The sequence below is a fragment of the Sphingomonas mollis genome, assembly GCF_016427505.1.
GTDB lineage: Bacteria > Pseudomonadota > Alphaproteobacteria > Sphingomonadales > Sphingomonadaceae > Sphingomonas > Sphingomonas mollis.
In genome coordinates, this window is sequence record NZ_JAELXS010000006.1 from 54,308 (window position 1) to 168,315 (window position 114,008).

108 protein-coding genes, 2 tRNA genes and 2 pseudogenes (2 of these 112 running past the window's edge) are annotated in these 114,008 nt (G+C 66.6%); 45 read left to right on the forward strand and 67 right to left on the reverse strand.

Going from position 1 to position 114,008, the window contains the following annotated elements; genetic code table 11:
* Positions 1-264, forward strand: partial view of a hypothetical protein gene (locus JAO74_RS11610; protein WP_199038091.1) — the 3' end only. 438 nt of this gene lie to the left of the window's left edge; only the last 264 of its 702 coding nucleotides appear in the window; its start codon lies beyond the left edge, outside the window; the stop codon is at positions 262-264.
* Here the strand turns inward: JAO74_RS11610 and JAO74_RS11615 are convergent.
* Positions 237-794 carry a thiamine phosphate synthase gene (locus tag JAO74_RS11615; protein WP_332908795.1) on the reverse strand — a complete coding sequence of 186 codons (558 nt, stop codon included), beginning with the start codon at positions 792-794 and terminating at the stop codon, positions 237-239. The genes JAO74_RS11610 and JAO74_RS11615 overlap by 28 nt on opposite strands.
* 21 nt (positions 795-815) lie before the next feature.
* Here JAO74_RS11615 and JAO74_RS11620 point away from each other — a divergent pair, with 21 nt between their 5' ends.
* The 6 genes from JAO74_RS11620 to JAO74_RS11645 are packed head-to-tail and all read left to right on the forward strand — an operon-like array spanning position 816 to position 8,304.
* The gene (locus JAO74_RS11620) at positions 816-1,493 is read left to right on the forward strand and encodes a YggS family pyridoxal phosphate-dependent enzyme (protein WP_199038093.1); all 678 of its coding nucleotides are present in this window, start codon (positions 816-818) and stop codon (positions 1,491-1,493) included.
* Entirely contained in the window at positions 1,490-2,179 is a 690-nt protein-coding gene (locus JAO74_RS11625; protein ID WP_199038095.1) for an HAD family hydrolase, read from the forward strand. The genes JAO74_RS11620 and JAO74_RS11625 overlap by 4 nt, the downstream gene beginning before the upstream one ends.
* On the forward strand, positions 2,176-5,757 hold the full coding sequence (locus JAO74_RS11630; protein WP_199038097.1) for a hydantoinase B/oxoprolinase family protein: 3,582 nt from the start codon (positions 2,176-2,178) through the stop codon (positions 5,755-5,757). Before JAO74_RS11625 ends, JAO74_RS11630 begins: the two co-directional genes overlap by 4 nt.
* A complete protein-coding gene (locus JAO74_RS11635; protein ID WP_199038099.1) occupies positions 5,757-6,407 on the forward strand; it encodes a DUF969 domain-containing protein in 651 nt (216 codons plus the stop codon). The genes JAO74_RS11630 and JAO74_RS11635 overlap by 1 nt, the downstream gene beginning before the upstream one ends.
* Entirely contained in the window at positions 6,404-7,306 is a 903-nt protein-coding gene (locus JAO74_RS11640) for a 5-oxoproline transporter, DUF979 family subunit (protein WP_199038101.1), read from the forward strand. Before JAO74_RS11635 ends, JAO74_RS11640 begins: the two co-directional genes overlap by 4 nt.
* The gene (locus JAO74_RS11645) at positions 7,303-8,304 is read left to right on the forward strand and encodes a DUF2891 domain-containing protein (protein ID WP_199038103.1); all 1,002 of its coding nucleotides are present in this window, start codon (positions 7,303-7,305) and stop codon (positions 8,302-8,304) included. The genes JAO74_RS11640 and JAO74_RS11645 overlap by 4 nt, the downstream gene beginning before the upstream one ends.
* 8 nt (positions 8,305-8,312) lie before the next feature.
* On the opposite strand, the gene JAO74_RS11650 is transcribed toward JAO74_RS11645, so the two are convergent.
* Positions 8,313-8,387, reverse strand: a tRNA-Thr gene (locus JAO74_RS11650).
* Positions 8,388-8,470: 83 nt separating this feature from the next.
* Between JAO74_RS11650 and JAO74_RS11655 the strand changes: the two genes are divergently transcribed.
* Positions 8,471-8,611, forward strand: coding sequence for a hypothetical protein (locus JAO74_RS11655; protein ID WP_199038105.1), 141 nt, complete (start codon positions 8,471-8,473; stop codon positions 8,609-8,611).
* 73 nt (positions 8,612-8,684) lie between these two features.
* Here JAO74_RS11655 and JAO74_RS11660 read toward each other — a convergent pair whose 3' ends face one another.
* Together JAO74_RS11660 and JAO74_RS11665 are read right to left on the reverse strand one after the other, a co-directional pair.
* Positions 8,685-10,487, reverse strand: coding sequence for an aminopeptidase P family protein (locus JAO74_RS11660; RefSeq protein WP_199038107.1), 1,803 nt, complete (start codon positions 10,485-10,487; stop codon positions 8,685-8,687).
* A 496-nt stretch (positions 10,488-10,983) separates the two neighbouring features.
* Positions 10,984-11,601: a retropepsin-like aspartic protease family protein gene (locus JAO74_RS11665; protein ID WP_199038109.1), complete on the reverse strand. Its 618-nt coding sequence runs from the start codon at positions 11,599-11,601 to the stop codon at positions 10,984-10,986.
* 251 nt (positions 11,602-11,852) lie between these two features.
* On the opposite strand from JAO74_RS11665, the gene JAO74_RS11670 reads away from it, so the two are divergent.
* The 3 genes from JAO74_RS11670 to JAO74_RS11680 are packed head-to-tail and all read left to right on the forward strand — an operon-like array spanning position 11,853 to position 14,893.
* Positions 11,853-13,937: a S9 family peptidase gene (locus tag JAO74_RS11670; protein WP_199038111.1), complete on the forward strand. Its 2,085-nt coding sequence runs from the start codon at positions 11,853-11,855 to the stop codon at positions 13,935-13,937.
* Complete coding sequence (locus JAO74_RS11675; RefSeq protein WP_199038113.1) at positions 13,938-14,492, forward strand: DedA family protein; 555 nt, start codon at positions 13,938-13,940, stop codon at positions 14,490-14,492.
* A complete protein-coding gene (locus JAO74_RS11680; RefSeq protein WP_199038115.1) occupies positions 14,489-14,893 on the forward strand; it encodes an acyl-CoA thioesterase in 405 nt (134 codons plus the stop codon). Before JAO74_RS11675 ends, JAO74_RS11680 begins: the two co-directional genes overlap by 4 nt.
* Positions 14,894-14,900: 7 nt before the next feature.
* On the opposite strand, the gene JAO74_RS11685 is transcribed toward JAO74_RS11680, so the two are convergent.
* From JAO74_RS11685 to JAO74_RS11695, 3 genes are all read right to left on the reverse strand, one after another.
* Positions 14,901-16,178 (reverse strand): hypothetical protein, encoded by a 1,278-nt coding sequence (locus JAO74_RS11685; RefSeq protein WP_233150926.1) that lies wholly within the window; start codon positions 16,176-16,178, stop codon positions 14,901-14,903.
* 72 nt (positions 16,179-16,250) lie between these two features.
* Complete coding sequence (locus JAO74_RS11690) at positions 16,251-18,692, reverse strand: glycosyl hydrolase 115 family protein (protein ID WP_199038119.1); 2,442 nt, start codon at positions 18,690-18,692, stop codon at positions 16,251-16,253.
* A gap of 198 nt (positions 18,693-18,890) precedes the next feature.
* Complete coding sequence (locus JAO74_RS11695; RefSeq protein WP_332908797.1) at positions 18,891-20,699, reverse strand: glycoside hydrolase family 15 protein; 1,809 nt, start codon at positions 20,697-20,699, stop codon at positions 18,891-18,893.
* Between the two features lie 137 nt (positions 20,700-20,836).
* On the opposite strand from JAO74_RS11695, the gene JAO74_RS11700 reads away from it, so the two are divergent.
* Positions 20,837-21,979 carry a Gfo/Idh/MocA family protein gene (locus tag JAO74_RS11700; protein WP_199038123.1) on the forward strand — a complete coding sequence of 381 codons (1,143 nt, stop codon included), beginning with the start codon at positions 20,837-20,839 and terminating at the stop codon, positions 21,977-21,979.
* A 1-nt stretch (position 21,980) separates the two neighbouring features.
* The gene (locus JAO74_RS11705; protein ID WP_199038125.1) at positions 21,981-22,784 is read left to right on the forward strand and encodes an SDR family NAD(P)-dependent oxidoreductase; all 804 of its coding nucleotides are present in this window, start codon (positions 21,981-21,983) and stop codon (positions 22,782-22,784) included.
* Positions 22,785-22,816: 32 nt separating this feature from the next.
* Here the strand turns inward: JAO74_RS11705 and JAO74_RS11710 are convergent, their stop codons facing one another.
* From JAO74_RS11710 to JAO74_RS11725, 4 genes are all read right to left on the reverse strand, one after another.
* The gene (locus tag JAO74_RS11710; protein WP_233150927.1) at positions 22,817-23,590 is read right to left on the reverse strand and encodes a TorF family putative porin; all 774 of its coding nucleotides are present in this window, start codon (positions 23,588-23,590) and stop codon (positions 22,817-22,819) included.
* On the reverse strand, positions 23,587-24,024 hold the full coding sequence (locus JAO74_RS11715; RefSeq protein WP_233150928.1) for a hypothetical protein: 438 nt from the start codon (positions 24,022-24,024) through the stop codon (positions 23,587-23,589). The genes JAO74_RS11710 and JAO74_RS11715 overlap by 4 nt, the downstream gene beginning before the upstream one ends.
* Before the next feature lie 115 nt (positions 24,025-24,139).
* Positions 24,140-24,844 (reverse strand): dTMP kinase, encoded by a 705-nt coding sequence (locus tag JAO74_RS11720; RefSeq protein WP_332908798.1) that lies wholly within the window; start codon positions 24,842-24,844, stop codon positions 24,140-24,142.
* Positions 24,841-25,128, reverse strand: coding sequence for a chorismate mutase (locus JAO74_RS11725; RefSeq protein ID WP_056529631.1), 288 nt, complete (start codon positions 25,126-25,128; stop codon positions 24,841-24,843). The genes JAO74_RS11720 and JAO74_RS11725 overlap by 4 nt, the downstream gene beginning before the upstream one ends.
* A 99-nt stretch (positions 25,129-25,227) precedes the next feature.
* On the opposite strand from JAO74_RS11725, the gene JAO74_RS11730 reads away from it, so the two are divergent.
* Positions 25,228-26,238 (forward strand): polyprenyl synthetase family protein, encoded by a 1,011-nt coding sequence (locus JAO74_RS11730; protein WP_199038127.1) that lies wholly within the window; start codon positions 25,228-25,230, stop codon positions 26,236-26,238.
* A gap of 199 nt (positions 26,239-26,437) precedes the next feature.
* Positions 26,438-26,698, forward strand: a complete 261-nt coding sequence (locus JAO74_RS11735; protein WP_199038129.1) for a hypothetical protein — start codon at positions 26,438-26,440, stop codon at positions 26,696-26,698.
* A 142-nt stretch (positions 26,699-26,840) separates the two neighbouring features.
* On the opposite strand, the gene JAO74_RS11740 is transcribed toward JAO74_RS11735, so the two are convergent.
* Entirely contained in the window at positions 26,841-27,824 is a 984-nt protein-coding gene (locus JAO74_RS11740) for a cation diffusion facilitator family transporter (RefSeq protein WP_199038130.1), read from the reverse strand.
* 67 nt (positions 27,825-27,891) lie between these two features.
* Here JAO74_RS11740 and hrpB point away from each other — a divergent pair, with 67 nt between their 5' ends.
* Positions 27,892-30,342, forward strand: coding sequence for an ATP-dependent helicase HrpB (gene hrpB, locus JAO74_RS11745; protein ID WP_199038131.1), 2,451 nt, complete (start codon positions 27,892-27,894; stop codon positions 30,340-30,342).
* Between the two features lie 9 nt (positions 30,343-30,351).
* A complete protein-coding gene (locus JAO74_RS11750) occupies positions 30,352-30,633 on the forward strand; it encodes an ETC complex I subunit (protein ID WP_056529621.1) in 282 nt (93 codons plus the stop codon).
* A gap of 117 nt (positions 30,634-30,750) precedes the next feature.
* Here the strand turns inward: JAO74_RS11750 and msrA are convergent, their stop codons facing one another.
* Positions 30,751-31,287 (reverse strand): peptide-methionine (S)-S-oxide reductase MsrA, encoded by a 537-nt coding sequence (gene msrA, locus JAO74_RS11755; protein WP_199038132.1) that lies wholly within the window; start codon positions 31,285-31,287, stop codon positions 30,751-30,753.
* Between the two features lie 60 nt (positions 31,288-31,347).
* Here msrA and galE point away from each other — a divergent pair, with 60 nt between their 5' ends.
* Positions 31,348-32,337: a UDP-glucose 4-epimerase GalE gene (gene galE, locus JAO74_RS11760; protein WP_233150929.1), complete on the forward strand. Its 990-nt coding sequence runs from the start codon at positions 31,348-31,350 to the stop codon at positions 32,335-32,337.
* Positions 32,338-32,342: 5 nt separating this feature from the next.
* Positions 32,343-33,215: an HpcH/HpaI aldolase/citrate lyase family protein gene (locus JAO74_RS11765; RefSeq protein ID WP_199038548.1), complete on the forward strand. Its 873-nt coding sequence runs from the start codon at positions 32,343-32,345 to the stop codon at positions 33,213-33,215.
* On the opposite strand, the gene JAO74_RS11770 is transcribed toward JAO74_RS11765, so the two are convergent.
* The 10 genes from JAO74_RS11770 to JAO74_RS11815 form a co-directional block, all read right to left on the reverse strand.
* Positions 33,147-33,830 (reverse strand): phosphatase PAP2 family protein, encoded by a 684-nt coding sequence (locus tag JAO74_RS11770; protein WP_233150930.1) that lies wholly within the window; start codon positions 33,828-33,830, stop codon positions 33,147-33,149. The genes JAO74_RS11765 and JAO74_RS11770 overlap by 69 nt on opposite strands.
* Before the next feature lie 168 nt (positions 33,831-33,998).
* The gene (locus JAO74_RS11775; RefSeq protein ID WP_233150931.1) at positions 33,999-34,646 is read right to left on the reverse strand and encodes an Npun_F0296 family exosortase-dependent surface protein; all 648 of its coding nucleotides are present in this window, start codon (positions 34,644-34,646) and stop codon (positions 33,999-34,001) included.
* A 234-nt stretch (positions 34,647-34,880) separates the two neighbouring features.
* Positions 34,881-34,956: transfer RNA gene (locus JAO74_RS11780), tRNA-Lys, on the reverse strand.
* Positions 34,957-34,977: 21 nt separating this feature from the next.
* Positions 34,978-35,454 (reverse strand): 2-amino-4-hydroxy-6-hydroxymethyldihydropteridine diphosphokinase, encoded by a 477-nt coding sequence (gene folK, locus JAO74_RS11785; protein ID WP_199038133.1) that lies wholly within the window; start codon positions 35,452-35,454, stop codon positions 34,978-34,980.
* 51 nt (positions 35,455-35,505) lie between these two features.
* On the reverse strand, positions 35,506-35,937 hold the full coding sequence (locus JAO74_RS11790) for a hypothetical protein (protein WP_199038134.1): 432 nt from the start codon (positions 35,935-35,937) through the stop codon (positions 35,506-35,508).
* Between the two features lie 66 nt (positions 35,938-36,003).
* The gene (gene aguB, locus JAO74_RS11795) at positions 36,004-36,864 is read right to left on the reverse strand and encodes an N-carbamoylputrescine amidase (RefSeq protein WP_199038135.1); all 861 of its coding nucleotides are present in this window, start codon (positions 36,862-36,864) and stop codon (positions 36,004-36,006) included.
* A 109-nt stretch (positions 36,865-36,973) separates the two neighbouring features.
* Positions 36,974-37,942 carry an agmatine deiminase family protein gene (locus tag JAO74_RS11800; RefSeq protein ID WP_199038136.1) on the reverse strand — a complete coding sequence of 323 codons (969 nt, stop codon included), beginning with the start codon at positions 37,940-37,942 and terminating at the stop codon, positions 36,974-36,976.
* The gene (locus tag JAO74_RS11805) at positions 37,939-39,573 is read right to left on the reverse strand and encodes a M28 family peptidase (protein ID WP_199038139.1); all 1,635 of its coding nucleotides are present in this window, start codon (positions 39,571-39,573) and stop codon (positions 37,939-37,941) included. Before JAO74_RS11805 ends, JAO74_RS11800 begins: the two co-directional genes overlap by 4 nt.
* A gap of 166 nt (positions 39,574-39,739) precedes the next feature.
* Positions 39,740-40,354, reverse strand: a complete 615-nt coding sequence (rpsD, locus tag JAO74_RS11810) for a 30S ribosomal protein S4 (RefSeq protein WP_199038141.1) — start codon at positions 40,352-40,354, stop codon at positions 39,740-39,742.
* A 192-nt stretch (positions 40,355-40,546) separates the two neighbouring features.
* Positions 40,547-40,774 carry a hypothetical protein gene (locus JAO74_RS11815; RefSeq protein WP_233150932.1) on the reverse strand — a complete coding sequence of 76 codons (228 nt, stop codon included), beginning with the start codon at positions 40,772-40,774 and terminating at the stop codon, positions 40,547-40,549.
* A 105-nt stretch (positions 40,775-40,879) separates the two neighbouring features.
* On the opposite strand from JAO74_RS11815, the gene JAO74_RS11820 reads away from it, so the two are divergent.
* A complete protein-coding gene (locus JAO74_RS11820; protein ID WP_233150933.1) occupies positions 40,880-41,179 on the forward strand; it encodes a chorismate mutase in 300 nt (99 codons plus the stop codon).
* On the opposite strand, the gene JAO74_RS11825 is transcribed toward JAO74_RS11820, so the two are convergent.
* The 6 genes from JAO74_RS11825 to rpiB all read right to left on the reverse strand — a co-directional run bounded on the left by JAO74_RS11825 (position 41,117) and on the right by rpiB (position 44,844).
* Positions 41,117-41,989, reverse strand: a complete 873-nt coding sequence (locus JAO74_RS11825; RefSeq protein WP_199038553.1) for an RNA methyltransferase — start codon at positions 41,987-41,989, stop codon at positions 41,117-41,119. The two genes, JAO74_RS11820 and JAO74_RS11825, sit on opposite strands and share 63 nt — an antisense overlap.
* Positions 41,990-41,991: 2 nt before the next feature.
* A complete protein-coding gene (locus JAO74_RS11830; RefSeq protein ID WP_233150934.1) occupies positions 41,992-42,309 on the reverse strand; it encodes a GIY-YIG nuclease family protein in 318 nt (105 codons plus the stop codon).
* A gap of 124 nt (positions 42,310-42,433) precedes the next feature.
* Entirely contained in the window at positions 42,434-42,895 is a 462-nt protein-coding gene (nrdR, locus tag JAO74_RS11835) for a transcriptional regulator NrdR (RefSeq protein WP_199038148.1), read from the reverse strand.
* Positions 42,896-42,902: 7 nt separating this feature from the next.
* Positions 42,903-43,076 carry a small multi-drug export protein gene (locus JAO74_RS11840; RefSeq protein ID WP_199038149.1) on the reverse strand — a complete coding sequence of 58 codons (174 nt, stop codon included), beginning with the start codon at positions 43,074-43,076 and terminating at the stop codon, positions 42,903-42,905.
* A 5-nt stretch (positions 43,077-43,081) separates the two neighbouring features.
* Entirely contained in the window at positions 43,082-44,407 is a 1,326-nt protein-coding gene (gene glyA / locus JAO74_RS11845) for a serine hydroxymethyltransferase (RefSeq protein ID WP_233150935.1), read from the reverse strand.
* The gene (gene rpiB / locus JAO74_RS11850; RefSeq protein ID WP_199038151.1) at positions 44,404-44,844 is read right to left on the reverse strand and encodes a ribose 5-phosphate isomerase B; all 441 of its coding nucleotides are present in this window, start codon (positions 44,842-44,844) and stop codon (positions 44,404-44,406) included. The genes glyA and rpiB overlap by 4 nt, the downstream gene beginning before the upstream one ends.
* Positions 44,845-44,971: 127 nt before the next feature.
* Here rpiB and JAO74_RS11855 point away from each other — a divergent pair, with 127 nt between their 5' ends.
* The 4 genes from JAO74_RS11855 to JAO74_RS11870 are packed head-to-tail and all read left to right on the forward strand — an operon-like array spanning position 44,972 to position 47,282.
* The gene (locus tag JAO74_RS11855) at positions 44,972-45,541 is read left to right on the forward strand and encodes a sigma-70 family RNA polymerase sigma factor (protein WP_199038153.1); all 570 of its coding nucleotides are present in this window, start codon (positions 44,972-44,974) and stop codon (positions 45,539-45,541) included.
* Positions 45,531-46,250: an anti-sigma factor gene (locus JAO74_RS11860; RefSeq protein ID WP_332908799.1), complete on the forward strand. Its 720-nt coding sequence runs from the start codon at positions 45,531-45,533 to the stop codon at positions 46,248-46,250. The genes JAO74_RS11855 and JAO74_RS11860 overlap by 11 nt, the downstream gene beginning before the upstream one ends.
* Positions 46,247-46,684 carry a DUF3429 domain-containing protein gene (locus JAO74_RS11865; protein WP_332908800.1) on the forward strand — a complete coding sequence of 146 codons (438 nt, stop codon included), beginning with the start codon at positions 46,247-46,249 and terminating at the stop codon, positions 46,682-46,684. Before JAO74_RS11860 ends, JAO74_RS11865 begins: the two co-directional genes overlap by 4 nt.
* 31 nt (positions 46,685-46,715) lie before the next feature.
* Positions 46,716-47,282, forward strand: a complete 567-nt coding sequence (locus JAO74_RS11870) for a Uma2 family endonuclease (RefSeq protein ID WP_199038155.1) — start codon at positions 46,716-46,718, stop codon at positions 47,280-47,282.
* Between the two features lie 20 nt (positions 47,283-47,302).
* Here the strand turns inward: JAO74_RS11870 and hemA are convergent, their stop codons facing one another.
* Both hemA and murI read right to left on the reverse strand, forming a co-directional pair.
* A complete protein-coding gene (gene hemA, locus JAO74_RS11875; protein ID WP_199038157.1) occupies positions 47,303-48,544 on the reverse strand; it encodes a 5-aminolevulinate synthase in 1,242 nt (413 codons plus the stop codon).
* A 97-nt stretch (positions 48,545-48,641) separates the two neighbouring features.
* Positions 48,642-49,439, reverse strand: a complete 798-nt coding sequence (gene murI, locus JAO74_RS11880) for a glutamate racemase (protein ID WP_199038159.1) — start codon at positions 49,437-49,439, stop codon at positions 48,642-48,644.
* Between the two features lie 122 nt (positions 49,440-49,561).
* Between murI and plsY the strand changes: the two genes are divergently transcribed.
* From plsY to topA, 3 genes are all read left to right on the forward strand, one after another.
* Complete coding sequence (gene plsY, locus JAO74_RS11885; RefSeq protein ID WP_199038161.1) at positions 49,562-50,164, forward strand: glycerol-3-phosphate 1-O-acyltransferase PlsY; 603 nt, start codon at positions 49,562-49,564, stop codon at positions 50,162-50,164.
* Positions 50,157-51,236 carry a DNA-processing protein DprA gene (dprA, locus tag JAO74_RS11890; RefSeq protein ID WP_332908801.1) on the forward strand — a complete coding sequence of 360 codons (1,080 nt, stop codon included), beginning with the start codon at positions 50,157-50,159 and terminating at the stop codon, positions 51,234-51,236. Before plsY ends, dprA begins: the two co-directional genes overlap by 8 nt.
* A 96-nt stretch (positions 51,237-51,332) precedes the next feature.
* Positions 51,333-53,921, forward strand: coding sequence for a type I DNA topoisomerase (topA, locus tag JAO74_RS11895; protein WP_199038165.1), 2,589 nt, complete (start codon positions 51,333-51,335; stop codon positions 53,919-53,921).
* Between the two features lie 46 nt (positions 53,922-53,967).
* Here topA and JAO74_RS11900 read toward each other — a convergent pair whose 3' ends face one another.
* Positions 53,968-54,264 (reverse strand): SEL1-like repeat protein, encoded by a 297-nt coding sequence (locus tag JAO74_RS11900; RefSeq protein ID WP_199038167.1) that lies wholly within the window; start codon positions 54,262-54,264, stop codon positions 53,968-53,970.
* Between the two features lie 70 nt (positions 54,265-54,334).
* On the reverse strand, positions 54,335-55,171 hold the full coding sequence (gene panC / locus JAO74_RS11905; protein WP_199038169.1) for a pantoate--beta-alanine ligase: 837 nt from the start codon (positions 55,169-55,171) through the stop codon (positions 54,335-54,337).
* A gap of 76 nt (positions 55,172-55,247) precedes the next feature.
* On the opposite strand from panC, the gene JAO74_RS11910 reads away from it, so the two are divergent.
* From JAO74_RS11910 to JAO74_RS11925, 4 genes are read left to right on the forward strand one after another with little or no spacing between them, the layout of a single operon-like run.
* Positions 55,248-56,051, forward strand: coding sequence for a division plane positioning ATPase MipZ (locus JAO74_RS11910; protein ID WP_233150968.1), 804 nt, complete (start codon positions 55,248-55,250; stop codon positions 56,049-56,051).
* Positions 56,048-56,326, forward strand: coding sequence for a J domain-containing protein (locus tag JAO74_RS11915; protein WP_199038173.1), 279 nt, complete (start codon positions 56,048-56,050; stop codon positions 56,324-56,326). Before JAO74_RS11910 ends, JAO74_RS11915 begins: the two co-directional genes overlap by 4 nt.
* Positions 56,323-57,705 carry a phosphoglucomutase/phosphomannomutase PgmG gene (pgmG, locus tag JAO74_RS11920; protein ID WP_199038175.1) on the forward strand — a complete coding sequence of 461 codons (1,383 nt, stop codon included), beginning with the start codon at positions 56,323-56,325 and terminating at the stop codon, positions 57,703-57,705. The genes JAO74_RS11915 and pgmG overlap by 4 nt, the downstream gene beginning before the upstream one ends.
* Before the next feature lie 44 nt (positions 57,706-57,749).
* Positions 57,750-58,511, forward strand: a complete 762-nt coding sequence (locus JAO74_RS11925) for an exonuclease domain-containing protein (RefSeq protein WP_056529553.1) — start codon at positions 57,750-57,752, stop codon at positions 58,509-58,511.
* Between the two features lie 18 nt (positions 58,512-58,529).
* Here JAO74_RS11925 and JAO74_RS11930 read toward each other — a convergent pair whose 3' ends face one another.
* Positions 58,530-59,258, reverse strand: coding sequence for a class I SAM-dependent methyltransferase (locus JAO74_RS11930; RefSeq protein WP_199038177.1), 729 nt, complete (start codon positions 59,256-59,258; stop codon positions 58,530-58,532).
* A 213-nt stretch (positions 59,259-59,471) separates the two neighbouring features.
* On the opposite strand from JAO74_RS11930, the gene JAO74_RS11935 reads away from it, so the two are divergent.
* Together JAO74_RS11935 and JAO74_RS11940 are read left to right on the forward strand one after the other, a co-directional pair.
* Complete coding sequence (locus JAO74_RS11935) at positions 59,472-62,369, forward strand: TonB-dependent receptor (RefSeq protein ID WP_199038179.1); 2,898 nt, start codon at positions 59,472-59,474, stop codon at positions 62,367-62,369.
* Positions 62,370-62,422: 53 nt separating this feature from the next.
* Positions 62,423-63,010, forward strand: a complete 588-nt coding sequence (locus tag JAO74_RS11940) for an NADPH-dependent FMN reductase (RefSeq protein WP_199038180.1) — start codon at positions 62,423-62,425, stop codon at positions 63,008-63,010.
* 313 nt (positions 63,011-63,323) lie between these two features.
* Here the strand turns inward: JAO74_RS11940 and gyrB are convergent, their stop codons facing one another.
* The 6 genes and pseudogenes from gyrB to JAO74_RS11965 form a co-directional block, all read right to left on the reverse strand.
* Entirely contained in the window at positions 63,324-65,900 is a 2,577-nt protein-coding gene (gyrB, locus tag JAO74_RS11945; protein ID WP_199038182.1) for a DNA topoisomerase (ATP-hydrolyzing) subunit B, read from the reverse strand.
* Positions 65,901-65,958: 58 nt separating this feature from the next.
* Positions 65,959-66,069, reverse strand: a pseudogene (locus tag JAO74_RS19265) (PEPxxWA-CTERM sorting domain-containing protein); the annotation flags it as partial.
* A 195-nt stretch (positions 66,070-66,264) separates the two neighbouring features.
* Positions 66,265-67,431: pseudogene (locus JAO74_RS18760) on the reverse strand (PQQ-dependent sugar dehydrogenase); the annotation flags it as partial.
* A 121-nt stretch (positions 67,432-67,552) separates the two neighbouring features.
* Positions 67,553-68,596 (reverse strand): DNA replication/repair protein RecF, encoded by a 1,044-nt coding sequence (recF, locus tag JAO74_RS11955; protein ID WP_199038184.1) that lies wholly within the window; start codon positions 68,594-68,596, stop codon positions 67,553-67,555.
* Entirely contained in the window at positions 68,597-69,019 is a 423-nt protein-coding gene (locus tag JAO74_RS11960) for a type II toxin-antitoxin system VapC family toxin (RefSeq protein ID WP_199038186.1), read from the reverse strand. It abuts the gene before it with no gap.
* Positions 69,019-69,270: a type II toxin-antitoxin system Phd/YefM family antitoxin gene (locus tag JAO74_RS11965; protein ID WP_199038188.1), complete on the reverse strand. Its 252-nt coding sequence runs from the start codon at positions 69,268-69,270 to the stop codon at positions 69,019-69,021. Before JAO74_RS11965 ends, JAO74_RS11960 begins: the two co-directional genes overlap by 1 nt.
* 253 nt (positions 69,271-69,523) lie before the next feature.
* Between JAO74_RS11965 and JAO74_RS11970 the strand changes: the two genes are divergently transcribed.
* On the forward strand, positions 69,524-70,879 hold the full coding sequence (locus JAO74_RS11970) for a hypothetical protein (protein WP_199038190.1): 1,356 nt from the start codon (positions 69,524-69,526) through the stop codon (positions 70,877-70,879).
* An 8-nt stretch (positions 70,880-70,887) separates the two neighbouring features.
* Here JAO74_RS11970 and JAO74_RS11975 read toward each other — a convergent pair whose 3' ends face one another.
* From JAO74_RS11975 to JAO74_RS12045, 15 genes are all read right to left on the reverse strand, one after another.
* A complete protein-coding gene (locus tag JAO74_RS11975; protein WP_199038192.1) occupies positions 70,888-73,095 on the reverse strand; it encodes an AAA family ATPase in 2,208 nt (735 codons plus the stop codon).
* Positions 73,092-73,580, reverse strand: a complete 489-nt coding sequence (locus tag JAO74_RS11980) for a hypothetical protein (protein ID WP_199038194.1) — start codon at positions 73,578-73,580, stop codon at positions 73,092-73,094. Before JAO74_RS11980 ends, JAO74_RS11975 begins: the two co-directional genes overlap by 4 nt.
* A complete protein-coding gene (locus JAO74_RS11985) occupies positions 73,577-74,140 on the reverse strand; it encodes a recombinase family protein (RefSeq protein ID WP_199038196.1) in 564 nt (187 codons plus the stop codon). The genes JAO74_RS11980 and JAO74_RS11985 overlap by 4 nt, the downstream gene beginning before the upstream one ends.
* Positions 74,141-74,159: 19 nt before the next feature.
* Positions 74,160-74,729, reverse strand: a complete 570-nt coding sequence (locus JAO74_RS11990; RefSeq protein WP_233150937.1) for a hypothetical protein — start codon at positions 74,727-74,729, stop codon at positions 74,160-74,162.
* A 252-nt stretch (positions 74,730-74,981) separates the two neighbouring features.
* Positions 74,982-76,400 carry a DNA phosphorothioation-associated putative methyltransferase gene (locus JAO74_RS11995; protein WP_199038201.1) on the reverse strand — a complete coding sequence of 473 codons (1,419 nt, stop codon included), beginning with the start codon at positions 76,398-76,400 and terminating at the stop codon, positions 74,982-74,984.
* Positions 76,397-76,849, reverse strand: a complete 453-nt coding sequence (locus JAO74_RS12000; RefSeq protein WP_199038203.1) for a class I SAM-dependent methyltransferase — start codon at positions 76,847-76,849, stop codon at positions 76,397-76,399. Before JAO74_RS12000 ends, JAO74_RS11995 begins: the two co-directional genes overlap by 4 nt.
* 3 nt (positions 76,850-76,852) lie before the next feature.
* Positions 76,853-82,336 carry an FtsK/SpoIIIE domain-containing protein gene (locus JAO74_RS12005; RefSeq protein ID WP_199038205.1) on the reverse strand — a complete coding sequence of 1,828 codons (5,484 nt, stop codon included), beginning with the start codon at positions 82,334-82,336 and terminating at the stop codon, positions 76,853-76,855.
* Complete coding sequence (locus tag JAO74_RS12010) at positions 82,337-83,911, reverse strand: hypothetical protein (protein ID WP_199038207.1); 1,575 nt, start codon at positions 83,909-83,911, stop codon at positions 82,337-82,339.
* The gene (locus JAO74_RS12015; protein ID WP_199038209.1) at positions 83,908-85,707 is read right to left on the reverse strand and encodes a hypothetical protein; all 1,800 of its coding nucleotides are present in this window, start codon (positions 85,705-85,707) and stop codon (positions 83,908-83,910) included. The genes JAO74_RS12010 and JAO74_RS12015 overlap by 4 nt, the downstream gene beginning before the upstream one ends.
* A complete protein-coding gene (locus JAO74_RS12020; protein ID WP_199038211.1) occupies positions 85,707-86,525 on the reverse strand; it encodes a phosphoadenosine phosphosulfate reductase domain-containing protein in 819 nt (272 codons plus the stop codon). Before JAO74_RS12020 ends, JAO74_RS12015 begins: the two co-directional genes overlap by 1 nt.
* Positions 86,522-89,695: a hypothetical protein gene (locus JAO74_RS12025; protein ID WP_199038212.1), complete on the reverse strand. Its 3,174-nt coding sequence runs from the start codon at positions 89,693-89,695 to the stop codon at positions 86,522-86,524. The genes JAO74_RS12020 and JAO74_RS12025 overlap by 4 nt, the downstream gene beginning before the upstream one ends.
* Entirely contained in the window at positions 89,692-90,594 is a 903-nt protein-coding gene (locus JAO74_RS12030; RefSeq protein WP_199038214.1) for a DUF4007 family protein, read from the reverse strand. Before JAO74_RS12030 ends, JAO74_RS12025 begins: the two co-directional genes overlap by 4 nt.
* Positions 90,591-91,799 carry a cysteine desulfurase family protein gene (locus JAO74_RS12035; RefSeq protein ID WP_199038216.1) on the reverse strand — a complete coding sequence of 403 codons (1,209 nt, stop codon included), beginning with the start codon at positions 91,797-91,799 and terminating at the stop codon, positions 90,591-90,593. The genes JAO74_RS12030 and JAO74_RS12035 overlap by 4 nt, the downstream gene beginning before the upstream one ends.
* 329 nt (positions 91,800-92,128) lie before the next feature.
* Positions 92,129-93,514 (reverse strand): UvrD-helicase domain-containing protein, encoded by a 1,386-nt coding sequence (locus JAO74_RS12040; protein WP_199038218.1) that lies wholly within the window; start codon positions 93,512-93,514, stop codon positions 92,129-92,131.
* Positions 93,515-95,437 carry an ATP-dependent nuclease gene (locus JAO74_RS12045; protein ID WP_199038219.1) on the reverse strand — a complete coding sequence of 641 codons (1,923 nt, stop codon included), beginning with the start codon at positions 95,435-95,437 and terminating at the stop codon, positions 93,515-93,517. It abuts the gene before it with no gap.
* Positions 95,438-95,978: 541 nt separating this feature from the next.
* On the opposite strand from JAO74_RS12045, the gene JAO74_RS12050 reads away from it, so the two are divergent.
* Positions 95,979-96,329, forward strand: coding sequence for a hypothetical protein (locus tag JAO74_RS12050; RefSeq protein ID WP_199038221.1), 351 nt, complete (start codon positions 95,979-95,981; stop codon positions 96,327-96,329).
* 14 nt (positions 96,330-96,343) lie between these two features.
* Positions 96,344-97,012 (forward strand): hypothetical protein, encoded by a 669-nt coding sequence (locus JAO74_RS12055; protein ID WP_233150938.1) that lies wholly within the window; start codon positions 96,344-96,346, stop codon positions 97,010-97,012.
* Here the strand turns inward: JAO74_RS12055 and JAO74_RS12060 are convergent.
* Positions 97,009-97,194: a hypothetical protein gene (locus JAO74_RS12060; RefSeq protein ID WP_199038225.1), complete on the reverse strand. Its 186-nt coding sequence runs from the start codon at positions 97,192-97,194 to the stop codon at positions 97,009-97,011. The two genes, JAO74_RS12055 and JAO74_RS12060, sit on opposite strands and share 4 nt — an antisense overlap.
* A gap of 313 nt (positions 97,195-97,507) precedes the next feature.
* On the opposite strand from JAO74_RS12060, the gene JAO74_RS12065 reads away from it, so the two are divergent.
* On the forward strand, positions 97,508-98,068 hold the full coding sequence (locus JAO74_RS12065) for a hypothetical protein (protein WP_199038227.1): 561 nt from the start codon (positions 97,508-97,510) through the stop codon (positions 98,066-98,068).
* 83 nt (positions 98,069-98,151) lie between these two features.
* Here the strand turns inward: JAO74_RS12065 and JAO74_RS12070 are convergent, their stop codons facing one another.
* The 7 genes from JAO74_RS12070 to JAO74_RS12100 all read right to left on the reverse strand — a co-directional run bounded on the left by JAO74_RS12070 (position 98,152) and on the right by JAO74_RS12100 (position 101,574).
* Positions 98,152-98,670: a hypothetical protein gene (locus tag JAO74_RS12070; protein ID WP_199038229.1), complete on the reverse strand. Its 519-nt coding sequence runs from the start codon at positions 98,668-98,670 to the stop codon at positions 98,152-98,154.
* Complete coding sequence (locus JAO74_RS12075) at positions 98,667-99,518, reverse strand: hypothetical protein (protein ID WP_199038231.1); 852 nt, start codon at positions 99,516-99,518, stop codon at positions 98,667-98,669. Before JAO74_RS12075 ends, JAO74_RS12070 begins: the two co-directional genes overlap by 4 nt.
* On the reverse strand, positions 99,515-100,078 hold the full coding sequence (locus JAO74_RS12080; RefSeq protein WP_199038233.1) for a hypothetical protein: 564 nt from the start codon (positions 100,076-100,078) through the stop codon (positions 99,515-99,517). Before JAO74_RS12080 ends, JAO74_RS12075 begins: the two co-directional genes overlap by 4 nt.
* Complete coding sequence (locus JAO74_RS12085; protein ID WP_199038235.1) at positions 100,071-100,298, reverse strand: hypothetical protein; 228 nt, start codon at positions 100,296-100,298, stop codon at positions 100,071-100,073. The genes JAO74_RS12080 and JAO74_RS12085 overlap by 8 nt, the downstream gene beginning before the upstream one ends.
* A complete protein-coding gene (locus tag JAO74_RS12090; protein ID WP_199038237.1) occupies positions 100,298-100,813 on the reverse strand; it encodes a hypothetical protein in 516 nt (171 codons plus the stop codon). The genes JAO74_RS12085 and JAO74_RS12090 overlap by 1 nt, the downstream gene beginning before the upstream one ends.
* A 122-nt stretch (positions 100,814-100,935) precedes the next feature.
* Positions 100,936-101,133 (reverse strand): hypothetical protein, encoded by a 198-nt coding sequence (locus tag JAO74_RS12095; RefSeq protein WP_199038239.1) that lies wholly within the window; start codon positions 101,131-101,133, stop codon positions 100,936-100,938.
* Positions 101,134-101,202: 69 nt separating this feature from the next.
* Positions 101,203-101,574 (reverse strand): hypothetical protein, encoded by a 372-nt coding sequence (locus tag JAO74_RS12100; RefSeq protein WP_199038241.1) that lies wholly within the window; start codon positions 101,572-101,574, stop codon positions 101,203-101,205.
* Positions 101,575-101,694: 120 nt separating this feature from the next.
* Here JAO74_RS12100 and JAO74_RS12105 point away from each other — a divergent pair, with 120 nt between their 5' ends.
* From JAO74_RS12105 to JAO74_RS12120, 4 genes are all read left to right on the forward strand, one after another.
* On the forward strand, positions 101,695-102,144 hold the full coding sequence (locus JAO74_RS12105) for a hypothetical protein (protein WP_233150939.1): 450 nt from the start codon (positions 101,695-101,697) through the stop codon (positions 102,142-102,144).
* Positions 102,145-102,901: 757 nt separating this feature from the next.
* Complete coding sequence (locus JAO74_RS12110) at positions 102,902-104,242, forward strand: tyrosine-type recombinase/integrase (RefSeq protein WP_199038245.1); 1,341 nt, start codon at positions 102,902-102,904, stop codon at positions 104,240-104,242.
* Positions 104,239-106,344 carry a hypothetical protein gene (locus JAO74_RS12115; protein ID WP_199038247.1) on the forward strand — a complete coding sequence of 702 codons (2,106 nt, stop codon included), beginning with the start codon at positions 104,239-104,241 and terminating at the stop codon, positions 106,342-106,344. Before JAO74_RS12110 ends, JAO74_RS12115 begins: the two co-directional genes overlap by 4 nt.
* Entirely contained in the window at positions 106,341-106,763 is a 423-nt protein-coding gene (locus JAO74_RS12120; protein ID WP_199038249.1) for a hypothetical protein, read from the forward strand. Before JAO74_RS12115 ends, JAO74_RS12120 begins: the two co-directional genes overlap by 4 nt.
* 26 nt (positions 106,764-106,789) lie before the next feature.
* Here JAO74_RS12120 and JAO74_RS12125 read toward each other — a convergent pair whose 3' ends face one another.
* Together JAO74_RS12125 and dnaN are read right to left on the reverse strand one after the other, a co-directional pair.
* On the reverse strand, positions 106,790-108,007 hold the full coding sequence (locus tag JAO74_RS12125; protein ID WP_199038251.1) for a tyrosine-type recombinase/integrase: 1,218 nt from the start codon (positions 108,005-108,007) through the stop codon (positions 106,790-106,792).
* Positions 108,008-108,178: 171 nt separating this feature from the next.
* Complete coding sequence (gene dnaN, locus JAO74_RS12130) at positions 108,179-109,297, reverse strand: DNA polymerase III subunit beta (protein ID WP_199038253.1); 1,119 nt, start codon at positions 109,295-109,297, stop codon at positions 108,179-108,181.
* A gap of 178 nt (positions 109,298-109,475) precedes the next feature.
* On the opposite strand from dnaN, the gene JAO74_RS12135 reads away from it, so the two are divergent.
* From JAO74_RS12135 to JAO74_RS12150, 4 genes are all read left to right on the forward strand, one after another.
* A complete protein-coding gene (locus JAO74_RS12135) occupies positions 109,476-110,003 on the forward strand; it encodes a hypothetical protein (protein ID WP_332908802.1) in 528 nt (175 codons plus the stop codon).
* A 38-nt stretch (positions 110,004-110,041) separates the two neighbouring features.
* Positions 110,042-111,238 carry a dual-specificity RNA methyltransferase RlmN gene (gene rlmN / locus JAO74_RS12140; RefSeq protein ID WP_199038255.1) on the forward strand — a complete coding sequence of 399 codons (1,197 nt, stop codon included), beginning with the start codon at positions 110,042-110,044 and terminating at the stop codon, positions 111,236-111,238.
* A complete protein-coding gene (locus JAO74_RS12145; protein ID WP_199038257.1) occupies positions 111,231-111,989 on the forward strand; it encodes a sulfite exporter TauE/SafE family protein in 759 nt (252 codons plus the stop codon). Before rlmN ends, JAO74_RS12145 begins: the two co-directional genes overlap by 8 nt.
* Before the next feature lie 156 nt (positions 111,990-112,145).
* Complete coding sequence (locus tag JAO74_RS12150; protein ID WP_199038259.1) at positions 112,146-112,721, forward strand: type II secretion system protein N; 576 nt, start codon at positions 112,146-112,148, stop codon at positions 112,719-112,721.
* Positions 112,722-112,742: 21 nt separating this feature from the next.
* Here JAO74_RS12150 and JAO74_RS12155 read toward each other — a convergent pair whose 3' ends face one another.
* Positions 112,743-113,378, reverse strand: coding sequence for a PEPxxWA-CTERM sorting domain-containing protein (locus tag JAO74_RS12155; protein WP_233150940.1), 636 nt, complete (start codon positions 113,376-113,378; stop codon positions 112,743-112,745).
* A gap of 53 nt (positions 113,379-113,431) precedes the next feature.
* Positions 113,432-114,008 carry the 3' end of a rhamnogalacturonan lyase gene (locus tag JAO74_RS12160; RefSeq protein ID WP_199038261.1) on the reverse strand. It continues 1,301 nt past the right edge of the window, so 577 of the gene's 1,878 nt are visible here — the last part of the coding sequence; its start codon lies off the right edge, out of view — the gene reads right to left on this strand; it ends in the stop codon at positions 113,432-113,434.

The following is a 114,008-nucleotide window of genomic DNA, read 5'->3' on the forward strand; positions in this document are numbered from 1 at the left end:
GCCGATGTCGCGCTCAGCTACTCCGGCAAGCGGTGGACCGGCCGGGTTGCCGCCGTGGCCGATCGGCCGCTGGCGGATACGCCGCGGGCGGTGGCCGATCTGCCGAGCTACTCGGTCGATCTGGGCGGTTCCTATTCGCTGACGCGCAATCTGGATGTGACCGCGGGCGTCCGGTATCGGTTGGATCGCGAGCGGTTGACGCAGGCCGCGGATCAGCGCCGCGACAGCCAGGCGGTTTATGTGGGCACTGCCTTCCGCTTCTGACGATCGATTATCGACGCGGAAGAGCCGACCGGCCATGCGTCGATACCTGCCCAACCCGCAAATCCCAGATGACGGATGCGACGCCAGCGGCGCGCATCCATGCCCCCCATCGCGATCATTGCGACCCCCAAGCCCTGGCCGATACGTCGCGCCTTGATCGGGCCAAGCGCGGCTGCGCCGGGGTGCGAACGGGTGGCGAATATCGGCGATACGAACAGCAGCTTTGTGTTGGCCCGTACGCCTGCCAATGCCTCGCCCCGGTCATGCGTCGGCCAGCTGGTTGCGCCTGAAACCCGACCATGAATGCCGACGGAACCCGGCAAAGGCGGATCGACCGCCAGCAGCAGCAGTCGCCGGGCGCGGGCGATGCGACGGACACGCTGGAACAGGGCGCGACGCTCAGCAGGCGGCGTGGCGCGATGGCGGAAGACGACACCGCTGCCGGGCGGCATATGCAGGAGGATCGGCCATAGCCGGTCTTCCAGCCGCTCGTCGGTCATCAACCAGCTCTCGGGGTATCGGCGGCGCACGGTGGCCCCTATAGCGCGGGCATGGACGAACAGGACAGTGCAACGCGGCTGGCCGCGATCCGGGCGCGGATCGCCGGGGCGGCGGGACTCGCGGATCGATCGCCGCAAGACGTGACCTTGGTGGCGGTCAGCAAGACGCAATCCGCAACGGCGATCCTGCCGTTGCTGGAGGCGGGGCAGCGGGTCTTCGGCGAGAACCGAGTGCAGGAAGCGCAGGAGAAGTGGCCGGAGTTGCGCGATCGATACGACGGCGTCGCGCTGCATCTGGTCGGTCAGTTGCAGTCGAACAAGGCGGCGGACGCAGTGGCGCTGTTCGATGCGATCCATTCCGTCGATCGGCCGTCGCTGGTGAGCGCGCTTGCCACCGCGATGGAGAGAACCGGACGGCGACCGACCTGTTTCGTGCAGGTCAATATCGGCGAGGAAGCGCAGAAGGGCGGCTGTCCGATCCCGGACCTGCCGGCCTTGCTGACGCAGGCGCGGGATGCCGATCTGCCGGTGGCCGGGCTGATGGCAGTTCCGCCCTTTGGCGTGGAGCCGGCGCCCTATTTCGCGCTGCTCGGCAAGCTGGCGCGCGATCATTGCTTGGCCGGGCGGAGCATCGGCATGTCGGATGATCTGGAGACGGCGGTGATGATGGGGGCGACGCATGTCCGCGTGGGCACGGCCCTGTTCGGCGCGCGGGAGATGAAGCTGTGAAGTTCGATGCGATATTGTTCGATTTCGACGGCGTGCTGATCGAGAGCGAGGAGGCAGGCAACCGGCATCTGGCGGAGCTGCTGACCGAGCTGGGCCATCCGACGACGCCGGCCCATGCGATGGCGCATTTCACCGGTCTGTCGGGGGATGGGTTCCTCGACGCGGTTCGTGGCTGGATCGGTGGACCATTGCCCAACGGATTTCACGAGGCGCGGGCGGCGGAGGATGCGCGGGTCGTGGCGGAGGGAGTCGATGAGGTCATCGGCGCGGCGGCGTTCGTCCGGTCGCTGCCCGTGTCGTTGCCGCGTGCGATCGTGTCTTCGAGCAAGACGCACTGGATCGACGCGCATCTGCGGCATCTGGGTCTGCGCGACGCATTCGGGCCGCATCTGTATTCCGGGCGCGAACATGTGGCGCGGGGCAAGCCGGAGCCGGATCTGTACCTGCACGGTGCGGCGATGCTGGGCGTGCCGATCGACCGCTGCGTCATCATCGAGGATTCGCTGATCGGCGTGACGGGCGCGGTGAAGACGGGGGCCTATGTGATCGGCCTGACCGCCGGTACGCATTGCGCGCCCGATCACGGCGCGCGATTGCTGGCGCTGGGGGCGGACGCCGTGGCTGGTGATTATGCCGAGGTGGCGCGGCTGCTCGATCACCGCATGGAGGAACACGCGACGGCATGACGGCAGGCTGGCATTTCTGGATCGATCGCGGCGGCACCTTCACCGATGTCGTCGCCCGCGCGCCCGATGGACGCTTGCAGGTCGCCAAGCTGTTGTCGGAGGACCCCGGTCGCTACGACGATGCCGCCGTCGCCGCGATCCGCCAGCTGACCGGGATTGCCGAGGGGCCGTTGCCACCCGCCGATATCCGCATCGGCACGACGATCGCGACGAACGCGCTGCTCGAACGACGGGGCGAGCCGACGTTGCTGGCGATCACGCGCGGTTTCGGCGATGCGTTGACGATCGGCTATCAGGACCGGCCCGATATCTTCGCGCGCGCGATCGAGCGGCCGCCGCCGCTGTTCGCCGAGGTCGTGGAGATCGACGAGCGGGTCGATGTCGATGGTGACGTACTGCGACCGCTGGATCGCGAGGCGGCGATGACAGCCTTTGCGGCGGCGCGGGCGCGAGGGATCGCGGCGGTGGCGATCGTGCTGATGCATGGCTGGCGCTACACCGCGCATGAGGAGGCGCTGGCCGATCTGGCGCGGGAGGCGGGCTTCACGCAGGTGTCGGTCAGTCACCATACGGCGCCGCTGATCCGGCTGGTCGCGCGCGGCGATACGACGCTGGCGGATGCGTATCTGTCGCCGGTGCTGGCGCGCTATGTTGCCGGACTGGAAACGGCGCTGGCGGGGCAGCGGCCGTTGTTCATGCAATCGAGCGGTGGACTGGTCGAAGGAGCGGCGTTCGGCGGCAAGGATGCGCTTTTGTCCGGGCCGGCGGGCGGGATCGTCGGCATGGCGGAGACGGCAACGCGGGCAGGTTTCACCCATGTGATCGGGTTCGACATGGGCGGCACCTCGACCGACGTGTCGCTCTATGCCGGGACGCTGGAACGGCGGCATGATGCGGTGATCGGTGGCGTGCGCGTCGCGGCACCGACGATGCGGATCGATACCGTGGCGGCGGGCGGTGGATCGATCTGTCGGTTCGACGGAGGGCGGCTGCTCGTCGGGCCAGAATCCGCTGGCGCCAATCCGGGACCGGCCTGCTACCGGCGCGGCGGTCCGCTGACGGTCACCGACTGCAACCTTATCCTCGGCAAGATCATGCCCGGCCAGTTCCCGGCGCTGTTCGGCCCCGATGGCGATCAGCCGCTCGATCGCGATGCGGCGGTCGCGGCGATCGATGCGCTGTGTACCGAAGTCACAGCGGCGATCGGCGAACCGCTGACGAGAGAGGCCGCGGCCGAAGGACTGGTGGCGATCGCGGTGGCGAATATGGCGCGGGCGATCCGGGCGGTGTCGGTGGCGCGGGGCGAGGACCCGGCGGCCTATACGCTGGCGTGCTTCGGTGGTGCGGGCGGGCAGCATGCATGTCTGGTCGCGGATGCGCTGGGGATGGAGCGGGTGCTTATCCACCCGTTGGCCGGCGTATTGTCGGCATTCGGTATGGGGCTGGCAAGCCGGCGGACGATGCGACAGGCGACGCTGGCAGCGCCGCTTGTCGATCGGGGGGCGTTCGACCGGGCGGTGGCGGCGTTGACGGCGGAGGCGGTCGCGGCACTGACCGCACAGGGCTTGCCGGAGCACGCGATTCGTACCGAAGCGTGGGCGCAAATCCGTTATGCCCGTGTCGATCAGTCGATCGAGGTGGCGGCGGGCGATAGCGACACCATGGCGGCGGCGTTCGCGACAACGCATCGCCAGCGGTTCGGGTTTCTGGGCGACGATGCGCTGGTGGTCGAACTGGTGCGGGTCGAGGCGATCGGTGACGAGGGCACGGAAGCGGTCGCACCGTCGCTGCCCGCCGCAACGTCGCCGGCGATCGGCGAAACGATCGCCTATATGGCGGGCGAGACGCGTACCATGCCGCTTCACCGGCGCGAAGGACTGGCGGCGGGGGCGGTGGTGCCGGGGCCGGCATTGATCGTCGATCCCGTATCGACCACCGTCGTCGAACCCGGTTGGCAGGCGGCGGTGATCGCCGATGGCAGCCTCGTCATGTCGCGCATCGTGCCGCGTGGACGCGAGCGGGCGGATGCGGCGGTCGATCCGGTGCGGCTGGAGATCTTCGCCGGGCTGTTCATGGGGCTGGCGGAGGAAATGGGCGCGGCGCTGCAACGCAGTGCCGCGTCGGTGAACATTCGCGAGCGGCTCGATTTCTCGTGCGCGCTGTTCGACGTGCACGGTAATCTGGTTGCCAATGCGCCGCATATCCCGGTGCATCTGGGATCGATGGGGCAGAGCATTCGCCGGGTGATCGAACGGCGCGGTGAGAACGCGGATGGTCGTGGAATGTGGCCGGGCGATGTCTATGCGCTGAACGATCCCTATGCCGGCGGCACGCATCTGCCCGATATCACCGTCGTGATGCCGGTGTTCGCAGGTGACGATACGCCCGCCTTCTTCGTCGCCGCACGGGGGCATCATGCCGATGTCGGCGGGACGAGTCCGGGATCGATGCCGCCCGACAGCAGGACGTTGTTCGACGAGGGCATCGTGCTGGACGACGTGCTGCTGGTCGAGGACGGGCGGATGCGGCGGGACGAGATCGCTACGCTGCTGGGGAGTGGTGACTGGCCGGCCCGCAACATCGAACAGAATCTCGCCGATCTGGCGGCGCAGGTGGCCGCCTGCGCGCGCGGGGCGGCGGGGCTGGACGGGCTGGTCGAGGCGCATGGGCTGGACGTCGTCGCCGGTTACATGGAGCATATGCAGGCACATGCCGAGGCGATGGCGCGGCAGTTGCTGCGCGGCTTGCCCGATGGTCGTTTCCGGTATGAGACGGATGAGGGCGCCGCGGTCGAGGTGACGGTGCGCGTGGACCGCGAGGCGGGGACGGCCGTGATCGATTTCGCCGGCACCAGCGACCAACGTCCGTCCAACGTCAACGCGCCGCTGGCGGTGACGCGGGCGGCGGTACTCTATGTGCTGCGGCTGCTGGTCGATGAGGCGGTGCCGCTGAACGAAGGCTTCCTGCGGCCGGTGACGATCCTGGTGCCGGAGGGATCGATGCTCAATCCGCGCTTCCCGGCAGCAGTCGTGGCGGGGAATGTCGAGACGAGCCAGGTCGTCACCGATGCGTTGCTGGGGGCGCTGGGTGCGATGGCGGCCAGTCAGGGGACGATGAACAACCTGACCTTCGGCGATGACACCTATCAATATTATGAGACGATCGCGGGTGGCGCGGGGGCGGGGCCGGGTTTTGCCGGTGCGGATGCGGTGCAGACGCATATGACCAACAGCCGCCTGACCGACCCGGAGGTGCTGGAGACGCGTTATCCGGTGCTGGTCAAGGAGTTCGCGATCCGGCGCGGCTCGGGCGGCGAGGGTGAATGGCGCGGCGGTAACGGCACGCGGCGGCGTTTGCGGTTTAGGGCGCCGTTGCGTGCCGGTATCCTCAGCAACCACCGGCGGATCGCACCGTTCGGATTGGCAGGGGGCGGCGATGGCACGGTCGGCGTGAACCAGGTCGAGCGAGTTGATGGTTCGGTCGAGTCGCTGGCGGCGACGGCGCGGGTCGAAATGGCGGCGGGCGACGTGCTGGTCATCGAGACGCCGGGCGGCGGCGGTTACGGGTCCGCCGTCTGATGCTGGTTCTGGCGGGGATCGTGGTCATTGCGGCGGGTTTCCTGCTTCGGTTCAACCCGCTGCTGGTCATCATCGTATCGGCGCTGGTCACGGGGCTGGCGGCGGGGCTCGATCCGGTGGCGGTATTGGCGACGTTCGGGCGGGCATTCAACGATACGCGTTACGTGACCGCGATCTATATCGTGCTGCCGGTGATCGGGTTGCTGGAACGGCACGGGCTACAGGCGCGGGCCCGCGCGCTGGTAGGCAAGTTGCGCGGCGCGACTGCCGGGCGGGTGCTGATCGGGTATCTGTTGTTCCGGCAGATCACCGCCGCACTGGGCCTCGTCTCGATCGCCGGACCTGCACAGACGGTGCGGCCGCTCGTTGCGCCGATGGCGGAGGCGGCGGCCGATCCGCGGGATGAGGCGGAAAGCGAAACCGTGCGCGCGATGGCGGCGGCGACGGACAATGTCGGCGTGTTCTTCGGTGAGGATATCTTCATCGCGATCGGATCGATCCTGCTGATGAAGGGCGTGCTGGAAGGGTATGGCATCGTGCTGGAGCCGTTTCAGTTGTCGGTATGGGCGATCCCCACCGCCATCGCCGCATTCGTCGTTCATGGCTTTCGGTTGTTGCTGCTCGACCGGCGACTGGCGCGGGGGCGATGATCGGGCTTGGCTTCGTCTATCTGGTCGCGGGCGTTACCTTCGTGATCTTCGCAGGCCAGTCGTTGCTGGCGAGGCGCTGGGCGAACGGGGCTTTTCAGTCGCTGATCGCGCTGTCGTTTATGGCCGGCGACCGGCTGGGCGACGTTGGCAATGGCGCGCTGGTGCTGGCGTTGGTGGCGATCGCAGCGACAGGACGGATGCGGCGGGGTGAGGGCACGCCGGCGCCGATGGATCGCGGGGCGCGGGTGTTCGTGCCGGCGTTGGTGATCCCGGCGGTGGCGTTGCTCGGGACGCTGGCCTTCAAGCAATTTCCGGCGCTGGTCGATCCGAAACAGGCGACGCTGGTGGCGTTGGCGGCAGGGACGTTGATTGCGCTGGCGCTGGGGCTGTACCTGATGCGGGCGCGACCGGCAGCAGCGTTTGCCGCGGGGCGGGGCCTGATCGACGAGATCGGCTGGGCGGCGATGATGCCGCAGATGCTGGCCAGTCTGGGGGCGGTGTTCGCGCTGGCGGGTGTCGGCGAGGTCGTCGGCGGGTTGATGGGACAGGTGATCCCGACCGGCAGCGTGATCGGCGCGGTGGTTGCCTATGCGCTGGGCATGGCGGTCTTTACGATGATCATGGGCAACGCCTTTGCCGCATTCCCGGTTATGGCGGCGGCGATCGGCGTGCCGTTGCTGGTGCGCGGCGCCGGGGGCGATCCGGCGATCGTCGCGGCGGTGGGGATGCTCGCCGGGTTCTGCGGCACGTTGATGACGCCGATGGCGGCGAACTTCAATCTGGTGCCGGCGGTGCTGCTGGAGCTGAAGGACCGCTACGGCGTGATCCGCGCCCAGATACCGACCGCCTTGCCGCTGCTGCTGTTCAATATTCTCCTGCTGTACTGGATGATCGCATGACCGGGATCGATGCCGACACCGCCGGCCGCTTTGCACGACTGACGCTGGGCCATGTGACGCGGGAATATCCGCACAAGCTGGACCATGTGTTGAACGGACCGGCGGATGCGACGACGCCGTCGGCGCTGCACCCGGTCTTCTACGGCAGTTTCGACTGGCATAGCTGCGTCCATGGCTGGTGGCAGTTGTTGCGGCTGCGCCGGTTGTTCCCGACCATGCCGGAGGCGGCGGCGATCGGGGCGCTGGCGGACGGGATGCTGGTGCCGGAGAAGATGGCGGGAGAGCTTGCCTATCTGGCTCGGCCCGATGCGGGCGGGTTCGAGCGGCCTTATGGTTGGGCATGGGCGCTGGCGCTGCATGACGAGGCGGCTCGTCACCCCGAGCCGTGGAGCGAGGTGCTGGCGCCGCTGGCGGCGGCGTTCGCGGCGCGGTTTGCGGCGTTTCTGCCGAAGCTGACCTATCCGTTGCGGGTCGGCACGCATTTCAACACCGGCTTCGCGCTGACATTGGCGCATCGCTGGGCAGTGACGCATGATCCGGCGCTGGCGACGTTGATTGGCGAGCGGGCCCGCTACTGGTTCGCCGAGGATCGTCACTGTCAGGCTTGGGAACCGGGCGGCGACGAGTTCCTGTCGCCGGCGCTGTGCGAGGCGCTGTTGATGGCCGAGGTGCTGCCCCCACTGGCGTTTCGCGACTGGTTCGACGCGTTCCTGCCCGATGTGGCGGCGGGGCGGCCGGCGACGCTGTTCACGCCGGCGACGGTCAGCGATCGCAGCGACGGCAAGATCGCGCATCTCGATGGCCTGAACCTCAGCCGTGCCTGGTGCTGGCGGACGATCGCGGCGCGATTGGGTGCGGACCATCCCGTCCATGATGCGGCGCAGGCGGCGGCGGAACGGCATCTGGCGGCGAGCCTGCCGCATCTGGCCGATACCTATATGGGCGAGCACTGGCTCGCGACCTTCGCGCTGCTCGCGCTGGAACCGCTACACGATTAGCGGAAAAATGGTGCTGCCGGTGAGGATTGAACTCACGACCTCAGCCTTACCAAGGATGCGCTCTACCACTGAGCTACGGCAGCACTCGACCGTTTCGGGCGAAGCGCGCCTAGAGCGGAGGCGGGGCGTGTTGTCAAGGCTTTGGTGGGCGGGGTAGGGCGGTCGCATGACGAAGGACGAGGAAAAGGCCGAACGGATGGCCGCCGCGCTGAGGACGAACCTGCGCAAGCGCAAGGCACAGGCGCGGGGGGAAGAGCCGTCAGGCGGTCCGGCGGATCATCGTCGGACGAAGGACCCGGCGGCATAGGTGGCGACGCCGGCCGCTTCCCACGCGGCGAACGAGGCACCGCAGCCGACACCGAGCACCGCGAGCGCGAACATCAGCCGACGGGCGCACATCTTTCCAAAAGCCATGCCTTCACCTCATCCTCTACAAGGGGGCCGATGATCTGCGTCACCTTGGCGTGATAGGCATTGAGCCATGAAAGCTCGTCGTTCGTCAATAGGGCCGGATCGATCAGATCGCGGTCGATCGGGGCAAAGGTCAGTGTCTCGAATCCCAGCATGACACGATCGGGATCGCCACCGGGAATGGCGCGAGGTTCGACCAGCACCAGATTCTCGATCCGGATGCCGTATTCGCCCGCCTTGTAATAGCCCGGCTCGTTCGACAGCAGCATGCCGGCGCGCAGCGGTTCGAGCGCCTGACCGCCGGGATAGGCTGGATTCGCAATGCGTTGCGGACCTTCGTGGACCGACAGATAGGCGCCGATGCCGTGACCGGTGCCGTGACCGTAATCGAGACCCGCCTCCCAGAGCGGCCGCCGCGCGAACGCATCGATCTGGCCGCCCATCGTCCCATCCGGAAAGATCGCGGTGGCGATGGCGATGTGCCCCTTCAGCACGCGGGTGAAGCGGTCGCGCATTTCCGGCGTCGGCGGGCCGATCGGCAGCACGCGGGTGACGTCGGTGGTGCCGTCGGCATATTGGCCGCCCGAGTCGATCAGGAAGAGATGGCCGGGTTCGATCGCCGCGTCCGATTCGTCGGTGACGTGATAATGTGGGATCGCCCCATGCGCGCCGGTGGCGGAGATGGTCGAGAAGCTGGTGTCGCGCAGCAGGCCGGAGGCCTGGCGGAATTCGAGCAGCTTCGCGGCGGCGGACAGCTCGGTCTCGGTGCCGGCCGGACAGGTGGTCGCGGCCCAGTGGAGGAAACGGGTCAGGGCGGCGCCGTCGCGGGCGGAGGCGGCGCGGTGGCCAGCGATCTCGGCGGGGTTCTTGATCGATTTGGCGAGCAACACCGGATCGCGCTGCGCGATGACGGTGGCGCCACCCGCTTCCAGCGCATGGACGATCGCGGCGACCGAGCCGGCGGGGTCGGCGACGACGCGGCGACCGGCGAAATCGCGCAAGGTCGATTCGAAGCGGGTGCGGTCGTGCAGACTCACCGAATTGCCGAGATGCTGGCGGACCACATCGTCGATCTTGTCGGGGGCGACGAACAGGTCGGTGGCGCCATCGGCGTGGACGATCGCATAGGCGAGCGCGACGGGAGTGTGATCGACATCGCCGCCGCGGACGTTGAGCAGCCACGCGATCGAGTCGAGCGCCGACAGCACCACCGCATCGGCGCGCTTGTCGACCAGCCAGTCACCGATCGCCGCGCGCTTGGCGGCCGACGAAGCGCCGGCGACATCGTCGTGATGGACCGTCATGAGCGCGGGCGACGGGGCGGGGCGATCGGGCCAGATCGCGTCGACCGGGTTGGCGTCGACCGGCACCAGCACGGCGTCCCGATCCGCCAGCGCGGCGCTGGCCTCGTCCACCCAGGCGCGGGTGTGGAGCCAGGGATCGTAACCGATGCGCGCGCCGCCATCGACATGCTCGCCCAGCCAGCAGGCGACCGATGTCTGCGGCACGCCGACGAACTGCCAGTCGTCGCCCGATACCTGCTCGCGCACCTGCAACGTGTAGCGGCCATCGGTGAAGATCGCTGCATCGGCGGGCAGGACGACGGCGGTGCCGGCCGAACCCTGAAAGCCGGTCAGCCATGCCAGCCGCTGCGCATAGGCGCCGACATATTCGCTCAGATGCTCGTCGGTCAGGGGGATGACGAAGCCGTCGAGACGCTGGCGGGCGAGTTGGTCGCGCAGGGCGGCGAGGCGATCTTTGTGCGTGGACATGAGCGGTATCCGGGGCTGGAAAGTCACTAAAGTCACACCCTCCACGCGCGCGCGATCGTGCGCGGGCGCGTGGGCGCACGCGTGGGGGCGATTATAACGCTGGGGGTGTGACGGGTGGTCATGAAGTGATGGCTTTTGCCAGATGCGGGGGGTGTAGGACAGGGGGGTGTAGGTTCACGCGAAGGCGCGAAGGCGCGAAGGCGCGAAGAGAAGTGCAGAAGAAGGAGGTGGTTCGCGCGGAGGCGCGGAGACGCGGAGATTTCGTTTTGGGTTATCGTGAGGGCAGTTACCTGGCGAGCCGATATGGGCGGTGCGGGTGAGGTGGGATGATGTTGCACCGGGCGTGACCCCTCCGCGTCTCCGCGTCTCTGCGTGAACATGCCTTTTTCGCTTCGCGGCTTTGCGGCTTTGCGTGAACGTCTTGCCTGTTCTTTGTGGCCGCCCTCACCCTTCCGGCCCTTTGCGCCTCCCTCCCTCTCCCGATGGGAGAGGGATTTCAGGTATTTGGCTGGGGATGGTGGGGGACGAGGATCAGCGTGTTGTCCTCGACGCGCCAGGATTTCAGTTTCGACAGGAAGTTCATGCCGATGACGTTGACGTCGCCGAAGGCGGGGGAGACGACGACGGACAGGTCGCGGGCGACGATGTTGCCGAGGCGTAGTTCGTCGACGCTGGTGGTCTGGGCCTGCACGGTGCCGTTGGCGGTGCGCAGCAGGATGGGGACGATCCCCTCGCCGACCGACAGGCCGGCGGCGGCGGCGGTGCGGGTCGAGATGGCGGTGACGGTGGCGCCGCTGTCGACCAGCATCCGCCGTTCGGTGTCGCCGATCCGCACGCGGACCCAGAAATGGCCGTCGGGGCTCATCCTGACGCGCATCGTGTCGCCGACGACGCGCTGGTCCTCCAGCTTCAGGAACTGGGCCACGCGGCCGAGATAGGGGTCGAATTCCGCGCGCTGGCCCAGCACCGTCAGCAGGAGCAGCGCGATCGCGCCCCAGGTGACGATCTGGACCGCCAGCCGAACGATCATCAGGCGACGCGCGAGCATCAGCACCGCGACGACCGCGATCACGGCGGCGTAGAACGTGGGATGGGAGACCGGGTCGGGAATCATCGAACGACGGTGATAGTGCAGGTTGCCTGTATGGCAGATGACTGTTTGAAAACTCGCGAAAGTGCGAGTTTTGAAGCGTTGCCGCCCTCCGCTTGGCCTCCATCAATACTTCGCATTGCCGTAGCCTCTCGCCAAGCTACGCCCGCTCCCCCTCGAAACGCGCTTCAACGCGTTTCCCAACAAACCCCAAGGCACGGACGGATCGACGGAAGTAGGATGTTCCGGCGGCGCGCAGGCGTTATGGGGCAGGGATGACCGATACCGCCCCCGATACCGCCCTGCCGATCCCGCCCGTCGCGGCTATCCGCCCGCACAGCTATTCCGCACACGGGGTGACGGTGGACGATCCCTATGCGTGGCTGAAGGATGCGGCCTATCCGGACGAGGTCGAGGACGCGGCGATCCTCGATTACCTGAAGGACGAGAACGCGTATTTCGAGGCGGTGATGGCGCCGCACCGGCCGCTGGTCGATCGGCTGTACGAAGAGATGAAGGCGCGCATCAAGGAGGACGATTCCTCGGTGCCGCAAAAGGACGGCGACTGGCTGTACTGGACCGCGTTCGAAACGGGCGGCCAGTATCGCAAATGGTGGCGCAAGCCCGTCGCCGGTGGTGATGACGAGCTGTTGCTCGACGAGCCGGCGCTGGCGGAGGGGAAGGAATATTTCCGGCTCGGCGCGTTTTCGGTCAGCAATGGCGGCACGCTGCTGGCCTATGCGATCGACGACAATGGGTCGGAGCGGTTCACGGTGCGGGTCAAGGACCTGACCACGGGCGAGCATTTGCCCGAGGTGATTCCGGGCATGTTGTCCGACATCGTGTGGACGGCGGACGACAGCGCGTTCCTCTATGGCCTGGCCAACGATCAATGGCGGACGGACAATGCGCGGCTGCATCGGCTGGGGACGCCGGTGGCCGACGATATCGAGCTGTACAAGGAGGCCGACGAGGGTTTTCGCGTGTCGGTGGGCGAGACGGGGTCGCGGCAGTGGATCGTGATCGGCACGGGCGACCATGTGACGAGCGAGATTCGGCTGGTGCCGGTGAACGATCCGACCGCGACGCCGATCCTGGTGTCGGCGCGGCAGCCGGGGCGCGAATATGACGTGGACGAGCATGATGGCACGCTGTTCATCCACACCAACGACATCGATCCGCAATTCCGCCTTTGCGCCGCATCGATCGACGCGCCCGGCGAGTGGGCCGAGCTGATCGGGCCGAGCGCGCATTTCTATATGACGGGCGTGGATTGCTATCGCGATTTCTTCGTCGTCGAGGGGCGTGAGGACGGACTCGATCAGATCGAGATCCACCGCTATGATTCGAGCGTGCCGGTGCAGCGCGTGGCGTTCCCGGAGGCGAGCTATGCCGCGGGCATGGGCGACAACCCCGAATACGACCAGACCGTGCTGCGCATGGGGTATGAGTCGATGGTCACGCCGGGGACGGTGTTCGATTACGACGTCGCGACGGGATCGCTGACGACGCTGAAGGTGCAGGAGATACCGTCGGGCTATGACGCGGGTCGCTATCGGACCGAGCGGATCAAGATCGCGGCGCGCGACGGGACGGAGGTGCCGGTGTCGATCGTGTATCCGGCGGGTTTCGTGCGCGACGGGACGGGGCCGCTCTATCTCTATGCATATGGCGCGTACGGCATGGCGATTCCGCCGGGATTCTCGACCGGGCGGTTGAGCCTGCTCGATCGCGGCTTTGCCTTTGCGATCGCGCATATCCGGGGCGGCGACGATCTGGGCCAGCAATGGTATCTGGACGGGAAGCTGGAGAAGCGGACGAACACGTTCAACGACTTCGTCGATGTGGCGCGCGGGCTGGTCGCGGGCGGCTGGACGGGCGAGGGGCGGATCGCGATCGCGGGCGGTTCGGCGGGTGGCGAATTGATGGGCGCGGTGGCCAATTCCGATCCCGGATTGTGGGGCGCGGTGGTGGCGGACGTGCCGTTCGTCGACGTGCTGAACACGATGATGGACGCGGACCTGCCGCTGACGCCGGGCGAGTGGCCGGAATGGGGCAATCCGATCGAGGATGCGGACGCGTTCGCGCTGATCCGCTCGTACAGCCCGTACGACAATGTCGTGGCGCAGGATTATCCGCCCCTGTTCATCAGCGGCGGCCTGAACGATCCGCGCGTGACGTATTGGGAACCGGCGAAATGGGCCGCGAAGCTGCGCGCCACGAAGACCGACGGCAATGTGCTGTTGCTGAAGACCAATATGGGCGCGGGGCATGGCGGCAAGTCGGGCCGGTTCGAGAGCCTGCGCGAAGTGGCCGAGGAGCATGCGTTCGTGCTGTGGCAGCTCGGGATCGCCGAATAGGTGGCGATCGAGGCGTTCCTGGCGCGCTATGGCCTCGCGGCGATCTTCGTCGGCGCGGGGGTGGAGGGCGAGACCGTGGTGGTGACGGGCGGGCTGCTCGCGCATCAGGGTATCGTGCCTTTATGGGGCGCGATGGCGGCGGCGGTGGCGGGATCGTTCGTGGCGGACCAGATCTTCTTCCAGATCGGCCGGCGATACCGCGACCATCCGCGCGTTCGGCGGATCATGGCGCGGCCGGCTTTCGCGAAAGCGCTGGCGGCGTTCGAGCGGCATCCGGCGTGGTTCATCCTGATCTTCCGCTTCCTGTACGGGGTGCGGACGATCAGCCCGATTGCGGTGGGGACGACCAATGTGGCGATGCGGACGTTCCTGCCGCTGAACCTGCTGGCGGCGGCGATGTGGGGGACGTTGTTCACGACGCTGGGTTATGTGTTCGGCGACGGGATCGAGGCGTTGATGGGGCGGCTGCGACCATCGGCGCAGACGGTGGAGATCGTGCTGGGCGTGGTGGTGCTGATTATCGCGATCCGCTGGTGGCGGGCGCGGGCGGCATGACGGCGGGGGTGCAGTTCCGGCAGGACTTCGTCGCGGCGGCGGCGGATATCGACGAGCTGGGGCATGTGAACAACGCGGTATGGGTCCGCTGGATTCAGGACATCGCGACCGCGCACTGGGCGGCGGTGGCGCCGGCCGAGCATCAGGCGGCCTATGCGTGGGTCGTGACCCGGCACGAGATCGACTATCGCGGCAACCTGACCGAAGGCGGCCGGGTGACGGGCGAGACATGGGTGAGCGAGCCGAAGGGCGCGCGGTTCGACCGGCATGTGCGCTTCGTGGACGAGGCGGGCCGGGTGAAGGTGGCGGCGGTGACGACGTGGGCGTTGATCGACCGGGCGACGGGCCGGTTGCTCAGGGTGCGGCCGGAGGTGGCGGCGCCGTTTCTGGTGCGCGACTGACCCGGCGTCAGTCGATCGTGTCGGTGTTCAGGATCGCGTCGATCTTCGCCACCATCGCGGTGTAGCGGGGATCGGTGATGCTGCCGTAATCGCGGACGAAATCGGCTTTTTTCATGCCCTCGGGCTGTTTCAGCAGCACGGGCGGCAGCAACTGGTCCGGCGTGGTGGCGGCGAGGCGGGTGGCCTCGCCCGGTTCGTCGGCGCGGCCGGCGGCGCGGAAGCCGGCGCGATCGGCGGAGACGTCGACGAACGAGAAGCCGGACGGATCGCCGATCGCGAAGCTGGATTGCGGCGACAGGCTGTCGGCCAGTTCCTTCCACTCGCCGATCGCCTGCGCGAATTGCGTGCCGGAGGCGGCGGCGATGGCGGCGGAGAGCGACCAGTGCTTGGGCAGGTCGGCGCGGCCGTGGATCATGACCGTCGGCGGCGCGATGTGGCAGGCGGCGATGCCGGCGGTGGCGGCATCGGCCAGCTCGGCGACGCGGTCGTCGACCAGGAAGATCGCCAGCGCGACGAAGGCGGCGCGGTTGCGGACGACGTCGGTCTCGGCCCCCTTGGGGGCGGAGAAGACGCGGCGGACATGCGTCGCGAAATCGTCCGACGGCGTGCGGCGCTGGGCGGCGGCGAGCGCGCAATAGAGGCGGGTGGCGACGGCGCCGTCGATCGGGCCGGGCGGGCGGGGCAGATCGACCACCGCAGCCACTTCGCCGCCGCCGACCGCGATGCCGCGGACCAGCGTGTCGAGCGGGCCGACCTCTATCCCGCGCCACAGGGCGAAGCGGCGGGCGGTCTCGATCAGCTTGCGCGTCCAGAAGGGCGAGAAGGTGACGCTGCCGATCCGCAGGCGCGCGTGGGGAAAGCCGGTCTGGCGACCGCCGGTGACGAGATCGGCGTTGAACCAGCGGCCGAGCGGCAGGGCGCGGCTGACCGTGACGGCCACCGCCTGATCGCGCAGCGTGACGGCGAAGCGGGCGGGACGGAAGCCGTGGCTGGCGAGCGCGGCCATCCCCTGCAACTGGTCGGCGCCGAGGCGGATGCCATGGGCGCGGGGTGCCTCACCCTCGCCGCGCAACTGCATCACCGCGTCGCGGCCGGCGCCGGCCTGTTCGGCGGTGGGGGCGGGCATCGGCGGCACTGCGGGGGCGGCGCTGGTGAACAGGAACCAGAGTGCCGCGACCAGCGCGACGATCACGGCCACGGTCCAGCCCAGCCCGCGCAGCCAGCGGCGGGGCCGGCGGGGGGCCGGATCGGCGATGGTATCGAGCGGAAGGGTAGCGGCGGTCATGCGGATCGTGGCTATCACCGATCGCCTCGTCCACGTCCACCGCGACCCGGCAGGACGTGCGCGACGTGCGGCTTATTGCGGTGCAGCAAGCCGCAGCCGGTCCAGTGCCAGTCCTTCGTCGGCGCTGGCGATAGTCACGCGGTGGCGGCCGGGGGGCAGCGTGCCGGGGATGGGGACCGACAACAAATTGTCGAGGACGCCGGCCGACCATGCCGGGTCGCCGGTGGTGCGCGGTATGACGATGGCGTGCGGGTGGCCGTCGATCGTGACGGTCAGGTGGAACGCGCTGTCCCCGCCGCCGCCGGGGAAGGTGGGCAGGATATCGATCGCGAGCGACTGCGGCGTCGTCAGCGTCAGGTCGTAGGACAGCGATGCCGTGCCACCGGCGGCGATCATCGCGCCGGTGCCGCGCCCCAGTCCTGCGACGAAGCGCCAGCCTTGGGGTGGTTCGACGCTTTCCGCCTCGATGATCGCGGGGTCGCTGGCCGGGGACAGGGTGGGGGGTGGGCTGTCGTCGACCAGACCGGCGGCGGGCAGGGCGAGCGGGACGGTGCGATAGCTGGTCCATTGGTTGTCGGCGGGTTCCTCCGCCATGAAACCGCGCCATTTGCCGCCGGCGATGGTGTCGAACCGGCGGGTGAGCGCCTTGATCGCCGTGTCCGACCGGTTGGCGTCGGCACCCCAGCGGCGGGCGATGGCGGGTTGGGCGTCGATCGTCGTCGCATAGCGTTCGGCCGCGAAATAGCGGCGGTTGGCGAGTGCGGCGGCGCGAACGGGATAGGCGACCAGTTCGAAAAAGGCATCGGCCTGCGCCGGCGGGATGGCGGGTTCGATCCGGTCGAGATCGGCGACGAGCGCATCAAAGGCGGCGAGGCGGGTATCGATCTGGGTCGGGGTCAGCGGGCTGCGGCGGGCGCGCTGGCCGGGCAGCCACCATTGCAGATGTTCGGGCCGGCGTTCGAGGTTGAGGGTGTACCAGCGGTTCAGCACGTCGGCAATCTGTTGTGACGTCTTGCCGCCGAAGGTGCGGGCGGTCCAGTCGGCGAGGAAGGTGGCTTGCGTCTGCGTGCGCGATGCCTCGACGTTCCAGGCGAGGTCGAGGAACGCCGTGACGCCGATCTCGGCAGGTTTCAGGTCGCCGACATTGGCGATCCAGACGCTGCGCGCGCCCTGATCGAAGGCGCGGGTCATCTCGGTGCGGATCAGCGCGGGCGGGGTGGTGCCGAGCCAGAGATAGGACAGCGGCGCACCGAGATAGGACAGGTGGTAATAGATGCCCGAGCCACCCGACCGCCGGCGTTCGGCGGCGTTGGGAAATTGCCGGATATAGCCAAAATTGTCGTCGGGCCAGACGAGCGTGACGTCGTCCGGCACCTTCAGTCCGGCGCGATAGAGGTCGAGGACTTCCTTGTAGGGCACGAACATCTGGGGAATGCGATCGACCTGCGGATCGATGTTGGCGGCAAGCATCGCGCGCTGGTCGGCGAATACCCGATCGAGCAGATCGATCTTGCCGGCGGGCGTGTCGGCGCCGACGATGCCGGAATCGTGGATGCCGCGCATCCCGAGCGTCCACAGGCTTTCGTAGCGCGCGTTAGTGCGGACGCGTTCGTCCCAATAGGCGCGGACGCCGTCGCGGTTGGTGGCGTAGTTGAAGCGGTCGGGCGCGTCGGTCCACTCGCCGACATTGTCGCGCAGCATCGGTTCGGCGTGCGAGGACCCCATGACGATGGCGTAGTCGTCGGCGAGCTTCGCATTGGCGGGGTTGCGGTTGAAGGGCGCGCTGACGTGATGCATCGCCGGCCAGACGGTGTTGGCCTTCAGCCGCAGCATCAGGTCGAACAGGCGTTCGTATGTTTTGGGACCGATGCCGCCGTTTTCGGGTTCGAAGGTCCTGGCGGCCCAGGGGTGGAGGCCCCAATCCTCGTCGTTCAGGAACACGCCGCGATATTTGACCGAGGGTGGGCCGAAACGATGCGTGCCGGCGGCGATGTGAAGCGCGGCATGGTGTTTCGCGGGGACGTCGGCCCACCAGTGCCAGGGCGATACGCCGATCGACTGGCTGAGTTCGTACACGCCGAACGCGGTGCCGCGCCGATCGCTGCCGACGATCACCAGCGCGGCGGGGAGGCCGGGGGCGGGGCGGCGGACGACGGTGATGAGGAAACTCTCCCACGCGCCGCGCAGGCGATGAACATCGAGTTTGCCGGCGCGGACCAGCGCGTCGATCGTGCGGTTGCGGCCGAGCGTGCCGATGATGACGGGGCGGGTGCCGGGTATCGGCGCGGTCGTGGTCGCGGTGGTGGTGATGCCGGTGACGGCGCGGATGTCAGAGGCGAGGTCGGCGGCGGCGCGGGCGACGACGGGATGGTCGGCGGGGTCGTGGAGGATGGGGGCGGCGGTGTTGCCGGCGGCGAGGGGGAAGCTGTTTTTCGTGGGGTGGCCGGTGGCGAGTTGCGCGGCGGCGGGGGTGGTCAGGAGGGTGAGGATCAGGAGGAGGGGGGTGATTCTCATTTTTTGCCATCCTCTCCGTTATTGTGGGACGGCTTTAGCGTGATTTCGTGAGGGTGGCGTGAAATTCTGGAGCGTTCCCCGGCGGAGGCCGGGGTTCAGTTGGGATAGCCATGATGGATCATCACTACCGTTCACACAACTGGACCCCGGCCTTCGCCGGGGAACGAAGGTTCGCCGGGCGTGAAGTGGCGACCCGCTCTACAATTCCCGACCGGTCAGGGTGGCGATGGCCTGGATGATCGCCAGATGCGTCAGGCCTTGCGGTGTGTTGCCCAGAAAGGCGTGGGTGTCGGGATCGATCATCTCGGCATAGGTGCCGACGCCGCGGGCATCGAGGGCGGTCATGGCGGCGGTGAAGGTGGCTTCGGCGCGGTCATGCTGGCCGAGCAGGGCGCGGGCCTCGACCAGCCAGAAGGTGCAGGCGAGGAAGCAGCCTTCCTCCTTGGCGGCGCCGGTGTAGCGGTAATGGAAGGCGCCGCGACCGAGTTCCTTGTCGATCGCGTCGAGCGTGCGGGCCAGCCGGTCCTGCCCGTCGAATTTGAAGCGGACGGCGAGCGCGATGCTGGCGTCGATCTGATCGGCGCCGGGGTACATCAGATACGCGCCGCGCTTTTCCGACCAGCAATGTTCGCCGATCCAGTCGGCAATGCGGGTGCGCTCGCGTTCCCAGCGGTCGCGGCAGGTGGAGGGCATCTGCCCCTCGTCGACCAGCTCGATCGCGCGTTGCAGCGCCTGCCAGCAACTGATCTTGGACATGGTGTAGTGCTGGGGTTCTTCGAGCTCCCAGATGCCAGCATCCTTCAGGCGCCAGCGGTCGGCGCACTCGTCGGCGAGATGCGACAGGGTTTCCGCGCTCTGCGAATCGATGATGTTGCCGCACGCGACGAAGCGACCGACGGTTTCGAAGATGTCGCCATAAATGCCGTGCTGGTGTTGATCGCCCGCAAGGTTACCCATCACCACCGGTTTCGAGTTGCGATAGCCGGGGACGTCGACCTCCGCCGGCGGCGGCACTTCCTTGCCGTCGAGCGTGTAGCAGACCTGCGGCTGGCCTTCGCCGAGGCGTTTGAGCAGCCACGTCAGCGCGGCCTTCGCCTCGCCCCACGCGCCGATGCGCAGGAACGCCTTGATCGTGTAGCCGGCGTCACGAATCCAGGCGTAGCGATAGTCCCAGTTCTTGGGGCCGCCGATCTTTTCCGGCAGCGAGCTGGTGGCGGCGGCGGCGATCGCGCCCGTGGGCGAATAGAGCAGCAGCTTCAGGGCGAGCGCGCTGCGGATCAGTTCGGGCCGCCACGCGCCGTCATGGTGGAGCAGCGACGACCAGTCGCGCCATTCCTTGTCCGATCGATCGATGCGGGCGTCGATGTCGGCGATCGGGGGGACGATCAGCGGTTCGTCCTCGCCCGCGACGATCGCCAGCGTCGCGCGCTCGCCGGTGTTGATGGTGACGGTGGCGGCGATGCCGGTGTCGTCCATCCGGTCGATGCGGACATTGTCGGTACGCAGGAACAGGCCCAGCACATGGCCGGCGTGGAAGATGTCGTGCCGGCCGCGCCGCGACAGATACGGGTTGATCGTGTCAGCCTGACGACTGAAGCGCAGGTCGATGGTGAAGGCGACGCGGCCCTCCACCCCCTCGATCCGGCGGGCGAGTTCGGCCCAGGGAAGGCGGCCGGCGGTGTTGCTGTTGAGTGATTCGACCAGCGTGGCGCGACCGGTTTCGGTGGTGAACACCGTCTCCAGCACGTTGCTGCCCTCGCGATAGCGGCGGGTGACGGTGTGGGGGATATCGGGGGTGATCTCGAAGCGGCCGCCTTCGTCGGCGGACAGCAGCCGGTCGAACAGCGGCGGCGAATCCATGTTGGGGACGCACCACCAGTCGATCGAGCCGTCCGACCCGCTGAGCGCGATGCCGCGGCCATCGCCCAGCGCGCCATATTCCTCGATCGGCAGATAGCCGTCGGCGTCGCGCGTGGCGCCGCAGGTCTGTTGGGGAGAGGTGGTCACGCAGTGCTCCGGCAGGGGTTGGGGCATGAACCGATGACGGCGGCAACGGCTCCGCTTTTGATGAGGGACGGGAGAGAAAGACGCGGCGATGCGTTCCGGCATCAAATTCCCAAGACATTGATCGCAGGAGACTATTCATGAGCATCGCATCGGCGTTCGGTTTCGGTTCGGACAAGAAGGTCCGTTATGCCGTGGTGGGTCTGGGCGACATCGCGCAGGCGGCGATGATGCCGGGCATCGCGCATACCGGTAACTCGGAACTCGTCGCATTGGTGACGGGCGATCCGGAGAAGGCGCGGCGGCTGGCCGAGATGTACGATGTCGCCGACACGTATACGTACGAGCAGTTCGGCGAGATGCTGGCGTCGGGCACGGTCGATGCGATCTATCTGGCGACGCCCAACTGGCGCCATGCGGAATTCGCGATTCCCGCGCTCGAAGCCGGTGTGCATGTGCTGGTGGAAAAGCCGCTGGAGATTTCGGTCGAGCAGGGTCGCGCGATCGAGGCGGCGGTGACGGCGTCTACCGCGAAGCTGATGGTGGCGTATCGCCTGCATTTCGAACCGGCGACGCTGGATGCGATAACCCGCATCCGCGAGGGCGAACTGGGCGACCTGATCTGCTTCACGTCGTGCTTCGGACAGATGGTCGATCCCGCCAATCACCGCGCGCATAACGGGATCGAGGCGGGGCCGCTGTTCGACATGGGGCCGTATCCGATCAACGCGACGCGTTACCTGTTCGGCGACGAGCCGACCGAGGTCGTATCGGCGGTGGCGACGCGGCACCCCAATGCGGGGCTGGGCGATATCGACGATACGGTGGCGGTGACGCTGCGCTTTCCGGGCGACAGGCTCGCGCAGTTCACGGTGTCCTATTACGCCAACAACGTGAACAGCCTGATCATCGCGGGCACCAAGGGGTCGATCCATATGAGCCCGGCCTTCGGCTTCGGCGATCCGCTGGAACAGAACCGGACGATCGGCGAGGACAAGAGCCACGAGAGCTTCAAGAAGACCGATCAGTTCGGCGGGCAGATGAGGTATTTCTCCGACTGCATCCTGAACGGTCGCGATCCCGAGCCGGACGTCGAGGAAGGCATCGCCGATCTGCGGGTGATCGAGGGGATCGTGAAGGCGCTGGAAACCGGTACGTCGCAAAAGCTGGAACCGTTCACGCGGACGCGCCGGATCGACCCGGAGACGCAGTTGCAGACGCTGTCCTACAAGGCGCCGCCCAAGGAGGAAGTGAACGCGTCCAGCCCGACGCGGGAGGCGTAGGATGGATTACGGGATAAAGGGCCGCATCGCGCTCGTGTCGGGCGCGGATTCCGGCATGGGCAAGACGACGGCGCGGATGCTGCTGGAGGAAGGGTGCCGCGTCGCGATCACCGACCGGACGGACAGCGAGCTTCACGCCAGTCTGGAAGATTTGAGGCAGTATGGCGAGGTCATCGCGGTCGAGGCGGATGTGACCGACAATGACAGCGTCGTGACGCTGTTCGAGGAAGTGCGGAGCAAGCTGGGCGAGCCCGATATCCTCGTCAATTGTGCGGGCGTGACCGGGGCGACGGGTGATTTCCTGGAGGTGGACGACAAGGGTTGGCTCGATACGCTAAACATCAACCTGATGGGCGCGGTGCGGATGACGCGTCAGGCGATCCCGGCGATGCGTGAACGCGGCTGGGGCCGGATCGTGCTGATGGCGTCGGAGGATGCGGTGCAGCCCTATGTCGACGAACTGGCTTACTGCGCGTCGAAGGCGGGGGTGCTGAACCTCGCGAAAGGTCTGTCGAAGGCCTATGGCTGCGACAATGTGCTGGTGAACAGCGTGTCGCCGGCCTTCATCGCGACGCCGATGACCGACAAGATGATGCGAAAGCGGGCGGATGAGAACGGGACGAGCGTCGACGAGGCGATCGACAGTTTTCTTGAAGAGGAACGGCCCGGCATGACGCTGAAACGCCGTGGCAAGGCGGAGGAGGTCGCGGCGGCGATCGTATTCCTGTGTTCCGAAGGGGCGAGCTTCATCAACGGGGCGAATATCCGGGTGGATTCCGGGTCGGTCCAGACGATGGCGGGATAGAGGCGGCGGGATAGGCGGGCGATCCGCGCGCGTCAGAAGGACAGGCGCGCGCGGGCCAACAGGCGATCCCCGCTGTTGCTGCGATCCGCAAAGGGCAAAGCGGCACGGGACCGGTCGATATCGGTGCCGACATAGTCGATCCCCAGCGTCACGGGACCGCGGACATGGTCGATGCCCAGACGCCAGTCGGTGTAATCACCGGTCGGACGCAAACGCGCCGCCCGTGCCGGTTCATCCGTTCCACCGGTCGAGTGTCCGATCCCCGCGGATATGGTGAAGGGGGTGGCCGGGATGCCCGCCGAGACGCCCGCCCGGAGATAGACATTGTCGCCGCCGATCGCGCGTTGCGACGGCACGTACTCAATGCCGGCATCGAACAGCATCGGACCCAGCGTGTATCGACCGCCGATCCCCAATTCATAATAATCCATGCCACCGGTGGCGCCGATGAACAGATGGCCGGTGGCGCGCAGACGAACGATAACCGGGCCGACATCGCGTTCGCTACCCAGGCTCAGGTCGGTGACGGCGTCCGCGCCACCATGGCGATCCGACCCGCGCGTCGAAACCACGCGTCCGGTGGCGATCAATCCGGCAACGGGGACCGCCAGATCGGCGGATATCGCGGCGTCACCGTCACTCCAGCTCAGGCCGCGGCGTCGTTCGTCGGTGGCGATCTCGACACCGCCGGTCGGCGATGGCTGGAAATCGGCGGATTGCGCATGGGCACCCTGCCCGCCGATCATCATCACGGCCGCCGGGGTGAGGATAGCCCACCACGGCGGCTTTCCTGCGAACACCTTCATCCGGTACGCGCACCGTGCAGACGGTCCAGTTCGGCATGAAGGACGGGGTGATCCTCACGCGCGACGGCCATCATATGTCCGTGGACCTCGTCCATCCGGGCCGCGACATCGCGCGAAATGGCGGTGCGCTGGCCTTCGCACCAGCCGGGGCGGCTTCCCTTGATCGCGGCATCGCGACTGATCGATCGGGCCATGACCGATCCGGCGGCATGGCGTGCGACGCGATCGACGTTGACCGTGGCGCTCCAATGGCATCGCAGCGACGAACTGCGACCGCCCGGTGCGACGGCACCGACCTGTTTGTGGGCGACATCGACGCTGGCCCGGTAATGGGCATCGACCGGCCCGACGGGATGATCGATACGGGTGCGGTGTTCGGCGGCGGTGACGGGCGCTGCCGCCATCGCCAGACCAGCGAGCAAAAGCTTCATCATGATCGTCTCCTTGCGGCGTCCCGATCCATGCTGACCGGTGACGGAACCGGCGAACCGGCAATAAACCAATGCATGATGTACAGTGCGGTTCCGCCCGGTTTATGCCCCACCGGGATCAACGATCCGGACGGGCGTCATCCAGTCGATCCACGATCATCGTGGCGATTTCCAAGGGCGAACGAAGCGAACCGGCCGCGATCGTCGGCACCGTCGCCCAGCGGCCGAGCAGTCCCGCCGCCGCCATCAGTGCGTAATTGGTGCGGACGCGGGTCTGCAGGGCGAAATCGGCTTCGTAGGCGTCGAGCGCGTCGTCGGTATAGCTGCGGCTGCGCTTTTGCAGGATCAGGGTGCGGGCGATGTCGGCGGGGGTGTCGAGATAGACCGACAGGTCGGGGACCGGCAGGCCGAACTGGTCGACCTCCAGCCGGGCGATCCACGCCATCAGGTCGCGCGCATCGTCGGCGGGAACCTGCGCGGCCTGATACGCCATATTCGAGGCGATGTAGCGGTCGAACACCACCACCTCATGCGCCGCCGCCGCCGCCGCGATGACGGCTGCCGATTCGAGCCGGTCGAGCGCGTAGAGCGTCGCCATCGCCCGGGGCGAGGCGGTGTGGGGCAGGCGACCGGCAAGGTAATCGCCCAGCACATGCCCGCCCAGCGTGTGCGTGTAGCGCGGGAAGGACAGCACCGTCGCGGTGCGGCCGGCGGCGTTCAGTTGTGCGGCGACTCCGGCGGCGGCGGTCGCCTTGCCGGCGCCGTCACCACCCTCGATCGCGAGCAGGAACGCGCTTGCGTGCTGGGGCAGGAAACCGGTCACGCCTGCATCCGGGCGTGGTGGCGGATCACCTCGTCGATGATGAAGCGCAGGAATTTCTCGGAGAATTCGGGGTCGAGCTGCGCCTCGGTCGCCAGTTGGCGCAGGCGGGCGATCTGGCGCTCCTCGCGACCGGGGTCGGCGGGGGGCAGGCCGTGCGTCGCCTTGTGACGGCCGACCGCCTGCGTCACCTTGAACCGTTCGGCCAGCATATGCACCAGCGCCGCATCGATATTGTCGATCGACTGGCGATAGCCCTGCAACACCTGATCGGCCGGTTCGGTCATGGTCGGACGCTCCTTTTCGAAAGGCTCTTTGCGCGAGGGAGGGCGCCGTGGGCAAGGGCGGGGTTGCGTTGCGGCGGGCTTGCCGCCACTTGGGCAGTGATGACCGCGACCGTCCACCGCCTCAGCGCCCGTACGCCTTCGCTCGAACCGATCATGAGCCTCGTCACCGGGGACATGAACGCGGTGAACGCGGTGATCCTCGATCGCATGCAGTCGGACATTCCGCTGATCCCCGAACTGGCGGGGCATCTGATCGCCGGCGGCGGCAAGCGGATGCGGCCGATGCTGACGCTGAGCAGTGCGCGGCTGATCGGCTATACCGGCAATCGCCATCATCGGCTCGCCGCCGCGGTCGAGTTCATCCACACCGCGACGCTGCTGCACGACGATGTGGTCGACGGATCGGACCTGCGCCGGGGCCGGCGCACGGCGAACATCATCTGGGGCAATCCGGCGAGCGTGCTGGTCGGCGATTTCCTGTTCAGCCGGTCGTTCGAACTGATGGTCGAGGATGGCAGCCTGAAGGTGCTGAAGATCCTGTCGAACGCGTCCGCCGTGATCGCGGAGGGCGAGGTGAACCAGTTGACCGCCGCGCGCCGGGTCGACCTGCACGAGGATCGCTATCTCGACATCATCGGCGCCAAGACCGCGGCACTGTTCGCCGCCGCGTGCCGGATCGCCGCGGTAGTGGCGGAACGGCCCGAGGCGGAGGAAGCGGCGCTGGACGCCTATGGCCGCAATCTGGGCATCGCGTTCCAGTTGGTCGACGATGCGATCGACTACGTGTCCGACGCCGGCACGATGGGCAAGGATGCGGGCGACGATTTCCGTGAGGGCAAGATGACGCTGCCCGTCATCCTGGCCTATGCGCGCGGCGACGCCGACGATCGCAAGTTCTGGAAGGACGCGGTCGAGGGGCGGCGCGACAGCGACGAGGATTTCCTCCACGCGATCTCGCTGGTCCGCCAGACGCGGTCGGTGGACGATACGCTGGCGCGGGCGCGGCATTACGGCCAGCGCGCGATCGATGCGATCGGCGGCTTCCCCGCGAGCAAGGCCAAGGATGCGATGGTCGAGGCGGTCGAATTCGCGGTGGCGCGGGCTTACTGAACGACACCGCCGTGCCCCTCTGGCGCGACGGCCGGTAATGCTGCATAGGATGCCCATCGCATTTCCCCATCGAGCATGGTGCGACTGAGAGATGCGCGCGCTCCCGCTATGATCGGGAGTTGATTGTCATGACATTCGTGCGTGAGGCCGGATTTGCCGGCGGACCGACATCGTGGATGCCGGCGGCCGGGGTGGCCCGATGACCTTCACCGATACCCTGACGAGCGATCGCGATCGCCCCGGTTCGCGCGCCCTCAACATCGCGGCCGAGCGGGCGGCGGTGGTGCAGATGTGCCTGAAACACGACGTGGCGATCAGCGCGATCGAGACGCTGGCATCGGGCGGCACGCATGTCGTGATGGTCAACGGCGCCGGGGCGGAGCAGCTGCGACAGATATACGGGACGAAGGTGATCCTGGGGCCGGTGACGCGGTCGCGCTGGACGCAGTCGCGGATTTGAGGTTCGGTCTATAGCTGGATTTGCGTCACCGTCACCCTTCCGGCGCTGCGCGCCTCCCTCCAGCGTCGGGTCGGTCATGCCCCCGGCATGACCTGAACAGTGCGGGGCACTGTTCACCCGACGCTCCCAGAGGGAGAGGGGTTTAGCAGCCGCCGACCGTACATCCTTCCCCGGTTTCGACCTGTAGCGTGGAATGGCCGATGCCGAATCGGTCGTGGAGCATCGCCTGCGCGGCGGCGAGGAAGTCGTCGCCGGGGGCGCCGGCCGGCATCAGCAGGTGCGCGGTCAGCACGGGCTCGGTCGTGGACATCGGCCAGATGTGCAGATCATGGATGCGATCGACGCCGTCCAGTTCCATCAGTGCGGATGCGACACGATCGTAATCGATGCCGCGCGGTACGGCGGCCAGCGCCATCTCGGTCGTCTCGCGCAGCAAGCCCCAGGTCTGCCAGAAGATCAGGCCGGCGATGACGAGGCTGACGACCGGATCGATCCAGCCGAGGCCGGTCTGCCAGATGACGATGCCGGCGATGACGACCCCGGCGGACACCAGCGCGTCCGCCGCCATGTGCAGGAAGGCGCCACGAATGTTGACGTCGCCGTGACGACCGCTGGCGAACAGCCACGCGGTCAGCGCGTTGACGAGGATGCCGACGCCCGCGACCATCGAGACGGTCAGGCCGGCGACGACGGGCGGGTCGTCTATCCGCTGCACCGCCTCCAGCACGATCGCACCGAGCGCCACCAGCAACAGCAGCGCATTCAGCAGCGCGGCGAGGATCGTCGATCCCTTCAGTCCATAGGTAAAGCGCTTGCTGGCGGGCCGGCGCGCGAGCGAGGCACCGCCCCAGGCGACCGCGAGGCCGAGCACGTCCGACAGGTTGTGGCCGGCGTCCGCCAGCAACGCGACCGAGCCGGTCCAGATGCCGGCGCCGCCCTCCGCCAGCACGTAGAGGATGTTGAGCGAGATGCCGATTGCGAAGGCGCGGTCGTACGAGGCGGGGCCGTGGTGATGCGCGTGGCCGTGGCCATGGCCGTGGCCGATGCCGAAGGCGTGGGGTTGGTCGGCCGCGTGATCGTGGCCATGATCGTGGCTGTGACCATGCGCGTGATGTTGTCCGCTCACATCGATCCTTTCGGCGACCTCGCGCCCCCTGTCCCACCAGCCCCTGCCTGTGGCAAGGCCGGACGCCATGAACTCGCCGTCATCTTACCTGCCGCTGCCGATCGAGGCGGTGCTGCCCGATCTGCTTGGCGCGCTCCGTGCGGGATCGTCGGCGGTGCTGGTCGCGCCGCCGGGAGCGGGCAAGACGACGGCGGTGGCGCCGGCGCTGTTGGGCGAGGCATGGTGCACGGGCGAGATATTGCTGCTGTCGCCGCGCCGGCTGGCGGCGCGGGCGGCGGCGGAGCGGATGGCGGCGCTGGCGGGGGAGCCGGTCGGCGGCGTGTTCGGCTATGCGACGCGGCTCGATAAGAAGCGGTCGGCGGCGACGCGGGTGACGGTGATGACGCAGGGCATCTTCGTCGCGCGGATTCAGGCGGACCCGGAGCTGGCGGGCGTGTCGGCGGTGCTGTTCGACGAGGTGCACGAACGCAGTCTCGATTCGGATGTCGGGCTGGCGTTCGCGCTCGATGTGCAGGCGGCGCTCAGGCCGGACCTGCGGCTGGTGGCGATGTCGGCGACGCTGGATGGCGCGCGCTTTTCCGCCCTAATGACCGACGCGCCGGTGATCGAGAGCGAGGGGCGGAGTCATAAGCTGACGCTGCGCCATATCGGCCGCGCGGGCGAACGGCGGATCGAGGACGAGATGGCCGCCGCGATCCGCCGTGCGCTGGCGGAGGAGGAGGGCGGGGTGCTCGCCTTCCTGCCCGGCGTGGCGGAGATCGAGCGGGTGGCGGAGCGGCTCGACCGGTTGCCGGAGGGCGTGGTGCTGCACCGGCTGCACGGGAGCCTCGACCCAGCCGAACAGCGCGCGGCGATCAAGCCGGGGGCGGGGCGCAAGCTGGTGCTGGCGACGTCGATCGCGGAGACGAGCCTGACGCTGGACGGCATCCGCATGGTGGTCGATTCGGGGCTGGCGCGGCGGCCGCGATACGACCGGGCGGCGGGGATGACGCGGCTGGTGACCGAACGCGCGAGCCAGGCGGCGGCGACGCAGCGGGCGGGGCGCGCGGCGCGGCAGGGGCCGGGGGTCGCGTATCGATTGTGGGAAGAGGCGGCCACGGCGGGCCTGCCGCGATTCGATCCGCCGGAGATCGTCGAGGCGGACCTGTCGTCGCTGTTGCTGGCGGCCGCGATCTGGGGCGTCGGCGATCCGCGCGAGCTGGCGTGGCTCGATCCGCCGCCGGTCGCGGCGGTGACGGAGGCGCGGGCGCGGTTGCTGGCGCTGGGCGCGATCGGCGAGGATGGGCGGCCGACGGCGCACGGGCGCGCAATCGCCGGCCTGCCGATGCCGCCGCGGCTGGCGCATATGCTGTTGGCGGCGGGGGAGCGCGGATTGACGGGGGTGGCGGCGGATGTCGCGGTGCTGCTCGCCGAGCGGGGGATCGGCGGCAACGATCCCGATCTGGAGACGCGGCGGCGGCGCTGGCGCACGGAGCGGGGGCCGAAGGCGGAGGGCGCGCGGAAGCTGGCGCAGCGCTGGGCGAAGCTGGGGCCGCGTGGCGAGGCCGGCACGGGGGGTGAAGGTCTGTGCGTGGCGCTGGCGTTCCCCGACCGGGTGGCGCGGCGGCGGGATGCGTCGGGTGAGCATTGGGCGAGCGTGGGCGGGCGCGGGTTCCGGATCGATCCGACATCGTCGCTGGCGTCGGCCGAATGGCTGGCGGTGGCGGAGACGCAAGGGTCGGCGGCGGGTGCGCGCATCCTGTCGGCGGCGGTGATCGACCTGCCGACGATCGAGTCGCTGTTCGCGGAACGCATCAAACTGACGCGGACGGTGACGTTCGATCCGGCGACGGGTGGCGTGCTGGCGCTGCGCGAGCGGCGGCTCGGCAGTTTGCGGCTGCAATCGGGGCCGGACAGTGCGGCCGAGCCGGCGGCGGTCGCGGCGGCGTTGCTGGAGGGGGTGCGCACGCACGGGCTGGACCGGTTGCCGTGGGACGACCGGGCAAAGCAGTTGCGCGACCGGGCGGGCTATGCGGGGATCGATCTCGACGCGATGATGCTGGCGCGGCTGGACGAGTGGCTGCCGCCATTGCTGGCCGGCCGGCGGCGGCTGGATCAGATCGGCGGTGGCGAGCTGGTCGAGGCGATGCGGACAATGATCGGCTGGGACGAGATGCGGCGGATCGACCGGCTGGCGCCGGCCAGCTTCACTAGCCCGGCGGGCAGCACGCACGCGATCGATTATGCCGCCGAGGGTGGGCCACGTGTCGATTTGCGCGTGCAGTCGCTGTTCGGGCTGGCGGTGCATCCGGTGGTGGGGGAGGCCCGCGTGCCGCTGGTGCTGTCGCTGACCAGCCCGGCGGGGCGGCCGATCCAGACGACGCGCGACCTGCCGGGCTTCTGGACGGGAAGCTGGGCGGCGGTGGCAAAGGAAATGCGCGGGCGCTATCCGCGTCACCCCTGGCCCGACGATCCCGCCGCCGCGCCCGCGACGCTGCGGACGAAAAATGCGGATGCACGGGCGCGCGGATCGCGGTAGGACGAGCTCATGGCAATCGCTCGCATTTTTCAGCGCCCCAAGAACTCGATGCAGTCCGGGCGTGCACGTACCGACCAGTGGCAGCTCGAATTCGAGCCGTCGGAGGCCAAGCAACCCGATCCGCTGACCGGCTGGGCGGGCAGCGGCGACACGCGCGACCAGATCCGGTTGCTGTTCCCGACGCTGGAGGCGGCGGTGGCTCTGTGCGAGCGGGAGGGGCATGATTATACGGTCGTGCCGGCGCCGGAGAAGAAGCTGAAATTGCAGGCGTACGCGGATAATTTTCGGTAAAAAGCCCCTCCTCTTCAAAGGAGGGGTTGGGGTGGAGGACGCCGCTGGCGTTGCTCTCGGTGAGACACCGCCCCACCCCTTGCCCCTCCCCTGAAGGGGAGGGGTTGAACCGATGAACTACGCCGCCACCGTCTTCGACCGTGCCGCGAAGCTCTTGCGCAGTTTCTGCAATTTGGGCGGGATCACCGCCATGCAATACGGGTTCGACCGGCCCGACGTTTCCCAGTAATCCTGATGATACCCCTCCGCCGGATACCAGGTATCCATCGGTTCGATCGTGGTGACGATCCTGCCGCCACTTTCGCCGGCGCGGGTGATCGCGGCCTGCATCGCCTCTTCCTGTTCGGGTGAGGCGGGGAACATCGCGGAGCGGTATTGCGTGCCCACATCGTTGCCCTGACGGTTCAACTGCGACGGATCGTGCGTCGCGAAGAAGATGTCGAGGATATCGTCCAGCGATACCTGTTCGGGATCGAAGCCGACGCGGATCGCCTCGGCATGGCCGGTGTCGCCGCCGCACACCTGTTTGTAGGTCGGGTTGGCCACACTGCCGCCGATATAGCCGCTTTCGACCGACGTGACGCCGATCACATCCTTGAACACCGCTTCCGTGCACCAGAAGCAGCCGCCTGCCAGCGTTACATAGTCCGTCATCACCAACTCCTTTGATCGCAAGATAGGAAGCCGCTAGTCAGCGCGAAAGGGAGACGGTCGATGACGGTAATGGTGACGGGCGGTGCGGGTTATATCGGCAGCCATGCGGTGCTGGCGCTGCTGGATGCGGGTCATGAGGTCGTCGTGGTCGACAATCTGGTCACCGGGTTCGACTGGGCGGTCGACGATCGCGCGACGCTGGTCCAGTGCGACGTCGCCGACGAGGGGCGGGTGCGCGCGGCGATCCGTGGCCATAACGTCGATGCGATCCTGCATTTCGCCGGATCGGTGGTGGTGCCCGAATCGGTCAGCGATCCGCTGAAATATTACCGTAACAACACCGCCGCCTCGCGCTCGCTGATCGAGAGCGCGGTCGTGGAGGGGGTGAAGCATTTCATCTTCTCGTCCACCGCCGCGACCTATGGCACGCCGGTCCGCACGCCGGTGGCGGAGGGTGATCCGACGGTGCCGATCAACCCGTACGGCATGTCGAAACTGATGACCGAGGTGATGCTGCGCGATGTCGCGGCGGCGCATCCGATCAATTTCTGCGCGCTGCGCTATTTCAACGTCGCCGGCGCCGATCCGCAGGGCCGGTCGGGCCAGTCCACGGCTGGCGCGACGCATCTTATCAAGGTGGCGGTCGAGGCGGCGACGGGGCGGCGGAGCCATGTGTCGGTCTTCGGCACCGATTTCGATACCCGCGACGGCACGGGCGTGCGCGATTACATCCATGTCACCGATCTGGCGGCGGCGCATGTCGCCGCGCTCGACCTGCTGCGCGCGAAGCCGACCGAGAGCCACACGTTGAACTGCGGTTATGGCCGCGGCTTCTCCGTCGCCGAAGTGCTGGACGCGGTCGATCGCGTCACCAACGTGACGATCGAGCGCAAGCTGGAGGGCCGTCGGGCCGGTGACCCGGCCGAACTGATCTCGGACAACAGGGCGATCATGGCGACGGTGGACTGGACGCCGAAGCATGACGATCTGAACGGCATCATTACGGATGCGCTGGCGTGGGAGCGCAAGCTGGCCGAAATGGGTCGATAAGGATGATGCGCCTGCGCTCGCTGTTGTTCGTGCCCGGCGACCGACCGGAGCGGATGGAGAAGGCGCTGGCGTGCGGGGCGGATGCGCTGATCCTCGACCTGGAGGATTCGGTGGCGCCATCCCGCAAGGATGCGGCGCGGGCAGCGGTGGCGGCGTTTCTGGCGGCACCACGGCGGTTGCCCCTGATCGTGCGGGTCAATCCGCTGGGGTCGGCGTTGATCGACGACGATCTCGCGGCAGTGCTGTCCGATGCGCCCGATGCGCTGATGCTGCCCAAGGCGGAGGGGGCGGCGTCGATCACGGCGCTGGCTTCGCGGACGACGCTGCCGATCCTGCCCGTCGCGACCGAGACGCCGGCGGCGATCTTTCAGCTCGGCAGCTATGCCGGCGTCGCCGACCGGTTGATCGGGCTGACCTGGGGGGCGGAGGACCTGCCGGCGGCGATCGGGGCGAGTGCGGCGCGCGAGGCGGATGGCGGCTATACCGCGCCGTACCAGCTGGCGCGGTCGTTGACGCTGTTCGGCGCGCATGCCGCCGGGGTGGCGGCGATCGAGACGGTCTATCCCGATTTTCGCGATACCGACGGGCTGGCCGCCTATGCCGCGCGGGGGCGGCGCGATGGCTTCACGGGGATGATGGCGATCCACCCGGCGCAGGTGGCGATCATCAATGCCGCCTTCACGCCGACGCCGGACGAAATCGCCCATGCGCAATCGGTGGTCGATCTGTTCGCCGCGAACCCGGGGGCGGGGGCGTTGCAACTGGACGGGCGGATGGTCGATGCGCCGCATCTGAAGGCGGCGGAGCGGTTACTCGCGCTCGCCGCCGATCGAGGCGCGGGTGCGGGCGGTGGCCCACCACCAGCCGAGCGCCCATAACGTCCCGAAGCTCCAGCCGGCGAGCACGTCGGACGGCCAATGGACGCCGAGATAGACGCGGCTGAAGCCGATCGCGCCGACCAGCAGCACCGCGACCGCGAACAGGTAACGGCGCGCGGCGCGCTCACGCACCACCTGTGACGCCAGCGCCGCCAGCGTCAGGTACACGATCGCGCTGTTGGCGGCGTGGCCGCTGGGGAAGCTGGCGCTCGACACCGGGACGAGATGATCGACCAGATCGGGGCGGGCGCGTGCCACCATGCGCTTGACGAGGGCGACGACCTCACCGCCTGACCAGCTGGCGGCGGCCAGCATCGCGGCGGTCAGCCACAGGCGTTCGGCCAGCATCAACCCGGCGGATATCGTCACGACGAGGATCAGGACGGTGCCACCGCCGAGTGCCGTCAAATCGACCGCGACACCGGGCAGCCATGCCGGCCCGCCCCACGCGCGCAGGCCGGCGACGATCGCGCGATCGGGATCGAACGGCAGCCGGTCGAGCAACGCGCCGATCGCCAGCGCCAGTCCGGCGGCAACGGCGAGCAGGGCGATACCGGCGAGGGGTGGGGGCAGGCGGCGGCGGCCGGCCGGGGCATGGCGGTCGATATCGGTCATGCCGTCTCCGTTATCAGGCCACGCGACAGGTAAAAGCGATACGGGGCGATTTGATGGCTTTCAGACAGACGACTGGTTCAGCCGCGTGAGGATCACGACCCCGTTAAACGCAAAAAAGCCGCCAGCTCGAAAGCTGGCGGCCTTAAAGTGCCTAAAAACAGGGAGTAATTAGGCGAACGCAACCGCGATCTTGCGGCGGCGATAACGGGTTGCGGCACCGACCATGCCGAAACCGAGCAGCATCAGCGCCCACGTGGTGGGCTCCGGCACTGCAAATACGACGTTGTCGACTTCGAGGGCGTTCACGCCGCTGGAGAAGCGGACGCCAGCGATGCGCTGCTCGCTGGGCGTAACGACCAGCGTGACGCGACGGTTGGTCGACGGCAGATCCTGGTTGCCATTGGCGGGGACGATGAAGTCCGAACCCGTGAAGCTCTGGATCACGTTACCGGCTGCGTTCAGCAGCGACACGGTGTTGAACGTGTCGATCGAACCCAGGAAGAAGCTGACGCTCTCGAACGACAGGGCCGACTGCAGCGTTGCCGTGCCGCCACCCTGAACCGCAAGGTAGCGCGTGCCATCGCTGAAAGCGGGCTCTGCATAGTTGTTGGTCGAGTCACCCGAAACGATGCCGGCGGTACCCGTGGTCGTGTAGGTGAACGGTGCCGAAACCGTGCCGGAATTGAAATTGACCAGCGTACCGGCGGGCGGCGCGAAGGCGGCGGCGCTGCCCGGCGTGGTCATCACGACGGCGGCCGATGCCGGCATGGCGAGAACGGCGGCCGCGGTCGCGGCGAGAATGAAAGTGGAACGCATGGAACTACCCCTGTTTATCGTGCGCCTCATCGCGGGCGCTGCGCAACCAAGACAGTATTCCGTCTGAGTCAGCTTCTAATACCCTGAAAAAAATCCGAGTCCCACACGCTTGCAAGCATAGTTTGTTAACTAAGCCCCATAATGGGACAGCCTCACGCGATTGGATCGGGTCAACAGCGATGCCGTGGTTGCGGCATTGTCGCCGGATGGCGCCGAGCATAAAGGTAGAGACGATGGTGGGTCCGCCGGGGCTCGAACCCGGGACCTCTCGATTAAAAGTCGCTTGCTCTACCGACTGAGCTACGGACCCCCACGATCGTCGAGGTGCGACCTAGGTGCGGGGACGGCGGCGGTCAACCTGGCTCAGCAGATGACGGACGCGAAGACCTGATATCGGGTCGCGCCAGCGGGCGGCGATTCGCGCCAGCGGACCCAGGACGAATCGCCGGTCGCGAAAGGCGGGATGGGGGATCGTCAGCGTCCGGGTGCGCCATGGGCCGCCCGACCAGAGGATGATGTCGAGATCGATCGGCCGCGCCCCCCAGCGGATACCGGGTCGCCGACCCATCCGCCGCTCGATCGCCTTCAGCCGGGCGAGGAGGGCGGGGGGCGGCTCGTCACTGCGGATCAGCGCGGCGGCATTGGCGAACATGCGGGTGGAGGGGCCGATCGGGGCGCTGGCGATGATCGGCGAGACTGCCTCTACCCCGCCGATCGCGGCCAGCGCGGCGACGATGGCGGCGGATGGGCGGCCGTGACGCCCGTATCGGTTGGCGCCGAGCGCGATGGCGTAAAGGGTCGTGGCCATCGCCGCCGCTTATCGCAGCCATCGCACCGGCGCGAGCGTGATGTCCCGCCGTTACGCGTCGATGGACATATCCGTCAGCAGGGCGGTGATGCCCTCTTCCTCCTTGCCGATATGGCGTTTGAGCTGGTTGATCGTCAGGCGGGCGGACGCCTTGTACGCTTCCCATTCCGCGGTGACGTCGCGGTGCTGCCAATAGACCAGATGCGTGCGGAACGATTCGCCGGCGCCGATGCATTCGATCTTCATCGCGCGCGCCCGTTCGATGCGATCCGGCGATCCCGACGTTACCGCGGGATCGAAGATCTCTTCGTGCTTGAAGATCTGATAGTCGCGCAGCACCTGCCCCATCTCCGCACGCAGGCCGGCGATCGCCGGTAGTGCGATGTCGGGGCCGCCATCGATGCAGGCGGCCCCGCGGGTCAGGATATCCTGCGCCAGGCGCTGGTGGCGATGCAGGCGATCGAGCAGGGAGGACTGTTCCATCCCCGGTCTTTGCAGGGATCGTCGTATATAATCGGTTACGACCCCGGATCGGTTCGATCCGGCCGATCAGATATCCTGCACCAGCCGTCCGTACAGGTCGGGACGGCGATCGCGGAAGAAGCCGAAGGCGGCGCGGTGGCGCCTTACCCGGTCGATATCGATCGTCGCGGTGATGACGCCTTCTTCCTCGCGATCCAGTTCGGCGATGATGTCGCCGCGTTCGTCGGTGATGAAGCTGGTACCGTAGAAAGTCTGGCCATGCTCCACGCCGATGCGGTTGGCGGCGATCACCGGCACGACGTTGGATACCGCATGGCCGACCATCGCCCGACGCCACAGCCGGGCGGTGTCGAGCGAGGTGTCGTGCGGTTCGCTGCCGATCGCGGTCGGGTAAAACAGCAGTTCGGCACCCATCAGCATCATCGCGCGCGCGGTTTCCGGATACCATTGGTCCCAGCAGACGCCGACGCCCAGCTTCGCCGCCGGCGCGGCGGGCGGGCCGCGCCACACCTTGAAGCCGGTATTGCCGGGGCGGAAATAGAATTTCTCCTCGTAGCCGGGGCCATCGGGGATGTGGCTCTTGCGATAGACGCCCTGCACCTCGCCATCGGGACCGATCATCGCGAGGCTGTTGTAATGATGCGGACCGTCCGCCTCGAAGAAGCTGGTGGGGATCGTGACCTTCAGCGCCTCGGCCAGCGCCTGCATCGCCAGCACGGCCTTGTGCTCGCCGACGGGGGCGGCGTTGGCGAACAGGCCCTCGTCCTCGACCCGGCAGAAATATTCGCCCTCGAACAGTTCGGGGGGCAGGATCACCTGCGCGCCGCGCGCCGCCGCTTCGCGCACCAGGCGCGAGACATTGGCGATGTTGGCGTCGATATCGGCGGTGAAGCCGAGCTGGAGCGCGGCGACGGTGATCTGGGTCATGGTCAATCCTGCTCCCCTCCGCTGGCGGGAGGGGCTGGGTGGGGATTACGGGTGATGGCGGTCGGGACATGCCCACCCCCGACCCCTCCCGCAAGCGGGAGGGAAGTTCTCAGGCGGGAATCTGCTGCGAAATGCAGTGGAAGCTGCCGCCGCCGGTCAGGATGTGGTCGGCGCGCTGGCCGACCGCGGTCCGGTCCGGGAACAGCGCCTGGATCGCCGCCACCGCGGCGTCGTCGTTCTCCGCGCCGTAGAGGGGCACGACCACCGCGGCATTGCCGATATAGAAGTTCATGTAGCTGGCCGGCACCACCTCGTCGTCGCGCAGCACGCGGCCGGGGGAGGGGATCGTCACCACGTCGAGGCCGGCGGCGATCAGGTCGCGGCGGGCGCGGCTGTACACCTGCCAGTTGGGATCGTTCTCCGCCGGTTCGGGGATCGCGACCCGGCCCGGAGCCACGAAGCGCGCGAGGTTGTCGACATGGCCGTCGGTATGGTCGTTGAGCAATCCCTCGCCCAGCCAGACGACGCGCGACAAGCCGAGATCGTCACGCAGCTTCGCCTCGATCTGCGTCTTGGTCAGCGATGGGTTGCGGTTGGCATTGAGCAGGCATTGTTCGGTCGTCACCATGATACCGGTGCCGTCGCCGTCGATTGCGCCACCCTCCAGCACCCAGTTGCAGGTGCCGACGCGGCGGCCGAGACGTTGCGCCAGCCGAAGGCCAACGGTGTCGTCGCCGGGCAGGTCGTATTTTCCGCCCCAGCCGTTGAACTGAAAATCGCTGGCGCTGCCGTCCGACAGGATGATGGGGCCGGTATCGCGCAGCCAGATATCGCCGAACGCCTGCACCTCGATCCCGGCGAACGGTGCGAGGGCGCGGGCGGTCTGTGCCGCTTCGGCATCGGCGCAGACCAGGATCACGCGCTCGCCGCGGCCATCGGCGTGGACCGCGCGGGCGAACGCGACGACTTCGTCACGGGCGGGGTCCAGATCGTCTTCCCACAGTTCCGGATGGCTGGGGAAGCCGATCCAGACCGCTTCATGCGGTGCCCATTCGGCGGGAGGGGTCGGACGCGTCACTTCGTAACTCCTGCGCGGGCCTTGTCGCGAACCGCGCGGAATTCGGCGGTCGGATACCAGTTGGGCCACAAGGTCGTATCGTCGGCGAGCTGGCGGCCGAGCGTGTAGTAGATCGTCAGGTCGGACACCGCACCCGACCAGTCCCAGTTGGGATCATATTCATCGGCGGGCTTGTGATAGCGATTGGCGTTGTATGCGTCGCTCGCCGCCTTGCCGGCGGCGGGGCCGCCCTTCACGAAATCCTCGCCCGATTCACCGCTGAGGACAGGGACGCCGAGCCGCGCGAACGAGAAGTGATCGGAGCGATAATAGCTGCCGCGTTCCGGCGTGGGCTCGACGCCGATGCGACGGCCCTGTGCTGCGACGATGGGCTTCACCAGATCCTCGATCTCGCTCTTGCCCGCGCCGGTCAGCACGAAATCATGCGCGAGGCCGTGGACGTTCAGCACGTCCATGTTCACGCCGCCGGCCGTCCTGGCGAGCGGATAGACCGGGTGTTCGGCGTAATAGCGCGAACCCAGCAGCCCCGATTCCTCGGCGGTGACGGCGAGATAGACCTCGGTGCGTTTGGCCGGCCCGACCTTCGTATTCGCCTCCGCCAATGCGACGAGGCCGGCGACGCCGGTGGCATTGTCCTCGGCCCCGTTGCAGATATCGTCGCCATCCACCGCGTCGCAGCGACCGAGATGGTCCCAGTGCGCGGAATAGAGGACATATTCATGGGGGGCGGTGGTGCCGGGCAGGACGCCGATGACGTTCTTCGATGCCTGACGCTTGATCGCATTGCCGAAGCCGGTCGACATTTTCAGGCCGAGCGGCACGGCCCTGAAGCCCTTGGTCTTCGCGGCTTCGGACAGGGCGGCGAAATCCTTGCCGGCGCTGGCGAACAGTTCCTGCGCCTTGGCCAGTTGCATCCAGCCGACGACCTGGCTCTGGTCCATGTGATCGCCCTTCTCGTCCAGTTCCAGCTGCGGGCCGGTCCAGGACGATTGCACGACCGCCCAGGGATAGGCGGCGGGTTCGGTCTGGTGGACGATGATCGCGGCGGCGGCGCCGTGCCTGGCGGCATTCTCGAACTTATAGGGCCAGCGGCCGTACCACGTCATCGCACGACCCTCGAACGGGCCTTCGCGCGACATCGTCTGCCAGTCGGCATCGTTGATGAGGATGACGACGGTCTTTCCCTTCACATCGACCCCGGCATAATCGTCCCAGCCTTTTTCGGGCGCGGTGATGCCGTAACCGACGAAGACGACATCGCTGTTACGCACGTCGATGCGCGGCACGACGCGATAGGTGCCGGCGACCATGTCGGTGCGGTACGCCATCGTAACCGGCGACTTGCCGCCGGTGAAGGAGAGCGGCTGCACGTTCGTGGCGGTGATCTCCACCATCGGCACGTCCTGCGTCCATTTGCCGTTGTTACCGGGCTTCAGCCCCGCCTTCTGGAAACGATCGACGATATAGGCGACCGTCTTCTCCTCTGCCGGGGTCGTCGGGGCGCGGCCCTCGAACGCATCGGAGGACAGGTCGCGGGTGACGGTCTTCAGCGTCTCGACGTCGATCGCCGGGGCGGTCTGGGCCGCGAGCGGGGCGGCGGTGAGCAACAGGGGGAGAAGGGCGGCGCGCATGGGGTACTCCTTTGCGGGCGCGTTCTGGCGTCAGGCGCGCGGCTTGTCCAAACGAAAAAGGGCGACCCATGGGGCCGCCCTCTTTTGCTTCCGGAGCGCGCCGCGGCAAAGCCGCGTCGTCGAACGGGCTGTAGCCCGTCGGCCGTCCGGTGGTCTTCTTCCTCGCTTAGCGCGAGTAGAATTCGACCACCAGGTTCGGCTCCATCTTCACCGGGTAAGGAACCTCGTCCAGCGTCGGTACGCGAACGAACGTCACCTTGGCGTTGCCGTCCTGCGCGACATAGTCGGGGATCTCACGCTCGGCGAGGTTCTGTGCTTCCAGCACCAGCGCCATTTCCTTGGCCTTCGTGCCCAGCGTGATCTCGTCACCGACGAAGCAGCGACGCGAGGCGATGTTGCACTTCACGCCGTTGACGCGAATGTGGCCGTGGCTGACGATCTGGCGTGCGGCGAAGATCGTCGGGGCGAACTTGGCGCGATAGACGAGCATGTCGAGACGCTGCTCGAGCAGGCCGATCAGGTTCTGGCTGGTATCGCCCTTCATCCGGGCCGCTTCGTGATAGCAGGCGCGGAACTGCTTCTCGGTCACGTCGCCGTAATAGCCCTTGAGCTTCTGCTTGGCGCGCAGCTGGATGCCGAAGTCCGACACCTTGCCCTTGCGGCGCTGGCCGTGCTGGCCGGGGCCGTATTCGCGCTTGTTGACCGGGGACTTCGGGCGGCCCCAGATGTTCTCGCCCATACGACGGTCGAGTTTGTACTTCGCGCTTTGACGCTTCGACATGATAGATCCTTGGCAATTCGAACGACGTTGACCGCCGATCCGCGAACGGACGGGCGGGTTGGTCCCGGTATCGCGCTACGTCTCAAAGCTATGAGGGCAGGCCCGCCGCTTCACCGGGGTGCGGGGGCATTGCGAAGGCGCGCGGTTAGCGGGACGCTCCGCCCGAGTCAAGTTTGGGGAGAAGGCGCGACCTTACTGGCCGGTGTTGATCGCGCCGTTCTGAATATGCTCCATCCGCTGGCGCGCGACGGCGCTGGCCTCGTCCCATTCGCGCCGGGTGTGGCAGACGCGGGTCTGGCCGAGACGCGATCCGGTGATCTTCGTACTACGGCAGATGCGCTTTTCGGGATCGGCGGCCGGCGTCGGCACGGCGACGGGCGTCGCGGCCTGCATCAGGGTCAGGAGGATCGCGATCGACATGGTCATCCCCGGAACAGGCCAAAACGTATACTGTCGATATCGTGTCGCGGCCGACTTGTCGATCCGCCGTTTGCGATGGCGTGCAGGCGCGTTATGCGGGGCGACATGATCATCGTTGCTCCCGCCGACTGTTCCACCATGGCCGAGGTGCGCGCCGGCGTCGATCAGGTCGATCGCGATCTGGTGACGCTGCTGGCACGCCGCTTCGGCTATATGGATGCGGCCGCGCGGATCAAACCGGTGCGCGGCGCGGTGCGCGACGAGGATCGCAAGGCGCAGGTGATCGCCAATGCCTGCGCCGCCGCGCGGGATGCGGGCGTGCCGGAGGCGGTGGTCGGCGATCTATGGGAGCGTCTCGTCGAGGCCTCCATCGCCTATGAACTCGCCGCGTTCGACCGGCGCTGATCGCCGCGCCTTACGGCCGTCGAGCGCGGCCAGCACGCCGCGCATCGTCCGCACCTCCTGCGCCGACCAGCCGGGTTTGGTCAGCAGGGTGCGCAGCGTTCGCCGCACGGTTTCGGTGCGGGCGGGCGGGAAGAAGAAATTCGCCGCTACCAGCATGTCGTCAAGCTGCGCGATCATGCCGTCCAGTTCGCCCTGCGGTGCGGGCAACGGCATCTCGGTTTCCGGCGGCTGCGCCAGTTCCTGCCCCTTCGACCATTCATAGGCGACGAGGATAACCGCCTGCGCGAGGTTCAGGCTGCCGAATTCGGGATTGATCGGCACGGTGATGATTGTGCGGGCCAGCGCGACGTCGTCGGTTTCCAGCCCGGACCGTTCGGGGCCGAACAGGATCGCGGCGCGGCCGGGATCGGCATGGATCGCCCGCGCCGCTGCTTCGGGCGTGGCGACCGGCTTGGTGACGCCGCGCTTGCGGACGGTGGTGGCGTAGACGTGCGTGCAATCGGCGACGGCGGCGGCGACGGTGTCATAGACCGCCGCCTGTTCCAGCACGATGTCGGCGCCACTGGCGGCCGGGCCGGCTTGTGGATTGGGCCAGCCGTCGCGGGGGGCGACGAGGCGTAGTTCGACGAGGCCGAAGTTCAGCATGGCGCGGGCGGCCTTGCCGATGTTCTCGCCGAGCTGGGGGCGGACGAGGACGATGACGGGGGGTGGGGTGGGGGATGGCGGGGTGACAAATGTGCTTCGACTTCGCTCAGCACGAACGGAGGGTGAAGGCGTGGGCTGGTCGGTTCCGTGTGTGACGTCGATCATTCTTATTTCCGTTCGCCCTGAGCGAAGTCGAAGGGTTCTTTCCGCGGGCGGGATGGCGGCTTCATGCAGTGCCGCCCAGTCGCTTCTCGCCAGCGCCTCTTTCTTGGCGCGGACCAACCCTTGATTTGTGCCTCTGCTGTCAGCGCTTCATAACGACTGTCGAAATCCTGCGACCACATCAACACAACCGGCCGCCGCTTCTGCGTATATCCCGCGACCTGACCGGTTTGATGCTGGCCGACGCGGCGTTCCAGATCGTCGGTGTGACCCGTGTAATAACTGCCGTCGGCAAAGCGGAGGATATAGGCCCAGAACGTCATCGTTCGGCTCTATCCCTCGATACGCCGTCTCGACAAGCTCGACGGCTACTCGGGACGAACGGAGTGGGGAAGGGTAGGAGCGCATGAGGGCCACTTGATTGCCCTTTGGACGAAAGGTTTGGCCCTAACCCCGCCCGGCCTCTTCAACCTGCCCGGCGAACGCCTCGAAATCCCGTGCCTCGCTGAAGTCGCGGTACACGCTGGCGAAGCGGATATAGGCAACCGAGTCGAGCGCCTTCAGGCCATCCATCACCATCTCGCCGATCCGGGCGGAGGTGACTTCGCTGTCGCCGAGCGTTTCCAGTCGGCGCTGGATGCCGGACACCAGTTTCTCGATCCGCGCCGGTTCGATCGGCCGCTTGCGGGCGGCGATCGAGACCGAGCGCATCAGTTTCTCGCGGTCGAACGGCTCGCGCCGGTCCTCGCTCTTCAACACGGTCAGTTCGCGCAGCTGGATGCGTTCGAACGTGGTGAACCGCGCTGCGCACCCCTCGCACTGCCGCCGACGCCGGATCGCCGCCCCGTCTTCGGTGGGGCGGCTGTCCTTTACCTGGCTGTCTTCATGGCCGCAAAAGGGGCAGCGCATTCAGCGGTCAGCCCTTGCGCTTGGCATAGGCCACGCCGGCTCCGACGATCGCGCCCAGCACCGGGCCGACGACGGGCAGCGGGATCGCGAGCACCGCGCCGATCGCGCTGTACTTCGCCATCTTCTTGCCGAGACCCGGCGTGTTCTTCACTTCGGTCTGGATTTCGTCGATCTTCGACATGGTGCTTATCCTTGGTAGATGGGGAAGCGTGCGCACAGCGTGCGTACCCGCGCCCTAACGTCCGCCTCGACCTCCGGGTCCCCGTGCTCGCCTTTCTTGGCGAGACCGTCGAGCACGTCGGCGACCATGTGACCGATCTCGCGGAACTCGGCGGGGCCGAAGCCGCGCGTCGTGCCGGCGGGGCTGCCGACGCGGATGCCGCTGGTCTTCACCGGCGGCAGCGGATCGTTGGGGATGCCGTTCTTGTTGCAGGTGATGCCGGCGCGCTCCAGCGCCTCGTCCGCGTCGCGGCCGGTGATGCCGAGCGGGCGCAGATCGATCAGCGCCAGATGCGTGTCGGTGCCGCCGGCGATGACGTCGGCGCCACGTTCCTTCAGCGTGGCGGCCAGCACCTTGGCGTTCTCGACCACGGCGGCGATGTAGCTCTTGAAATCGGGGCGCAGCGCCTCGCCGAAGGCAACCGCCTTGGCGGCGATGACGTGCATCAGCGGGCCGCCCTGAAGCCCGGGGAACACCGCCGAGTTGATCTTTTTCGCGATCGCCTCGTCATTGGTCATCACCATGCCGCCGCGGGGGCCGCGCAGCGTCTTGTGCGTGGTGGTGGTCACGACGTGCGCGTGGCCGAACGGCGTGGGGTGCAGGCCGGCGGCGACGATGCCGGCGAAGTGCGCCATGTCGACCATGAAATACGCACCGACCTTGTCCGCGATCGCGCGGAACTTGGCGAAATCGATCGTGCGCGGATAGGCGGAGCCGCCGGCGATGATGAGTTTCGGCTGATGCTCGACCGCGAGGCGTTCGACCTCGGCGTAATCGATCAGGTGGGTGTCGGCATCGACGCCGTACTGGATCGCGTTGAACCACTTGCCCGACATCGCGGCGCGGGCGCCGTGGGTCAGGTGGCCACCCGCGTCGAGGCTCATGCCCAGGATCGTCTCGCCCGGCTTCACCAGCGCCAGCATCACCGCGCCGTTGGCCTGCGCGCCCGAATGCGGCTGCACGTTGACGAAGCCGCAGCCGAAGATCTGCTTCGCACGGTCGATCGCCAGCTGCTCGACTTCGTCGGACGGCGCGCAACCCTGATAATAGCGCTTGCCGGGATAGCCCTCGGCATATTTGTTCGTGAAGACCGAGCCCTGCGCCTCCAGCACCGCTTTCGACACGATGTTCTCCGACGCGATCAGTTCGATCTGCGTCTGCTCGCGTTCCAGTTCATGCGCGATGCCGGCGAAGATCGCAGCGTCGGCATCGGCCAGGCCGCGGGTGAAGAAACCATCCGGCTGGACGCCTGAAATATCCCGGGGCGAAATGTCTTGGGGCTGGGTGCTCATGCGGCGAACTCCTTCGATAGCTTGTCGACGCGGTGTTGATGACGGCCGCCTTCGAATTCGGCGGACAGGAAAGCGGTGATGCAGGCCTTCGCCATGTCGTCGCCGATCAGGCGGGCGCCCATCGCGATGGCGTTGGCATCATTATGGTGACGCGCGAGCTGGGCCGACAGGGGTTCGGACACCAATGCGCAGCGGCAGGCGGGGTGGCGATTGGCGGCGATCGAGATGCCGACCCCCGATCCGCACAGCGCGATGCCGCGTTCGGCGCGACCATCGGCCAGCGCCTCGGCCAGGGCATGGCCGTAATCCGGGTAATCGACGCGCGCGTCGCCATGCGTGCCGAGATCGATGACCTCATGGCCGACCTCTGCGAGCCAGGCGGCCAGCGTCGTCTTCAGCGACACGGCGGCATGATCGGAGGCGATGGCGATGCGCATGGGCGATCCCTGCTGACGGTGAAGCGGATGGATGCCAGCGCCCTTACCGACAGACGCGGAAAATGGCCACAGCGTTGTCGCCGTCATTCGGTCTTGTCGTCCGTACCGCAGCCGCTAGTCTGCCCGGATGCAACGCATCGCCACCGACGACGCCCGCGCCCATCTGGCCAGCGTGCTGATCGCCACCGGAAGCGAGGATCGTGCCGCCTTCCGCGAACTGTATCGACTGACCTCCGCGAAGCTTTTCGGGATCGCCCTGCGTATCTGTGGCGATCGACAGGCTGCGGAGGACGTGTTGCACGACGTCTACCTTATCATCTGGCGCCGGGCGGGCGCGTGGGAACCGGGACGGGCGAGCCCGATCACGTGGCTGGCGACGATCGCCCGCAACCGCGCGATCGACTGGCAACGGTCGCAGCGCGTCCGCCGCGCCGCCCCGATCGAGGACGCGCCCGACATCGCCGATTCCGCGCCCGATGCCGAGGCGATGCTGATGGCGTCGGACGGATCGCATACGCTGCAGGATTGCCTGCGCGAACTGGAGGGACGCCAGAGCGAGGCGATCCGCACCGCGTTTTTCGATGGCGTCACCTATGCCGAGCTGGCGGAGCGCCGGGGCGTGCCGCTGGGGACCGCCAAAAGCTGGATTCGTCGTGGCCTTGCCCGCCTGAAGGAGTGCCTCGACCGTGCCGCCTGAACCGCTGAGCCCCGACGACGAACCGGACGTGGCGGCGGGCGAACTGGCGCTGGGATTTTTGGATGGCGAGGAACGCGCCGTCGCGCTTCGCCGGATGCTGGCCGAGCCGGGTTTCGCCGCCGATGTCGAACGCTGGCGGATGTATCTGTCGCAACTGTTCGACCTGTGGCCCGAAGCGCAGCCGCCGGAGGATCTGATCGACCGGATCGATGCCAGTCTGGGCGGCGTCGCGCCCGCCCGGCGCGGACGGCCGTTCCCGTGGCCGCTGCTGGCGATCGTCAGCACGGCGCTGGCCGCGTGCCTGTTACTGGTCGTTGCATTGCGGCCGGGTGGGCCACCGCCGGGTGGCGCACCGATGGGGCCGCCGCCGATCACTGCCTCCGCGCCGATCCTCGTCGCGGCGCTGGGCGACGCGAAAGCGCCGGTCGCCGCCGCGTTCGATCCGACGGACGGCAGCATCCGCGTGACCGCCGCGCCCGATGCGCCGGCCACGCGCGTCGCGCAGCTCTGGGTGATCGGCGGCGATGGCGTGCCGTATCCGCTGGGGTTGCTGGCGCGTGATGCGACGTTGCTGGTCGTGCCGGCGGCCGACCGCGCGCGGATCGCGGCGGGGGCGACGCTGGCCATCTCGATCGAGCCGGAGGGCGGATCGCCGACCGGCAAGCCGACCGGGCCGGTGGTGGCGACCGGCGCGCTGGCGGCGGTGTGAACGGGTCGATCGACCGCACCACCCGGCTGCTGGGGTTCGCCGGGTTACTGCCACAGGCGGCGCTGCTCGTGGGGCTAGCGACCGGGCATGACGGGCTGGGCGTGCTGCACGGCATGGCGTTCGTCTATGCCGCGCTGATCTTCAGCTTTCTCGGTGGCATCTGGTGGGGATGGGCGGTGCGCCGGTCTAGCGGGCAAGGGGCGCTGGCGGGGCTGGCGGTGGCGCCGACGCTGGTGACGATATTGCTGGTCGGCGTGGCGCTGCATGGGTCGCTGCGCTGGGCGCTCGTCGGCCTCGGCAGTGGTTTGCTGCTGACGCTGCTGGTGGATCGCCATCTGGTTGCGACGGGTGAGGCGCCGACGGGATGGATGGGCCTGCGCGTGCCGTTGTCGGTAGGGTTGGGGGTGCTGACCATCCTGACGGGGGTGGTGTGACGGGCTGGCGGCGATCTGTTATGGTCGGGGCATGAACCGGCCTGCGACGACCCTTTCGGCGACCCCGTTCGATACGTCGTTCACCGCGCGCTTCACGACCGCCGAGTTTCTCCGGATGATGGAGTCCGGGGCGTTCGACGACATGAAGATGGAACTGGTTCAGGGGGAATTGGAGCGGATGAATCCGCCACACAATGCGCATGCCGGCCGTCAGGCGAGGATCGTGATCCGGCTGGCGAAGGTCGTGTCGGAGGAATTGATTCGGGGAGAGGTCGGCCTCGACCTGGGTGATGATACGGTGATGGCATGCGATGCCGCCATTCTCGATCGCCCGGTCGGCGATATCGGTCTGTTACACGCGGACGATGTCGCACTGGTGATCGAGATTGCCGAATCGACGATCGTGCGCGATCTGGGTCTGAAGCGACTGGCCTATGCACGGGCGGGGATCGCCGCTTACTGGGTGATCGATGGCGAGCGATCGGTCGTCCATGTCTTCGGCGAACCCGTGGCTGGCGATTATGCGCTGGTCGGCACGATCCGCTTCGGCGAGCCGATCGCCGTTCCCGGCACGGACGCCACGATCGTCATCGACTGACCGTCGCGCCCGGCCGGCGTTCACGCCGCCTTGCGCAGTTCCAGCCGGCTCCAGATTTCCACCAGCGCGCCGGTCAGGTCGCGCATCATCGTCTCGCTGTGGGCGGGGCCGGGGGTGAAGCGCAGGCGCTCGGTGCCGCGCGGTACGGTGGGGTAGTTGATCGGCTGAACGTAGACGCCGTATTCGGCGAGCAGGATGTCGCTGATCTTCTTCGCCTTCACCGGATCGCCGACCATCACCGGCACGATATGCGTTTCGCCGACCATCACCGGCAGGCCGGCATCCGCCAGCATGGTTTTCAGCATCGCCGCCGCCGCCTGCTGCCCCTCGCGTTCCGCCGTCGAGGATTTCAGGTGGCGCACGCTGGCCAGCACGCCCGCGACCAGCACGGGCGACAGGCTGGTGGTGAAGATGAAGCCGGGCGCATAGCTGCGGATGACGTCGATGATCGTGCGGCTGGCGGCGATATAGCCGCCCATGACGCCGAACGCCTTGCCCAGCGTCCCCTCGATGATCGTCAGCCGCTCGGCCACCTCGTCGCGTTCGGAGATGCCGCCGCCGCGCGGGCCGTACATGCCGACCGCGTGGACTTCGTCGCAATAGGTCAGCGCGTTGTACCGGTCGGCGAGGTCGCAGATCGCGGCGATCGGGGCGACATCGCCCTCCATCGAATACACGCTCTCGAACGCGATCAGCTTGGGCACCGACGGGTCTTCGGCCGCCAGCAATTCTTCCAAATGGGCCAGATCGTTGTGGCGGAAGATGCGCTTCTCGCAGCCCGAATTGCGGATACCCGCGATCATCGATGCGTGGTTCAGCTCGTCGGAAAAGATCACGCAGCCGGGCAGGATCTTGGCCATCGTCGCCAGCGTCGCCTCGTTCGAGACATAGCCGCTGGTGAACAGCAGCGCCGCTTCCTTGCCGTGCAGGTCGGCGAGTTCGCCTTCCAGATCGACATGATAATGCGTGTTGCCGCCGATGTTGCGCGTGCCGCCGCTGCCGGCGCCGACATCGTGCAACGCCTCTTCCATCGCGGCGATCACCTTGGGATGCTGGCCCATGGCGAGATAGTCGTTGGAGCACCAGACGGTGATCGGCTTCGGCCCGTTATGCCCGGCAAAGCAACGCGCATTGGGGAACGCGCCCTTGTTGCGCAGAATGTCGATGAAGACGCGGTAGCGCCCCTCGGCATGAAGGCGATCGATCGCCTGGGTGAACACGCGCGAGTAATCCACGCGCACATCGGTGCCGTCGCTGCTCATGGGCTGCCCATGTAATGGCGTCCCCCTCGCGAGGCCAGCGCATAAAAGCGGTGACTATGATCGACGGGGCGGACAAATTGTCCCGGCTTCCGTGGATTTACAACGTTTCCAGTAGCGGAAAGCCGCGCGACGCCAGGGTGGCCGCGATCGCGCGGGTGCGATCATCGGCCCGCGTGAAGACCAGCGTGCCGGGCTGCGGCGTCGCCGGCCATGCCTGACCTTCCGTCAGATAGGCGATTCGTCGTGCGATTCCCGGTCCGCCATCGACGAAGCGGACGCCCGGTGGCGCGACCGCGATCATATCGTCCTCGAGCAGCGGGAAATGCGTGCACGCGTTGACGATCACGTCGATTCGGTCGCCGCCGTCCTGCCCGAACAGTCCCTGCAACTCCGTGCCGATGCGATCGGGCGACGGCGGCTGGCCGGCCAGCGCCGCCTCGGCGATCTCGACCAGCGCCGCCGATCCGTGGCGCAGGACGAGGCAATCGCCGGCGAAGCGCGCCGCCAGATCGTCGACATAGGGCTGGCGCACCGTTGCCTCGGTGCCCAGCACGCCGATCGCCCGCGTCGCACTCATCGCCGCCGCCGGTTTGATCGCCGGCACCGTGCCGACCACCGGCACGTCGAGCGCGGCGCGCACCGCGGGCAGGGCGATGGTGGAGGCGGTGTTGCACGCGATCACCACCAGTCGCGGGCGATAGCGTTCGACCAGCCGGCCGAGCAGCGCCGGCACGCGGGCGGCGATCTCCGCCTCGCTCTTCGTGCCATAGGGAAAGCCCGCCGAATCGGCGGCATAGACGATGCGGGCATGCGGCAGCAGCGCCAGTGTCGGCCCGACCACCGACAGGCCTCCGACACCGGAATCGAAGAACAGGATCGGGGCGTCGTCGATCATGAATCCGCCTTTAGCCGGCACGATCCGATCGCGTCACCCCTTGAGGCCCTTGAGCGAAGTGAAGGGACAGGCGGTGGACAGGCCGTCGCCCGGCACGGTATAGCGGAACGAAGGGGGAAAATTTGCACACTGATATCCTCTGGATCGCTCCGGCGTCGGCGTTGCTGATCGGTTACCTGCTGGGGTCGATCCCGTTCGGCGTGATTCTGACGCGCGTGGCCGGGGCCGGCGATCTGCGCCAGATCGGATCGGGCAATATCGGTGCGACCAACGTGCTGCGCACGGGCCGCAAGGGCCTGGCGGCGGCGACGTTGCTGCTCGACATGCTGAAGGGGCTGGCGGCGGTGCTGATCGTCGAGCGGCTGTTTCCGGGCGAAGGCGTGCTGGCGGCTGCGGGTGCGTTCATCGGCCATTGCTATCCCGTCTGGCTGCGCTTTCGCGGCGGCAAGGGGGTCGCGACGCTGATGGGCATCGTCGTCGGCCTCCATTGGCCGATCGGTGTCGTCTATGCGGTCGTGTGGCTTTCCTTGCTGGCGGGATTGCGGATTTCGGCGGTCGCCGGGATGGCGGCGGCGATCAGCGCGCCCGTCGCGGCGGCGCTGTGGGGACGATTCGATCTTGTCATGCTGCTGCTGGCGCTCGGTCTGCTGGTGATCTGGAAACATGGCGACAATATCGAGCGGCTGCTGGCCGGCACCGAACCACGCATCGGCCGGCGTGACTGACACGATCACGGCGCGGCTGCGCCTGCTCAGGACCGGTGGCATCGGCCCGGTCGCCTATCGCCAGTTGCTCGCGCGATTCGGCGATGCCGGCCGGGCGCTGGAGGCGTTGCCGACGCTGGCCCGGCGCGGCGGCGGCATGGCACCGCCGCCGCCAGACGCGGCGGCCATCGATCGCGAGCGGGAGCAGGTCGCCCGACTCGGTGCGCGATATCTGTTTCATGACGATGCCGGGTATCCGCCGTTGCTCGCCGAGCTGGACAATGCGCCGCCGGTGTTGATCGTGCGCGGCGACCTGACGCTGGCGGCGCGGCCGTGCGTGGCGATCGTGGGCGCGCGCAATGCCTCTGCCGCCGCGTGCCGGTTCGCACGGCAACTGGCGCATGATCTGGTGGCGCAGGACACGACGGTGGTCTCTGGTCTGGCGCGCGGTATCGACACGGCGGCCCACGCCGGATCGCTGGCGGGCGGGACGATCGGGGTGATCGCCTGCGGCATCGACGTCGTCTTCCCGCCGGAAAACGCCGCCTTGCAGGAAGAGGTGGCGACGCGCGGTCTGTTGATTGCCGAACAGCCGCCGGGCACGGAGCCGCGCGCCCGCCATTTTCCTTATCGCAACCGCATCATCGCCGGACTGGCGCAGGGCACCGTGGTGGTGGAGGCGGCGCCGAAATCCGGATCGCTCATCACCGCGCGGCTGGCGGTGGAACTGGGCCGCGAGGTGATGGCGGTGCCGGGCAGCCCGATCGATCCGCGCGCGCAAGGATGCAACGGCCTGATCCGCGAAGGCGCGATCCTGATCCAGTCGGCCGCCGACGTGCTGGAACAGATCCGCCCGATCGATCCGCGCGCGGTGCGCTCCCCCGTCCATGGCTGGGGCGGGCCGCCGCCCGAGGATGCCGACGATGCCGCGCGTTCCGCCGTGTCGGCGTTGCTGGGCCCGGCGCCCGTGCCGGTCGACGAGGTGATCCGCCAGTCCGGCCGCCCGCCGGCGGTGGTGCAGACGGTGTTGCTGGAGCTGGAACTGGCCGGGCGACTGGAACGCCACGCTGGCGGGCGGGTAAGTCTCTGCTGATCGTCGTGCTCTATATCGGATAGCACCAGCGACTTGACGCCGCCCGATCAACCTCGCCACCCTCGCGCGTACACGTAAGGACGCTATTAGCCAGTCATGCAGCTTGTCATCGTCGAATCGCCCGCCAAGGCGAAGACCATCGAAAAATACCTCGGCTCGGATTATCGGGTTCTCGCCTCGTACGGCCATGTCCGCGATCTGCCGCCCAAAGACGGATCGGTAAACCCGGACGACGGGTTCGCGATGGAGTGGGAGAACTACGCGGACAAGGCCAAGCAGCTGAAGGCGATCGCCGATCTGTCGAAGACCGCCGACCGTCTGATCCTGGCGACCGATCCGGATCGCGAGGGCGAGGCGATTTCGTGGCATGTGCAAGAGGTGCTGCGGGCGCGCAAGGCGCTGCCCAAGGACGTGCAGCGCGTCACGTTCAACGCGATCACCAAGCCTGCGATCCTGGCGGCGATGAAGGCGCCGCGTGAGCTGGATACCGATCTGATCGACGCGTATCGGGCGCGGCGGGCGCTGGATTATCTCGTCGGTTTCACGCTGTCGCCGGTGCTGTGGCGCAAGCTGCCCGGCGCCAAGTCGGCGGGCCGTGTGCAATCGGTGTCGCTGCGCCTGATCGTCGAGCGCGAGCGCGAGATCGAGGCGTTCCGGGCGCAGGAATACTGGTCCGTCACCGCACAGATGGAGCAGGACGGCACGCCGTTCACCGCCCGTCTCGTCCAGTTCGAGGGCAACAAGCTCGACCGCCTGTCGATCGGCAATGAGGGCGACGCGCTGCGCGCCAAGGCCGCGGTCGAGGAAGGGCGTTTCTCGGTCCAGTCGGTCGAGACCAAGCCCGGCACGCGCAACCCGCCGCCGCCCTTTACTACATCGACCCTGCAGCAGGAGGCGGCGCGCAAGCTCGGCTTCTCCGCCGATCACACGATGCGGATCGCGCAGGGACTCTATGAGGACGGCGCGATCACGTACATGCGGACGGACGGCGTGCAGATGGACGGCAGCGCCATCTCCGCCGCGCGTCTCGCCATCGCGAACCGGTATGACGCCGGCTATGTCCCGGACAAGCCGCGCCAGTACCAGACCAAGGCCAAGAACGCGCAGGAAGCGCATGAGGCGATCCGTCCGACCGATTTCGGCAAGGACAAGGCGGGTGGCGGCGATCATGCGCGGCTGTACGACCTGATTTTCAAGCGCGCGCTGGCCAGCCAGATGGCATCGGCGCGGTTCGAGCGGACGACGGTGGAACTGGCCGAAGGCACCGGACGGCATGTGTTGCGCGCCACGGGCCAAGTCGTGCTCTTCCCCGGCTATCTCGCGCTATATGAAGAAGGACAGGACGACAGCGCCGACGAGGAGTCGCGCCGTCTGCCCCGGATGCGCGAGGGCGATGCGCCGGCGAAGAAGGCGGTCGATGCCGAGCAGCATTTCACTCAGCCGCCGCCGCGTTTCTCCGAAGCGTCGCTGGTCAAGCGGATGGAGGAACTCGGCATCGGCCGGCCCTCCACCTATGCGTCGATCATCAAGACGCTGAAGGACCGCGCCTATGTGCGGATCGAGAAGAACCGGTTCTTCGCGGAGGAAAGCGGCCGGCTCGTCACCGCATTTCTGGAGCGGTTTTTCCAGAAATATGTCGGCTTCGATTACACCGCCGATCTGGAAGAGGAACTGGACGACGTATCAGGCGGTCGCGCGCAGTGGCAGGCGGTGCTGGAAGCGTTCTGGCGCGACTTCAAGCCGCTGACGTCGGAGGTGATGGAACAGCAGCCGAGCGCCATCACCGCCGAACTCGACGTGTTCCTGGCGCCGTACCTGTTCCCGGACAAGGCGGACGGCAGCGATCCGCGGCTGTGCCCGAACTGCGGCGAGGGCAAGCTGGCGCTGCGCGGTGGTCGCTTCGGCGCGTTCGTCGCCTGCTCCAACTATCCCGAATGCAAATTCACCCGGCGTTTCGCGCAGGGCGGGTCGGCGGACGAGGACACCGGGCCTGAGCAATTGGGCAAGGACCCGGAGACGGGCCTGCCGGTCGAGCGGAAATCGGGGCGATTCGGTCCCTATATCCAGCTGGGCGATGGCAAGGATGCCAAGCGCGCGTCGATCCCCAAGGATGTCGAACTCGATCTGGAATGGGCGCTGAAACTGCTCAGCCTGCCGCGCACGGTCGGCAAGCATCCTGAGTCGGGCGAGGATATCACCGCCTCGATCGGGCGCTATGGCCCCTATCTGGCGCATTCGGGCAAATATGCGCGGCTGCAATCGACCGCCGATGTGTTCGAGACGGGCATGAACGCGGCGGTGGTGAAGCTGGCCGAGGCGGCGGCGGGCGGTGGCCGTCCGGCGCGCGGGGCGGCCCGCGCGCCGCTGAAGGAGCTGGGCAAGCATCCGCGGACCGAACTGGAACTGAAGCTGATGGAGGGGCGGTACGGTCCCTATGTCACCGATGGCGAAACCAACGCGACCCTGCCGAAATCGATCACGCCCGATCAGTTGACGCTGGAGGAAGCGGCCTCGCTGATCGACGCACGCGCGGCGGCCGCACCGGCGCCGAAGAAGAAGGCGGCGCCCAAAAAGGCGGCAGCCAAGAAGCCGGCGGCGAAGAAGGATGCACCGGCCAAAGCGGCGGCAAAGAAGCCTGCGGCCAAGAAGGCGCCGGCGAAGAAAGCGGCCCCCAAGGCGGAGTGAGTCGACGGAGATGCGCGGTCGGGAACGTCCCGGCCGCTTTTCCGTGTCAGGCCGCGCGCTGCTGCATCGACCCCAGCCAGGCACGGGCCGCGGCCTGAGCGCGTGAGATTTCGCGGGCGGTCAGTTCCTCGGCCACCTCGGCGCGGGCGTCCTGGGCGGCTTCAAGCCCGGCGCCGGCCGCCAGATTGAACCATTTATGCGCCTCGATCAGGTCGACGCCGACGCCGGCGGTGCCGGTCTGATAGCAGATGCCGAGGTCATAGAGCGCATCGCCATCGCCGCGTGCGGCGTCGGCGAAACGACTGTCCATCAGAAACTGGGCATTCTTGAAACTGTTGGCCATGGGAACATCCTGTCCGCTGTTGCTCACAGCTTGGACGGGAACGCTTCACCAAATGGTTAATGCGTTAACGTCACTCGACGGGAATATTGTCGATCAGGCGTGTCGCGCCCATCCGCGCCGCTGCCAACAAACGGCGCGGGCGGTCCGCCGCCGGATTCGGGGCCAGCGACTCGGCATCGACCAGCTCGACATAGTCCACCGCGAATCCAGCCGCAGTCAGCGTCGTCCCGGCATCGGCGAGAACCGCGCCGACATCCTCGCCGCGGCCGATCGCCCGTGCGGCGATGCCCAGCGCGCGGGGCAGCGCCACGGCGCGGGCGCGCTCGCCCTCGTCGAGATAGATGTTGCGCGACGACAGAGCGAGGCCGTCGTCATCGCGCTGGGTCGGGACGCCGAGAATTTCGATATCCATATCGAGGTCGATGACCAGGCGGCGGATCACCGCCAGTTGCTGGAAATCCTTTTCGCCGAAACAGGCGATGTCGGGCCGGACCTGATTGAACAGCTTGGCCACCACCGTCGCGACGCCGTCGAAATGGCCCGGTCGTGCCGCGCCGTCGAGACCGTCGCTGACGCCGGATACCGATATGCTGGTCGCAAAGCCATCGGGGTACATCGTCTCGACCCCCGGCGCCCAGAGCAGGTCGCAACCATGTTCGGTCAGCAGGCGCGCATCCGCCGCCTCGCGCCGGGGATAGCGGGACAGGTCCTCGCTGGGTCCGAACTGGCGCGGATTGACGAAGATCGAGGCGACGACCTTCGTACCGCCGCGCCGGGCGGTTTCGATCAGCGCCATGTGACCCGCGTGCAGCGCGCCCATCGTCGGGACGAGCGCCACCCGCGCGCCCTCCGCCCGCCAGCCGGCGATGATTCCGCGCAGCTCTTCCAGTTCCCGGACGGTACGCAAACGAAACTTCCCCCTCGAACAATGCGGGCGGTGCTTCTATGGAGCAGACAAGCAACGATCAACAGGGGAATGGGTGTTGCCGAGCGGCCCGCATATCATCGTCTTCGCCAATGAAAAGGGCGGGACCGGCAAATCGACCACTGCGGTCCATGTCGCCATCGCGCTCGCGGCGAAGGGCGCGCGCGTCGCGTGCTTCGATCTCGACCATCGCCAGCGCACCGTCGGCCGCTATCTGGACAACCGCGCCGATACCATCCGACGCAACGGCAACGCGCTGCCGATGCCACGCCACGCCACGCATGACGGCGTCAGCGAGGATTTCTTCGCGGAGACATGGCATAGCCTGCTGAGGGATACCGACTTCCTGATCGTCGACACGCCCGGCCGCGACGATCCGTTCGCGCGGACGGCGGCGACGCTGTCGAACACGCTGGTCACGCCGATGAACGACAGCTTCGTCGATTTCGACCTGATCGGACAGGTCGATCCCGAGACGTTCCAGGTGACGCGCCCGTCCTTCTATTCCGAATTGATCTGGGATGCGCGCAAGCAGCGGGCGCGGGCGGACGGGACGACGATCGACTGGGTCGTGCTGCGCAACCGGCTTCAGCATATCGAGGCGCGCAACATGCGCCGCGTGCAGGAGGCGCTGGGGCAATTGTCGAAGCGGGTCGGGTTCCGGATCATCCCGGGTCTCGGCGAACGCGTGATCTATCGCGAGATGTTCCCGCAGGGGCTGACGATGATCGACGCGCGTGAGTTCGGCTCGATGGGTCTCGGCCATGTCGCCGCGCGGCAGGAACTGCGCGAGATGATGGCGGCGCTGCAATTGCCCGAAGTCGTGTCGGGTCAGCCGGTCGTGCCGGGTGTCGCTGCATGAAGTTCCTGCTCGCCGCCCTTATCATCTGGGTGGTGTGGAAATATCTGCGACCCTCGGGCAAGCGCCGCATGGCGGCCGAGGAAGTGGAGGCGCGGGCGATATTGGGCGTCGGCCCGTGCGCGAATGCGGAGGCGATCCGGGCGGCGCATCGCCGGTTGCTGGCGGGGGTGCATCCCGATCGCGGCGGATCGACCGAACTGGCGCGCCGGATCAACGCCGCGCGCGACACGCTGGTCGGGCGACCGGCGGGCGATCGGACGATCGACGGCGCGTGAGCCACCGGTTCGATCCCACGATCTTGCGCGAATACGACATTCGCGGCACCGTCGGCGCGACGCTGCACGAAGCGGATGCGGTGGCGGTCGGTCGCAGCTTCGCGACCTGCGTGCGGGCGGCTGGCGGTACGCGCGTGGCCGTGGGGCGTGACGGGCGGCTGTCGTCGCCGATGCTGGAGGCGGCGCTGGTCCGTGGCCTGACCGCCGGTGGCGTCGATGTGGTGCGGATCGGCCTCGGGCCGTCGCCGATGCTCTATTATGCCGAGGCGGTGATGGAGGTCGATGCCGGTATCCAGGTGACGGGCAGTCATAATCCCGCCGATCACAACGGCTTCAAGATGGTGCTGGGCCATCGTTCGTTCTGGGCGGACGATATCCAGCATCTCGCGCGGTTGGCCGAGCAGGGCGACTGGAGCGAGGGCGACGGCACGGTGACCGACGCGGACATGCTCGACGCCTATGTCGGCCGGCTGTTCGCAGGCTATGGCGGCGGCGCGTACCGGATCGGCTGGGATTGCGGCAGCGGCGCCGCCGGGCCGGCGGTCGAGCGGCTGACGGCGTTGCTGCCGGGCGAGCATCACCTGCTCTACACGCAGCCGGACGGGCATTTCCCGCACCATCATCCCGATCCGAGCGAGGAGGCGAACCTCGTCGATCTGCAGGCGCTGGTGGCGGCGAAGGGCCTTGATTTCGGGCTGGCCTTCGATGGCGATGGCGACCGGATCGGGGCGGTCGATGGCAAGGGACGGGTGCTGTGGGGTGACCAGATACTGGGCCTGATCGCCGAGCCGTTGCTGCGCGAACTGCCCGGCGCGACGATCATCGCGGATGTGAAGGCCAGCCAGGCGCTGTTCGACCGGATCGCCGATCTTGGCGGCACGCCCTGCATGTGGAAGACCGGGCACAGCGCGATCAAGACGAAGATGGTGGAGACCGGCGCGCCGCTGGCGGGCGAGATGTCCGGGCATATCTTCTTCGGACACGACTGGTACGGATTCGACGATGCGCTGTTCGCGGCGGTGAAGCTGATCCGCGCGATCCACGCCAGCGGCCGCTCTCTGACGCAGTTGCGTGACGCGATGCCGGCGTTGGTCTCGACGCCCGACCTGCGCATTCCGGTGGCGGAGGATCGCAAGCTGGGGGTCGTGGCGGCGGTCGATGCGCGGCTGGAGCGGGACGGGGTTGCGGCCGATCGCACCGATGGCCTGCGCGTCGTGCGGCCCGATGGGTGGTGGTTGCTACGGGCGTCGAACACGCAGGGCGCGTTGACGGTGCGGGCGGAGGCGAATGACGAGGCTGGCCTCGCCCGCTTGCTGGCGGAGGTGGACGCGCATCTGGCGGCGAGCGACGTCAATCGCGGATGCGCCGCTAAAAGCTGACGCCCGGCTCGATTTTTGCCGTCCGAACGCCCACATGGGCGGTCATGCCTCCGCCCCAACCACAGATCGTCCGCGTCATCGACCTGGAAACCACCGGCAACGCACCGCCCGCCCATGCGGTGATCGAGATCGGCTGGCAGGACGTGGCGCTGGGCAAGGACGGCCGCTGGGAACTGTATGGCGAGGGGGGCAGCATCCTCGTCAATCCCGGTCGCCAGATCCCGCCGATCACGATGGCGATCCATCATATCCGCGACGAGGATGTGGCGGACGCTCGCTGGTGGCATGACGTCGCCCGGCCGGTGCTCGATCCCTGGCCGCGTCGCATCGCGCTCGCCGCGCATAGGGCGAGTTTCGAGGAGCAGTTCTGCACCGCCTCGCTGACGCGCAGTGCCGACTGGATCTGCACGTGGAAATGCGCGCTGCGCCTGTGGCCGGATAGCCCCAGCTTCTCCAATCAAGTGTTGCGCTATTGGCGGAAACCCGAGGGGATGATCCATGAACGCGGCCTGCCGATCCACCGCGCATTCCCCGACAGCTATGTCACCGCCCACCATCTGCGCGATCAGTTGAACGAGGCGTCGGTCGAACAGCTGATCCAGTGGTCGAAGGAGCCGGGTCTGCTGCCCCGCGTCCGCTATGGTCCCGATCGCGGCAAGGAATGGCGCGAGATCGAGGAGGAGAGCCTTATCGGTTTCCTCGGCGACCGCGATCCCGATATCCGTCACACCGCCGAAACCGAGATGGCTCGGCGTCGTGGCGGTGGCCATGTCGGTCGGATGACGGCGCAGGAACTGCTGCTCTAGGCGCGTCCGGACGCCGGCTCAGGGCTTCCGGAATTTATAGACGAACTGGTCGGTCTTGCCCCGAACCGCCGGGTCGAACACGGCCTTGCTGTGGTCGTCGGCCGGGTTGCGCAGCACCTTGCTCTCGCCGACGAAGCGGAAGCCGGCGGATTCCACCTGCTGGCGGATCGCAGCCGGATCGATGCGGTGCGTCGTGCCGGTATGCGCCATGCCGCTGCCGGGTGCATCGGCATGGTCGATGACGACATAGGTGCCGCCCTTCTTCAGCAATTTGAACACCGCCGCGTCGAACGCGCGCAGCGCCGGTTCGCCCGCACCGTTGTTCGGGATGTCGTGATAGTTCTGGACCGTCCAGAACAGATCGACCGGCACCGGCGCGGTCGGCAGGTTGGTCGCCTGAACCTCGGCGGTGACGTTGGGCAGGTTGCGCGCTTTCAGGGCCGGCAGGCTCTTTTCCGCATAGCGGGCGCCCGCCGCCGGCCAGACGGCAAGGACCTTGCCCTTCGGCCCGACGATGCCGGTAAAGATGCGTGTCCAATATCCCGATCCCGGCAGATAATCGACGACGACGTCGCCGGGCTTTACGCCGGCAAAGGCCAGTACCGCTGCCGCCTGACGCCGGGCATCGTCGCCCTGCTGGTCGGCGCGTGCCGGATCGGCGAGGGCGCGCATGACCGGGGCGGATGCCTGTTGCGCCATCACCGGGGCCGTCACCAGTGCCGCCGCCGCGATCCACATCGCCTTCATGCCGCTCTCTCCTGCTCTCGTCGTCGCTTTGCGGGCACAGCCTAACAGGTCGTTCCCGAAAGCAAAGGTCATCGTCCATGTCGTTTGCTTGACGATGCGATCCCAATGGGCGTAGGTGAAATTCAAGAAGCGAGACCCAATATCACATTTTGGGAAACCGCCTTGATGGAGTTGTCCGTACCGGGCGCGTTGCTCCGCTTGATGGAGGGGATAATGACCCACACTACTGCCGCCGTTCTGACCGGTGTATCGCGCGTCGCCCTGGGTGCCGCTCTTCTGCTTGCCGCCGGCACCGTCGCTGCGCAAACCGCGCCCGTCGCCACCACGCCGCAGGGCGCGCCGGTGCCACCGCCAGTGCAGGCGACCACCGACCAGCCGACGCAACCCGCCCAGGCGGATGATGCCAGCGGTCCCGACATCGTCGTCACCGGTATCCGCGCCAGCCTGGCCAACGCGCTCAGCGCCAAGCGCGATTCGGCGCAGGTGCTCGATGCCATTTCGGCGGAGGACATCGGCAAGTTTCCCGACAAGAATGTCGGCGAGGCCTTGCAGCGCGTCACCGGCGTGCAGATCACGCGGGCCGGCGGCGAAGGCTCCGGCGTGTCGATCCGCGGTGCCGATCCGGCGCTGAACCGCGTCGAGATCAACGGCCAGACCGCGCTCAGCACCGCCGCCGGCGTCGCCAGCCGCTCGGTCGAGTTCCGCGACATCCCCGCCGAGTTCGTCTCGCGGCTGGAAGTGGTGAAGTCCGCCACCGCCGATATGACCGAGGGCGGTCTGGGCGGGACGGTGCGCATCATCACCCGCCGGCCGTTCGATGCGAAGGAGGGCTTCCTGTCCGGCTCCGCGCAGGCGGTCTATGGCGACCTGGCCGACCGCGTCGATCCGAAGTTCGCGCTGATCGGCAGCAAGCTGTTCGCCAACGACACGATCGGCGTGCTGATGTCGGGCACCTATGAAAAGCGTAGCCTGTGGTACGATCAGGCCCGCACCACCGGCTGGCGCCAGATCGAGCGTTTCCCGACATCGGCGACCAATCCCGCCAGCACCGGCTGCCTCGCCGCCCGCAATCAGGCGCGCTGTGTCGATATCGACAATAACGGGTTCGGCGACTTCTTCCCGGACATTCCCCGCTACGTCATCAACCGCGAGTTGACCGAGCGTTACGCGTTCAACGGCATCGTCGAATGGCGGCCGAGCGACGATGTCCGCGCCTTTGTCGAGGGCACCTACACCCGCGGCAAGCAGAAGATCGACTCGCAGTTCCTCCAGCTGAGCACGACGCAGGCGGTCGCCAATGGCGGCGTCGATCTGGCGAACACGACGCTGGGCGAGGATCAGACGGTCGACAAGGTCACTTTCATCGGTGCGGCCGGGGCGCCGGGTGGTCTGAGCGCCACCTATCGCAACATCCTGGGCGTGATCGACCGTCAGCAGTTCAACGGACAGGTCGGTGCCGACTGGGACGTGACCGACCAGTTCAAGATCACCGGCCGCGCCGCCTATGCCAAGGCGAAGGCGTACAACAACGAGATCAACGCGACCGCGGTGGCGCAGGGTCTGTCGTCGATCACGGTCGATTACAGCAACGACCAGCAGGCGCCGAACATCACGCTGCCGATCGATGTCGCCACGACGCAGGGCCTGACGCAGTTCATCGTGCTGCGCCGGCCGCGGTATAACGAGCAGCAGGAAATCGACCTGAAGCTGGACGGCGAGTACAAGCCGGAGAGCTGGCTGACCTCGCTGAAATTCGGCGTGCAGAAGCGCGACGTGAAGGTCACCAGCCGGCTGTTCGACGGGACGAAGACGTACAACGCCTTTGTCGCGAACACGCCGGGTCGCGGCAACATCACCAGCAACACCTATGCCAGCGGATCGTCGCAGACGGTGACCGATTCGACCGGCACGACGACGGATATCCTGAACCAGATCCAGAGCATCGTCGGGCCGAATGCGACGCTGGGCGATCACGATTTCTTCAACACCGGCGATCTTGGCTTCGACGGGATCAAGCGCTGGCTGAATCTCGGCATGAACGTCGCGAATGCGGCGGGGATACCCGATCCGTTCGTCAATCCGGTGGCCGCGGATACGTGGCGCGTCACCGACAAGAATCTGGCGGCCTATGTCTCCGCCGCGTTCGAGCTGGAACCGCTGGGCAAGCGGCTGACCGGCGTGGTCGGTGCGCGGGTCATCAATACGAAGACCGACACGCGCGGATCGATCGTATCGGCACCTGCCGGAACACGACCGGGATCGGTCACCCCGTTTACGTCGAAGGGCGAATATACCGAGTTCCTGCCCAGCCTGAACCTGAAGCTGGAGCTGATCCCCAACAAGCTGCAGCTGCGCGGCACCGCCACCGAAGTGATCGCGCGGCCGGCGCCGTCCGATCTGGCGCCGCGCTTCACGCTGGACAATGTCGGCTTCACCGGATCGCGCGGCAATCCTGCGTTGCAACCTTACCGTGCCCGCCAGTACGATCTGGGCGTGGAATGGTATCTGAGCCGCGTGAATTTCGTCTCGGCGACTTTGTTCCGCAAGGACATCAGCTCGTTCGTCGATCGCACCACGCAGCAGGAGGTGATCGACGGCGTCAACTACACCATCACGTTGCCGGTGAACGGTACGTCGAAGGTGCAGATCAACGGCGCGGAGTTCGGCGGCCAGTATGCGTTCGATTTCCTGCCCAAGCCGTTCGACGGTTTCGGCGTGACCGCGAACTACACCTGGTCGGACGACAAGGGGTATAACCAGAAGGACTATTTCACGGGCGACGCGCTGACGTTCCCCGGCCTGTCGAAGCACAGTTATAACCTGTCGGGTTATTACGACAACGGGTCGCTGTCGGCGCGCCTGTCGTACAATTGGCGCTCGCGCTATCTGATCGCGGCGCTGGATCGCGGCAACAACCCGGCGGTGGGCGAGCCGTTCGGCCAGTGGGACGCATCGGCGAGCGCCAACCTGACCGAGAAGGTGTCGCTGTTTCTGGAGGGCGTGAACGTCTTCAACGCGCAGCGGACCGAGAATGCGGCGAGCATCTATCGCCGCAACATCATCGAAACCTATGGCCGGCGCGTCTATGGCGGCGTGCGAGTGAAGTTCTGACCGGATCGTCGGGTCGATTGTCGATCGCGGCGCGATAGGGCAGGCTGGCGGTCATGAAAAAGCTGCTGGTCCTGTACGGTTCCTATCGCGCCGATCGCATGGGCATCCGCCTGGCCGATTACTGCGTTCGCGGGTTTCGTGAGCGCGGCGTCGAGGTGGAGTTGATCGACGCGCGGGCGGTCGGGCTGCCGATGCTCGACCGGATGTACAAGGAGCATCCCGCCGGCACGGCGCCGGCGGCGATGGAGGCGCTGGCCGGCAAGATCCGCGCGGCGGACGCGTTCCTGTTCGTGGTCGGCGAATATAACTGGGGCGTGCAGCCGGGGCTAAAGAACCTGACCGACCATTTCCTGGAGGAATGGTTCTGGCGGCCGGCGGCGATCGCCAGCTATTCCGCGGGCCGCTTCGCCGGTGCGCGGGCGGGGGTGGCGTGGCACGGGACGCTGTCGGAAATGGGCATGGTCGTGACGTCGAGCACGCTGGCGGTCGGGCCGATCAGCGCGGCGCTGGACGAGGAGGCGCGACCGACCGGTGGCGGCGGGGCTTCGCTGGAGCGGGCGTTTCCGCGGTTCGCCGATGACCTGACGTGGTGGGCAGATGCGGCGGCGGCGCAGCGGGCGGTGGTGGCGCCGCCTTACTAGGTCCGGTCACCCTCACCCTTCCGACGCTCCCGGTGGGAGAGGGAAAAGGTGGAAAGTCCCGAAAGTCACACCTCCCACGCGCGCGCGATCGTGCGTGCGCCTGCGCGTGGGCGATTATAGCGGGTGGACGGTTTGAAAGAGCGACTGTTCGACCGGGATAATCGATGATGGCGCTGTAGGACATAGCGGACGGGTGTCCGGCATGTCGAAATACTGTTCCCCGGCGGAGGCCGGGGTCGAGTTGGGATGATCGTCGTGAGTCTTTACGGCCGTTCACTCAACTGGACCCCGGCCTTCGCCGGGGAACAAGTGCTCAGACGTCCAGATTTGCCACGTTCAGTGCGTTGTCCTGGATGAATTCGCGGCGGGGTTCGACGACTTCGCCCATCAGCTGGGTGAAGATCATGTCGGCCGCCGACACGTCGTTCGACGTCACGCGCAGCATGGTGCGGTTCGAGGGGTCGAGCGTGGTTTCCCACAGCTGTTCGGCGTTCATTTCGCCCAGCCCCTTGTAGCGCTGGATCGCCAGCCCCTTGCGGCCGGCGGTCAGGATCGCGTCGAGCAGCTGCGACGGGCGCGCCACGCGGCTTTCGCCGCGGATCAGCGCGCTGGTGGCGCCGGACGGCTGACCGACCGCGCCGGCCTCTTCCTGCGGTTCGCCGCTGTCATCGGCGGCGGCTTCCTCGGCAGCGGCGGCCTGCGCGGTGCTGCGCGAGGGGACCAGCTTGCCGGCATGGGCGAAACTGTCCGACTGTTCGGTCGCCAGTGTGTGCAGCTTGCGCGCTTCGGCCGACGAGATGAAGCTGGCCTCGACAATGTGGTGATCGGTCACGCCGCGCCACAGCCGTTCGAAATGGATGCCGCCATCCTCGGTCAGGCGCGCGGACCATTTCGCCTCGCCGACATGGCCGGTATCGCCCGATTCCAGCCGGCGCGTGACCTCCGTCGCGGTCGCTTCGCGCTGATCGCGGGTGAGCGTCGGGTCGAGCGCGCCGGCCAGTGCCAGCACCTCGATGATCCCGGCGTCGTAGCGCCGGGGAACGTAGCGCATGACCGAGCGCATCCGCCGGGCATGGTCGGTCAGGTCCTTCAGGTCGGCACCGGTACGCGGGCCGTTGACGGTTTCGAACACCATCATCTGCACGCCCGCCTCGACCAGATAATCGTCGAGCGCGGCATCGTCCTTCAGATACACTTCCGACCGGCCCTTGGTCGCCTTGTACAGCGGCGGCTGGGCGATGAAGAGGTGACCGCGCTCGATCAGTTCGGGCATCTGGCGATAGAAGAACGTCAGCAGCAGCGTGCGGATATGCGCGCCATCGACGTCTGCGTCGGTCATGATGACGATCTTGTGGTAGCGCAGCTTGTCCGCATCGAAGCCGGCGCGATCGACGCCGGTGCCGATGCCGGTGCCCATCGCCTGAATCAGCGTGCCGATCTCGCGGCTGGAGATCATCCGGTCGAACCGGGCGCGTTCGGTGTTCAGGATCTTGCCGCGCAAGGGGAGGATCGCCTGGAAATGGCGGTCGCGGCCCTGTTTGGCGGAGCCGCCGGCGGAGTCACCCTCGACCAGGAACAGTTCGGACTTCGCGGGATCGCGCTCCTGACAATCGGCCAGCTTGCCGGGCAGCGAGGCGATATCCATCGCGCCCTTGCGCCGGGTCAGCTCGCGGGCGCGCTTGGCGGCTTCGCGGGCGGCGGCGGCGTCGATGATCTTGCCGACGATCGATTTGGCATGGGCGGGATTTTCGTCGAGCCACTCGGCGAGCTTGTCCGCCATCAGGCTTTCGAGCGGCTGGCGGACCTCGGACGAGACCAGCTTGTCCTTGGTCTGCGACGAGAATTTGGGATCGGGCAGCTTGACCGAGACGATCGCGGTCAGCCCCTCACGCATGTCCTCGCCGGTCAGCGAGACCTTTTCCTTCTTCAGCAGGCCCGACTTTTCGGCATAGCTGTTGAGCGTGCGGGTCAGCGCGGCGCGGAACGCGGCCAGATGCGTGCCGCCGTCGCGCTGCGGGATGTTGTTGGTGAAGGCGAGGACGTTTTCGTAATAGCTGTCGTTCCATTCGAGCGCGACGTCGATGCCGACCTCGTCCCGCTGGCCGTGGATCGCGATCGGTTCGGGAAACAGTGGCGATTTCGCGCGATCGAGCCACTTCACGAACGCGGCGATGCCGCCTTCGTAATACAGCTCCACCGTGCGCGCTTCTTCATGGCGTGCGTCGGTCAGGAACAGGCGGACGCCGGAATTGAGAAACGCCAGTTCGCGGTAACGGTGTTCCAGCTTCTCGAAATCGAATTCGATGATCTTGAACGTGGCGGGCGAGGGCAGGAAGGTGACGCGCGTGCCCTTGCGGCCATCGGCGGTGCCGGTGACCTTCAGCGGGGCGACCGCATCACCGAACGCGAAGCGCATGTAATTCTCTTCGCCGTCGCGCCAGATCGTCAGGTCGAGCCATTCGCTGAGCGCGTTGACCACCGAGACGCCGACGCCGTGCAGGCCGCCGGACACCTTGTACGCGTTGTCGTCGCTGGTGTTTTCGAACTTACCGCCAGCGTGGAGCTGGGTCATGATGACCTCGGCCGCCGATACGCCTTCCTCGGCATGGATGCCGGTCGGGATGCCGCGGCCGTTGTCGGTGACGCTGACCGATCCGTCGGCGTTCAGGGTGATGTCGATGCGATCGCAATGCCCGGCCAGCGCCTCGTCGATCGCGTTGTCGCTCACCTCGAACACCATGTGGTGCAGGCCCGATCCGTCGTCGGTATCGCCGATATACATGCCCGGCCGCTTGCGCACGGCGTCGAGCCCTTTCAGCACCTTGATCGAGGAAGCGCCGTAATCGGAAGTGTTGGGAAGGTTGGGAACCGGATCGGTGGAATTCGTCATGACGGGGATATAGCGACTCCGGCCCATATCCCCAAATGAAAGCGGCGGTTTTCCGTCGTTAGACGGTGGCGGAAGCCGGCGACGCGCGCCGCCGCCGCAGCATCGCGCCCGCCAGCGCCATGCCGACAATCATCATCGCCCAGCTCGCCGGTTCCGGCACCGCGCCCAGCAGGCGATAGATGTCGCCGTCCTTCTTGGTCAGCAGGTACAGCTCGCCCAGCGCATCGACGCCCATGCGCAGGTCGACCCGGTATGTCCCCTCCAGCGCCATCATGCTGGTCGGCAGTCCATCGAGGTTCAGTTGCAGTTCGCGGAGCAGCGCCAGGCCACCCTCGCCGCTGGTGTCGCCCGGCGTGAAATAGAAGATGCGGCCGTTGACGATGTCGTCGACCAGCATCTGGCCGGCGAGTTCGGGGATCAGCGAGCCGCGATAAAGCTGGACCGCGCCGATCGCGGACCCTTCGCCATGATCGTATTGCGCGATCGGATCGGTGAAGCGACCGGGATTGGGATCGTCGGTGGCGGTGGACACGGACTTATCGGTCGATCGCCCGAAGCTGCCTTCACGCAGCGGCCAGCCGTAATTGGCGCCGGCGGTGCCGATGTTCACTTCCTCCAGCTGCGCCTGACCGATGTCGCCGATGTACATCCGGCCGTTCAGCGCATCCCAGCTGAACTGTTGCGGATTGCGCAGGCCCGATGCCCAGACCTCGCCGAGCGCGCCGGCCTCGCCGACATGCGGATTGTCCTTCGGCACGGAATAGGCGAGCGGACCATCGCCGTCGGGATCGGCGGGGTCGATGCGCAGGATCTTGCCGAACGGGCTGCCGAGGTCCTGGGCGTTGTCATAGGGATCGTTGACGCCGCCGCCATCGCCGAGGCCGATGTACAGCTTGCCATAGTCGGTCGACGTGGTGTCCACGCTGGTGTTGAACGAGATGGTGCCGGGGCCGTGATCGCCGCTTGGTTGCGCGATCCGCAATACCTCACGCGTCGCGACGATCGTCGCGGTCGGCGCGGCGGGATCGGCGACGGTCCATTCGCGCACGACGTCATGATGGTTGACGGGGCCGTTGCCGGCATAGGTCGCGGCCGGTGCGCCCGCCGCGGCGGTGGTGTCGTTCGTGTAGAAGGTGCGATAGCCGGGTTTCAGCGGATCGACGTTGAAGTTCGGGTGGAAGGCGGACGAAACCAGTCCGGTCTGGCTGTTGATTTCGGCGAACCCGACGCCCTGTTTGCGGATGTCGAAATAGACGCCGGGCGTGGTGCCCGCGGTCGTCGTGACCGAGATCACGCCGTGGGTATCGTTGACGAACAGGCGGTTCGATCCGTCCTTCACGGCGCGCATCGACTGGACCGCCGCCGCTCCATAGACGGCGGGGGCGGTGACGAAGGGCGACACGTTGACGCCGATGCCCGGCGCGATCGCCTGCATCACGGGATCGAGCACCACGGCGGCCTGCGCGTTCGCGGCCAGCCCGAAGGCGATCGCGACCATGCTCACCCGCGTGATGCGGCTCATCATACCCATCGCTGTCGTGCTCCCCCGTTAGCCAAACCATCATAGGTTTGCGGGTTCGGAAAGGCAGGGCTCGTTTGGGCCGATACGTACCAGAATGGGTCACTTCACGCCGCCGCCTGCCGGCGGCCGGTCACAGGTCGATGCGGGTCGCGTCCGTGCCGATCGCGTCGAACAGCGCCGGCTCGGTGCCGGTCATCCAGGTCTGGCCGCGCCCCGCCAGCCGGTCGAACAGCGCGGCGCGGCGGGTGGGGTCGAGATGCGCGGCGACCTCGTCCAGCAGCAGCACGGGGGCGCGGCCGGTGCGGTCGGCGACCAGTTCGGCATGGGCGAGGACGATGCCCAGCAGCAATGCCTTCTGCTCGCCGGTGGAGGCGAGGGCGGCGGCCTGATCCTTGTCGAGATGGGTGACCGCCAGATCGGCGCGGTGCGGGCCGACCAGCGTCCGCCCCGCCGCCGCATCGCGCCGCCGGCCGAGCGCGAGCGCGGCGGCGAACGCTTCCGGCTCGATCGCCTCGCCGACCAGCGCCAGCCCGGCGCGGGCGAACGGCCCGGCCGGCACCGCCGCCAGCCGATCGGCGAGCAGCGTCACCGTGTCGGCGCGGGCGGCATCGAGCGCGGTGCCATGTTCGACCATGCGAGCCTCCAGCGCGCCCAGCCAGTCGGGATCGGCGTGGCGCTCGCCGGTCAGCAGGCGGTTGCGCTCCCGCATCGCCGCTTCGTACCGGGTCGCGTGCATGGCGTGCGAAGGGGCGAGCGCCAGCGTCAGCCGGTCGAGAAACCGCCGCCGCTCGCCCGCCGGTTCGACGAACAGGCGATCGGTGGCGGGGGTCAGCCACAGGACGGTCACCCATTCGGGCAGCGTGTTGGCCGATGCGGTCGCGCCCTGCACGCGCACCAGCCGGCGTTCGGGTGCCGAGGCGAGCGCGCCGGTGGCCACCTCGACATCGCCGGCCACCGTCGCCGCCACGCCGAACCCGCCGTCACCCCCCTGCCGCGCCATCGCCGCCAGTCCGGCACGACGCAGGCCGCGACCGGGGGCGAGCAGGGAAACGGCCTCCAGCACATTGGTCTTGCCGGCGCCGTTCTCGCCGGTCAGCACGACGAAGCCGGGGCCGGGCGACAGCGCCAGTGCGGCGTGATTGCGAAAATCGGTGAGGATCAGGCGGGAGGGCATTCAGGTGGCGGCGGGATGTACCGTCATGCCCGATCGGCCAGCCGCCGTGGCGAGATCGTCGTCCAGCGTGCCCAGATCGCAACCATGGTCGATCGCGATCGCCAGATGCAACGCATCACCGGATCGCAGTCCGCGCGGCTGCGCATCGACCATCAGCGCCGCTTGCAGGAAATGGCGATCATGCAGCGGCAGCAGGTTCATGGTGGCTTGCAGCAGCCGCCAATTGTCCTCGACCGCCAGCCTTTCGGCGCCGCTCAGGGCGCCGCGTCGCTGCTTCATCGCGAAGGCGCTCGCCACCTCCACCCGCGTCCAGTGACTGAAGGCCAGCGTGTCCGATTGTTGATCGAACCAGTTCCGTACCCGATCGCTTGCCGTCTCTGCCGTCAGGAGCGATACCAGCAGCGACGTATCGCAATAAATCACTAGTAGCGGGCTTGCTTACGCATGTCGGCCACGGTGTCGATCGGATCGAGGGGCAGTGCCTCGGCCACGACCCGAATCTTCTTGAGAAGTTCCCGACGCTGTCGAACGGCGTCACCGGCGACGGGGGCGGCGGCCGTCAATCGGGCGACGATCCGGCCTTCCTGAAGGATATCGACCGACTCGCCCTGTCGCACCCGATCGACGAGTTCGGTCAGTCGGCCGTCGGCGTCGGAAAGATTATAGGCATCCACGATCGCGACTCCTCCTGCCTGAATATCTAGGGCCGCGCCGGGATGCCCGCAATCACGTCCTTAAACGGCCAGAAATCTGTAAACTGTCAGTCCGACCGACACGCAGGTGCCTGCAATTGCGTACTTTTTCGCATTTCAATGCCTCGTCGGTTCTGCAGACTGTCAAGTTCTCGGATCCTTCGCAGGCGGACAACCCATCGAACTTTACACATCGGCGTGGGGCGTTCAACGATGCTGGCACAGGGGGGCACGAATGGCTGCGGATCAGATCTACGTCGGGCGAGCCGACGCCGTTGACCTCGAGATCGACGGCGAGACCGTCGTCGATCTCAACGAAGCCCTCTCCGCCGCTGCAGCGGACGCCACCGAAATCACCATCTTGGGCGGATATTACCAGGCGGAATGGCTGGTAAAGCTGTTCAGGAGGCTTCCGGCACGTCGCCGACGCGCGTGCAAGGTCAGGATCGCGGTCGGCTCCGACGCGACCGTGAGCCTGCCACGCACTTTCCGCGAGATGCAGGACGTTCGATCGGAACTGCGTCGGCTGGGGTATCGCGACATCGAAGTCGCGGTGGTCGGTCGCTCTCCTGTCCATTTTCACACCAAACTGTTCCGGTTTCTCCGCACCACCCGACCCTCCTGGTATGTCGGTTCCGCCAACCCCGGCAGCGAACGGCACGAACTGATGATCCGCGTGGCGGGGCGACACCCGGGTCTCTCCAGCTACGTCGATGCCGTCTTCGCCGTTGCACAGTCCGTCGAGCAAGGCGTCCCAGAACGTCAGTCTGCAACTACCATCCGCGAGTTCCTTCTGGACGGCGTTCTCTGCCATCGGCCGCCGGCGCAGCAGCTCTTCACGTTCGATGCGTACAGGTTGTCGCCCGAAGATCGCAGGCGAATCGATGCCAGACTGGGCGAAGGAAGCGGCGTCGAGCATGCCAGCCCCCGGACCGAGGGTTTCGGATTCGGCCTGCGCAGCGCACTGGCTCTGCCGGCAGACGAGGATGGGGACGGGGACGGCGTCGAGACGCGCACACGCTTTCGCTCGCTCGGCATGGACACGCTCTTCGGCTTGTGGATGCCGCGCGTCTATGCCGAGGAAGCCGAGGCTTCCGTGCGGCAGCGCGAGGACGCGCGCCGCTCGCGCCTCGCGTCGATTGGATGGGCCCTCACCGAGGACGGCGGCGAAGACCGCGTGCGGGCCGCCTTCCAGGCCTACGTTGCTTCGATGGACCGTTACCTCGATGATCTCGGCATCGACGCCAGGCCGGTGCGCGATCGGGACGCTGCCTTCAATCGATTCGTCACCTCGCGAAGGCGCAGTCTCTCCGACCCCGCGTTCCAGCAGCGCCATGCTCGGCTGATGACGTTCGCGCCGATGTTCGACGTCTGGCAGGATCCGGACGTGGCTAAAAAGTTCGAAGCCAGCTTCTTCGAAGACCTCGCCTGGCGCTCGTCGCCGTCCGCGACCCGACGACCTCGCATCGTGAAGTCGATCATCGACGGGATGAACGAGGACGCGATCTGGCAGACATCGGAGGAGCTTCAGGACGCTTTCGCAGCGCGACTGTCGGCCGATCCGTGGTCCGACGAGGATTGGCTCGGCTGAACGGTACGTCACGACAGGAGACACTGCCGACGGCTTGCCGCGGCCGGGAACGTCGATACTGCCTGCTCTAGAAGCGTCACATCCCCGACCAGTACGGCGGTCCTGCGCGCCCTCGTAATCGCAGTGTAGATCATGGTGCGGTCCAGCAGCCGGCTGGGCACGATGGGGATGATCACCCGCTCGAACGCGGATCCCTGGGCCTTGTGCACCGTGATCGCCCATCCTCGCAGGATGCGCTGGAGATCGACCGGTCGGATCTCCGTCCGCGTGCCTGCCTCGTCGTCGAACAGCACCATGGCCCCCTTGGGCGTGGCGTGCTGCACGATGCCGAGACTGCCGTTCATGATGTCGACAGTCTTCCGACGCCCTTCGTCGTCCACCGATCCCGCGTCGTGATCGTAGCTGTTGCGCGTCCACAGTATCTTGCTGGTCTCAGCGATCCCCCAGTCGTGGATCGGAGGCTGCGCGCCGGCCCAGCGCCGTTCGATCCGGTCGGACAGGGTCGTCACACCGGCAGGACCGCGTAGGGTCATGCCGAGGATCTGGACGCGCGCGGCATGGAGGTGCCGCATCGCCGCCCGATCCGGTTTGTCTGCTGGCGAGCCGACGAACGCCTCCAAGATCCCCATGATCGTGTCGGGAACGTCAGCCGTACTGCAGGCGGCGATGAAGACCCCGTCACGTCCGGCATCCTCGGCGTCGAAGCGCGGCACCTCGGGCATGGCTCCTGTGCGGATGGCGGAAGCGATCACGGGTATCGCGCTGTCCCCCAACTGGCGATGAACTTGGCTCAGCGTAGCGCGGGGTACCCGTGTTGTTCCAACAAGAGCGGCGAGAGGGTTGCCTGCACCGATTGGCGGCAGCTGTCCTGGATCGCCGACCAGCACCACGCTGACCTCATCGGGGATCCACGACATGATCTGCCACAGGTCGGGCGTAGCAATCATCGACGCTTCGTCGATGACGAGGATGCCGGCGCCCATCTTCCGCCCGCCGACCGTGATCGCCTTCAGGAAGCGATGCACGGTCATTGCGTCATGACCCGTCGCCTCCTGGAGACGCTTGGCGGCGCGTCCGCTCAGCGCGATCTGCGTGTATGCCCGATCGAGGTCGTGGGCGAGATGCATAATCGCGCGGGTGACCGTGCTCTTTCCCGTACCTGCCGCTCCGTCGACGATGCAGAAGCGCGAGGCCGCCACCTGTTTCACGGCCGCGATCTGCGCCCGATCCATCCGGAAGCCCAGCTCCGCTTCCATGACAGCGATCGCGCTCTCGGCCTTCTCCCGCGGAGCGTTGACCTCCCGAAGCCTACTCGAGATCTTCCTCTCGATCTCCGCTTCCATCATCGCCGGCCCGCGTCCCTGCCACATGCCGGCGCGCTCGACGAGTTGACCGTCAGCGACAGCGAGATCGAACGCGGCGGCGGCGTGGCGTTCGCCCGCGCGGCCCAGGAGCGACCTGAGACCAGCCAGAATGTCCCGACGCTCCGACGCGGTGTGACCTCCTGCACCCCGCTCGTGCCCCCGGTACCGCCGTGCGACCACCTCCTCGACGGCCGCGCGCAGGCGGCGGGGATCATCGGTGGCGATGCCGAGCCGGCGCGCCCGGTCGTCTACCTTCCGCCAGGGCTGCAGGGCTGAAAGAGCGTACGGATCGTCCTCAAGCCTCTGGACTGCGGAGCGACCCCAGAGCTGCGCCGCCATCATGGCGGTCGCGGCATCGAAACCGTAGCGATCGAATTGCTCCAGGACGTGGACCTCGTCGGCGAGCATCCGGAACTCGTTCGTCAGCGCGACGCTAACGACAGGACCGAGGTCTGCAGCGAGAGCCCCTGCGTCGCCGTCCTGAAGAATGCGGTAGAGATCGGTCCCGTGCACCTTCCACAGCTTGCCCGCGGTGATGCGGCCCACGCCGGCGACGGCCTGGTTCGTCGCGATCCAGCGAACGATCGCCTCACCCCGTGGAACGAGGGGCAGCGCTATGTCCGCCCGGACTTGTCGTCCGTGATCCGGATCGTCGACCCACGCGCCGGTGACGCGCCAGTCTTCGCCCGCCTTCGGCTCGCGCGTCGCCACATTCGCGCCGATACGGACCCGTCGCGACGCTCCGTCCCCCGTGCTGCCGATCATGATGCCGCCGTTCGCGGGCGAAGGGTGGAAGGAGGTGACGGTCAGCTCCATCGTCACTCCGTGTGGCGCGGTGCCGTTCGCGATCATGGCATTCGTCCCGTCTCGGCGACGAAGCCCCGCAGGAAGCCGACCTCCTGACGAAGCCGCTGGTTCTCCGCACGCAGGAGCAACAGTTCGCTCTCCAGATCGGAAATGCGACGATTGCTCGGCTCCTGCTCCTCCGCCGCCGCACGGGCGGCGGCAAGCCTTGTCGTCCCGGCGGTTCTTTCCCATTCGTCATAGGTGGCGAGCAGGCGGGCGCACCAATCGTTGGTGGCGAAGTTCTGGCGGTTGAAGCGACGTCCGCCGGCGCTGATGGCCTGGGCCACCTTCCCGGCGGACGCCTTGCCTGCATGTCGTGGCAGCGCTTCTTCCCCAAGGCCGCGGAGGTAATCGGCCACCACGCGTGCGTTCAGCCGGGCGGCCGGTGCCGCTGGGCCGCCGAGTTTGGCGTCCGGTATGGCTTCCAGCTCCTGGATGATGGTGTCGATGAGGTCGCGCACCCCCTGCTCGACGGGGGCATCGGGGCTCATGTGCGCTCCTTCGCCTGGCTGAGCGCCTCATACAGCGCGGTCTTGCCAACCTTCATCCGCGCCGCCGCCTCGCGGACCGTCAGTCCTGCGGCGATGTGCATGCGGGCGCGCTCCAGCTTGTCCGGTGTGATCACGGGACGCCGTCCACCCTTCCTGCCCCGAGCCTCTGCCGCACGAAGACCTGCGCTCGTTCTCTCCACGATCAGGTCCCGTTCGAACTGCGCCAACGCTCCGAAGATGTGGAAGAGCAGCCTGCCCCCTGGGGTGTTGGTATCTACCGCCTCGGTGAGCGAACGTAGGCCGATGTTGCGGTGCTCGAGCTCGCCGACCGTATCTATCAAATGGCGGACCGACCGACCCAGTCGGTCAAACTTCCAGATGACGAGCGTGTCTCCGTCGCGAAGATATTCGATCGCGGCCCTGAGTCCCGGGCGGTCGGCCTGGACGCCCGAGATTCTGTCCTCGAAGACCCGGGCGCACCCCGCTGCGCGCAAGGCGTCCAGCTGAAGTGCCGGCTCCTGCTCGGCAGTCGACACACGGGCGTATCCGATTAAAGTCATATGACCTAAACGCCGCCGACTACGGGATGAAGCCGGCAAGGCGACCATCATGCTCGCCTGTCGTTTCGAGATGCGCCTCGATCGCGTTCTCGCGCCGCATGACGAGCAGTGTCGCGGGAAAGCCAACCGTCTGCGGAGAAGCTGTGGATTCGTCAGCAACCACCCGCCGAACCCAGGTGTCCAGTTCGACGATGTTCGAACCTGGCCTCACGCTGGAGTTGAATGCGTCGAACGCACGCTGTTGCGTGAGGAGCTGCGTGCCGATGGCAATCATCTGTCCCGGACCGGAGAACCGCTTCACCTCATTTTGGTGAATCGCAATCGACACGATAACAGAATTGCCGTCCTCTTCGACTCCGCCGACGAGATAGAAGGTCTCTAAGCTCCGACCAGTCTTAGTTCGATCAGCATGAATTTGACCGGCATGAGACACAATGCAGTCGACCACAGCCTGTGGCGTGACGGCGCTCGGATTGAGCTTCTCGAGCTCGTCCATCACACGTTCAGTACCAGTGAACTGTCCGGCTTGCGCGACTGCAACACGATTGCCGATGACGGTCGTCTTGGACGAGTTCCTGACCGTCGCCATGGTGTCAGGGTTGTGGAGAAGAGAGTCGCCGGCGATCGCTGCTCCCCCAACGAATGTCGCACCCATAATCACCGTCACGAAACTTCGCCTTCCGTCCGTAAACTCGTCCGGAAAACCCCCTGTCCGCCAATCCGTTCCGCGGGCAGTTTCCGGACAGCATCACGGATGACCGACAATCGCCCGTTTTTCGGACGGACTGTCTATCGCTCGAAGACGCACGTGCTCGCCGGTCCGTAGGGTTGGTGAGAATGGTCAGAGCCTGATCAGCACCCTCTCGTCGGCCCAGCCCTCGGCGGCTCGGCGCTTGCGCTCCTCATCACGCTGACGCGATCGAGCGGACAGACCGTAGACGTCCGCCTTCCGAGCCAGCACCCTGCGGTCATCCCGCATGATCACGTTCTGTCGCTTCAGGTCGATCGTCACCGAACCGGTCATGATGGGGAACGGGCTTCGCCGGTCCTCGACACGGAAGAGCGAGACCTGTCTGCGCACCGGATCGAGCCTTGCGATATACTCCTGCCCGAGTTCGCCGACGAAGAAGGCGGCGCATCCGTAATAGCAGCGCAGCACGCCTTCGAGCTGCTCCACCCTGTCCCCGTCGATCACCAGACGGCCATCCTCGTCAAGAGCGCCCAGCCCTTTCCCGGCTGACCTGACCATCGCCTCGGCCGTCCGCGACGGGTCCGCCAGCGCGTGCAGGTATTCGAGCGCCTGCTCGGCGAATTGCTGCTGGCTGCCGAAGTGGTGACGGATGTCGCGCACGATCGATGCGCCCGGTCGGCTTGCCGAACGCGTGCGGTTGAGCACGTTCAGCGCCTGATGGACGAGCAGGTCCTCGCGACGGCTCGCAGCGGCGGAATGGAAGGCATCCTCGTCGATCACGTCCGTCGCGGTGGCTACCGCGCGGGACAGACCCACCCTCTCTTGCGCGAGGCGGTCGTGAACTTCCGACGGAAGCTCGTCGGCGTGGGGCATGCGTCCGCGATCCAGCGCGAATGCGGCGATCGCCTCGAGCGGGCCCTGGATTCGTTCATGGACGGGTGCGGTCGACTGCGAAGCGCGCGGCCGCGCGCTTGCGTAGGCCGCCGTCGAGGCGCGCCGGCCCCTCCGACGCTCCAGCAGGAACTCCTGCTCGTCCTCGGGTCTGCGGAAGGCGACGAAGATGCCGGGTGCAAGCGCTACCGGCTCGCTGCCCGTCGCATGCGCGACGATCTTTCGCAGCTCGTCCTGCTGGTAATATTTCTGGAACGTACCCCGGGACGTGAGATAGCCATCGCGGAAGGGCTTCAGGCCATCGACCGGAACCGCGCCGGCAATCATGACCGAGACGACGAGGGCGCGACCCGCGAGCGTCCAGGCGCGTTCCAGCGCCGTCGATCGTTCGCGCTCGTCCTCTATGACGTTCAGGACGAAGCCCAAGTTGACGATTTCCGCTGGCGCGATCACGGCGTCAGGCGCGAAGTGGGGATCCCATCCCGATGCCTCGACGCCCGCGGCGATCAGACCGCGAAGGTCGTCGCCCTGACCGCAACCATAGTCGAAGACGCTGACGCCAGGCCGGACGACGCCCGTCCGCACGAGCAGGGACATGGGCTGGGAGAGATGATGGCGAACCATGGCGGTGCGATGACGGGCCACGACCAGCCCGTCGTCGATCCCGCGCGGTGTCATGGCCAGTCCTCCACGTGGAGGCCGAGACTGTCCAGTCGCGATGCCCATTGCCGCCGTGTCCCGATGCGATGCGCATCCACGAACGCCGACGCGGCCACCAGGCTCGACGTGAGCTTCGCCCACTCGGCGCGCAGCGGGTAGTCGTCGGCGACTAGCAGTTCCTTCCTGTGGAGTATTGGCGGGTTAATCCGGCGCGAATAGTCGATCTCGGCTGGCACTTCGGAACCCTCGGCAAGAACCCAGGAATGGGCCAGCGCCGGGAAGGGATCGCGATCAAAGTCGCGGTAGAGAAGCAGGCCGATGCGGCGGGCCTCGATGCGGGCCACGTTCCAGCCGCCGTCATGCAGGGTCTGGGCCCGGCTGACTGCGTCCTGTTTGCCACCGTCGAGAAGGTGCAGGGCCGACCTGTGCACGTAGACAGCTCCGCGCACCGACTTGCCGATTCCCAACGGTCAGGCCTTCGTCGTCCCGAGGGCCACGGCGGACGCCTCCTCGGGGTCGAGGTACGGCGCCTGCGCGTAAATCAGGCCGCCAGGCTGATTGGCCAGGCGAGCGATCATGTGGCCGTGACCAAGCAGACCTTCGGCTCCTCCCTCGTCGAGGATGATCTGCGAGTTCACCCTGTTCGACACCTTCAGGGCGATCTTGTTGTTCATGTTCGCCTTGATCAGACCGGGAAGAGCATCCTTGTCAGGTCGCTGGGTGATCAGGAACAGGTGGATTCCGGCCGCACGGGCCTTGCCGCTGAGACGCACCACGTATTCGGAGACGGCGTCGCGATACTGTCCGTCCGCCTTGTCCGCCATCCAGTCGGCGAGTTCGTCATGGAAGAAATAGATGCGCGGCAGCCTGTGCTGCTCGTCGACCTTGGCATTGTATGCGTCGAGGTTGGGCGATCTGGATGGGGCCAGAACCTCGGCGTACCGCCGCTCCATCTCTCCCACGAGATCCCTGAGGGCGATGATTGCCTCTTCCGCGGTCACGATGATCGGTCCGTCGAGATGCGGCACCTGTTCGATCCAGCCGTAGTCGATGCCGGCCTTGGGATCGACCAGTCGGATGCGCGCCGCAGTCGGCGAGTTCGTCGAGCAGATATCGAGGAGGAGATTGGCGGTGAAGACGCCCTTGCCGCCGCCCGTCTCGCCCGCGATCAGCGTGTGCGGTCCGTGCTGTGGCTGCCCCGCAAAGGGGCCGCCAAGATTCAGGTACAGGATCTCGCCCGTATCCTCCCGCTCGCCCAGTACGAAGCTGGTGTTCCGGAACGGCGCCGTTGCGGGGAGTGTCCGCCGCTTCCAGACGTCGAGGGTCGGAAGAGTGATGCGATCGTCGCGCGCGACCATGACCACCACCTCGCCCTTGGCAGGCCGCACCGCGACGATTTCGAGACCATGCGAGGTGAGCAGCGTCGAAGTGCGTTTCTGCACGAGATCGGTGGTCATTTCGTCGCTACCGCGAAAGCGGATCAGGGCGGAGTTCGGCGTCAGACGCGCCCCGACCACCTCGGTCGTGAGCCCATACCCCTTCAGCGCCGTCTTCAGTCTTCTTTCCGTCGCCTGCAGCCATTCCTGACCTGCAATCTCCGCCGGGGGTACCGGGCGCTCCGCAAGCATTGTCGCTACGCCGCTGCGGAAATCTCCGTTCGGAACGACATCGCCTACCGGCAGCGATGCGGGTTCGCCGTCCGCTGCGTCATCGGAGTAGGGTAGGAAGTTCTCCGGCAGGATGTCCGAAGACGGCAAGCCTGCCCCCGGCGGCGGCGCGGCTGCCAGCGTCGACAGGCCCATGCCGTCGCCTACTTCGACCGGACCCTGTTCGTCATCGGCGGTTGAGCTTCCGGCCGCCGTGGACGGAGAGGTGGGTGGCGGCGGAACGTCAGGCGTCCGATCGCCGCCTTCGTCACCGTCCGGGGCGGGGGGTGGACCCTGCGGCGACGGGGGACCCGGCAGCGGAGGCGAGTCGCCGCCGCCGCGTACGTCCTCCAGAAGCGAAGCGATGGCCGAACGGTTGTAGATCGCCTGCAGAAGCCCGTCGTCCATGACCGGAGGGTCGATGGGGCCGTCCTCGTCGTGCACGAAGATGAGGGATGCCCCTGTCACCTCGATCTCGACGTCGAGCGCACGTATCTGCGCGATCCGTTCGAGCAGCCTGTCGCCGTCCTCGCGTTCTTCGAAGCTGCCGTGCTCGACGAGCAGGTCGGCGAGCTGCGCGGCGTGAGCAGCCGCATTGAGTCGGTCCGCCCCGCTGCCATAGCGGGCACGCAGTCGGTTCATGGATGACTCTGTCTGCTGACGCGACTTGCTCCGGGCTGCGATCAGGCCGTCGGCGCTGACGTACTTGGATTCCACGACAGTGAGCGTCACTACATGCCTGCCTTCGACCTCGCGCGCGCTGACCAGAAGCAGGTCCGCGACTGGATCGCTCAGCAGATGCCCAAAGCGCGTCTTGAAGTCGTCGAGGAAGAACCAGGCGAGCATCTGCCCGTGCGCACCGACCGAGCTCCGGATCAGCTGTTCGCTGAGGCTGAGGCCGATCAGTTCAAGCGCCGCCGTGTCCCGGTTGGCCGCCCGTAGCACGATCTGGCCCGACAGGTCCGCCGCGCGGTCGATGAGCGTCCTAGCGAGATCGATCTCGTCGTGCGGCACGCGAGCCGTGACGTCCGCGAGCATCTCGGCAAGCCGCTTGGACAGCGACCGCCTGTGCGCGCAAGTCGACACGACGAGGTTGTGACGCACCTCCTCGATGGGCACCGAGCGGATGACGCTGATGCCGTTCTGCCGGAACAGCCTGCGGTCCGCGATCGTGTCGAAGGTAACGACCCAGTCGGCGATATCATGTGCGCGGCGAATGATCTTGGCGTTCTCGTCGTGATCGAACGAGATCTCCCGCACGGGCTCCCAGTGATCGCTTCGACCGGGATCGTCCGTCTCCCTCGATGCCATCTCCATCGCCAGGTCGAGATAGCGCTGGACGCATTCGGGGCGGGTTGGCGATGCCAGAAGCATGCGTGTCCGGTTCTCCCCTGCGCCGTGCACGAGGCGACGGGACGGTGCCGCACGGGTCGACAGATCGACGTCGGGCCATGCGGCGCGGGTGGCGCAGCGTCGCCAGTGGGTTCCCGCATTCCGAGCGAACACATCCTGCAGGAAGGCGATGTCGAGGGGTTTGTTGTCGTGCTCCGACGTGGCGAGCTGCTCGACGTCGCCGATGCCGACACGCAGGTTCGACAGGAACTCCTTGGTGAGGTCGGCGCCGCCGCTCGAGTCTAGCTCACGTCCGATTGAAACGTTCTGCTCGGCGTACAGCTGGCGAAGTCTCTTGCGGTCGTCGCTGGCGATGATGAGATCGCAACGCAGCCGCGTGTCCTCGTCCACCCGGCGCGCGAGCCGCTCCGCGACAGCCGAGGGAAGGTCGCGACTCTCGGAATTGTAGAGCACGACCGAGAAGTTGGCTGCGTTGTGAGGGTGAAGATCGAGATGCTCGGACAGCACCTTCATCAGGTTGTCCGCCGCCTGCTTCGTGTGTGCGCCCTGCTCCTCGCCTGTCGTTCCTGGGGCCGCAGCGGGTTCGACGTACGAATAGTCGGCGAGGAACTGGTTCTCCGTCATCGACACGAAGACGTTCTCGCCAGTCTGCAGCACCGCGAAGTCGCTGAACCAGCTGCGCTGCAGGTCAGCCTCGGCCCGCAGGACGAAGGAACGCAGGCCCTTGTCGTCGAGACCAGACGCCACGGTATCGAGGCTGTCCTTCAGCATACGCGCGCGAAGGCCGATCTCGGCGAGGCGGAAGGGAGACAGCGGCGTAACGATTGCGCCCGGAGAGTTGCGTGAAAGCGCTATTCCGATCGTCATCACGGGAGTCCAGAGTACGCGCTTGCATGCGTCCCTGTATGCGTGCGTGCGCAGCGCGTGCAGAAGCTGTCCAAATCGCCGAGCTTGCTCGATCACTGCGTCGGCCATCGCGCCCTTGCCTTCTAAGAAGGCCTTGAGGGCTTCGCCGTAGCTTTCGGCGAATGCGGCGTACGCCGCCTCGATGGCTGAGCGACCGGATGGCGAAACGATGTTCTTAGCTGATAGGTCCGCAAGTCCGCTGGCGAAGTGCGCTCCCATGTCGGACGTCGGATCGTTGGGATCAAACAGCTGCCCGCCGTCGGTCGCGTTGATGTCGCCGATGGTCTCTCGGACGGCGAGCTTCAGCGAGGCGGGGCCCGACACGGTGTCCTTGGCGGTCCGCGAGAACCGACCGCAGAGCAGCTGCACCTTTCCGGTATCCGGCGGTGCCGCCGCGCGGAGGTGGTCGGGGAAGTTGACCCCGAGACCGCGCACGGTTGGGGTCCAGATCATCTGCGTTTTGATCGCATGGTCCAGCTTCGTCGGGTCGACGGCGCCGTCCGGCAGGAAGTCGCCCTTGCCGAGCAGGTAGACCTCGAACCGGAACTCGGCGTCCTTGCCCTGATGATCGCTGACCGCGTCGATCTCGCCTGCCCAGTCGCGCGTCCAGCAGATGCCGCAGTCGATCCTCACGAAGTCCGGCGTCGCGTCGTCGAGCCCCCGATAGCGGTCGCGAAGCGTGACCGACGCCTCCAGGACGTGCTGACGCCAGAAGTCGAGTTCGTTCGCCTTGTCGAGGCGGAACAGGACTATCCTGTCCGCCATGTCCACGGCGGCCGTCGACAGGAGTTCGTATGTCGAGCGCAGCAGCCCGACCTCCAAATCCGCGTGGGCGCGGACCTCGCGAAAGATAAACTGCTCCCAACGTCTTGCGAGCTTTCGGTCCTTCTCCAGCCGCGTGCGGTGGCGGCCGTACAGCGCCGTCTCCGCGGCGTCGGCAGGGCGGCTCTCGTCCAGGCGCTCCAGGATGTCGCGGTCGACTGCGCTCAGCGACCCGGCGGCTTCGCGATCGACGTAGTCCATCGTCGCCTGGCCCAGTCGCGCCTCCTTGGTCGTCTTGCGGGTCTTGATCACCTTCTGGATCGTCGACCATTTCAGAGTGACGAAACCTTCCTGGCTTTCGGTCCAGACTCCGGGCTCGATGTCGCCGTCATCCAGAAGCGCCTGGAACTTCGCCGCGTCCTCAGGCTGGATCTCGCCTTCCTGTATCAGCTTGTCCAGCCGCGACTGCAGAACCGGGCGTTCGAGGGGCGATCCCTTGTCGTTCCTGAGATAGGCGACGTCTGACACGCGATTGTAGAGTTCGCTCAGCTGTGTCGCCCAGGATTCCGGAGAAGTGAGTCGTCCGCGGTCGCCTGGTGGCGCGAAGGTCGGAGCCTCGGGTGGCATCCGCAGCACCGTCAGCGCCCGGTTGAGCGCCTTATGGGATGCCTGCTTGTCCACCCCGTCGTCGAGTTCGAGCATGAACTGCGCGAACGTCCCGACGCCCGTCGGGATGTCGGTGCGCAGCAGCCCCCTGATGGCGCGGTGGAGATAGTCCTGATGTCGCGGTTCCAGCGATCGCAGGTGCAGGCTCGCATCGAACCAAGCGTCCACGTCCGCCTTCAGGTGGTCGGGAGAGATGCGGTAGATGGTGGCCGCCGTCTCGCCTAGGCGGTTGAGCGCGTCGTTGCCGACCGCCGAGACGACCGCGCGGTCGGCGTCCGTCCGCTCGACGTTACGCCAGTGGGTAAGCGGCTCGTCCGAGATCCACTCCTTCCGGACAGCTCCGCTCACCAGATCGGGATGGATGGCGATACGGGCTGCAGGTTCCAGCGCGTGGATCGCCTCGAGGATCCGGCGGATCTGGTCCTTGTCGAAGTCGAATACCGCGAACAGGACCGGTTCGTCGGGACTGGCGAGCAGCGCCCGCCGCACGCGCTGCGCCGCCACCTGTGCGACGAGAATCGCGTCGTCACGCGTCTCGTGGTTCGTTGGAGGGGACGACTGACTCCCATCGGCCGGGCCCTCGTTGGCGGTGGTGGGGACGTGTGCGGTCTGCGTGGTCATCTACTTGCCGTCGGCCTGATGGTAGGGATTGCGCACGAAGGCGCAGTCGTCGGAAAGGCGCTCGAGGAAGCCGAGCATGCGTAGGCGTTCCTCGAAGACCCGCTGGTTGGCGCGGAGCTGTTCGAACGGGGCGTCGGTGCCGAGTTCGCGCTGGCCGATGGCAGGTCCGATGACCAGTCGGTAGCGCGCCCAGATCGTCTCGAGGTAGCGCTCCAGTTCGACAGGCGCCGTCACGTTGGCAAGGACGAGCGCTTCCAGGAAGCCGTTGTTCGCGGCGTACCATCGTCCTTGTCCGACCCTGCTCACGGCGAGCCCGATCCGCTCCGCCTGGACCCCGAGCATCTGCCCAAGGTGGTTTGCGTGCTTGGCGAGGGCCTCCTCGCGAAGCTCCTCGATCATGCGTGTGGGATCGGTCGTCTTCTGGTCGACCTTGAACGACAGTACCTCCGACAGCAGCTGCTTCCGCCTAGCCGTCGGATCGCCTGCCGCCCCGGCCTGCTGCCATGGACCGCTGGCCGCGAAATCGTCGACGGTCTTCGAGATCGCCAGCCGTGAGAGCTCCCGGTGCAGCTGGAAGCGTTCTCGGGACACCCGTCGCAGGCCGCCCGCGCTGGTCATGGCCATGTCGACAGGCATCGGCTGATCCTGGCGCCGGCCGAGCACCTCGGCGGAGCGCTCGACGATATAGCGCGCCACGTGGAGGCCGGTGACGCGCATCAGAGGTTCGGCGAGCTGATCGTCCGGCAGCTGCTCGAGGCTCAGGATGGCCACCCAGTCCTCGGCGAGTCGATCGTAGACGAAGTGGTGCGGGAGCGGGAGATAGCCCACCCTGTACTGGATAGCGTCCACCTCCTCGGTCGGCTCGCTCGGCTTCTGAAGCAGCTTCGCAACCCGGTTCCATCGGCCCGTGTCGACGAGCAGCCTCCGCCTGACCAGTTCCTCTACGCGCTCCGCAAGGCTGCTGCGGTTGAGCATCAGGAAGACGATCTCGCCGCCACGCGCGAAGAACTTGCGATCGCTGGTGACCTTGCCCGTCTTCTTGCTGATGCCGTAGTCGGCAGTCAGCATGTCGGTTCCGCCTGGTATCAGGTGCCGCGAGGTGGCGCGGCGGCCGCGCTCCGGTTCGACCACCGCGGCTCGCAGCAGATCGACCGCGTCGTGGAAGGACGAGAACTTGTCGAAGCGCTCGCGAAGATGAGCGACCTCCGCTGGGCTACGTTTGCCGCGCCACTTCTCCCACTTGGCCTCGTCAGACAGTGTGTCGCCGTCGGCGGCGATCCTGTCGAGGACGTGATCCTGGAAGAGGAGACTGCGCAGGTCCGCACGCATCGGCACGTCGTACGAGAACTTCTCGTGCTTGCCGGACAATGGCAGGAATATGCTTCCCTTGTTTTTGTCGCTGGCCCGCGCAGCCATGATGGCGATCGTCTCGAGCAGGAGAAGCCAAGGTGACTGATCGTTGATGAGGCGATGCCCCCAGATCATCTGCTCGATGTTTACGCCCCACGAGTCACGCTGAGCCGTTTCGGGGACGTCGAGTGCACCCTCGACCTTGAAATGAGCAAGATCGGTCATGCGACACCGAGAGGTAGCGGGGCAAGCGCCAGCCTACCGTTCGAAGGAAGACGTACCAGGGTGACCTCGGTGGGTTCCGGCGGGAGCAGACCCTCCTTAGCCAGCCGGGCTACGGAGCGGAGACGGAACTGCCGCAGCTCTTCGAAGCACTGGCGGGAGAAGCTGGAGGGGAGACTGCCGTTCCGAATCCGCACGAGGTACTCGAACAGGAGGGGCGTGAGGTCGATTGCGGTGAGTTCGTCGCCATCGCGCCGTATCACCATGCGGGGACGTGCATTCGTCCCCCTGGCATCGAAGTCGACGCTGAGCCGCTCCTGCGGCGAAGCCCCAAGCCTGATCGGCGCCGCCGTGTCGAGGACCCTGCCTTGCCGGCTCTGCGTATAGCCCGCAGGTCCGGTCAGCCAGAGCTTGTCGTCGTCGTCGGCCATAAGCCCGGTGTATACCCTGTTGAGGCCGGTGATCAGGTGGCGCCGAGTGCGTCCCGTATCGGCACCGCCGGCGAGACCGTCCGCGAACCGCAGATAGTCGCCGCCGCCCGTGAAGATCGTCAGGAGCCAGGGGTTCAGGCGTTCGTCTCCTTCCGGCAGCACGAAGAACAGCCGCCTGCGTTGGTCTGCCAGCGCATCGTGCAGCACGCCCATGTCCACTTCCGCCGGCGCCGCACGATATCGGGTCCGGTGCGTCGCAAGCAGCACGTCGCCGTGATGTCCGTCGGCCGCCATGAACTGGACGAAGGCCTCGGCGGGTTCCATCTCGATCATCAGCTCGTCGAACGCGTTGAGTGTTTCACGTCCGAGTCCGAAGCTATCGAATACGGTGAATGCCCTGAACTGCTGACGGGTAGCGGCGTCGAAGTTTAGACCGAGAAGATTGCGGAATGGGTTCACGCGCCGCGACGTGTCGCCAGCGGGGGCGAGGTGATGCGCGTCGGTGCATCGAATGAGGCCCGCTGCGCCGCTATCCCCCAGCAGAATGTTGGAACACAGCAATAGCAGCTGGCGGACGGGCAGATGCGTGTCGTTCAGCGCTGCCAAGCGTATCAGCCTGCCCAGACGAACCCGCAGACCGGGATCCGCCGGGTCGGCCAGGACTGCAAGGTTCCGCCGGATAGGACAGGTCGAGTTCTCGTACAGGGTACAGCCCGAGCACCGCTCCCAGTCCTGATGCTCGACGATTGCTCTGACGACCTCGTCGAACAGCATGTCGTGAGGCTGCCTGCTGAGATTGAACAGGCGGAGCGCCAAGCCCGGAAACTCTGGCCGTTCCCGGACGAGCATGGTCCGGACGGCCTCGTCCAGCTGCTCACCCTGCGGGTGCAGGTGGGCGAACTGCCGTACAAAGGCGACGAGCTGTCCGTCATTGGATGCAATCAGCAGGGGAATATCGGAAGTGCCGAACACGGAAGCCGCGAAGGCCTCGTAGATCTCGGCCTTCTCGTCGTCGACCAGTTCGGCGAGATCCTTGACGACCCTGACCGTTCCACCGGTCGGCAGAATGACATCGAGCACCTTGGCGGTACCCCACTCGCTCATGTCCGCCCCGACCTTCTCGAGGGCAGAGCGGCAGGTATAGGTCTTCCCGTCTCCGGCGGTTCCGGTCAGGACGATGCTGGGCGGAGAGGCCGACTGCCAGGCCGCCAGCACCTCTTCCACTCGGGGTGCGGTTACGGTGATGGGCTGAACGTTCTTGCGCTTCGCTGTGCGCTGCACGTGCTCGTCGAACTGCGCGTTCGACGAGGGCAGCGGTCCGTAGGAGCGCAGGAAGTCGACCAGCGGGTTCTGCTTCAGCTCAAGCATCACAGGTGGCACACGGCGCAGCCGTCCTCCGCCTTAGCCGACACGGCACGTCTCGGCATCCTCTCGACGTCGTCGAGGGACCGGCCGTCGACCCAGGTGTACTTGCGGCCGCGTTTCATCCCTTCGTACGCCTTGGCCTTCTGATACAGTTCGGGATGGCGTTCCTTCAGGCCCTGCCATTCCCCGATTTGCTGGTAGAAGCAGAAGTAGCAGCCCGATCGGCTGCGCCATTCATAGTATTCGGGTAGGCCAAGACCGGCGCTGTCGAGGATCCGGTTCACCTCGGCGATATCAATCGCGTCGTCGCGATACGGGTAAACCGGCGTAATGTTCGGCTGTTCGGAGATTACGACGGGCTTCGCACCGGCGGTGCCGGTACCGAGATATCCCGAGCGATTCTCGTCCGCGCGGATGCCGATGTACGAATACGCCCGGTCGGTGCCGACGAAGCGCTCGAACGGCGCGATCTTCATGATGCGGGTGCACCAGCGCGCGCGCGGGCTGGGGAGGAATCCCGCGAAGTGCTCGTAGAGAGCGATGTCGAATGCCGTGCGGCCTGGCTTCTCGGCGATGTCGAACAGATCCATCGCCGATACCCGATGGATCCTCCCGTCCAGCACGTGTTCGAGACGGTCGAGATAATCGTAGGTCTCGGGCAGCTCTACCCCCGTGTCCGAGAAGACGTACTCGAACCGGACTTCGGGATTGCGCTCCTTCAGGTAGACCGCGAGCGCCGACGAGTCCTTGCCCCCGGAAACGGGCACGATGTGCCGCGCCTCCTTGTCACGTACGGCATCGTCAACTCTTGCGACGTTCATTTCCTGCTCCCGACGGCCACGCGGCCCTTCGAACTCTTGTCGTCACCGCCGTCGATCCTGGCAAGAAGTTCGTTCAGTTCGCGGACCTTGGCTTCCACGATGGGCCGTAGCGCCATGGCCGGCCGCTCGACGTCGAGCGCTGCGGCCTCGATACGTGCCCGCGCCTCGCGCAGCGCCGCCCGAAACTGCGGCGACGTCCGGTCGTCCCACTTGTCGAGGCTGCGCTGGAGCAGGATCGAGCTGAGCGCGTTCGCCAGCGACTTCGGCGAAAATCGTCCCTCCGCCGTCTCCAGCGCCTTCCGCAGCACCGAGCGGTCGACGATCCTGAGATCGCCGCGGCGTTCGAGAGATGCGGCGTCGAAGCAGTCCGCCCATGCCTTTACCGTCAGGACCGGTTCGCCGGGCTGCGCCGAGGTGCGGAATCCCTCCTCGAGGAGTACGACCGCCTCGTCGGCGAACGCCTCGCGCAGGTGGTCGATCTCGTTCCTGGCCCGCTCGACGCGGGCGATGACGTCCGTCCCGATCTTCTTCGCGCCGAAGGCGGCCGGAATGTCGCGGATCAGCATGTCGACGGGATCGGCGGGTGCCGTCGTCACGCGCAGCAGCGCACGTGCCGTGTCGGTCAGCCGCTTCGAGCGGCGCGTGCCGTCCGACACGGTGACAAGCCACTTCTGCACCGCGTCCTGCGCCGCCCGGATCAGCTCGACGTCCGGCGCGGGGCGCTCGTGCACCAGCACGTAGCAGAGGGCTGAGAGATACTCGCGCAGCGTGTCGGTGGGCTCCTCGACGCGCATCGTCACGCCCTCGGGATAGGCGACCATCGCGTCGAACCCGAATCCCATGATGTCCGGGACGTACGTGCCGTCGCGGTATATGGCGACGGAGCGGGCGAAGTGACTGTATCCCGCCGCTACGAGGATCGGCATGACGGCGCGGGGTACCCCGGTGGTGACGTCCTCGAGATCCGCGACCAGCTCCGACATGCCCCGGTAGCTGCCCGGCTTAGTCGGCACACGGAAGAACTCCATGATCTGCATCCAGACCTCGCGCAGACCCGGATCCTTGATCTCCATCGGGTCTGCGAACCGGGTCGCTCCCGCCGGGCGCAGACCCGTGTTCTCTATCACGGTGCGGTATATCGAGCCCTCTGCGCTCCGGTCGCCGTCCTCGTAGCCGAGACGTTCACGGTCTCCGCGCTCGAGGATGGCCTGCACGACGCGCACCCGCGCCGTCTGCATTGTGCGAGATGCGGTGGCCCGCATCAGCTGCTCGTTGGCGATCCGGGGCGTCTGGCTGTACCATCCGCCGAGCAGCCGCGAGGCCGCCATCGTGCCCGGCTTTTCCTCGGTGACGTCGAGCACCTTGCCGTCCGCGATCCAGGTCGATCCCAGCCCGCGGGGATCGAGAAGGCCGCGGAGCAGGACCGCCAGCTGACCGAAGGCGACCGACTGTAGCTCGTCGATCTCCGTCACGACCATCGGATCGGAGGCGACGAACTCCTCGTCCTGACGGAGGGCCTCGATGGCGACGAGCTCGAGCGCCGCGCTTTCGAGTTCGAGCGGCCGGTCGGGCACGACGACGACGGTGCGCCCTGGACGCTGGCGCTTCGCCTGGTCGACCGCATCTTCGATCGTCCTCCGGTCCTCGGCGAGGACATAGGCGATGGCGCCGGCCTCAGTGGGGACGGACAGACCCTGACGCAGCTCTTCCGGCGAGACGTACCGACCGGCGAGGAACCGGTTGACGCCGAATTCCGCATTGTGACCGGGCGCGCGTAGATGCGGTGCAGGAAAGCGTTGTTCGAGGAAGGTGCGGATGTCGAAGTCGGCGGAACGGCGTTCGCGTTCTTCCCGTACCCGATGCGCGACGTCGATGTCGGCGCCGTGCCACACGGCCACATCGTCGTTGTGCCGTCGCCACAGCAATAGTCGCGCGGCCACGAGGTCGTCGATAGCCGCCGACACCTGTGCGGCGGGCATCGTGTGGTCCCCGACCGCGAGCTCGAGGACGGCGCGCGGCAGCCGACGTCGTTCGCCGCTAATACCGAGCTGGAGAAGGCACGCCGCCGCCAGGATCTCGCGCTGGATGGGCTCGCGGGCGCGGGACCGGGCGCTCTCGGTCTCTATCCAGCGGCGATAGGTTCCGCCGATGCCCACGTCCGTACGCATCGCATCGGAGAAGGCCTCGTACACGGCCTCGATGCCGACGGTCCCGGCCAGGTCCATCTCGCGCAGGAAGGAGAACAGGCTCCGCTCGTTCTGGCCGACCCGCGCGACGAGGGTAGGAAGAACCTGGAGCGCGCCCGCCGTGAGCGGACGGGCAGTCTCAAGTATCTCGCGGGCGGTCGCGATGTCGTCGACGCCGTCGAACCACCGCGCAGCGATTACAGCCGCGACCGTCTCGTCGGCGATCGTAGCGACGGGCAGATCCTCCGGCCGCAGGCCTTCCACGACCGAGCCGACCAGGCGGTAGAACTCCTGACTGTCCTCGACCATGCGAATGGACCGGAAGCGGCCTTCCACCTTGCGCCACTCGGTCCGCGAGGTCTCATTCAGTCTGGTCGCGTACGCCAGCAGGTTCTGGTGAAGTAGCAGCGTCAGGCTCATCGTCGGCGCGGACGCACGCGACACCCGCTCCGCCAGCCGCTGCAGCAGGTCGAGCTCGCTGGACCGCCCCTCGGCGACGAGGCCTTCGAGATGGCGTCCGAACTCGTCCCAGACGATCGCGACATGATCCCATCCGCCCTCGCGCATCGCCTTGCCGAAGCCCTCCACAGACTTCGGCGCATGGCTCATGCCGAGCTGGGTCGCGATCTCCGCCAGCGGCTCGGCCACCAAGCCGGACAGGACGACGACGGCGCCGCACGAGGCCGATCGCGAACGCTCGACGACGGCGTCCGCCAGGTTCGCGTCGAGGTCGCCGATGCGTGCCGCGATCGTCTCGACCACCGGACGGCCGGGCGCGTCGTTCCTGACCTGGAGCGCGCCGACGCCCGCGGCGAGGCTCTTGCCGCTGCCGTACGGCGCGATCACCATGGTGGCGGCACCGGGCGTGACGACCGCCTCGACGATGGGCAGCGCCCGGCGGGTCGGCCGGTAGTGGGCGAAGCGCTCGGGGCGGGCGAGATCCTCGACGAGATTGAGCGAGCGGAAGAAGTCGGCGTCGATCACGAGGCGGCTCCCCCTACGCGGCGGTAGAAGTCACCGAGCCAGTCCGTCACGCTGCGCGACGGCACCTCGAGCCGGCGCTCGCCCGCCGACGTGTCGACGGTCACCCCGCGAAAGGCCTTGCCGCCGACACGGCCGGTCATTTCCTCGACGAAGTCGAGGCCGCCACACAGGATCCTGCCCGGGCCGTGGCGGAGGGTAGCAAGTTCGCGCAGACTCAGCGCGTCCTTCTCGGTCTCGTCGGACAGCAGCGACACGCAGGCGAGGAACGCCTCGGGCGGCACGCCGACCGGTGCACGGCTGCGCTCGAAGCGCGCTACCGCCTCATGCCTGATCACGAGGCCGAGTTCCCGCAGCGGACAGGCTCCGACGTCGTCCGGATCTACGATGTCGACGCCGGGCCGCGACGCGTAGGCGCCGAGAAGGCATGCCACATCCTTGGTCGCCATCGCTTGGCTAGCGGGACGGAGCGCCCTCGCCTTCGTATGCTGCAGGAAGGCGTCCGTGCAGCCGATGCGGTCGAACAGCCGCTCGGAATAGTCGTTGAAGAACCAGGCCCAGACCGTCCCCTCCCGTCGAGCGAGCGCGAGGTGCAGGAACCACCACGTGCCGGGAAGCTCGCAGTAGGGGTCGTTCGCGGAGATCAGCCTCGCCATCCCAGTCGCCGTCCTGCCCGCCCGTCTGGCGTCGTCGCCCGGGGTGTCCGAAAGCCCCATGGCGGACAGCCAGAACGCGAGGGATTCGACCATCTTGGATCCGAGCCCGAGACTGTCCGCCACGTCGGTTGACGGCGCGAAGGTGCCTTCGCGGACCATCTGCGAAAGGCCCTTGGGAAGCCAGCCGTAGCGGACGGGGAAGGTGACGTGGCCGCCATACTGAAAGCGGACGGACGGCTGGTTCACAGGCCACCCCTCAGGCGGGATGCTGCGGCGACGATGATCTGCACGGCTTGGTCGATCTCTTGATGGGTGTTGAGCGGGGATACGGAGAAGCGGACGCTGGAGAAGGCCTCCGCTTCTGATAGGCCCATCGCGGTGAGGACGTGGGAGGGTTCCGGACGTCGACTGGAGCAGGCGGATCCCTGTGACGCCAGTATGCCCTCCGCATCGAGGTTGGCCACTAGCGCCATGCCGTCGACCCCGACGAACCGGATATTCGAGGCGTTGGGCAGCCGCGGTGCCCCAGCCCCGTTCACCACTGTCCAGGGCAACAGTGTACGGATGCTGGACTCCAGCCTGTCCCGTAGCGTCGACATCGTCGCGACGTCCGCGTCGAGGGCGCTGGCCCTCTGCTTGCAGGCCGCGGCGAGACCAGCCAGAAGCGGCACGCTCTGGGTGCCCGCACGACGGCCATGCTCCTGGTCGCCGCCGACGATCAGCGGAGCGTACTCAATCGCGGCGCCGCCGTTCACGATGGCGCCCGTCCCGGCGGGGGCGTGCAGCTTGTGGCCCGACAGGGTGATCACGTCGGGCCCATGCCCGCGGCCGAGCACGGTCCGGATCTTGCCGAACGACTGGGCCGCGTCGGCATGGAAGATCGCACCGTACCGGCGGGCAAGGTCGGCGATGGCAGCGATGGGCTGGATGACCCCAGTCTCGCTGTTCGCCGTTTGGATGGAGATCAAGCCCCTGTCGCGACTGTCCTGCAGGCCCACCTCGAGCTCGATGAGGTCGACGATACCGCCGGCATCGACTGGCACGACCCGCACCTCGGTGCCCTCAACCTCGAGACGCTGGGCGACCTTCAGGACGGAGGCGTGCTCGACAGCGGAGACAAATAGGGTTCGCGCCGGGTGACTGGCTAGCCCGCGTAGAACCGTGTTGTTGGCCTCGGTGCATCCCGAGGTGAACACGACACCGTCCTCGTAGGCGCCGCCCAACAGACCAATTACGGCATCACGGGCTCGCTCGACGATCGCACGTGCGAGATCGCCGGCGAGATGGCCGCTGGACGGATTGCCGGCGCCGCTCGTCATCGCCTCGACGACGGCCGAAAGAACCATCGCCGTGGGAGCTGCGTTCGCATTGGCATCCAGATTGATGACCGAATGGTCGGCGCTGAAGGCGAGTGAAGTGGAATCACACGATGTCTCTGCCAGCGGTGCCATGTACTTCCTCCTTTCCTTTCAGGGTCATCAGACGGTTATAGGAAGGATGCCGAAGTCGGGCAAAGCTATTGAACGCCATTATGTGACAGCGTCGCCGCCCGAACTGGTGCCTCCGCATAGGATGCCTGATAGTCCCGTCTGATAGAACATAAATCGAACGATGACGGTGACGCAAGTTATGCGGCAAATCCGCTTGATAGGGCGTCGACGAGACGAATGCGAGGGCTCGACCGTGCCGCGGCGACCCCGCGGCGGATCCGCCCTAAAGCCATGCCCCCACGAGGTGATCCAGAACGATCACCGAGCGGAATGAAGAGCAGATGAGGGTGTCAGGGAACTCGCGGGTCGGTCGAGAATACCGTCAGCGAAGTCGATGCCCGACTGATAGCCACGTATAGATGCTGCGCGGTCATCGGATCTGCGTCGAGAATGATCGCATGTTCGCCTTCCAATCCCTTGAGCAGCAGCGTGCTGCCGATACCCCGAGCAGGAAGAGGCCGTCCCTTGATGCGTTGAACCTCGCGTTCCGCGATCGCCGCCGTTCGCAGATCGATGCCGCGGGCCGTGGCGCGCGACAGGGCAGCGATCATGACCGCAAGCATATGTGGCCGGTACACATGGAGACCGGCAGTCGCGCGAAGTTCCTCGAGGATATCGCGTACCAGCGCGAGGCCGTCCTCAGCGAAAAATCGGATGCAGGTCCGCTCCACGTCGGAAGCAGGAGGATCTTGTGGTCCTCGCCGCAAGGCATTTATCCGCTGCGCCAATGGGTTCGCCACGCCCGCAATCACCTGCGAGACGAAGCGGAGGGTGGCATTCAGCCTGTCGACTCCCGCTGCGGCCTCGATCTCTCCCGCCGCCGTGATAAGGTCTGACATATCGACGGGTTCGATGACCTGAACGCCCGTCGTCGCTCGCGCGAAGTCGATCCGGCTTTTCACCGGTCGGGCGTCGCCGATAATGAGCAGTCCGGCACCGGCTCTCCCGCGCACCGCCGCGACGGCAGCCGCGCGCTCACGCTGCCGGTCTGCCTGATCGTCGGGAAGCTGTATCCAGCAGACCGCAGGCGGAGCGGTCCTGAGATCGATTTGCGCTCCCCGGAGGAGTTCCGCCCGGACATCGAGAATCCATTGCCCGAGTTCGGGCTGGCCGGCGTTCACCCACCGGTGCGGGACGTCCAGTTCAAGGACGGTCGGGAACGCGGGGATGACGTCCCCGTCCCAGTCCGGACGTGCGCCGTTGAAATCGAAGATGCACTGCAACGGATCGCCAAGGACGTGGCAGGGAAGCTCCGCAGCGAGGGCTCGAACAAGTCGATGCTGCCTTGCCGAGCAGTCCTGGTATTCGTCGACGACGAGCCGTCCATAGTTTGCGCGGAGCACGGGCGCGAGCACCCCGCTTTCAAGAACGGCAACGGCTGCGTCCTGGGTGCCGGGATAGTCGATCGCGCTCCCGACGTTCCGGTGACCGGCGAGGCCTGGATACAGGGTTATGAGCTTGAGCGCCCACCCATCGATGGTCGCTAGCCGATAGCGGTCCGCCGGCACGCCTGACCGAGCGAGCCTAGTCCGAAGCGCCGTCACGCCTGCGTTGGTATGGGTGAGAACCAGCACGGGAAGACCATCGTGACCGGCGAGCGCGTCGACGATGGTCTGTGTCTTGCCGCAGCCGGCAGGTGCGACCACCGCCCCGGGTGGGAGATCGAAGAGGCTCATCTAGAGGTATTCCGGTTCGACGTCGTCGCCCGCGTCCTCCTCGCCGTCTTCCGGAGCGTTCAGGATCCATGCCCGCAGCTCCTCGACTGTCTGGACCAGGCGTCCGCCACTGCCTGCGAGGTGAGGTCCCAGCACGTCGCGCCCGATCGTCTCGGCATAGCTGACCGTCTTGAACCATTTGCCCTTGGTGGCAGCTGCGCCGAGAGCGCTGCGCTCCGCCAGGTCGTATCCAAGCGGATCATCGAAGGCGAGATCAAGATCCGCCTTGCGGGCGCGGATCTGTCCGTTGACGGACTCTTCTCCGTTCCATTCGCGGGCCAGTTCGACGAGGGGTCGAATGGCGTCGTCGGCGATAGATGCGAAGATCTGCATTTCGGTGGTGTTGGGCTCGTCCCAGAAGAAGCGCATTACCCCGGCTTCCTCAAGGGCGCGCAGCTCTTCGGCGTCAAGCTCTTTGTCGGAGTCATGCCACAGTCCCGTACGGTAACCTGCCTGTGCGAACGAAAGCGCCCGCTGCAGCATGTTCGAGCCCGTACCGTCGGCAGTAGCGACGCCGCAGCTGCCCATCGGACGGTCGCCCTGATCGGTCCAGTAGAGATCGAGACCGCGGATCAGACCGACCTCGGTCGCCCCCTCGCAGACGAGCACGCTCGGGGCCAGGAAGGCGTCCGCGCACGTCCTGAGCGTGCCCTGGTCCGCCGGATTTCGGCCCAGCTTTATGAGCGAGAGATCAGGTGCATCAGGATCACGCCTGGCGCGCCAGAGCTGCTGCGCGGATAGCTCGCGCACGACGACGGGCGAGTGCGTCGTGACGAACACCTGGCGAGGCGGGACCGCGTCCTTCGCGCCGAGCTGATGAAGCAAGCGGATAATTCGGAAAGGCTCAAGGCCATGTTCCAGCTCGTCGACGAGCGTGATCGGGGACGTATTGCCTGCGAGAGCCTGCAGGCCGGCGACCAGAAGACGCGAGCTGCCAAGGCCGAGGTTACGCAGCGGAACGCCATCTCCATCGTGCAATGCGATGGCGCCCGCGCCGAAGCTGACCCCGTGCGCATCCAGCAGGGCCTCGGCCTCTTCTGCGCCGGCGACTCCCACCTGTCCGGCGACATCGCGCACCATGGCGATCGTGTCGGCGACTTCCGCGGCGGCGGCATCGCCGAACGCGGCCCGCGCCTGACGGGCGGCATCGGCGAGTGCCGCGCCCGCCGCCGGCCGCACCTCGGCGATGCGGTTGAGCACGCTTCGGACTCCCCATGCGAGATGATGGCCCGCGAAGGCGCCGAGTCGGGTCGGTGCCAGCCTGACCCGCTCGGCGAAAGGCAGGTCGCGAAGGCAGTCGTCGGCCTCCGCGCGTTCGGAGAACAGCGTCCATTTGGGATCAAGATCGGCGCCGATGGTCAACCGGATCGAGACGACGATCTCACTGCCTGCTTCCGGCTCGTCGGTTACGCCGATGTCACTGTCCCAGCCCCGGTGAAAGAACCCGTACCTATCGAGGTCAAGAAGGGAGGCAGGTAGATCGCCGATCGTCACATCGATCAGTATGTCCCGAGCCGTGTCGAGGCCATGGAAGTCCGCATCCGTGAACGTCGCGGAGCGGCGGGCGGAGAGCACGAGATCGATAGCGTCCAGCACCGACGACTTTCCGGAGTCACCCGGTCCGATGAGGCCGTTGATGCCGCTGCCTGGTGACCATTCGAGATGTCGGATGCCCCTGAACCGCTCGATCTTCAGCTGACGAATCAGCGGCATGCCGTCTCCCCCTACTGTTCTCCTTCGGTTCTGCCGTGGGTTGCCGGCCGTATCAACAGACGATTTGAACAAGGCCCCGGGAGGTAATTGAGCCGTCTGGTCTGAGATCATCCCGAAATAGGGATCGATGAACGTCGTCAGCTTGCTGAACAAGGCTTCTTTGTTTGCCAAGTGTCAGCACCAAATCCTGGTGTGACTTCCGCCGGCCGAGCCGTTCGTAGCGCAGCGCATCGATTTGCCGGCACGAGCATGTGACTTTCTGCGATCTGCCCCCGGATGGCCCGGGAGGCGTACGATCGCGAGTACCGGCCACGACGTCGATGGTTACCGTCGCATCCATCCTGAAAATGGTCGCTATCCTGAAATTGGCGACCTATGTTCACCGATGCACGGGAAGCGGTTCTCGAGCCGGGGCGTGGAAACCCTGAAAATTGGAAGTCGGTCGAAAGACCAAGACGGTCGAAGAGCTCTTCGGCCGGGTGGCGGGGACGTATGTCCAGACCACCCGGTTAAAGGTTTCCGCGCCTGTTCCAATTCAGGTTTCCAACACCCGGCTCAGGGGCCGGCGTCCCGTCTCACGGGACGCCGCCGACTGGGCTGCGCCCCTTCCACGACGGAGGGCAGCGATGATTGGGGATCAGGCCGGGCAGGAAACCGTAGCACTCGCGAGGGCGACGGCAGAGGGACACGCAGCGGTCGTTGAGGACTGACGATGCCGGTCCAGACCGTACCCTTCGTTCCGATTTTCGTCCTCGGCGTCTTCTTCCTGATCGTGCCGGGCTGGATAGTCGCGCTCTTCATTAACAGCGACCCGATCGGTGCGGCTGTGTGCCTTGCCACCGCGGTGGCGGCGATGATCCGTCCGACGGCAAGCTGGATCCTGTTCGCGGTGCTGTGCTCGCTGCGAACCGTGCCCTTCATCGTGGCCGCGCTGACCGCGGTCGCGATGCGGATCGGTCTCGCCCAGCACGGCTGGCCCTACCTCGTCATGTACCTGGTGATCGGCGGCGTCGCGCATCTGCGCATCCGCTCGCTCCGCCGGTCCGGACAGATCGACATCTGAGAGGAGCTTCCACGATGCACATGACGACGATGACGGCGCTTGCCCTGGCGGCGGCGCAGCTTTCCGCGGTTGGCCAGACCGGCGTGACCACTCCCGCACCAGCGACCGTCAAGGGCAGTCCCGCCACGTTTGATCTTGCCGGGTTCAGGCTCGGCATGAGCGAGGCCGAGGCGGAGCGCGTCCTGAAGGAGCGCGGCATGACGGTGAGGCGCCGGACGCGCGCGATTACCTTCGAGGATCGCGTCCGCCAGGCCGTCAACTTGCGCGGCGGGCGGCTGCCGCTGAAGGGCGGCAGCGTCCTGAACAATGCGGACATCGACGACGGCAAGGGCGGAAGGATCATGATCCGCATGCTCGGATGGCCGGACGGTGCGCGGGTCCGCAGCATCACCTATATCGTGCGCGCAGGCACCGAACCCGCTGCCTGGCGCACGCTGCTTGTGGGGAAGTACGGTCCGCCGTCCAGGGACAGCGGGACCATCGATGGCGAGGGCCTGCATGCGCGGTGGTGCGGGCAGGCCGCGTGTCTCGGCGAAGGCGGCGTCTTCCGGCTGTACGCCGACGTGAACGCGCGCGGCGGCACGATCGCACTGTCGCAGCCGGAGGGTACGTCAAGCGTGGTTTCCGATCTCGTCGAGCGGGAGGCGTCGAAGCGCGGCTTGGGTGGCAAGCCGGCGCTCTAGGACGGAATGCACGTCCGCGCGACCGATGCTATCGCGCGCGGCAGCCACACCGTGATCGTCGGCATGTGAAGCAGAATAGCCGTGCCCATTCCCGGTTTCTGGTGGTCGAGCGGCTTCATCCGGCGGATGATCATGCCCGGAAATCCGAACAGCGGGTCGCCGAGCCAGCCTGGATCACGCAACGCAGGCCATCCGCTTCGAGGCTTGCCTGTGTTGCGACGTGCCGGTCGACCGACCTGATTGCCTCGTTCTGCTACTGCGATCGCTGGATGGATCACGCGAATTGGCCCAGGTGCCCGTGGTGGTTGCAACTTGGGACGAGGATACACGCCAGGCGGCTCGGGCTGGTCATAGACCGGTCTTCCCTTTGGGAAGCAGTCTGCACTATCGATAGAGGGACGGAGCAGCAGGCGGGGCGGATTGACCGGGCATAACCACCGTTCGTCGTGTCTTTGCCCATGGTGCGTCAGCATAGGGCGAGCAGGTGTCGGTCCGATGATCTATCAGGGCACGCCACTCCGACCCGCCTTCAGGACATTCGACAGCTACACCATACCCAATGCCAGGTGTCCGGTCTGCGGCGCGCCCGTCTTCTTCTATCAGTCACCGACCGGCGGGCGCGTCTTCTTCGACGAGCTTGGGCCACCTTGGCCGAAGCATCCCTGCACCATTGCCGCGGCCACCGCGATCACGACGAGAGTGCCTACAAGCCAGCAGCGCACGTCGATGCCGACCTGGGTCAGGTCGGGATGGACCCCGGTCCTGATCCAGTCGTCGAGGATGAAGGGCGCGTGGCACTGCATCCCGATGCAGCTGCTGGATCGTGGCATACACGTGGAGGCGCTGACGACGAACCCCGTGGCCGTCCGTGGCCAGATATGCGCGATGTTCCGCAGCTATGACGCGGATGGCGTGGGCATCCTATCGATCGTCGATCTGGATGCGCTGGACAGGACTCGTACACTGATGGTGCTCGAGCCGCGACGCTATGCTGGTCGCTCGCCGTTCGCAGTTGGTCGACGGGTGAATAGCGGGGGGACGGCCGCCGATATCTGATGCGGCGCAGTACGGCCGCTTGAACGGTCTTGCGGTCGCAGGCGGCTCGCAAGGAGCGGCATGGGTTTTCTGCGTGGCGTCAGCTACCGACCATCGGCCGGAACATCGACTTGGATCCTGGGCATGGTCACCCGAAGGCTGATCCCAATGTCAGGCCTGATGATGTTCAGCGGTGTGATCCCGATCACCATGATCGGGATCGTGTCGAGCAGGTCATCAGGCAGGATGGAGTGCAGCGGGACGCCGTCACCGATTGATATCTTCGGCCGCCGCAAGCCATAGACGTGAAGCGTGCCCAAGGGATGATGGTAGAAGGCGTTCCGGGCGAGGCGGATCACGCACCTGAGTCCCTCGGGGGCGAGATACGCCTGGATGTCGACCTCGCGGTCGGTCGACCGGATGGACTTATCCTGCCAGATCGGCCCTTCGGCCAGACGCGCGAGGAAGTCTTCGACCCGCGTGCCGGTGGCCCCGAGCGCCGAGACGATGACGACCGGCATGTCGAGCCGGTCGCCTTCGAATGCCTGGCCGGAGAGAGAGCTTGGCCCTGGGGTCAGCGGAACCATGCCGCGCGTCGCGTCCTCCGGCGGGAGGCGGCTCACGGCCGTTCCGCCTCGTCATGGGCGATCGCCAGCCGCCCGGCATGGCGGGGCGGCTCGTGCGACTGCCGTTCCCGGTGACCGGCGAAGACGAGTGTCATGAGGTGCTGCGTCAGTGCGGTGGGCCCCCTCTCCGTCACGAGCTCTCCCCAGCTCGTCCAGCGATCCGACCGATCGATCATCCAGTGGAACGCCCGGTCGCGCAGCGTTGCGTCCGGGAACGGCAGGTGCCAGATTGTCCGGGCCATCGGAATGACGTCTCTGGGGTTGCGGGTCAGGAGCGATATGCTCTCGCTGCCGAAGATGTTTTCCCGCACGAAAACGTACGGAAGCGCCCCATTGACCTCCGCCTCGAAGGCGTGACGATTGTACTCATCGTCCATGTACGGATTCCCGCAGAACCGGACCGCTGCGGCGCCGATCGGGATCGCATTCAGCTCGATGGGGCGGGTGGCGGCGAGCATCCGCAGCACCGCGATGCCCTCGGCGCTCGGCTTGGCGATCAGGGGATCGTTCCTGAAGTCGTTATCGACGAGGCCTTCGGCCTGCATCCAGTATCTCCAGAATTGGGCATGGCGATGGTCGCCGCTGAAGAGAGCATGCGTCTGCTCCGGCAAGGCGACGACGCCGCGGTGCATGGACGCCAGCATCGCGAGCATCAGCTCGAGCTGCTCGTTCTGGACCTGTCCCGGTCCACGGCACATGTGCAGACGCCCCGACCAGAACGCGTCGCGGACAGAAAGCCACGAGCGCCCCTCCTCGTCGATGACGGTGACGACGCCGCCAGGCGACGTCGCCGTCCGCATCCAGTACCCCCAGGGCAGGTCCGGGGAATGGCGATAGTCGTTCATCGCCGCTCCTCCGCCTTGGCGAGATCCGCCGCGAGCTCGGTGCACCGGTCGAGGACGTATTCCGCGTTCCTGTACGTCTGCGTGATGCCGACCTGGCGCGCCTCCGCGGCATGCGCCGCGTGATCCGGGACGAGGTCGTCCGGCAGGTCGCACGAGAATCCGAACCACCACGCCGTATCGTCGCTGTTGGCGACGTCGGGTTTGACGTGGCAGATCGAAACCGCTTCCGGTCCGCGCTCGTCGCAGGCCCTCGCATAGTCGAGGCCGCCATGGGCGCGCACATGCTGCGCGGGGACGGCATCGGCGGCCCAGCCGGTCAGCGGGTGGCCGGGCGGCACGGCGACAAAGCCGCCGAGGTGTCCTCCCGGCATGCGGCGGATGATGCAGGCGTACCCAGTGTCGGGATCGGTCCAGGCGAGCTTGTCGGGCTCGCGCTCCCACGGTCCCGGCGCGCGTGCGGCGAGCGCCGGGACGCTGTAAGCCGCTTCCATCCGCTGACCGGCTACAACGACATCGGTCCGGGGCGCGATCGCCGAGGGCGTGGGGCGGCGCTTAGCCATGCGCACCTCCCGCCACCGCGAGAGCGACCCACAGCCCGCCGGCGACGATACCGCAACCGACGAGGAGGATGAAGAGCATGGCCGCAAGCAGGGCCGAGGCGCTGAGAGCGCCGGGGCCGCGCGGAATCGCGAGAATCTCGCGGCACGCAGCAAGTGTGGTCCCGATCGATCCGCAGCCGGCCAGCGCCACGCCGATGCCGAAGAAGAAGAGCGGATCCATCACGCTTCTCCCGCGAGCAGGGGCGCCTGATGCCCGCGGGCGGTCTGCCACCAGTCTACAGTCGACAGCGTCGTCTGGTTGAGCAGAGAGCCGCGCTCCGCTAGCCAGGTGCTGGCCACCCAGATACGGGTCTCGGGATCGCGGGTGATGTAGGGCTCGGCGAGCGCCTTCAGCAGCAGTATGCAGCCCAGCGGATCGATCTGCCGGGCGGAGAGAGCCGCGCAGCTGCCGGCGATGTCGTAGCTGATGCCAAGCGCCATCGCGTCCATCGAGAAGAAGAGGTGAGCCAGGTCGTTCCACGTCGGGGCGAGCTCGTCCTCGGGACTGGTGGCCAGCTCCGCGATGAGCGCGGGCGGCGCGAGGCGGCTGACCGAGACGATCGAGACCACGGCGGTCTCGACGATGCGAGCGTCGGCAAGGAAGGTGGTGCAGGAGCTCGTGCGCCACCAGGATAGCGGGCCCGAGCCCCTGTCGCCGAGCGCTTCGAGCTGGTCTTCGAAGGCGATGTTCCTCATGTGTGAAGCTCCGTCCGCGGCGCCGGTATTCAGGCGCCGTCATTTCAGGATGGGATGTGTCATCCAGAAAATGCAGAACGTAGCGAGAACGATTTGGACTCACGAATAGAGGAATTATTTTGCTAGGACTCCGATATGGTCTCCGGCACAGTCCACTTGCCTCCTACGTGGAGGACGATGCCGCCTGCGTCGCGCAGCTTCGCGAGGAGCGGCGATACGCTCGTGCGCGGGATGCGCTCGCCGAAGCGCCGTTCGACCGCCTGCATGATCGACGCTACGCCTAGCGGCACGTCGGATGCCCGCAGCACCTCGAGGACCATATCGCGATCCGTCGGAGCATCGACCGCGCCCTTGGCATGGCGCCTGTTCGCTCTGCCCTTGCCCCTCCGCTAGATGCCTGCCGTAAGGGTGATCCTTCCGGCTACCAGATGTGGCCTGACTGCCGACTTCAGCTCCGTAGGCGTGACGTCGAGCCCGGTCAGCCGCATGATCTCGCCCGTCAGCGCTTCCGCATCGATGCCGTCCTCGCGGGCATCCGCGACGACCGCCATGGCGGTATCGATCGCCTCGGGCGCGACGGGCCCAGTGCCTATAGCGAGATCCGCATCGGCCAGTCTGGCCAGTAAATTCGCGGTAGCATGCCGCTCGCGGATGAGCGACCTGGCGGTATCGAGCGCGGTGTCGATCTGCCGGGTCAGTTCGATGACGCGAGTAGCTTCGGCAACGATCCGCGAGGATCGCTCCGTGTCGTGCATATTCATGCAGACTCTCCCTTGCTGACTATCTTGATGGTGACTGGACACTAGAGGAAGGTTGACACTGAGCTGTCCGATCATCATGGTTCGGACATGGTCGAATCATTCTCTTCCCCCTCGCCGCGAATGGTGACCTTCGATCTCGATGATCTCTATCGACAGCGGGATGAGGCAGCCGAACTGGTAGATCGCCTGAACGGTGCGATCGGAGTGGCGGAGCGCATGCTAGGGATCGCGCCGGGCGACGGCGCGGCACGGCCCCCGTCAGCCGCAACGGCGGCTAAGAGGCGGCCGACGCACCGCGCCATGCTGCTGACGGTTCTGGGGGAAGCCGGAGGGCCGCTGGGCGTCCGCTCCATGATCGACGCGGTAAAGGTGCGCTTCGACGAGACCATCCCGAGGACGAGCGTGTCGCCGTTGCTCCGCAAGCTGGCGGCCAAGGACGAGGTCGCACACGATCGCGACAGCGGCAGCTGGACGCTTGGCAGGGTCGATCGGGCCTCGGTCGAGAAGGAAGTCAGGGGCGAGGTCGTCAGGTTCCGCGGCCCCAAGACCGCGAAGCGCGAGGTGGCGTGATGACCATATTCGAAGTTTCGTCGGCGGCAGGCGTGCATCGCCCGCAGCCATCCTGCCCGGTAGGAAGGTGCGGGGCCACCGTTAGCGGCGGCAGGCCCCGCGAACCGCTTCTTCGGGCTCCCCAGGCTTGACTAGGAGACCGAGAATGACCCCGGACTAGAGGATATCCTCCAGACGGTGCCCGAATCAGGGGCGAGAGACTGCGTGTCACGTAAGCCCCCGAGCGTCAACATCCGAGCTGTCAGGCTGGTCGTCAGCAATTTCTGGATGGGACATCGTCCTGGCCGGAACCGTTCACTGTGCGTTCCGTTCTATGGCCTTCTTCGGGTCTCCAAAGGAACGGGTGATTGCCTCTGACTGCTTCAGTGGTTGGTCACTGCCGTACCGAACCATCGCGCGATCGCAAGAGAGGCTGCAGCCGGCCCTCTCGATCGCCGTCTTAGGATCCTGTGTTTTCGCTGGCACGTGCCTGCCGGCGGAGAGATGAGTCACGTGTGGGAAGTATACCCAGATGAAACTGCGAAAATCTGATCGGTCATCCTACTCGCCTCAAGCGAATCTTAACCCTGAGCGCTTGGTTCGCACCAAGACCGGCCTGGAGTTGGACGTTGCCGGGACATCTTGGCATATGTCCCCCAATCATCGGATCGACGTCAAGATCTTTGGATACCATCAATCGATAGACGATGGTGTGCGGTCTTTCTTAGAGCATCATCTCCGTGTCAACTCCGCTTCCTACGTTGCGAGCCAGCGGTCGATGCTCCGTCCGCTGGCGGAGCTCGATGTTCAGGTCGCTGTGCGTCGATCCTTGGACGAGTCAGGTCACTTGGACCGAAGCGTCTTGGAGGCCTTCCAGGACGCGGTGGATCGGACGGTCTCGAAACATATTCGACCCAACTATGTGGGCGCATTCGCACGCATGTACCTTATGTCCACCGATCTTGGGATCGAAGGATTCGACGACGACGTAGCGGCGGAACTCGACGAGATGGTCATCGGCAACAACCCGATAGGCCAGGCCGTCCTGTCGAACGACCCCCAGTCGGGTCCGATACCGCGTCGCGAGATGGACGCTCTGCTGGTGAAGCTCAAGGACGCGACGGAGCGCCGCCTGATCCCAACCACTCACCTGGCAGTGACCTGGCTATTCATCTGCTTCGGCTGCAACAGCAAGAATCTGCGGCTTATTCACGAGGGCGACTGTTCCGTCGTCGACGTGCCCGATGGTGACCCCGTATATCAGGTACAGGTTCCACGCATCAAGAAGCGTACCAGGGGCGAGAGGGATCAGTTCAGAACGAGACAGGTTCCCGCGGCGGTCGGTGCCGTGCTGGACCAGCTAGTCACCGACAACCGGCAGCAGGCCCTATATCGCGACGGTATCGACCGTCGGCGCTTCGACTGGCCTCTATTTCGCACTCGATGGGCGCGGGAAGATCTGCTTGACGGCGCCTTCGACGCCAGCGCCTTCCGGGTCGAAGCCTTCTGGCCCGGTATGATCCTCAAGGAAGTCGCGGAGCTACTTGATCTCAGGGCAGCTGACGGAAGCCGCCTTCGCCTAACCCCGCGGCGTCTCCGCTATACTTTCGCCGCGAGGCTGGTGGCCGACGGTGCAGCTCCCCGCGACGTGGCGGATGCGCTTGACCATAGCTCGCTCAACTACGTCATGGTGTATTTCAACGCCCGGCTCGATGCGGTGGAGCAGATCGACAAGGCGGTCGACAGCTTCCTCAGCCCCGTAGCGGACGCATTCATGGGTCGGATCGCACTGGACGAGGTCGACGCCCAGGGAGCAGGACAACCGCTGCGCCGCATTTCCCACGTGAGCCCGACGATGAACGCCATGCGTGCCGTCGGGTCGTGCGGCGAACTTGGTGACTGCGAGAAGCATGCGCCCACTGCCTGCTATGATTGTCGGGTCTTCATCCCCTTCGTCGATGCGGACCATCAGGCGGTCCTTGACGACCTTCTGCTCCAGCGTGAGCGGAGGCTCGCGAACGGCGACGACCCTCGCTGGACCCAGATCAACGATCGCGCGATCGCTAATGCGAAGGCAGTCATCCGGCGGTGTGCGGCAATCCGGAATGTCGGCGAATGAGCGATACGCTCGATCCGCATCGTTCCAAGCGCTCTTCCGTTGCCGTGGTTCGCCCATTCGCGAGCGCGGCGGAGCGCACCTGCGGCGAGAACCTGGCCCGTCTGGTAAAGAAGGCCAAGCAGGCGAACGTACTCAGGGCAGAAGACTGGAACAGTCCTCGCTGGGATCTGCAACGCAAGAGCAGGGCGTCATCAGCCGGCGACGGCGGTCTATGCTTCACGATCGATCGATCGACCAAGGGCAACCTCGCAGCGCCCTTTCCGCCTCGCTACATGGATTTCGTCAAGGCTCTTGTCTGCCGATATGAAGCGAAGGAAGTCGGCGGGTACGCAGCCTCGAACCTCCAGCAGGTGATCAGGGCGGCCTCATTCCTTTTCCTCCAGCTCTCGCCGGATCGCGGCGATGCTGACGTGACCCTCGTTACCGCAGGCCACCTCGAGCGTGCCGCGGTGCAGGCGTCGGAGAGCATGAATGCGGGATATAGGAACATCAGGTCGAAGCTGATCTTCATAGCGAACCTGCTCGTGCGGGACGGCATCGTTCCGCTGGCGCTTTCTTGGAAGTGCCCGCCGGTGTCGTACAAAGACCGCCGCGCGGTGGTACCGGACGAGGACCGGCTGCGCAGCGACCATATGCCTTCGCCCGAAGTGCTGGATGCGCTCGCGGACCTCTCGTTGCGGACCGATCTCGACGATCGCGATCTGCTGCTCGTCCGGATCGTCGACCTGCTGGTCTGCGCGGGCTTTCGGATCAACGAAGCGCTGACCCTCCCGAACGACTGCCTGGTGGAGGAGGCCGCACTCGATGACGACGGCATCCAGCTCCTCGATCGCACAGGCACCCCTCTGGTGCGCATGGCGCTGCGATACTGGCCGGAGAAGCAGGGTCATCTCGAAGTTAGGCTCAAGCCGATCCCGACCGTCATGCAGCCCATCGTACGACGAGCCCTGGCGGATATCCGCAGGATCACGGATCCCCATCGAGCAGTGGCGTCGTACCAGCGCCGTCACGCTGGACGTACGCTACTTGGCGAGCCCTGGGACAGCCTTCCAGCGGACGCCATGCTGTCGACGTACGAACTTGGACTGGTCCTCCAGCTCGGCCGTGGAAAGACCGAGTTGTCGAGGCAGCGGGTTCAGAGTCTAGCCAATCAATACCTCGAAAATCACGCTAGAACTTTGTCGAAGACAAGAGGTTTCCGAAGTTTCGAGGTCAGCAAGCTCAACCTGGAAGCTCATCTGTGTGGCAGGTCGATCGCCGGAAACATTCTTCGCGCTGGCGAGGGCGTTCAGGACATAGCCGAGAGTCTGTGCGTCGTCTCGCATCGATTCGTCCACCGTCATCATAAGGCCGGTGTGCCAGGGACGGTCCGGCTGGTGACCGACGCCATGATCGACGTCTTTTTGGGAGGGCTCAAGAGTAAGACGCAGAAATCGATCTTCGACCGCCTTGAGTACTTCGGTCCCAACCGAGAGACGCTATCGGTCGATACGCACGACTTTAGGCACTGGCTGAACACCCTGGCCGAAGAAGGCGGCCTGTCCGAAATGGAGGTGGCCAGGTGGTTCGGCCGTGCCGACATCGGTCACAACCCCGCCTATCAACACATGCTGCAGTCGGAACGCGTCCGACGCATGCGGAAGTATATGGAGGACGGCAAGGCGGAAGGGCCAATCGCCGATGCCGCAGCCCGCATCAACGATCCGATCCGGCGGGCTGACTTCATCGCAAGCACCACGGCATCCGCGCATGTAACCGACTTCGGGATCTGCGTTCATCCATGGAACGTGTATCCCTGTGCCAAGCATGGCGCCTGCGCGGGGTGCGGCGATCTGCGTGTGATCAAGGGTGACGAGCAGTCGCAGCAGCGTACGTCCCAGCGCCTTGTCGCCGTCGAGGAGCAGCTTGCGATCGCGCGTGAAGCGATGACGGCCGAGGAGTGGGGTGCCGACCGTTGGGTCGCCGCTCATGAGCGGGAGCGGGACAGCCTGAAGCGCATCATGGCTGTGCACGACGGGCAGCTGGACTCCGGCACCATCGTGCACATGCCGAGTAGCTCATCAACTTTGAAGCCTGGCCCAGGCGCCGGCGGGTCAAGGTGAGCGGGACGCGCCTGTCGAAGGTCGAGGCATCGCGCATCCGCAGCGCGGTGGACCGGCTACCTGCCACTACTCGACCGACCTGGGCCGTCGTCGTCGAGATCGCCAAGGAGACCACAGGACGCGACTTTACGCGACAGGCGCTGTGCGATCACAAAAGTATCGAAAGTTCCTACAAGAAGCGAGTCGACGCCTTTCGTGAAGCCAGAAGGACAGGGCGATGCAAGAAGGGCGATGATGTCGAAAGTCCCGCAGATCGAAAGAATCGTCTGATCAAGGAAGAGAATGACATGCTACGCAAAACTATTGCCGAGTATGATCGGCGATGGAATGCTATCTTTGCTCATCTACATCTCAAGGGCATCGATGTACGGAGCCTGCCGACTTCGCTCCCACCGATCGGTCGCGAGGGACGACAATAACCAGCAGGCCCTTCGATTAGCGGCGTTCAGCGCTTGCCCGCCATCAGCCGATTATTCGATTGACGAATGAAGGCTTGGCTCTGTTGGCTCAGCATGAAACCAGCATAGTGCTCGATCATTCTCGACTTCTGCGACCAGCCCTTCTTTTCCCTGTGAGCCCTATCGCTCTCGACCTTGTCCCTATTCTCTGCCCTGTCGAGTTCCACCCAACGTTCGCTGTCGTCAGCACGGAGAACGTGCTGAGTGATGTTCGCCAGCTCTGAAAACGATGCACCAAGGGTCGCATAGATGTCACGCAGACGACGCCCCGACAGGGGGGGCCCGCCGGTCGAAATGAATATGAAGCCGTTCCGTCGGGCCGAAGCCGGAAAATTCGCCCTTCCCTTCGTCTTTCCGTCCCTGTGCCGCACCCATGCGGCAAGCGAATCAGCCACTTGGTCCATCAACGGGATCGTGCGGCCGAGCGTCTTCACCAAGGCGGGTTCCGATCGCGGGTCCTCGGCATCGAATGGGCGGCGCTCGATCGTGACCGTCCTGTCGGCGCTCCGATCGTCGAATTGCGGACGCTTCAGGCTCAGCGTCTCGCCAGCTCTAGGACCGAGATAGTACGCGAGCATGAGGATGGCATAGTTCCGGATCCGCAGCTTCGGCGTGAATGGGTTCTGCGCGTGGTCCGGATGAATCACCTCCAAGAACAGTTGCCGTTGTGTGGGTGTCAGTCCCTTGCGTATGCTGCGGTTCGGTGCGGGGCCTGCTTCCCGGGGGCAGCGTTCCTGGACCAGCCGATCGAAGCGCCTCCTCTCGCTTTCCAGCAGACCTCTGGTCTGCTTGTCCGCTCGCTGCTGGAACGGCTCCTGCAGCCAATAGAGGTAATCCATGAAGGCGGTGAAATAGCTCCCCGCCACAGCCGCCCCTATACGACCCTTGCCGTCGAGCCGCTCCTCGCAGGCTCTCGCGAGATTGTCGAGCTCGAGCCGATCGAAGATCATGCCGGTAGTGGCAAGGCGCCGATCGATGTCGATGCCCGTATTTGCAACGAATGCGACGCCTCGGGCAATGCCCCGGAGGTGGTTCTCCATGGTGGCATAGGCACGTCCTTGGGGGCGCAACCACGTCGTGACGTAAGCCGATACACGAGCGTCGGGAACACCTGCAGAATCGACGAGCTGCGGGACACGCTCGCCGTCGTCGTACCGGCACTCCCGGATGACGCTACGCTGCAAGGAGAGATGATGGTCGGACATGCCAACCATCAACCCTGGACAGTAGAAAAGGTGCCACCGCCACGCCTAAGTTTACGAAAGCCAATTATGGCCGTCTTTTTGAGGAGAAACTTGACATTTTTTACCATCGGAAATGGCAGTCTTCGTGATCGTCTAAGGCGTGAAAACTTTACATATTGCAATTGTGGCCGTCTACACCCGCATCGGCATCAGCACGTAGAGCGCGGGGCTCTTGTCGTTCTCGCGGATCAGGGTGGGGGCGGCGGCGTCGGCCAGGTGAACCTCGACGAGGTCACTGTCGATCTGGCCGAGAATGTCGAGCAGGTAACGGCTGTTGAAGCCGATCTCGAATGGCGTGGCGACGTATTCGCCCGACACTTCCTCGGCGGCGGTGCCGTTTTCGGGGCTGGTGACGGACAGCGTGATCTTGTCGCGGTCGAGCGCCATCTTCACCGCGCGGGTCTTTTCGGTGGCGATGGTGGAAACGCGGTCGACGCCTTCCATGAAGCTCTTAGGATCGATCTTCAGGATCTTGTCGTTGCCGGTCGGGATGACGCGCGAATAATCGGGGAAGGTGCCGTCGATCAGCTTCGACGTCAGCAGCGCGCGACCGAGATCGAAGCGGATCTTGGTGCCCGACAGCGACACGCCGACCGATCCGTCGACCTCGTCGAGCAGCTTGCGCAGTTCGGCGACGCATTTGCGCGGCACGATCACGTCGGGCATGTTCTCCGCACCATCGGGGCGGGGCAGGGTGATGCGGGCGAGGCGGTGACCGTCGGTCGCCGCCGCCTTCAGCACCGGCTGCGCGCTGTCGCCGTCGGCGACGTGCAGGAAGATGCCGTTCAGGTAATAGCGCGTCTCTTCGGTCGAGATCGCGAAACGCGTCTTGTCGATGATCTGCTTCAGCGTTTCGGCGGGCAATTCGAACTGGGTCGGCAGCTCACCCTCGGCGATCACCGGGAAATCGTCGCGCGGCAGGGTACCGAGCGAGAAGCGCGCACGGCCGGCGACGATCGCCATACGACCTTCGGCGGCGGACAGCTGGACCTGCGATCCTTCGGGCAGCTTGCGGGCGATATCGAACAGCGTGTGCGCCGACACGGTAGTGGAGCCGGGCTGATCGACGGCAGCGGGCACCGATTCGTTGATCTGCAGGTCGAGATCGGTCGCCATCATCTTCAGCGTACCTTCGGCCGTCGCCTCGAGCAGCACGTTCGACAGGATGGGAATGGTGTTGCGCCGCTCCACCACGGACTGGACATGGCTCAGCCCCTTGAGGAGCGTCGCGCGTTCGATCGTCGCCTTCATGCGGTATCCCCTTCGGCCCCACCGAATCCCGAGGCCGGAAAATTGGCGGCCAGTCCTACTGGAAAAAGGAGACAGGGCAAGCGTTCCGGCGGGATCGTTTCGGGACGGGGATGCGACCGCGCGCGGAATTGCCGTTGCGTCCGCTCGCCGGGCGGTGAAAAGCGCGCGGATGCGGCAGGTGGCACGGATCGGAGCGATGATGCTGGGTCTGGCCACGTGGCCGGTCATGGCGACGATCAATGGGACGACCGGTGGGGCGCCGCGCGATCCGACCAGCCGGACGGTCGGCGTCTATCGCGGCTGGGCGGCGTTCCGCGATTCCCGACGCTGCTATGCGATCGCCCGCCCCGTGGTGGCCGCGGGCGGATGGCGCACGCCGGCGGCGGCCAGCATCGCGACCTGGCCGGCGAGGGGCCTGCGATCGTCGCTGCACATCCGCCTCAGCCGCCTCGCCGCGACGGGCGCGGTCATCACGCTGACCGCGGGCGAGCGCCGGTTCCAGTTGATCGGGCGCGGGCATGACGCCTGGGCGACCGATTCGGCGAGCGACCGGGCGCTGGTCGCGGCGCTGCGGTCGGAACGCAGCATGAGCGTGGAGTGGGTCGGGATCGGCGGGCGGCCGTTCGCCGACACCTATGCGCTGGCCGGTGCCGCCACCGCGATCGACGCGGCGGCGCTGGCGTGTCTGGGGCGCGGCGGGCGGTAGGTGTGGAAAAAGCCGCATTTTTGCGGTAAGCGCGGGCCATGCAGACAGCCGCGAACCTGATGCCCATCCCCGGGCATGTCGATCCCGTACCCGTGCCGCGCGCGCCCAGTCTTCGGGCGGATGGGCGGATCGACCTGATCGGGCTGACGAAGGAGCAACTGCGCCAGACCTTGCTGGATGCCGGCATGGAGCTGAAACAGGCCAAGCTGCGCGGCAAGCAGATATTCCATTGGCTGTACAATCGCGGCGCGACGGAGTTCGCGCAGATGACCGATATCGCCAAGGCGCAGCATCCGTGGCTGACCGAGCGGTTCGTGGTCGGCCGCCCGGAAGTGGTCGAGGCGCAGGTGTCGACCGACGGCACGCGCAAATGGCTGCTGCGGTCGCCGGACGGTCAGGATTACGAGGCGGTGTTCATCCCCGATGCCGATCGCGGGACGCTGTGCGTGTCGAGTCAGGTCGGCTGCACGCTGAACTGCACTTTTTGCCACACCGGCACGATGCGGCTGGTGCGCAACCTGACCGCGGGCGAGATCGTCGGGCAGGTGATGCTGGCGCGCGACGCGCTGGGCGAATGGCCGTCGCAGCCCGAGGGGCGGATGCTGACCAACATCGTGATGATGGGAATGGGCGAGCCGCTGTATAATTTCGATGCGGTGCGCGATGCGCTGAAGCTGGTGATGGACGGCGACGGCCTGGCGCTGTCCAAGCGGCGGATCACGCTGTCGACGTCCGGCGTCGTGCCGATGATGGCGCGGGCGGGGGCGGAGATCGGCGTGAACCTCGCGGTGTCGCTGCACGCGGTGACGAAGGAGGTGCGCGACGAGATCGTGCCGCTGAACCGCAAATACGGCATCGAGGAATTGTTGCAGGCGTGCGCCGATTATCCCGGCGCCAACAACGCGCGGCGGATCACGTTCGAATATGTGATGCTGAAGGACAAGAATGATTCGGACGCGGACGCGCACGAACTCGTGCGGCTGCTGCGCCATTACGACCTGCCCGCCAAGGTGAACCTGATCCCGTTCAACCCGTGGCCGGGCGCGAATTACGAATGCTCGACGCCGGATCGCATCCGCTCGTTCTCGGACATCGTGTTCGAGGGGGGCATCTCGGCGCCCGTCCGCACCCCGCGCGGGCGCGATATCGATGCGGCGTGCGGCCAGTTGAAGACCGCCGCCGAGAAGAAGAGCCGCGCCGAGCTCGATCGCGAGGCGGCCGCGCTCGTTGCTTGATCCCGCATCGCTGGGACTGGCGGCGGCGGCAGGAGTGGTCGGCGGCGCGATGAACGCGCTGGCGGGCGGTGGTACGTTCGCGACGATGCCGGCGCTGCTGGCGCTGGGCACGCCGGCCAACATCGCCAACGCCACGTCCAACCTGGCACTGATGCCGGGAGCGGCGGCGAGCGCATGGAGCTTTCGCGAGGAGCTGGCGCCGGTCGGCGGCGTGCCGGTGCGATTGCTGGCGGCGATCACCTTTGCCGCGGCGCTGGTCGGCAGCGGGCTGCTGGCGTGGACGCCGGGGGCGACGTTCGACGTGATCGTGCCGTGGCTGTTGCTGGTCGCGACGCTGGCGATCGTGTTCGGGCCGCGTGCCGCCATGTGGCTGCGCGAGCGGGTGACGATCGGGCCGCGCGTGCTGGTCGCAGCACAGGCGGTGCTGGGCGTCTATGGCGGCTATTTCGGCGGGGGCATCGGCATGATGATGACCGCGACCTATGGCCTGCTCGCCGGGGCCAGCCCGCGATCGATGTTCGCGCCGCGCACGCTGATGCTGGCCACCGCCAATTTTTCCGCCGCGATCGTCTTCGTCCTGGCGGGGCTGGTGCGGTGGGAGGCGTGCCTGCCGATGCTGGCGGGCGGGATCGTCGGCGGCTGGCTGGGCGCGATCGTGGGCAAGCGATTGCCGCCCTGGGCGGTGCGCGGCTGGACGATCCTGGTCACCGCACTGACGACGACGGTGTTCTTCTACCGCGCCTATGGCTGAAAAGCTTTCAGGCAATCGGTCTGACGATTGCCTCCCGGCCCGGCCTCTCCTACCTTAACCATAACCGGCGGATTCACCGCCGACAGGCTCCCCTCGATGGGAGCGGGAGAGTGATGACGTGCGGCACCTGAAGCGCACCCTGATCCGGAGGGCGGCATGACCGCCCCGGTCCGGCCCCATGCAACCATTCGACCGGAATTGCTGCCGGCCCGATCGGCGCAGCGATCATCGTATGCGCTGGGGATCATCGCGCTGTTGCTGATCGGCACGGCTGCGTTCTGGCACTGGTCGCCGGTCGAGCCGGTGGCCCCCGCCGGGACGGGTGTCGTGGTGGTGGCGGGTGATACGCCGGCCGCGACCGAGCAATCTGCCGGGGTCGGCATCGAATTGCGGGCGGTGTTCGTCGGCGGGACGCCGGCTGCGTCATCGGCGACGATCGGTCGTGATGGACAGGAACCCGCGACGTTCCGGATCGGCGATACCGTCGCACCCGGCATCACGCTGGCGGCGGTCGAGAGCGATCATGTCGTGCTGGTCGAGAACGGCGTGCGGTCCGACCTCTATCTGCTCGGCGGAGTCGGGGCCGGGCCGGCACCGGCGCGGCAGGGACTCGATCCGGCGCCCGTTCGCCCGTCGGGCGAGTTGAGCGCGGAGGAGATCGTCGCCCGGACCAGTGCGGGCGGGGCCGAGCCGGTGCGCAAGACACCGGAAGAGGAAGCGGCGGGTCGCTGACCACGCCGCCCCTCGATTGGTTCAGGCGAAGACCACGCGGGTCCGGCGACGGCGCATCGCGGTGCCGACGAGCGCGAAGCCGGCGATCATCATCGCCCAGCTGGCCGGTTCCGGCACCGCCGCGACATAGTTCAGCGTACCGTTGAAGGCGCGGGGCGACGATGCCTCGCCGAACGGCCAGGTCACACCGTATCCGACGCCGATCGCCAGCCGCTCGTCGGCGGCCAGCACGTCGCCGACCGATCCGGTGCTGTTCGTATAGGCGATCGAGAACGCGCCCTGCGTATCGGTGACGTAGAAGCCGTACAGGCTGTCCGCCGCCAGATCGAGATCGGCGATGTCCAGCAACGTGACCGCGCCGAGGCCGGCGGTGGTCAGCGCGTTGAAATTGCCGAGCAGGGTCCATGCATCGGGCGTGTTGACCGCGGTGCCGATGCCGCCGGCCCGGTAATAGACCGCATAGTCGAAGGTGCCGGCCTCTGCATTGATGCCGATACTCTGCAACGACACGCCGCCGGTCAGCACCGATACGTCGAACATCACGCCGTCATTGCTGTTGTCGGCATCGAACGCCGTCGTCAGCGTCGCCGCCGTGGCCGGCGCGCTCAATGCCACCGCCGCCGCGCCGAGCGCGACGAGTCCCGAAATCCGCTTCATCATGCTCTCCCTCTTTATGTTTTCGGGGACGACGCGCGCCGCCCCCGCATCGGTTACGGCGCGGTCGTTTCGCCCAGATAGAAGCCGGTGTGCGTCGGCTGATTGTAGGCGGTGTTCTGCCACGCGACGCTCGCGCGATAGACCGGGTCGTGCATCAGCGTCGGCAGGCGCGTTTCGGTGGGGTAGGGCGTGGCGTAGATGCGCAGCGACTGGTTGTCGGCGGCGGCCATCACCACTTCCTCGCGCCAGTCGCCCAGGATGTCGGCGGCGAGTGCCGGCGTCGCCTTGGTGCCGTTGGCGGAGATGGTGCCGGTCATGTTCAGCAGCGTCGTCGCGGTGCCGGTGGTCCAGTTCCACTTGCTGATCGTCGTGCCGTCGAGCAGCTCGCGTAAACGGTCGCCGTCCCACCAGATCGCGAAATTCGTCTGGCTGGGCTTGGCTGCGCTGATGACCTGACCGGCGGCGGTCATCAGGCCGGTGTGGCGGGCCGACCAATTCTCTTCGCCGGCGTAACGCGGGTCGATGTCGGCGGAGACGCCGCGGCCATTGTCGCGGTTACCGGAGACGGTCCACAGTACCTGGCCGGTGCGGGCATCCATCATCGTGGCGGCGATGCCGCCATTGCCGGCG

Coding starts and splice junctions, on each gene's coding strand:
- JAO74_RS11990 (WP_233150937.1), bottom strand. CDS start 74,729: ATGGCGACGGTCAGGAACTCGTCCAAGACGACCGTCATCGGCAATCGT.
- JAO74_RS11735 (WP_199038129.1), top strand. CDS start 26,438: ATGACCTTCACCGATACCCTGACGAGCGATCGCGATCGCCCCGGTTCG.
- JAO74_RS11995 (WP_199038201.1), bottom strand. CDS start 76,400: ATGACACCGCGCGGGATCGACGACGGGCTGGTCGTGGCCCGTCATCGC.
- topA (WP_199038165.1), top strand. CDS start 51,333: ATGCAGCTTGTCATCGTCGAATCGCCCGCCAAGGCGAAGACCATCGAA.
- gyrB (WP_199038182.1), bottom strand. CDS start 65,900: ATGACGAATTCCACCGATCCGGTTCCCAACCTTCCCAACACTTCCGAT.
- JAO74_RS12110 (WP_199038245.1), top strand. CDS start 102,902: ATGCTCCGTCCGCTGGCGGAGCTCGATGTTCAGGTCGCTGTGCGTCGA.
- JAO74_RS11815 (WP_233150932.1), bottom strand. CDS start 40,774: ATGTCGATCGCGATCCTCCTGACCCTGATGCAGGCCGCGACGCCCGTC.
- JAO74_RS11855 (WP_199038153.1), top strand. CDS start 44,972: ATGCAACGCATCGCCACCGACGACGCCCGCGCCCATCTGGCCAGCGTG.
- JAO74_RS11725 (WP_056529631.1), bottom strand. CDS start 25,128: ATGACCGAACCGGCCGATCAGGTGTTGCAGGGCTATCGCCAGTCGATC.
- JAO74_RS11750 (WP_056529621.1), top strand. CDS start 30,352: ATGGCAATCGCTCGCATTTTTCAGCGCCCCAAGAACTCGATGCAGTCC.
- JAO74_RS12095 (WP_199038239.1), bottom strand. CDS start 101,133: ATGGTCCTCGAGGTGCTGCGGGCATCCGACGTGCCGCTAGGCGTAGCG.
- JAO74_RS12040 (WP_199038218.1), bottom strand. CDS start 93,514: ATGAGCCTCTTCGATCTCCCACCCGGGGCGGTGGTCGCACCTGCCGGC.
- murI (WP_199038159.1), bottom strand. CDS start 49,439: ATGATCGACGACGCCCCGATCCTGTTCTTCGATTCCGGTGTCGGAGGC.
- galE (WP_233150929.1), top strand. CDS start 31,348: ATGACGGTAATGGTGACGGGCGGTGCGGGTTATATCGGCAGCCATGCG.
- JAO74_RS12015 (WP_199038209.1), bottom strand. CDS start 85,707: ATGCTTGAGCTGAAGCAGAACCCGCTGGTCGACTTCCTGCGCTCCTAC.
- JAO74_RS11635 (WP_199038099.1), top strand. CDS start 5,757: ATGCTGGTTCTGGCGGGGATCGTGGTCATTGCGGCGGGTTTCCTGCTT.
- JAO74_RS11825 (WP_199038553.1), bottom strand. CDS start 41,989: ATGATCGACGTCACACACGGAACCGACCAGCCCACGCCTTCACCCTCC.
- JAO74_RS11830 (WP_233150934.1), bottom strand. CDS start 42,309: ATGACGTTCTGGGCCTATATCCTCCGCTTTGCCGACGGCAGTTATTAC.
- JAO74_RS12090 (WP_199038237.1), bottom strand. CDS start 100,813: ATGAGGAACATCGCCTTCGAAGACCAGCTCGAAGCGCTCGGCGACAGG.
- JAO74_RS11940 (WP_199038180.1), top strand. CDS start 62,423: ATGAAAAAGCTGCTGGTCCTGTACGGTTCCTATCGCGCCGATCGCATG.
- JAO74_RS11915 (WP_199038173.1), top strand. CDS start 56,048: ATGAAGTTCCTGCTCGCCGCCCTTATCATCTGGGTGGTGTGGAAATAT.
- JAO74_RS12155 (WP_233150940.1), bottom strand. CDS start 113,378: ATGAAGCGGATTTCGGGACTCGTCGCGCTCGGCGCGGCGGCGGTGGCA.
- JAO74_RS12065 (WP_199038227.1), top strand. CDS start 97,508: ATGATCTATCAGGGCACGCCACTCCGACCCGCCTTCAGGACATTCGAC.
- JAO74_RS11710 (WP_233150927.1), bottom strand. CDS start 23,590: ATGAAGGTGTTCGCAGGAAAGCCGCCGTGGTGGGCTATCCTCACCCCG.
- JAO74_RS11930 (WP_199038177.1), bottom strand. CDS start 59,258: ATGAAGGCGATGTGGATCGCGGCGGCGGCACTGGTGACGGCCCCGGTG.
- folK (WP_199038133.1), bottom strand. CDS start 35,454: ATGGCCACGACCCTTTACGCCATCGCGCTCGGCGCCAACCGATACGGG.
- JAO74_RS12050 (WP_199038221.1), top strand. CDS start 95,979: ATGCCGGTCCAGACCGTACCCTTCGTTCCGATTTTCGTCCTCGGCGTC.
- rpiB (WP_199038151.1), bottom strand. CDS start 44,844: ATGCGCATCGCCATCGCCTCCGATCATGCCGCCGTGTCGCTGAAGACG.
- JAO74_RS12125 (WP_199038251.1), bottom strand. CDS start 108,007: ATGTCCGACCATCATCTCTCCTTGCAGCGTAGCGTCATCCGGGAGTGC.
- JAO74_RS11935 (WP_199038179.1), top strand. CDS start 59,472: ATGACCCACACTACTGCCGCCGTTCTGACCGGTGTATCGCGCGTCGCC.
- JAO74_RS12005 (WP_199038205.1), bottom strand. CDS start 82,336: ATGACCACGCAGACCGCACACGTCCCCACCACCGCCAACGAGGGCCCG.
- JAO74_RS11630 (WP_199038097.1), top strand. CDS start 2,176: ATGACGGCAGGCTGGCATTTCTGGATCGATCGCGGCGGCACCTTCACC.
- nrdR (WP_199038148.1), bottom strand. CDS start 42,895: ATGCGCTGCCCCTTTTGCGGCCATGAAGACAGCCAGGTAAAGGACAGC.
- msrA (WP_199038132.1), bottom strand. CDS start 31,287: ATGACGGACTATGTAACGCTGGCAGGCGGCTGCTTCTGGTGCACGGAA.
- JAO74_RS11840 (WP_199038149.1), bottom strand. CDS start 43,076: ATGTCGAAGATCGACGAAATCCAGACCGAAGTGAAGAACACGCCGGGT.
- JAO74_RS11980 (WP_199038194.1), bottom strand. CDS start 73,580: ATGAGCCCCGATGCCCCCGTCGAGCAGGGGGTGCGCGACCTCATCGAC.
- aguB (WP_199038135.1), bottom strand. CDS start 36,864: ATGACCCAGATCACCGTCGCCGCGCTCCAGCTCGGCTTCACCGCCGAT.
- JAO74_RS12010 (WP_199038207.1), bottom strand. CDS start 83,911: ATGACCGATCTTGCTCATTTCAAGGTCGAGGGTGCACTCGACGTCCCC.
- JAO74_RS12055 (WP_233150938.1), top strand. CDS start 96,344: ATGCACATGACGACGATGACGGCGCTTGCCCTGGCGGCGGCGCAGCTT.
- JAO74_RS11970 (WP_199038190.1), top strand. CDS start 69,524: ATGGCTGCGGATCAGATCTACGTCGGGCGAGCCGACGCCGTTGACCTC.
- JAO74_RS11700 (WP_199038123.1), top strand. CDS start 20,837: ATGAGCATCGCATCGGCGTTCGGTTTCGGTTCGGACAAGAAGGTCCGT.
- JAO74_RS11820 (WP_233150933.1), top strand. CDS start 40,880: ATGATCATCGTTGCTCCCGCCGACTGTTCCACCATGGCCGAGGTGCGC.
- hemA (WP_199038157.1), bottom strand. CDS start 48,544: ATGAGCAGCGACGGCACCGATGTGCGCGTGGATTACTCGCGCGTGTTC.
- JAO74_RS12035 (WP_199038216.1), bottom strand. CDS start 91,799: ATGGCACCGCTGGCAGAGACATCGTGTGATTCCACTTCACTCGCCTTC.
- hrpB (WP_199038131.1), top strand. CDS start 27,892: ATGAACTCGCCGTCATCTTACCTGCCGCTGCCGATCGAGGCGGTGCTG.
- JAO74_RS11765 (WP_199038548.1), top strand. CDS start 32,343: ATGCGCCTGCGCTCGCTGTTGTTCGTGCCCGGCGACCGACCGGAGCGG.
- JAO74_RS11775 (WP_233150931.1), bottom strand. CDS start 34,646: ATGCGTTCCACTTTCATTCTCGCCGCGACCGCGGCCGCCGTTCTCGCC.
- JAO74_RS12020 (WP_199038211.1), bottom strand. CDS start 86,525: ATGAACGTCGCAAGAGTTGACGATGCCGTACGTGACAAGGAGGCGCGG.
- JAO74_RS12115 (WP_199038247.1), top strand. CDS start 104,239: ATGAGCGATACGCTCGATCCGCATCGTTCCAAGCGCTCTTCCGTTGCC.
- rpsD (WP_199038141.1), bottom strand. CDS start 40,354: ATGTCGAAGCGTCAAAGCGCGAAGTACAAACTCGACCGTCGTATGGGC.
- JAO74_RS12085 (WP_199038235.1), bottom strand. CDS start 100,298: ATGGATCCGCTCTTCTTCTTCGGCATCGGCGTGGCGCTGGCCGGCTGC.
- JAO74_RS11870 (WP_199038155.1), top strand. CDS start 46,716: ATGAACCGGCCTGCGACGACCCTTTCGGCGACCCCGTTCGATACGTCG.
- JAO74_RS12075 (WP_199038231.1), bottom strand. CDS start 99,518: ATGAACGACTATCGCCATTCCCCGGACCTGCCCTGGGGGTACTGGATG.
- JAO74_RS12080 (WP_199038233.1), bottom strand. CDS start 100,078: ATGGCTAAGCGCCGCCCCACGCCCTCGGCGATCGCGCCCCGGACCGAT.
- JAO74_RS11685 (WP_233150926.1), bottom strand. CDS start 16,178: ATGACCGCCGCTACCCTTCCGCTCGATACCATCGCCGATCCGGCCCCC.
- JAO74_RS11655 (WP_199038105.1), top strand. CDS start 8,471: ATGACGAAGGACGAGGAAAAGGCCGAACGGATGGCCGCCGCGCTGAGG.
- JAO74_RS11665 (WP_199038109.1), bottom strand. CDS start 11,601: ATGATTCCCGACCCGGTCTCCCATCCCACGTTCTACGCCGCCGTGATC.
- JAO74_RS11770 (WP_233150930.1), bottom strand. CDS start 33,830: ATGACCGATATCGACCGCCATGCCCCGGCCGGCCGCCGCCGCCTGCCC.
- JAO74_RS11645 (WP_199038103.1), top strand. CDS start 7,303: ATGACCGGGATCGATGCCGACACCGCCGGCCGCTTTGCACGACTGACG.
- JAO74_RS11975 (WP_199038192.1), bottom strand. CDS start 73,095: ATGATCGCGAACGGCACCGCGCCACACGGAGTGACGATGGAGCTGACC.
- JAO74_RS11670 (WP_199038111.1), top strand. CDS start 11,853: ATGACCGATACCGCCCCCGATACCGCCCTGCCGATCCCGCCCGTCGCG.
- JAO74_RS12150 (WP_199038259.1), top strand. CDS start 112,146: ATGACCGCCCCGGTCCGGCCCCATGCAACCATTCGACCGGAATTGCTG.
- JAO74_RS11925 (WP_056529553.1), top strand. CDS start 57,750: ATGCCTCCGCCCCAACCACAGATCGTCCGCGTCATCGACCTGGAAACC.
- rlmN (WP_199038255.1), top strand. CDS start 110,042: ATGCAGACAGCCGCGAACCTGATGCCCATCCCCGGGCATGTCGATCCC.
- JAO74_RS11985 (WP_199038196.1), bottom strand. CDS start 74,140: ATGACTTTAATCGGATACGCCCGTGTGTCGACTGCCGAGCAGGAGCCG.
- JAO74_RS11690 (WP_199038119.1), bottom strand. CDS start 18,692: ATGAGAATCACCCCCCTCCTCCTGATCCTCACCCTCCTGACCACCCCC.
- JAO74_RS11715 (WP_233150928.1), bottom strand. CDS start 24,024: ATGATGAAGCTTTTGCTCGCTGGTCTGGCGATGGCGGCAGCGCCCGTC.
- JAO74_RS11900 (WP_199038167.1), bottom strand. CDS start 54,264: ATGGCCAACAGTTTCAAGAATGCCCAGTTTCTGATGGACAGTCGTTTC.
- JAO74_RS11730 (WP_199038127.1), top strand. CDS start 25,228: ATGACCGCGACCGTCCACCGCCTCAGCGCCCGTACGCCTTCGCTCGAA.
- recF (WP_199038184.1), bottom strand. CDS start 68,596: ATGCCCTCCCGCCTGATCCTCACCGATTTTCGCAATCACGCCGCACTG.
- JAO74_RS11790 (WP_199038134.1), bottom strand. CDS start 35,937: ATGGAACAGTCCTCCCTGCTCGATCGCCTGCATCGCCACCAGCGCCTG.
- JAO74_RS11805 (WP_199038139.1), bottom strand. CDS start 39,573: ATGCGCGCCGCCCTTCTCCCCCTGTTGCTCACCGCCGCCCCGCTCGCG.
- JAO74_RS12105 (WP_233150939.1), top strand. CDS start 101,695: ATGGTGACCTTCGATCTCGATGATCTCTATCGACAGCGGGATGAGGCA.
- JAO74_RS11620 (WP_199038093.1), top strand. CDS start 816: ATGGACGAACAGGACAGTGCAACGCGGCTGGCCGCGATCCGGGCGCGG.
- dnaN (WP_199038253.1), bottom strand. CDS start 109,297: ATGAAGGCGACGATCGAACGCGCGACGCTCCTCAAGGGGCTGAGCCAT.
- JAO74_RS11640 (WP_199038101.1), top strand. CDS start 6,404: ATGATCGGGCTTGGCTTCGTCTATCTGGTCGCGGGCGTTACCTTCGTG.
- JAO74_RS12100 (WP_199038241.1), bottom strand. CDS start 101,574: ATGAATATGCACGACACGGAGCGATCCTCGCGGATCGTTGCCGAAGCT.
- JAO74_RS11680 (WP_199038115.1), top strand. CDS start 14,489: ATGACGGCGGGGGTGCAGTTCCGGCAGGACTTCGTCGCGGCGGCGGCG.
- JAO74_RS11660 (WP_199038107.1), bottom strand. CDS start 10,487: ATGTCCACGCACAAAGATCGCCTCGCCGCCCTGCGCGACCAACTCGCC.
- glyA (WP_233150935.1), bottom strand. CDS start 44,407: ATGAGCACCCAGCCCCAAGACATTTCGCCCCGGGATATTTCAGGCGTC.
- JAO74_RS11705 (WP_199038125.1), top strand. CDS start 21,981: ATGGATTACGGGATAAAGGGCCGCATCGCGCTCGTGTCGGGCGCGGAT.